This window comes from Flavobacterium saccharophilum (assembly GCF_900142735.1).
Classification (GTDB): Bacteria; Bacteroidota; Bacteroidia; order Flavobacteriales; family Flavobacteriaceae; genus Flavobacterium; species Flavobacterium saccharophilum.
Window position 1 is genome coordinate 519,043 of sequence record NZ_FRBY01000002.1, and the last position, 115,343, is coordinate 634,385.

At 33.9% G+C, this 115,343-nt stretch carries 106 protein-coding genes (2 of these 106 only partly in view); 37 read left to right on the plus strand and 69 right to left on the minus strand.

The features are described from left to right. The 3 genes from BUA98_RS07695 to BUA98_RS07705 all read left to right on the plus strand — a co-directional run. Positions 1–513 carry the 3' end of a DUF3526 domain-containing protein gene (locus BUA98_RS07695; RefSeq protein ID WP_072971025.1) on the plus strand. It extends 840 nt beyond the left edge of the window, so only the last 513 of its 1,353 coding nucleotides appear in the window; its start codon lies beyond the left edge, outside the window; the stop codon is at positions 511–513. A 222-nt stretch (positions 514–735) separates the two neighbouring features. Further along, entirely contained in the window at positions 736–1,386 is a 651-nt protein-coding gene (locus BUA98_RS07700; protein WP_072971026.1) for a VOC family protein, read from the plus strand. Between the two features lie 61 nt (positions 1,387–1,447). Continuing rightward, entirely contained in the window at positions 1,448–1,846 is a 399-nt protein-coding gene (locus tag BUA98_RS07705; protein WP_072971027.1) for a tautomerase family protein, read from the plus strand. Positions 1,847–1,914: 68 nt separating this feature from the next. Here the strand turns inward: BUA98_RS07705 and BUA98_RS07710 are convergent, their stop codons facing one another. The 5 genes from BUA98_RS07710 to BUA98_RS07730 form a co-directional block, all read right to left on the minus strand. Beyond that, a complete protein-coding gene (locus BUA98_RS07710) occupies positions 1,915–3,915 on the minus strand; it encodes a heavy metal translocating P-type ATPase (RefSeq protein WP_086065203.1) in 2,001 nt (666 codons plus the stop codon). 364 nt (positions 3,916–4,279) lie between these two features. After that, positions 4,280–5,527, minus strand: a complete 1,248-nt coding sequence (locus BUA98_RS07715; protein ID WP_072971028.1) for an efflux RND transporter periplasmic adaptor subunit — start codon at positions 5,525–5,527, stop codon at positions 4,280–4,282. A 2-nt stretch (positions 5,528–5,529) separates the two neighbouring features. Further along, positions 5,530–6,795 carry a TolC family protein gene (locus tag BUA98_RS07720; protein ID WP_072971029.1) on the minus strand — a complete coding sequence of 422 codons (1,266 nt, stop codon included), beginning with the start codon at positions 6,793–6,795 and terminating at the stop codon, positions 5,530–5,532. An 84-nt stretch (positions 6,796–6,879) separates the two neighbouring features. Continuing rightward, entirely contained in the window at positions 6,880–10,005 is a 3,126-nt protein-coding gene (locus BUA98_RS07725) for an efflux RND transporter permease subunit (RefSeq protein ID WP_072971030.1), read from the minus strand. A 93-nt stretch (positions 10,006–10,098) separates the two neighbouring features. Next, positions 10,099–10,422, minus strand: coding sequence for a DUF6660 family protein (locus tag BUA98_RS07730; RefSeq protein ID WP_244279181.1), 324 nt, complete (start codon positions 10,420–10,422; stop codon positions 10,099–10,101). 318 nt (positions 10,423–10,740) lie between these two features. On the opposite strand from BUA98_RS07730, the gene BUA98_RS07735 reads away from it, so the two are divergent. Continuing rightward, positions 10,741–11,862, plus strand: a complete 1,122-nt coding sequence (locus tag BUA98_RS07735) for a hypothetical protein (protein ID WP_072971031.1) — start codon at positions 10,741–10,743, stop codon at positions 11,860–11,862. A gap of 12 nt (positions 11,863–11,874) precedes the next feature. After that, positions 11,875–12,648, plus strand: a complete 774-nt coding sequence (locus BUA98_RS07740; protein WP_072971032.1) for a porin family protein — start codon at positions 11,875–11,877, stop codon at positions 12,646–12,648. Here the strand turns inward: BUA98_RS07740 and BUA98_RS07745 are convergent. The 5 genes from BUA98_RS07745 to BUA98_RS07765 form a co-directional block, all read right to left on the minus strand. Beyond that, a complete protein-coding gene (locus tag BUA98_RS07745; RefSeq protein ID WP_072971033.1) occupies positions 12,645–13,238 on the minus strand; it encodes a chemotaxis protein CheB in 594 nt (197 codons plus the stop codon). The two genes, BUA98_RS07740 and BUA98_RS07745, sit on opposite strands and share 4 nt — an antisense overlap. Then, a complete protein-coding gene (locus tag BUA98_RS07750; RefSeq protein ID WP_072971034.1) occupies positions 13,220–14,029 on the minus strand; it encodes a CheR family methyltransferase in 810 nt (269 codons plus the stop codon). The genes BUA98_RS07745 and BUA98_RS07750 overlap by 19 nt, the downstream gene beginning before the upstream one ends. 8 nt (positions 14,030–14,037) lie before the next feature. Beyond that, entirely contained in the window at positions 14,038–14,403 is a 366-nt protein-coding gene (locus BUA98_RS07755; protein ID WP_026985399.1) for a response regulator, read from the minus strand. 107 nt (positions 14,404–14,510) lie between these two features. Beyond that, positions 14,511–18,080, minus strand: coding sequence for a response regulator (locus tag BUA98_RS07760; RefSeq protein WP_072971035.1), 3,570 nt, complete (start codon positions 18,078–18,080; stop codon positions 14,511–14,513). A gap of 14 nt (positions 18,081–18,094) precedes the next feature. Beyond that, complete coding sequence (locus BUA98_RS07765) at positions 18,095–19,309, minus strand: hybrid sensor histidine kinase/response regulator (protein ID WP_072971036.1); 1,215 nt, start codon at positions 19,307–19,309, stop codon at positions 18,095–18,097. A gap of 313 nt (positions 19,310–19,622) precedes the next feature. Here BUA98_RS07765 and BUA98_RS07770 point away from each other — a divergent pair, with 313 nt between their 5' ends. Both BUA98_RS07770 and BUA98_RS07775 read left to right on the plus strand, forming a co-directional pair. Continuing rightward, positions 19,623–20,471: an SDR family oxidoreductase gene (locus tag BUA98_RS07770; protein WP_072971037.1), complete on the plus strand. Its 849-nt coding sequence runs from the start codon at positions 19,623–19,625 to the stop codon at positions 20,469–20,471. Between the two features lie 153 nt (positions 20,472–20,624). Further along, positions 20,625–20,888, plus strand: coding sequence for a SemiSWEET family sugar transporter (locus BUA98_RS07775; RefSeq protein WP_072971038.1), 264 nt, complete (start codon positions 20,625–20,627; stop codon positions 20,886–20,888). 169 nt (positions 20,889–21,057) lie between these two features. On the opposite strand, the gene BUA98_RS07780 is transcribed toward BUA98_RS07775, so the two are convergent. Continuing rightward, positions 21,058–21,879: a hypothetical protein gene (locus BUA98_RS07780; RefSeq protein ID WP_072971039.1), complete on the minus strand. Its 822-nt coding sequence runs from the start codon at positions 21,877–21,879 to the stop codon at positions 21,058–21,060. A gap of 348 nt (positions 21,880–22,227) precedes the next feature. Then, positions 22,228–22,566 (minus strand): hypothetical protein, encoded by a 339-nt coding sequence (locus BUA98_RS07785; protein WP_026985405.1) that lies wholly within the window; start codon positions 22,564–22,566, stop codon positions 22,228–22,230. Positions 22,567–22,785: 219 nt separating this feature from the next. Between BUA98_RS07785 and BUA98_RS07790 the strand changes: the two genes are divergently transcribed. Continuing rightward, positions 22,786–25,992: a PAS domain S-box protein gene (locus tag BUA98_RS07790; RefSeq protein WP_072971040.1), complete on the plus strand. Its 3,207-nt coding sequence runs from the start codon at positions 22,786–22,788 to the stop codon at positions 25,990–25,992. A 68-nt stretch (positions 25,993–26,060) separates the two neighbouring features. On the opposite strand, the gene BUA98_RS07795 is transcribed toward BUA98_RS07790, so the two are convergent. Continuing rightward, positions 26,061–26,489: a response regulator gene (locus BUA98_RS07795; protein WP_072971041.1), complete on the minus strand. Its 429-nt coding sequence runs from the start codon at positions 26,487–26,489 to the stop codon at positions 26,061–26,063. Between the two features lie 258 nt (positions 26,490–26,747). Here BUA98_RS07795 and BUA98_RS07800 point away from each other — a divergent pair, with 258 nt between their 5' ends. Then, entirely contained in the window at positions 26,748–27,251 is a 504-nt protein-coding gene (locus tag BUA98_RS07800) for a pyridoxamine 5'-phosphate oxidase family protein (protein ID WP_072971042.1), read from the plus strand. Between the two features lie 104 nt (positions 27,252–27,355). Here BUA98_RS07800 and BUA98_RS07805 read toward each other — a convergent pair whose 3' ends face one another. The 3 genes from BUA98_RS07805 to BUA98_RS07815 form a co-directional block, all read right to left on the minus strand. Beyond that, on the minus strand, positions 27,356–28,060 hold the full coding sequence (locus BUA98_RS07805; RefSeq protein WP_072971043.1) for a DUF72 domain-containing protein: 705 nt from the start codon (positions 28,058–28,060) through the stop codon (positions 27,356–27,358). Next, complete coding sequence (locus BUA98_RS07810; RefSeq protein WP_072971044.1) at positions 28,057–28,788, minus strand: DNA-formamidopyrimidine glycosylase family protein; 732 nt, start codon at positions 28,786–28,788, stop codon at positions 28,057–28,059. The genes BUA98_RS07805 and BUA98_RS07810 overlap by 4 nt, the downstream gene beginning before the upstream one ends. Positions 28,789–28,864: 76 nt before the next feature. After that, positions 28,865–29,467, minus strand: coding sequence for a YciE/YciF ferroxidase family protein (locus BUA98_RS07815; RefSeq protein ID WP_072971045.1), 603 nt, complete (start codon positions 29,465–29,467; stop codon positions 28,865–28,867). A 190-nt stretch (positions 29,468–29,657) separates the two neighbouring features. On the opposite strand from BUA98_RS07815, the gene BUA98_RS07820 reads away from it, so the two are divergent. Next, entirely contained in the window at positions 29,658–30,170 is a 513-nt protein-coding gene (locus BUA98_RS07820; protein WP_072971046.1) for a hypothetical protein, read from the plus strand. A gap of 200 nt (positions 30,171–30,370) precedes the next feature. Here the strand turns inward: BUA98_RS07820 and BUA98_RS07825 are convergent, their stop codons facing one another. The 5 genes from BUA98_RS07825 to BUA98_RS07845 form a co-directional block, all read right to left on the minus strand. Next, positions 30,371–31,015 (minus strand): DUF5661 family protein, encoded by a 645-nt coding sequence (locus BUA98_RS07825; protein ID WP_072971047.1) that lies wholly within the window; start codon positions 31,013–31,015, stop codon positions 30,371–30,373. Between the two features lie 94 nt (positions 31,016–31,109). Next, positions 31,110–31,271: a DUF1328 family protein gene (locus BUA98_RS07830; protein ID WP_026985414.1), complete on the minus strand. Its 162-nt coding sequence runs from the start codon at positions 31,269–31,271 to the stop codon at positions 31,110–31,112. Between the two features lie 109 nt (positions 31,272–31,380). After that, the gene (locus BUA98_RS07835) at positions 31,381–32,472 is read right to left on the minus strand and encodes a DNA topoisomerase IB (protein WP_072971858.1); all 1,092 of its coding nucleotides are present in this window, start codon (positions 32,470–32,472) and stop codon (positions 31,381–31,383) included. Between the two features lie 101 nt (positions 32,473–32,573). Beyond that, positions 32,574–32,804, minus strand: a complete 231-nt coding sequence (locus BUA98_RS07840) for a Rho termination factor (protein WP_072971048.1) — start codon at positions 32,802–32,804, stop codon at positions 32,574–32,576. 303 nt (positions 32,805–33,107) lie between these two features. After that, entirely contained in the window at positions 33,108–33,389 is a 282-nt protein-coding gene (locus tag BUA98_RS07845; RefSeq protein ID WP_072971049.1) for a hypothetical protein, read from the minus strand. A 304-nt stretch (positions 33,390–33,693) separates the two neighbouring features. Here BUA98_RS07845 and BUA98_RS07850 point away from each other — a divergent pair, with 304 nt between their 5' ends. Beyond that, positions 33,694–34,281: a DUF4142 domain-containing protein gene (locus BUA98_RS07850; RefSeq protein ID WP_072971050.1), complete on the plus strand. Its 588-nt coding sequence runs from the start codon at positions 33,694–33,696 to the stop codon at positions 34,279–34,281. Positions 34,282–34,486: 205 nt separating this feature from the next. Here the strand turns inward: BUA98_RS07850 and BUA98_RS07855 are convergent, their stop codons facing one another. The 5 genes from BUA98_RS07855 to galA form a co-directional block, all read right to left on the minus strand. Further along, complete coding sequence (locus BUA98_RS07855; protein WP_072971051.1) at positions 34,487–35,539, minus strand: NAD(P)-dependent alcohol dehydrogenase; 1,053 nt, start codon at positions 35,537–35,539, stop codon at positions 34,487–34,489. A 183-nt stretch (positions 35,540–35,722) separates the two neighbouring features. Next, a complete protein-coding gene (locus tag BUA98_RS07860) occupies positions 35,723–36,127 on the minus strand; it encodes a cupin domain-containing protein (protein WP_072971052.1) in 405 nt (134 codons plus the stop codon). A 28-nt stretch (positions 36,128–36,155) separates the two neighbouring features. Then, positions 36,156–36,569, minus strand: a complete 414-nt coding sequence (locus tag BUA98_RS07865; protein ID WP_072971053.1) for a (R)-mandelonitrile lyase — start codon at positions 36,567–36,569, stop codon at positions 36,156–36,158. A 179-nt stretch (positions 36,570–36,748) separates the two neighbouring features. Then, the gene (locus tag BUA98_RS07870; protein ID WP_072971054.1) at positions 36,749–37,621 is read right to left on the minus strand and encodes a helix-turn-helix domain-containing protein; all 873 of its coding nucleotides are present in this window, start codon (positions 37,619–37,621) and stop codon (positions 36,749–36,751) included. A 284-nt stretch (positions 37,622–37,905) separates the two neighbouring features. Then, positions 37,906–40,728, minus strand: coding sequence for a beta-galactosidase GalA (gene galA, locus BUA98_RS07875; RefSeq protein WP_072971055.1), 2,823 nt, complete (start codon positions 40,726–40,728; stop codon positions 37,906–37,908). Between the two features lie 222 nt (positions 40,729–40,950). Here galA and BUA98_RS07880 point away from each other — a divergent pair, with 222 nt between their 5' ends. Together BUA98_RS07880 and lpdA are read left to right on the plus strand one after the other, a co-directional pair. Continuing rightward, entirely contained in the window at positions 40,951–41,334 is a 384-nt protein-coding gene (locus BUA98_RS07880) for a hypothetical protein (protein WP_072971056.1), read from the plus strand. A gap of 655 nt (positions 41,335–41,989) precedes the next feature. Continuing rightward, positions 41,990–43,396, plus strand: coding sequence for a dihydrolipoyl dehydrogenase (gene lpdA / locus BUA98_RS07885; protein ID WP_072971057.1), 1,407 nt, complete (start codon positions 41,990–41,992; stop codon positions 43,394–43,396). 308 nt (positions 43,397–43,704) lie between these two features. Here lpdA and BUA98_RS07890 read toward each other — a convergent pair whose 3' ends face one another. Together BUA98_RS07890 and BUA98_RS07895 are read right to left on the minus strand one after the other, a co-directional pair. Further along, the gene (locus BUA98_RS07890) at positions 43,705–44,175 is read right to left on the minus strand and encodes a hypothetical protein (RefSeq protein ID WP_072971058.1); all 471 of its coding nucleotides are present in this window, start codon (positions 44,173–44,175) and stop codon (positions 43,705–43,707) included. Between the two features lie 15 nt (positions 44,176–44,190). Beyond that, positions 44,191–44,691 carry a TlpA family protein disulfide reductase gene (locus BUA98_RS07895; protein ID WP_072971059.1) on the minus strand — a complete coding sequence of 167 codons (501 nt, stop codon included), beginning with the start codon at positions 44,689–44,691 and terminating at the stop codon, positions 44,191–44,193. A 217-nt stretch (positions 44,692–44,908) separates the two neighbouring features. On the opposite strand from BUA98_RS07895, the gene BUA98_RS07900 reads away from it, so the two are divergent. Further along, positions 44,909–45,211, plus strand: a complete 303-nt coding sequence (locus tag BUA98_RS07900; protein ID WP_026985435.1) for an ArsR/SmtB family transcription factor — start codon at positions 44,909–44,911, stop codon at positions 45,209–45,211. Positions 45,212–45,216: 5 nt separating this feature from the next. Then, positions 45,217–46,323, plus strand: a complete 1,107-nt coding sequence (locus BUA98_RS07905) for an NADH:flavin oxidoreductase (RefSeq protein ID WP_072971060.1) — start codon at positions 45,217–45,219, stop codon at positions 46,321–46,323. Positions 46,324–46,707: 384 nt separating this feature from the next. On the opposite strand, the gene BUA98_RS07910 is transcribed toward BUA98_RS07905, so the two are convergent. From BUA98_RS07910 to BUA98_RS07925, 4 genes are all read right to left on the minus strand, one after another. Further along, a complete protein-coding gene (locus BUA98_RS07910) occupies positions 46,708–47,847 on the minus strand; it encodes an acyltransferase family protein (RefSeq protein ID WP_072971061.1) in 1,140 nt (379 codons plus the stop codon). Positions 47,848–48,113: 266 nt separating this feature from the next. Further along, complete coding sequence (locus tag BUA98_RS07915; RefSeq protein ID WP_072971864.1) at positions 48,114–48,764, minus strand: DUF1349 domain-containing protein; 651 nt, start codon at positions 48,762–48,764, stop codon at positions 48,114–48,116. 234 nt (positions 48,765–48,998) lie between these two features. Then, on the minus strand, positions 48,999–51,215 hold the full coding sequence (locus BUA98_RS07920) for a glycoside hydrolase family 3 C-terminal domain-containing protein (RefSeq protein WP_072971062.1): 2,217 nt from the start codon (positions 51,213–51,215) through the stop codon (positions 48,999–49,001). A gap of 206 nt (positions 51,216–51,421) precedes the next feature. Beyond that, the gene (locus tag BUA98_RS07925; RefSeq protein WP_072971063.1) at positions 51,422–53,062 is read right to left on the minus strand and encodes a DUF6377 domain-containing protein; all 1,641 of its coding nucleotides are present in this window, start codon (positions 53,060–53,062) and stop codon (positions 51,422–51,424) included. Positions 53,063–53,272: 210 nt separating this feature from the next. On the opposite strand from BUA98_RS07925, the gene BUA98_RS07930 reads away from it, so the two are divergent. Next, positions 53,273–53,617, plus strand: a complete 345-nt coding sequence (locus BUA98_RS07930) for a 5-carboxymethyl-2-hydroxymuconate Delta-isomerase (RefSeq protein ID WP_072971064.1) — start codon at positions 53,273–53,275, stop codon at positions 53,615–53,617. Positions 53,618–53,965: 348 nt separating this feature from the next. Here BUA98_RS07930 and BUA98_RS07935 read toward each other — a convergent pair whose 3' ends face one another. Together BUA98_RS07935 and BUA98_RS07940 are read right to left on the minus strand one after the other, a co-directional pair. Beyond that, complete coding sequence (locus BUA98_RS07935; protein ID WP_072971065.1) at positions 53,966–56,227, minus strand: acyl-CoA dehydrogenase family protein; 2,262 nt, start codon at positions 56,225–56,227, stop codon at positions 53,966–53,968. Between the two features lie 143 nt (positions 56,228–56,370). Beyond that, a complete protein-coding gene (locus BUA98_RS07940) occupies positions 56,371–57,288 on the minus strand; it encodes an EamA family transporter (RefSeq protein ID WP_072971066.1) in 918 nt (305 codons plus the stop codon). Between the two features lie 101 nt (positions 57,289–57,389). Between BUA98_RS07940 and BUA98_RS07945 the strand changes: the two genes are divergently transcribed. Beyond that, positions 57,390–58,808, plus strand: coding sequence for an aminotransferase-like domain-containing protein (locus tag BUA98_RS07945; protein WP_072971067.1), 1,419 nt, complete (start codon positions 57,390–57,392; stop codon positions 58,806–58,808). A 61-nt stretch (positions 58,809–58,869) separates the two neighbouring features. On the opposite strand, the gene BUA98_RS07950 is transcribed toward BUA98_RS07945, so the two are convergent. The 5 genes from BUA98_RS07950 to BUA98_RS07970 form a co-directional block, all read right to left on the minus strand. Beyond that, a complete protein-coding gene (locus BUA98_RS07950; RefSeq protein WP_072971068.1) occupies positions 58,870–59,817 on the minus strand; it encodes a bestrophin family protein in 948 nt (315 codons plus the stop codon). Positions 59,818–59,864: 47 nt separating this feature from the next. Further along, complete coding sequence (locus BUA98_RS07955) at positions 59,865–60,587, minus strand: adenine nucleotide alpha hydrolase family protein (RefSeq protein WP_072971069.1); 723 nt, start codon at positions 60,585–60,587, stop codon at positions 59,865–59,867. A gap of 77 nt (positions 60,588–60,664) precedes the next feature. Then, entirely contained in the window at positions 60,665–62,068 is a 1,404-nt protein-coding gene (locus tag BUA98_RS07960) for a sensor histidine kinase (protein ID WP_072971070.1), read from the minus strand. Position 62,069: 1 nt separating this feature from the next. Continuing rightward, a complete protein-coding gene (locus tag BUA98_RS07965; protein ID WP_072971071.1) occupies positions 62,070–62,744 on the minus strand; it encodes a response regulator transcription factor in 675 nt (224 codons plus the stop codon). A gap of 203 nt (positions 62,745–62,947) precedes the next feature. Beyond that, the gene (locus BUA98_RS07970; RefSeq protein ID WP_072971072.1) at positions 62,948–64,219 is read right to left on the minus strand and encodes a BamA/TamA family outer membrane protein; all 1,272 of its coding nucleotides are present in this window, start codon (positions 64,217–64,219) and stop codon (positions 62,948–62,950) included. 194 nt (positions 64,220–64,413) lie between these two features. Between BUA98_RS07970 and BUA98_RS07975 the strand changes: the two genes are divergently transcribed. Then, the gene (locus BUA98_RS07975; protein WP_072971073.1) at positions 64,414–64,992 is read left to right on the plus strand and encodes a pentapeptide repeat-containing protein; all 579 of its coding nucleotides are present in this window, start codon (positions 64,414–64,416) and stop codon (positions 64,990–64,992) included. Between the two features lie 50 nt (positions 64,993–65,042). On the opposite strand, the gene BUA98_RS07980 is transcribed toward BUA98_RS07975, so the two are convergent. The 5 genes from BUA98_RS07980 to glyA form a co-directional block, all read right to left on the minus strand. Then, a complete protein-coding gene (locus tag BUA98_RS07980) occupies positions 65,043–65,543 on the minus strand; it encodes a GNAT family N-acetyltransferase (protein ID WP_072971074.1) in 501 nt (166 codons plus the stop codon). Positions 65,544–65,565: 22 nt separating this feature from the next. Then, on the minus strand, positions 65,566–66,606 hold the full coding sequence (locus BUA98_RS07985) for a GMP reductase (protein WP_072971075.1): 1,041 nt from the start codon (positions 66,604–66,606) through the stop codon (positions 65,566–65,568). A 203-nt stretch (positions 66,607–66,809) separates the two neighbouring features. Then, positions 66,810–67,349, minus strand: a complete 540-nt coding sequence (locus tag BUA98_RS07990) for a hypothetical protein (protein ID WP_072971076.1) — start codon at positions 67,347–67,349, stop codon at positions 66,810–66,812. Between the two features lie 43 nt (positions 67,350–67,392). Then, positions 67,393–67,986: a MiaE family protein gene (gene miaE / locus BUA98_RS07995; RefSeq protein ID WP_026985454.1), complete on the minus strand. Its 594-nt coding sequence runs from the start codon at positions 67,984–67,986 to the stop codon at positions 67,393–67,395. Between the two features lie 169 nt (positions 67,987–68,155). Then, complete coding sequence (gene glyA, locus BUA98_RS08000; protein ID WP_072971077.1) at positions 68,156–69,430, minus strand: serine hydroxymethyltransferase; 1,275 nt, start codon at positions 69,428–69,430, stop codon at positions 68,156–68,158. A 108-nt stretch (positions 69,431–69,538) separates the two neighbouring features. Between glyA and fahA the strand changes: the two genes are divergently transcribed. Continuing rightward, complete coding sequence (gene fahA, locus BUA98_RS08005; RefSeq protein WP_072971078.1) at positions 69,539–70,825, plus strand: fumarylacetoacetase; 1,287 nt, start codon at positions 69,539–69,541, stop codon at positions 70,823–70,825. 383 nt (positions 70,826–71,208) lie between these two features. Here fahA and BUA98_RS08010 read toward each other — a convergent pair whose 3' ends face one another. Next, positions 71,209–72,249 carry an agmatine deiminase family protein gene (locus tag BUA98_RS08010; protein ID WP_072971079.1) on the minus strand — a complete coding sequence of 347 codons (1,041 nt, stop codon included), beginning with the start codon at positions 72,247–72,249 and terminating at the stop codon, positions 71,209–71,211. Between the two features lie 186 nt (positions 72,250–72,435). On the opposite strand from BUA98_RS08010, the gene BUA98_RS08015 reads away from it, so the two are divergent. Next, positions 72,436–73,956, plus strand: a complete 1,521-nt coding sequence (locus BUA98_RS08015) for a choice-of-anchor I family protein (RefSeq protein ID WP_072971080.1) — start codon at positions 72,436–72,438, stop codon at positions 73,954–73,956. 201 nt (positions 73,957–74,157) lie between these two features. Beyond that, positions 74,158–75,420 carry an OmpA family protein gene (locus BUA98_RS08020; protein WP_072971081.1) on the plus strand — a complete coding sequence of 421 codons (1,263 nt, stop codon included), beginning with the start codon at positions 74,158–74,160 and terminating at the stop codon, positions 75,418–75,420. Between the two features lie 103 nt (positions 75,421–75,523). On the opposite strand, the gene BUA98_RS08025 is transcribed toward BUA98_RS08020, so the two are convergent. From BUA98_RS08025 to clpB, 4 genes are all read right to left on the minus strand, one after another. Continuing rightward, positions 75,524–76,414, minus strand: a complete 891-nt coding sequence (locus tag BUA98_RS08025; RefSeq protein ID WP_072971082.1) for a carbon-nitrogen hydrolase — start codon at positions 76,412–76,414, stop codon at positions 75,524–75,526. 272 nt (positions 76,415–76,686) lie between these two features. Then, positions 76,687–77,097 (minus strand): hypothetical protein, encoded by a 411-nt coding sequence (locus BUA98_RS08030; RefSeq protein WP_072971083.1) that lies wholly within the window; start codon positions 77,095–77,097, stop codon positions 76,687–76,689. Between the two features lie 341 nt (positions 77,098–77,438). After that, positions 77,439–78,329, minus strand: a complete 891-nt coding sequence (locus tag BUA98_RS08035; protein ID WP_072971084.1) for a DUF808 domain-containing protein — start codon at positions 78,327–78,329, stop codon at positions 77,439–77,441. Between the two features lie 388 nt (positions 78,330–78,717). After that, entirely contained in the window at positions 78,718–81,321 is a 2,604-nt protein-coding gene (gene clpB / locus BUA98_RS08040) for an ATP-dependent chaperone ClpB (RefSeq protein WP_072971085.1), read from the minus strand. Positions 81,322–81,528: 207 nt separating this feature from the next. On the opposite strand from clpB, the gene ytxJ reads away from it, so the two are divergent. Next, positions 81,529–81,918, plus strand: a complete 390-nt coding sequence (gene ytxJ / locus BUA98_RS08045; protein ID WP_072971086.1) for a bacillithiol system redox-active protein YtxJ — start codon at positions 81,529–81,531, stop codon at positions 81,916–81,918. Between the two features lie 78 nt (positions 81,919–81,996). On the opposite strand, the gene BUA98_RS08050 is transcribed toward ytxJ, so the two are convergent. From BUA98_RS08050 to BUA98_RS08115, 14 genes are all read right to left on the minus strand, one after another. Further along, positions 81,997–83,163, minus strand: coding sequence for a hypothetical protein (locus tag BUA98_RS08050; RefSeq protein ID WP_072971087.1), 1,167 nt, complete (start codon positions 83,161–83,163; stop codon positions 81,997–81,999). Continuing rightward, positions 83,160–84,158: a DUF2157 domain-containing protein gene (locus tag BUA98_RS08055; RefSeq protein ID WP_072971088.1), complete on the minus strand. Its 999-nt coding sequence runs from the start codon at positions 84,156–84,158 to the stop codon at positions 83,160–83,162. The genes BUA98_RS08050 and BUA98_RS08055 overlap by 4 nt, the downstream gene beginning before the upstream one ends. Positions 84,159–84,314: 156 nt before the next feature. Beyond that, a complete protein-coding gene (gene argH / locus BUA98_RS08060; RefSeq protein ID WP_072971089.1) occupies positions 84,315–85,595 on the minus strand; it encodes an argininosuccinate lyase in 1,281 nt (426 codons plus the stop codon). Between the two features lie 254 nt (positions 85,596–85,849). Next, on the minus strand, positions 85,850–86,920 hold the full coding sequence (locus BUA98_RS08065; protein ID WP_072971090.1) for a M20 family metallo-hydrolase: 1,071 nt from the start codon (positions 86,918–86,920) through the stop codon (positions 85,850–85,852). 216 nt (positions 86,921–87,136) lie between these two features. After that, complete coding sequence (argB, locus tag BUA98_RS08070; RefSeq protein ID WP_072971091.1) at positions 87,137–87,913, minus strand: acetylglutamate kinase; 777 nt, start codon at positions 87,911–87,913, stop codon at positions 87,137–87,139. Positions 87,914–88,006: 93 nt separating this feature from the next. Further along, positions 88,007–88,954, minus strand: a complete 948-nt coding sequence (locus tag BUA98_RS08075) for an N-acetylornithine carbamoyltransferase (RefSeq protein WP_072971868.1) — start codon at positions 88,952–88,954, stop codon at positions 88,007–88,009. Between the two features lie 16 nt (positions 88,955–88,970). Beyond that, positions 88,971–89,828: a hypothetical protein gene (locus tag BUA98_RS08080; RefSeq protein WP_072971092.1), complete on the minus strand. Its 858-nt coding sequence runs from the start codon at positions 89,826–89,828 to the stop codon at positions 88,971–88,973. Between the two features lie 34 nt (positions 89,829–89,862). Next, on the minus strand, positions 89,863–90,624 hold the full coding sequence (proB, locus tag BUA98_RS08085) for a glutamate 5-kinase (protein WP_072971093.1): 762 nt from the start codon (positions 90,622–90,624) through the stop codon (positions 89,863–89,865). A gap of 118 nt (positions 90,625–90,742) precedes the next feature. Continuing rightward, complete coding sequence (locus BUA98_RS08090; RefSeq protein ID WP_072971094.1) at positions 90,743–91,936, minus strand: glutamate-5-semialdehyde dehydrogenase; 1,194 nt, start codon at positions 91,934–91,936, stop codon at positions 90,743–90,745. A gap of 92 nt (positions 91,937–92,028) precedes the next feature. Next, a complete protein-coding gene (locus tag BUA98_RS08095) occupies positions 92,029–93,168 on the minus strand; it encodes an aspartate aminotransferase family protein (RefSeq protein WP_072971095.1) in 1,140 nt (379 codons plus the stop codon). An 87-nt stretch (positions 93,169–93,255) separates the two neighbouring features. Next, complete coding sequence (gene argC, locus BUA98_RS08100) at positions 93,256–94,233, minus strand: N-acetyl-gamma-glutamyl-phosphate reductase (RefSeq protein ID WP_072971096.1); 978 nt, start codon at positions 94,231–94,233, stop codon at positions 93,256–93,258. Next, positions 94,226–95,419: an argininosuccinate synthase gene (locus BUA98_RS08105; protein ID WP_072971097.1), complete on the minus strand. Its 1,194-nt coding sequence runs from the start codon at positions 95,417–95,419 to the stop codon at positions 94,226–94,228. Before BUA98_RS08105 ends, argC begins: the two co-directional genes overlap by 8 nt. Before the next feature lie 65 nt (positions 95,420–95,484). Beyond that, a complete protein-coding gene (locus tag BUA98_RS08110) occupies positions 95,485–96,126 on the minus strand; it encodes a GNAT family N-acetyltransferase (protein ID WP_072971098.1) in 642 nt (213 codons plus the stop codon). Positions 96,127–96,672: 546 nt separating this feature from the next. Next, positions 96,673–98,943, minus strand: a complete 2,271-nt coding sequence (locus BUA98_RS08115; protein WP_072971099.1) for a M1 family metallopeptidase — start codon at positions 98,941–98,943, stop codon at positions 96,673–96,675. A gap of 187 nt (positions 98,944–99,130) precedes the next feature. On the opposite strand from BUA98_RS08115, the gene BUA98_RS08120 reads away from it, so the two are divergent. The 3 genes from BUA98_RS08120 (at position 99,131) to BUA98_RS08130 (ending at position 101,233) form a co-directional block, all read left to right on the plus strand. After that, the gene (locus BUA98_RS08120) at positions 99,131–99,979 is read left to right on the plus strand and encodes an aldose 1-epimerase family protein (RefSeq protein WP_072971100.1); all 849 of its coding nucleotides are present in this window, start codon (positions 99,131–99,133) and stop codon (positions 99,977–99,979) included. A gap of 10 nt (positions 99,980–99,989) precedes the next feature. Beyond that, the gene (locus tag BUA98_RS08125) at positions 99,990–100,538 is read left to right on the plus strand and encodes a GNAT family N-acetyltransferase (RefSeq protein ID WP_072971101.1); all 549 of its coding nucleotides are present in this window, start codon (positions 99,990–99,992) and stop codon (positions 100,536–100,538) included. Between the two features lie 137 nt (positions 100,539–100,675). After that, positions 100,676–101,233 carry a DUF3575 domain-containing protein gene (locus tag BUA98_RS08130; RefSeq protein WP_072971102.1) on the plus strand — a complete coding sequence of 186 codons (558 nt, stop codon included), beginning with the start codon at positions 100,676–100,678 and terminating at the stop codon, positions 101,231–101,233. Here the strand turns inward: BUA98_RS08130 and BUA98_RS08135 are convergent. Then, positions 101,230–101,451, minus strand: a complete 222-nt coding sequence (locus BUA98_RS08135; protein ID WP_072971103.1) for a VF530 family protein — start codon at positions 101,449–101,451, stop codon at positions 101,230–101,232. The genes BUA98_RS08130 and BUA98_RS08135 overlap by 4 nt on opposite strands. A gap of 107 nt (positions 101,452–101,558) precedes the next feature. Continuing rightward, the gene (locus tag BUA98_RS08140) at positions 101,559–102,197 is read right to left on the minus strand and encodes an outer membrane beta-barrel protein (protein WP_072971104.1); all 639 of its coding nucleotides are present in this window, start codon (positions 102,195–102,197) and stop codon (positions 101,559–101,561) included. Between the two features lie 139 nt (positions 102,198–102,336). Between BUA98_RS08140 and smpB the strand changes: the two genes are divergently transcribed. The 3 genes from smpB (at position 102,337) to BUA98_RS08155 (ending at position 104,607) form a co-directional block, all read left to right on the plus strand. Continuing rightward, positions 102,337–102,792 (plus strand): SsrA-binding protein SmpB, encoded by a 456-nt coding sequence (gene smpB, locus BUA98_RS08145; protein WP_072971105.1) that lies wholly within the window; start codon positions 102,337–102,339, stop codon positions 102,790–102,792. 78 nt (positions 102,793–102,870) lie between these two features. After that, positions 102,871–103,509: a lipoprotein gene (locus BUA98_RS08150; protein ID WP_072971106.1), complete on the plus strand. Its 639-nt coding sequence runs from the start codon at positions 102,871–102,873 to the stop codon at positions 103,507–103,509. Between the two features lie 90 nt (positions 103,510–103,599). Further along, on the plus strand, positions 103,600–104,607 hold the full coding sequence (locus tag BUA98_RS08155) for a helix-turn-helix domain-containing protein (protein WP_072971107.1): 1,008 nt from the start codon (positions 103,600–103,602) through the stop codon (positions 104,605–104,607). A gap of 28 nt (positions 104,608–104,635) precedes the next feature. Here BUA98_RS08155 and BUA98_RS08160 read toward each other — a convergent pair whose 3' ends face one another. Further along, complete coding sequence (locus tag BUA98_RS08160) at positions 104,636–105,277, minus strand: protein-L-isoaspartate(D-aspartate) O-methyltransferase (protein ID WP_072971108.1); 642 nt, start codon at positions 105,275–105,277, stop codon at positions 104,636–104,638. 143 nt (positions 105,278–105,420) lie between these two features. Here BUA98_RS08160 and BUA98_RS08165 point away from each other — a divergent pair, with 143 nt between their 5' ends. From BUA98_RS08165 to BUA98_RS08205, 9 genes are all read left to right on the plus strand, one after another. Then, complete coding sequence (locus tag BUA98_RS08165; protein ID WP_072971109.1) at positions 105,421–106,386, plus strand: Gfo/Idh/MocA family protein; 966 nt, start codon at positions 105,421–105,423, stop codon at positions 106,384–106,386. A gap of 90 nt (positions 106,387–106,476) precedes the next feature. Beyond that, the gene (locus BUA98_RS08170; RefSeq protein WP_072971110.1) at positions 106,477–107,364 is read left to right on the plus strand and encodes a 3-hydroxyacyl-CoA dehydrogenase family protein; all 888 of its coding nucleotides are present in this window, start codon (positions 106,477–106,479) and stop codon (positions 107,362–107,364) included. 12 nt (positions 107,365–107,376) lie between these two features. Then, positions 107,377–107,898: a hypothetical protein gene (locus BUA98_RS08175; protein ID WP_072971111.1), complete on the plus strand. Its 522-nt coding sequence runs from the start codon at positions 107,377–107,379 to the stop codon at positions 107,896–107,898. After that, positions 107,889–108,548 carry a YggS family pyridoxal phosphate-dependent enzyme gene (locus tag BUA98_RS08180; protein ID WP_072971112.1) on the plus strand — a complete coding sequence of 220 codons (660 nt, stop codon included), beginning with the start codon at positions 107,889–107,891 and terminating at the stop codon, positions 108,546–108,548. Before BUA98_RS08175 ends, BUA98_RS08180 begins: the two co-directional genes overlap by 10 nt. A 47-nt stretch (positions 108,549–108,595) precedes the next feature. Beyond that, positions 108,596–108,943, plus strand: coding sequence for a four helix bundle protein (locus BUA98_RS08185; RefSeq protein ID WP_072971113.1), 348 nt, complete (start codon positions 108,596–108,598; stop codon positions 108,941–108,943). Positions 108,944–109,045: 102 nt separating this feature from the next. After that, complete coding sequence (locus BUA98_RS08190) at positions 109,046–110,407, plus strand: exonuclease domain-containing protein (RefSeq protein ID WP_072971114.1); 1,362 nt, start codon at positions 109,046–109,048, stop codon at positions 110,405–110,407. A 29-nt stretch (positions 110,408–110,436) separates the two neighbouring features. Continuing rightward, on the plus strand, positions 110,437–111,276 hold the full coding sequence (locus tag BUA98_RS08195; protein WP_072971115.1) for an ion transporter: 840 nt from the start codon (positions 110,437–110,439) through the stop codon (positions 111,274–111,276). Between the two features lie 156 nt (positions 111,277–111,432). Next, complete coding sequence (miaA, locus tag BUA98_RS08200; protein WP_072971116.1) at positions 111,433–112,353, plus strand: tRNA (adenosine(37)-N6)-dimethylallyltransferase MiaA; 921 nt, start codon at positions 111,433–111,435, stop codon at positions 112,351–112,353. Between the two features lie 61 nt (positions 112,354–112,414). Beyond that, positions 112,415–113,161: an acyl-[acyl-carrier-protein] thioesterase gene (locus tag BUA98_RS08205; protein WP_072971117.1), complete on the plus strand. Its 747-nt coding sequence runs from the start codon at positions 112,415–112,417 to the stop codon at positions 113,159–113,161. Between the two features lie 269 nt (positions 113,162–113,430). Here BUA98_RS08205 and BUA98_RS08210 read toward each other — a convergent pair whose 3' ends face one another. The 3 genes from BUA98_RS08210 to BUA98_RS08220 form a co-directional block, all read right to left on the minus strand. After that, entirely contained in the window at positions 113,431–113,967 is a 537-nt protein-coding gene (locus BUA98_RS08210; RefSeq protein WP_072971118.1) for a hypothetical protein, read from the minus strand. Between the two features lie 77 nt (positions 113,968–114,044). Continuing rightward, positions 114,045–114,734, minus strand: a complete 690-nt coding sequence (prfH, locus tag BUA98_RS08215) for a peptide chain release factor H (protein ID WP_072971119.1) — start codon at positions 114,732–114,734, stop codon at positions 114,045–114,047. An 11-nt stretch (positions 114,735–114,745) separates the two neighbouring features. Further along, positions 114,746–115,343: the final stretch of an RtcB family protein gene (locus tag BUA98_RS08220; protein WP_072971120.1), read on the minus strand. Its footprint extends 794 nt past the window's final position; 598 of the gene's 1,392 nt are visible here — the last part of the coding sequence; its start codon lies off the right edge, out of view; its stop codon occupies positions 114,746–114,748.

Consider the following 115,343-nt stretch of genomic DNA (forward strand, 5'->3'; position numbering starts at 1 on the left):
CAAAAATGGGATATGGATAAACAAATTACACTTGACAAATTCTACAAGCATTATCCACAATTTAAACACTATCCTTTACCAAACACCGAATTCAGCTGGCTTTGGTATTATGCGATGCAGCAAATGGGCGACGATGAATCGGCAATACAATCCAGAGAATTAGAATCAAAACTAAAACAGCGTAATCAAGCCAGCAAACTTATAGCCCAGTTTGTTCCAACGCTTCATACTCAAATACAACTGAATGAAATTGCCAAATCTGACTTAGAAAATCAGCTTTTATTTTTGAAGGAAACCAAGCAATTTCATGAAAAAATGAGGTTGTATTTTTATCCTAAAATATTCGATAATACTCCCGTAAATCAGGAAAAATGGAAGAAATTTAAGATTGAAACTTTTAATGATAACTCAAAATTAGATTTTGCAAAAGCGTTCCTTCCTTTGCTTCTGTTCAATTTAATTTTAATGGGTTTTGGCTGGCTAAATTTCAATAGAAAAAGACAAACATTCTAAGTTTTTCAGTTCATAAACATTTAATACGAAGCCTATTTCATTAATTTGAAATAGGCTTTCTTGAAAGATAGCGATGCCAGTTCATGTTTCTTTGGTACATCTTCATAATAATTTACTATCCCTGTATTGAAGTTTAAAATAGGTCATTCACAAAATTTAAATTATCATTTTTTAAATTTGTTTTAAAGGAAAAGAAACCTGCTCTTTTAAAAAAACACCTATATGAAACTCCAGCAAATTCAAATTCAAACCAACAATATTCGAGAAACTGAGACATTTTATAGTGATATTCTTGGCCTTAAAATCCTCGAAAAAAAGTCTGATTCCCTCACTATTAAGGCTGGAAATTCTGTTTTAAAATTTATCGAAAATCCTGAATTTGATTCTACTTATCATTTTGCTTTTAATATTCCCGAAAATAAATTGGAAGAGGCCATTAAATGGTGCGAGAACAAAGTCAATCTGATAACCATTCAGGACAAACGCATTATTGCCAACTTTGAAACCTGGAATTCAAATGCCGTTTATTTTCATGATAACAATGGTAATTTACTGGAATTTATTGCCAGACATGATTTAGATAATTTTCAAATAAAGGAATTCAGTTCTAAATCCATATTAAGCATTAGCGAAATTGGTATTGTTGATGAAAACCCAATGGAATTAGGAGAGCAATTAATCGAAAGTTATGATTTGAAGTTTTTTGAAAAAAATTTTAACAGTGAAACTTTTGCTGCAATTGGAGATGATGAAGGTTTGCTGATTATCGTAAAACCCAACCGTAATTGGTATCCAACCCAAATGCCTTCTAAAAGCAATAAAACAGAAATAATAATTGAAAATAAAGGCACTAAAATTGAATTAGATTTTTAATCCACTTTCTTACTTTCAATATTTCGTATTCCTTATTTTTACAGAAATTTAAATTTAAAAAATGCCATTTGTCCGAATAAGTCTTCCGAAGAAACTTTCATTAGAAACAAAAAACAATATTTCAGAATCTATTCATCAATCTTTAATAGAAGAATTTTACATTCCAAAGGATGATTATTTTCATGTTATAGAAGAATTAGAAAATCATCAAATAAAATATCCGGAAAATTATCTCGGAATTTCACATTCTGAAGAAATAATTTACGTTCAAATCATTGCCGGACAAGGAAGAACATTGGAACAGAAGAAGAAATTGTATCATCAAATTGCGACCAAGATTTCATCTTCTACAGAAATCTTGATCAATAATGTCATTATTGTTTTGTTGGAAAATAATGGTCTCGAAAATTGGTCTTTTGGTAATGGAGAAATTCAGGAACCTAAACATTTGAAGAAATAATTTATAAATAGAAAAGCCCAATTCATAAATCTGAATTGGGCTTTAGTTTTATTTGTTATGAAGTTTTATTAAAACTTCATCTTCTGAATTCTCACCGCATTCAATATCGCCAACAGCGCTACTCCAACATCAGCAAAAACAGCTTCCCACATGGTTGCGAGTCCGCCCGCACCTAAAATCAGTACAAAAGCTTTTACAACAAAAGCCAAAGTAATATTTTGCCAGACAATCTTTTTGGTTTGTTTACCGATGTTGATGGCCATCGGGATTTTACTTGGTTTATCATCCTGAATAACAATATCTGCAGTTTCAATGGTGGCATCGCTTCCTAAACCGCCCATGGCAATTCCGACCGTGCTTAAGGCAATAACCGGAGCATCATTTACGCCGTCACCAACAAAAGCTACGGTTTGATTTTTAGCTTTAATTTCGTTGAGTTTATTGACTTTATCTTCCGGAAGCAAATCTCCAAAAGCATTAGCAATTCCAAGTTTACGCGCTACAAATTGTACAACATTAGTTTTATCGCCGCTCAGCATCGTTACTTGAACCCCTAATGCTTTTAATTTACTTACCGTTTCCTGAGCGTCTTCCTTAATTTCATCTGCGATGGTTAAATAACCGGCAAACTTTTTATCGTAAGCAATAGCAATTGTCGTGTAAACTACTTCATTCGGATCTAAATCATAGTTAATACCGAATTTATCCATTAATTTGAAATTTCCTACATGCAACTCTTTTCCGTTAATTTCGGCTTTTAAACCATGACCTGAAATCTCTTCTACGTTTTTCAATTCAATTGAAGTATCAATTTCACCAACGTAATTGTGAATCGCCGTCGCTACCGGATGTGTGCTTTGACTTTCTAAAGCATTAACCATTTTCAGTATTTCTCCTTTATTGACATCATGATATATAATAACTTCCTGAACTTTGAAAACACCTTCAGTCATGGTACCCGTTTTATCCATTACCACATTCTGGATTGTCGAAATACTGTCCAAAAAATTACTCCCTTTAAAGAGGATTCCGTTTTTACTAGCTGCTCCAATTCCACCAAAATAACCTAGCGGAATACTGATAACTAACGCACACGGGCAAGAAATAACTAAGAAGACCAAAGCTCTGTATAACCATTGACTAAAAACATAATTATCAACAAAAAGCATTGGCAGCAAACAAATCGCAATCGCCAGATACACCACAATTGGCGTATAGATTTTAGCAAATTTTCGGATAAACAATTCTGCAGGTGCTTTTTTAGTTGTCGCATTCTGAACCATTTCAAGGATTCTGGATAATTTACTGTCTTTATAATCGGTGGTAACTTTTACCTGCGCAATGGTATTGCCGTTAATCATTCCGGCCAAGACAGTTTCTCCTTTTTTCTTAGTTGCTGGTTTGCTTTCCCCCGTAAGGGCTGCTGTATTAAACGAAGCGGTATCAGACATTAATTCGCCATCTAAACCTAATTTTTCTCCTGCTTTAAGCTGAATGATAGCTCCGATTTTAACATCTGCCGCTTTGATTTTTGTTGTCACATTATTTTCTATAATATTGACTTCGTCCGGACGCTGATCCAACAAACTTTTAATATTCGATTTTGCCCTGCTTACTGCCAAGCCCTGAAAATTTTCTCCAATGGTATAAAACAACATAACCGCAACACCTTCAGGATATTCTCCAATGGCAAAAGCACCGATTGTGGCAATACACATCAGGAAAAACTCTGAAAACACATCGCCTTTCGTAATGCTTTCGTAAGCTTCTTTCAAAACCGGAAGTCCAACCGGCAAATAAGCGACAATATACCAGCCAATTCTAACATAACCGGAAAACCAACTTTGCGGAAAATAGTTGTCAAACCCAATTCCGATTAGTAATAAAACAAATGAAATTATCGCTGGCAAAAACATTTGAAACATATTTCCAGAGCTGCCGTGATCGTGATCGTGGTCATGATCATGATCGTGACCTTCATTTTCAGTATGCTTATGCTCTTCATGCGCTGAACAGCATCCGGATTGGTTCTTTTTCTTTTTAATTATTTTTTCTTCTGTATGTTCCATAAATGGGTTTCAAGTTTGAAGTTTTCTTGGTTTCAGGTTGACAATTGGATTGGATATAAATACGTATAAATTCGCGTTATCCGTGTGCCAATTGAAACACTTTCTAAAGTTACATCTTTTAAGGCAATTGTTTTTGCTTAATATTTTTTTTTAATTGCGCAGAGGCGCAGAGGCGCAAAGTTTTTCACGCAGATTTTAAAAAGATTTAAGCAGATAAACGCAGATTATTATTTCACTATCTCAAAAATAAATCTGTTATAATCTGCTATAATCTGCAGAATCTGCGTGAAAACACATTTTAATTCTTTGTTTATTCCACGCAGCTTAAAATGCTTCGTGCCTTAGCGCCTTAGTGGCAAAAAAATCAATGTTCGTGTTCTCCCCCGCCTTTCATCGCAGAAAGCAAATAAAAAGCGCCTTTCGTAACGATTTTAGCATTCGGAGCAATTTCATCTACAAACTTCACTTCTGTAAAACCTAAATCTGTCGTTCCCGGAATTACTTCTATGGCTTTAAAATGAATTTCTTTCTCGTGGTTTTCTTTATTCTCTGATTTCTCCTGATGTTGCTCTTCTTCAACAAAAACAAAATATTTATCGGCATTTCGAACAACAGCGTCTTTTGGCAAGGCAGGAACAGTCGCATTGGTGATGTTAATATTCGCAGAAACATACATTCCCGGAATTAGTCCTTTGGCATCAGCCGATTCAATTTTAGCGTGAACGGCAACCGTTTTACTTTCGTTTGAAAACGATTTATTTATTCCGAATATCTTTCCTTTGATTGATTTATTAGATTGATTCGTCAATACAAAATCAATTACCTGCCCCACCGAAATAGAACCTAAGTCTTTCTCATAAACATTCAGATCCAAATGCATTTGGGTATTGTCAACCACTTCAAACAACGAAACTCCGGTTTGGGCATAAGCACCTTTTGCAATGCTTATTTTACCAACATAACCGCTTATTGGAGCAACAATAGGTACTAATGAAGTGCTTCCTTTTGTGCTGACGTGCAAAGCTTCTAATTTATTTTTTGCGGCTTGTGCCCTAGCTCTTTCTGCCGCCAATTTTGCTTTTACTTCCTGAAACGTTTTCCTCGGATTTACATTTTCATCACTCAATGTTTTCTGGCGGTTGTATTCCAATTGCAAAAATTCAATATTGGCTGTAGCCGAATGATAGTCTTCCTGCATTTCAATCACTTCTAAATTTTGAATCGTAGCCAAAACTTTTCCTTTATTGACAAAAGTCCCTTCCAAAACAAAAATATCCTTCACGGTTCCACCAATTAAAGTCGAAACTTCAGCAGAATTTTGAGGAGGAACAGTTGTATAGCCATTGGCTTTTATGACTTTATTGAGGTTTCTGTTTTCTACAAAACCGGTTTCGATACCGATTGTTTTGTATTGAGAAGCAGTTAAAGCGACTTCTGTCTGTGATTTTTCTTCTTCGTGTGTTTCTTCTGTTTTTTTCTCATTGCAACTTACATTAACCGCAAAGAGCGCAAAGAGAAAAATACGCAAAGCACGCAAGGAAATTACACTTTGCGACCTTTGCGTAAACTCCCTAGCGTTCTTTGCGGTTAAGCTATTTAGTATATTTTTCATTTTTAATTATTTTTGATAGTTGGAAATTGAAGTTCTATGGCGCTTTGATTGTAATTATGAGTCGCCTCGGCATATTGTTTTTTGATATCAATCGCCTGATTTAAAAAGCTGATATATGACCAATAACTCATGTCGCCATTGGCATAACTTTTTTGCGCCGTACTGATAATCTGATCGGCATACTGCAAACCTTCATTCTGATAATAATCTAGTGCTTTTTGCTGTTTTGCAAAGTTATTCTGCAATTCCTGCTGTTGCAGATTCAACGTTAATTTGCTTTTATCCAAAGCCAATTGCGACTGCGAAATACTGATCTCTGAAGCTTTGGCTTTCGCCGAATTTACTCCGCCAAACAACGGAATCTGTAAACCTGCGGTAAAACCCTGAAATAACCAATCAGTGTTGATACTTTGGGCAAAATAGCCTAATCCTAATTTAGGCGTTCGCATCGCTTTATATGTATTGGTTTCCTTTTGATAAACCGAAATTTGCTGTTGGTAATAATCAGTCAATAAACCTTCTGCTTTCGAATTTCCTTCTTCTTTTATAGTAGCGTATTTCAAAACTGTTTTTTCATCCGGAATGATGTTTTCATCTGTCTGAACAAAAAACTGCAATTGCTTTTGATAAATCGCCAAATCGTATTCTAATTGCGCTTTCTGCGTTTCAATTTCTTTTACTTTCGCTTTAGCACTGATTACTTCGATATTACCGCTTTCTCCGGTTTGAAAACGCAATTCGGCATTCTTGAGGAACTTGGTATAAATCTCATTTAATTCCGAGTTTAATTGCTGAATTGAAACGCCATATAAATATTGATAATAGGCCAAGTTAACGGCTTTTTCAATTTCATAAGAAGACAACGCTTTTCGTTTTTCGGCCAGTTTTACCAATTCTTCCTGCAATTGTCGATTCGCTTTTGTAATATTTCCGATTGGAAAATATTGCTGAATTGAGACGTTGTGATCAAAATCGACACTGTTGAATTGTCCGCCCTGATATTGTACCTGGAGCGGATCTGCCTGAAATGCGGTCTTTTTTAGGACGGTTTGTTTCTCGATTTCTTTATCGGCAATTTTTAAGTCAATGTTGTTTGATTTGGCCAGTTCTATTGCTTTTTCTAACGATATTTTGGCTTGCGCCGATGATATTGTGCTTGTTAATAAGAGTGCAATTAACCACAGCGAATTTAACCACAAAGTTCGCAAAGGAGTTTTCACAAAGCTCACAAAGGTTATTTTCTTGAATTTATATATTGAGTTTTTCATTTTTTACTTTTCAATTAGAGAATTTAGTCAATTAGATTTTTTTCACAAAGTTGTAATTATCTAATTATCATATTTTCTCATTATCTAATTATCCTTTTTGCGGTTAAATCCACGTTCCAATAATAAATACAGAATCGGCAGAACGATTAGTGTCAATAATGTCGCTGAAACTAAACCTCCAATAACCACCGTTGCCAAAGGTTTCTGTACTTCTGCCCCTCCGCTTGTGGATAATGCCATTGGTAAGAATCCTAACGAAGCCACCGCAGCTGTCATTAAAACCGGACGTAATCTGGTTTTGGTTCCGATTAAAACTCTTTGCAGCGGATCGAGTATTCCTTCTGTTTTTAATTGATTGAAATACGAAATCAGCACGATTCCGTTTAGAACTGCAATTCCGAATAAAGCAATAAAACCAATTCCGGCAGAAATACTAAACGGCATGCCGCGCATCCAAAGGGCAAAAACACCACCAATAGCTGATAACGGAATGGCGGTAAAAATTAGTCCGGCTTGTTTGAAACTATTGAAAGTCAGATACAGTAAAATCAATATTAATCCCAAGGCAATAGGCAATGCAACCATTAATCGATTTGTAGCTTTGACCAAATTCTCAAATTGACCGCCATAGGTTACGTAATATCCAGAAGGAAGATTAAAATCTCGTACCAATCGCTCCTGAATTTCTTCCACAACACTTTTAATATCGCGTCCGCGGACATTTAATCCAACGGTAATTCGGCGTTTTCCATCTTCACGTGTTACCTGAACCGGACCTTGTTCATAATCAACTGAAGCAACCTGAGAAAGCGGAACCTGTTGTCCGTTAGGCAGCGGAATAAACAAATTACTGACATCGGTAATATCAGCGCGATTGTCCTGATTCATTCTCACGACCACATCAAATCTTTTGCTTTCTTCGTAGATTTTTCCGGCACTTTCTCCGGCAAACGACGAACGAATAATTTGGTTGATATCTGAAATATTCAATCCATATAAAGCGATTTTATTGTAATCGTATTTGATGGTAATCTGTGGTAAACCGGTTACTTTATCGGCTTTTAAGTCTCCGATTCCTTCTATGTTTTTAATTTTTAAGATTAATTCCGCTGCTTTTGCATCTAAAATCTCTAAATCGTCTCCAAAAATTTTGATCGCAATATCACTTCGGCTTCCCGTCATTAATTCGTTAAAACGCATCTGGATAGGCTGTGAAATTTCAATATTAGAGCCCGGAATCACTTCCATTTCTTCTTTCATCGCATTAGCCAGATCTTCCCAATTATCGTACTTGCCTTTCCATTCTTTTTTGTCTTTCAAAACAATAATTAAATCACCGCTTTCAATTGGCATCGGATCAGTTGGGATTTCTCCACTTCCTATTTTGGAAACTATCGTTTTGATTTCCGGAAACTTATCCTTGAGAATCTTCTCTAATTTTGTCGTTGTTTCTACCATCTGCGTAAGCGAACTTCCGGTCATAATAGATACGTTTATAGCCAAATCGCCTTCTTCAATTGTCGGAATAAATTCTCCTCCCATACTATTAAAAATCAGTAACGCAACGGCAAACAAAGCCACTGATATTGCCAGAACTATCTTTTTAAACTGTAGTGCTTTCTCTAAAAATGGTCGGTATAAATTTTCCAGCCAAACCATCATTCGATCACTGAAATTGGCTTTGTGCTCTGTGTTTTTTGAAAGGAATAACGCGCTCATCATTGGAACGTATGTCAACGAAAGCACAAAGGCACCAATTACGGCGAACCCAACAGTCATTGCCATTGGTTTAAACATTTTACCTTCTGTTCCTATTAAAGCCAGAATTGGAAGATATACAATCAGAATAATAATTTCTCCAAAAGCGGCACTATTTCTAATTTTTGAAGCCGAGTTGTAGACTTCAATGTCCATTTCGCTTTGCGTTAAATCCTTTTTTCTTTTAAGTTTCTGCAGATGATGCATCGTTGCTTCTACAATAATAACGGCTCCGTCGACTATAATTCCGAAGTCAATTGCCCCCAGACTCATTAAATTACCACTTACGCCAAAGGCATTCATCAAAATCACAGCAAAAAGCATGGCTAGCGGAATAACAGAAGCTACAATTAAGCCGGCACGTAAATTACCAAGAAACAATATCAGGACAAAAATGACGATTAACGCCCCTTCCAAAAGGTTTTTTGTTACTGTCCCAATCGCATTGTCAACTAATTTTCCTCTGTCAATAAAAGCTTCGGCAACAACGCCTTCCGGTAAGCTTTTGTTAATCTGAATCATTCGTTCATGAATTCGGTTGACAACTGCGCTGGAATTTTCTCCCTTCAACATTAAAACCAAACCTGAAACGATTTCTCCTTTTCCGTCTTTGGTGGAAGCGCCGTAACGCAATGCAACTCCTTCGCGAACTTCAGCAACATCACGCACTAAAACGGGTGAACCATTGCGGTTTTTTACCACAACATTTCCAAGGTCTTTTACACCTTTCGCCATTCCGACACCCCGAATAAAATAGGCATATTGATCTTTTTCAATATAAGCTCCTCCTGTATTTTGATTGTTTTTTTCTAAAGCATCGAATATTTCAGTAATGGTAACTCCAAGACTATTAAGCGTATTTGGATTTACGGCAATTTCGTACTGTTTTAGTTTGCCTCCCCATGCACTAACATCGGCGACCCCTTTAATACCTTGTAATTGCGGAATAATGATCCAATCCTGAATAGTTCTTAATTTTACTGCATCGTATTTATTTTCATAACCTTTTTTGGCATAAACATCGTATTGGTAAATTTCACCTAAACCAGTGCTAATGGGTGCTAATTCTGGTGAACCGGCATAAGCAGGAATGTTTTCTTCGGCTTGCTTTAAGCGTTGAAATATTTGCTCTCTCGCCCAATAAATATCAACATCATCTTCAAACACCACAGTTACAACTGACAATCCAAAGCGCGAAATACTTCGGAGTTCTATAATATTGGGAACTGTTTTTACAGCCTGCTCGAGAGGATAAGTGATTAATTGTTCTACTTCCTGACTGGCCAAAGTCGGAGCTGTTGTAATGATTTGCACCTGATTATTGGTAACATCAGGCAAAGCATCTAAAGGCAAATTTTTAAGCGAATAACTTCCCCAGGCAATTAATACAAGGGTAAATAGCAGTATAAAGAACTTATTCCTTATACTAAACTGTATAATTTTATCTAACATTTGAATATATAATGACGTGAGAAATTAGACAAAGTTTGTCTATTCATTTTGTGAAAAGTCCACAAGTCTCTAACCCGACCTAGCCGGGCATCATTATGCTATTTGAGGAGGCTGCCAAATACTTCCGTAGAAATTGGAAGCAAAAACAGAATTATAATTGGGTAAAGCTTTTGAAATAATAGTAAAAGCTACAGGAAACTCAAAATTTTCAGAAAGCTGATAGCTTAAAATCTGGGCTCCACAGCAATTACAGGCGCAAAATGGGGAACATAAATCATTGTCTTTATCATGTGAATGATTGGTTTCAGACGAAAACTGAGCAGTTTTATGCATAGCACTATTCACTTCCATATCTGCACAAGGCATATTTGAAAGCGCTATCAAATAAATTGATAATAGTATTGCTATCCATTTCATACGGTAAATTTACTATTTATTCTGTTATAAAAAATCTAAACTTTTGGAAATGATGTTTATAAAAGCCATCTTTCTTTTTGGTTATTGTAGGAATTATATTTTTATCCGGAAATTATACTTTCTTAAAAAAGATTGCAAATGGTAAGAAAATTTATTTAACTTTAACAATAATTAACATTTTGACCCAAATCAAATTTTAAAACATAAAAGCCTATTCGATTACAATACAGAGTATAAGCATACATTTTCCCAAAGAATACATTAGTTACCTATTTATTTTTCGCAGTTCTATTAATTAATTTTATAACACTCCAATCAATGAAATGTAATACACTAATATCAGCCTCTCTATTATTCTTTAGCATGCAAATTTTTGGTCAGGTTTATACTGACAAAATAGTTGGTAAAAAAAATGAGCAACTTAAAGATAGTCTTAAAACAGAAAAATACCCCTACGCACTACCAATCTGGGGAGAAAAAGTTGCCCAAAAAGGGTATAAATTACCTTATTCTGCGGGAGTTTCGGTAAATTATTTCTGGCAGGAATCTGAAATCGTAATTAGTAATCTGGAAGTTGGTTTTAATCATGGTCCCCTATACAATTTAGATGAAATCATACGTTTTGATAAATCTACGGTAGAAGCAGGTGCTTTAACCATCAGACCTGATATTTGGCTGCTTCCTTTCTTAAACATTTATGGAATTTTCGGAAAAGCCAATACATCCACTAAAATTAATGCCGGAGTTTATGTTCCGGATGCAGACAATAATTGGTCGGAAATTGCCAATTTTAGCACCAAAGCTAATTTTGATGCGACCACCGTGGGTATAGGTATGACCCCAACAATTGGTATTGGCGGAGGCTGGCTGGCTCTTGACATGAACATGGCCTGGACCGATATCAGTTCGCTGGACAAACCTGCTTTCTCTTATATTTTTGGACCACGTTTAGGTAAAACCTTTAAATTACCTAAACCCGAAACAAATGTTGCCGTTTGGGTTGGTGCTTTTAGAGTCCATATAAATGGTGATACTAATGGCGATTTGCCTCTGTCTGATTTTATCGATTTATCTAGTGCCCAGGTAAAAGTAGATAGCGGTCTTGCAAAAGTTTCTGAAAATCAAACAAAAGTAGATAACTGGTGGGATGGTCTTACGCCGGCTGAGCAAAAAAATCCCGTGAATGTTACCAAACACAATACTGCAAATCGTGCGCTTGAAAGAGCCGGAACATTTTTAAGCACATTAGATGGAGCTTTGAGTACTGCCTCGGATTCATCTGTTCAGTATTCGCTGCAAAAAAGACCTAAGGACATGTGGAATTTTATTATTGGATCACAATATCAATTCAGTAAACACGTAATGTTTCGCGCTGAAGTTGGTTTCTTAGGCAGTCGTACACAAGCATTAGGTAGTCTTCAGTATCGTTTTGGACTTTAATCCATTAATCGTATGAAAAAAGGTTTATTATTACTTATCGCTTTCTTTTGTATAACATCAGCACAATCACAAGTTTTAATTTCCTTGCTTTTTGGAGACAAATTGAATTCACCTTTTTTAGAATTTGGTTTGGATGGCGGTGTCAATTTCTCGACGATCTCAAATATGGAAACCTCTGGTACTGAAGTAGGGTTTAATCTTGGGTTTTATTTTGATATAAGATCTAAAAAAAATCCTGCCTGGATGATCAATACCGGCGTTATCGTAAAATCCCCCATGGGGGCGCACGGTTTGCCGGTTTATTCTTTAGGCGACACCAATCTGGATAATACTTTTGCTGGTGGAAAAGTGGATCGTGAAATACGTTATTTCAATGTTCCGATTTTGATTAAATATCAGTTCAAAAATAATATTTATCTAAAAACAGGTCCCCAGCTCGGATTATTAGCCAAAGCTTTTGATAAATTTCATAAAGATTATAATGGCGATGATGTAGAATACAAGCACAACATTAGAGATCAAATACATGTTATTGATGCTGGAATTGCACTTGGTGCCGGTTATCATATGAATATCGGAAACGGGTTGAATATGACGGTTCAATATTATTACGGATTGGTTCCTGTAATGAAGGGAGATGGACCTGTACAATACAACAGATCTTTGTATGTAACAGCAGGTTTGCCAATAGGTCGCGGAAAAGCAGCCAGAAAAAAAGCGGAAAAAGAAGCCGAATTAAACCGTGTTATTCTGCCTGAAGAAGAGGCACCAAAACCTGGAAATTAATCATTCGGGCTATTAATAGAAATAATCAATTTTAAGATTTCATGATTGTGCAAAACAAAATGAGGTTCTGTATATAAAATCGCATTATTGGGCATAAAAGGCATTTCTGCCGCCAATGGATTTTGAACGACAAGAGTTCCTCCATGCGCCTGAATTGCCTGTAATCCTGCAGTTCCGTCGGTATTTGAACCAGACAATAAAATACCTACTAAAGATTCACCGTAAATTTCAGCAGCAGATTCAAAGGAAACATCAATACTTGGTCTGCTAAAATTTATTTTCTCAGAGGTATCCAATGCAAGGAAATCGTTTTTTTCAAATAATAAATGATAATTTGAAGGTGCCACGTAAACAAAACCCGGAACCAATGGCGTTTTATCTTCTACAGTTTTTAGTGGTACATTCGATTTTAAACTAATTAAATCTTCCAGTGTCTGATCGTCAGTACTTTTTCGATGTAAGACGATAACCATTGCAAAATCCTTTATTTTGGGTATTTCAGGCAAAATTTGCATCAGCGCATTTAAACTTCCTGCAGATCCACCAATAATTACCACTTTACAGCCTGTTATTACTTCACTTTTCTCCATATTTTCTCTTTTTCAAACTGTTTGTATTTCGTTGGAGAAATCGAATACTTTATGGTTTCTTTTGTTCCTAAAGCAAGAAATCCCAAAACAGCCAGACTTTCATCAAATAAATTAATCACTCTCTTTTGAAGATCGTTGTCAAAATAAATTAAAACGTTGCGGCATAAAATCAGGTCAAATTCATTAAAGGATGTATCTGATACTAAATTATGCTGTGAATAAACCATCTTTTCAGCAAGTTCTTCATTAAATTTTGCAATACCATAATTGGCAATATAATAATTTGAAAAATCTTCCTGTCCCCCTGCATCACGATAGTTTTCTGAATATTCTTTCATCATTCGAAGCGGAAAAATTCCTTTTTTGGCTGTTTCCAAAACCGAGGCATTAATGTCTGTTGCATAAATAAGCGATTTATGAAGTAAACCAGCTTCTTTAAGCATAATAGCCATTGAATAGACTTCTTCGCCTGTAGAGCAGCCTGCATGCCATAATCTGATAAAAGGTTTGGTTCCGAGTAATGGTAAAATTTCATTTCTTAAAACTCTGTAAAAAGAAGGATCGCGAAACATCTCGGTTACATTTACCGTGATTTCGTCCACCATTCTTTTGTAATATTCCGGATCATATCGAACTCTGGACAGAAACTCATGAAAATGGGTAAATCCATCTAAATGAAAAAGTCTGTTCACACGTCTTTTCAAAGAAGCTCTCGAATAACTTCCAAAATCAAAACCATAATATTCGTAAACATCATTTATAAGTGTTTCTAACTCAATATCTTCAATCATAATTCATTTCATATTTCCTTCAGGACCTGAAGTAATTTATCTACATCAACTGGTTTCGATATATAAGCATCTGCCCCAGCCTCCAAACATTTTTCTTTATCACCCACCATCGCCTGTGCCGTTACAGATACAACAAAAGTCAATCTTCTTGAAGGAATCGCTTTTATCAATGGAATCGCTTCATAACCATCCATTTCCGGCATCATCATATCGATTAAAACGGCGTCAATTATTTCTTCAGATGCTAATATTTTTAAAGCTTCCTCAGCACTTAAACAAGACAAACAATCGAATGATTTTGCACGTAAAGTGTTTTCTAAAGCAAAAATATTTCTGGGATCATCATCAATAATTAAGAGTCTTTTTTTATTCATATTCGCCTGCTTTTAATTTGGTTTCTTAATTTTTTTGCCACGAATTACACTAATTTTCACTAATTAAAATTTGTGTCAATTTGTGTAATTCCGGGCAACTTTCATTTTTATATTTTATCGTAAAGCCAAACTCTCAATAGCGAAAGCAGCTGATCAATATCTACTGGTTTTGTTATATAATCTGACGCTCCGGCTTTAATGCATTTTTCCCTGTCTCCAGTCATGGCTTTTGCGGTTACGGCAATTAGGGGTAAATTCAGGAATTTAGGCATACTTCTTATTTTTTCGGCTGTTTCATAACCGTCCATATTTGGCATCATCATATCCAATAAAACGATGTCTGTATCCGGATGTTCTCCTAAAATCTTGATTGCTTCTTTTCCATCAAAAGCAGTAATCACATTCATTTTGAAAACTTCTAAGGCTTTTGTCAACGAATAAATATTACGAACGTCATCATCTACAATTAATACCTTTTTTTCAAACAGGATATTGTTAAGTAAATTTAGCTTTTTATGACTGTCTTTTTTGTCTTTTGGATCTTTTTTATCTTCAACCAAATGAAGGAAAAGAGAAACTTCATCGAGCATTCTTTGATACGAATGTGCTGTTTTTACAATAATCGAATCGGCATATTTTTTAATCTTGACTTCCTCTTTAATAGACAAACTTTTTCCTGTAAAGACAATTACAGGCAAGTTTTCTAAGCCCGGATTTTTCTTTACTCCTTCTAAAATTGCGTACGCTTGTTTGTCCGGAATTCCCATATCAAGAATAACACAATCAATTTCTGTATTATTTAACGCCTGCAAACCATCAGAAACCTCGCTTTTTATTTCGGCGTTAATATTATATGTTTCTAAGAAAAAAGCCAATGCTTTAGCATGTTTTGGATTATCTTCAATAATTAAAACCTTTTGCGCTTCTTTGTTAATGATATGTTCAATTCGTAAAAATACATCGGGAATCTTATCAAAAGCAACTGGTTTGTCTAAGAAATCGACAGCCCCTTTCAATAAACTTTCCTGTTTCAATTTATGTGATGACATAATATGTACCGGAATATGTTTGGTATTTGAATTATTTTTTAATTCTTCCAAAACTTCCCAACCACTTTTAATTGGTAATTCAATATCCAATAAAACACCAACAGGTTTGTAAAGCAGTGCAAAATTTAAGGCATAATCGCCACGAACAGAAACAATTCCTTTATATCCTTTATTTCTTGTAAAAGCTAAAAGTGATTTTGCAAAATTGATATCGTCTTCTACAATTAAAATTACCTTGTCTCCTTCTTTTACTGAATCTCTGTCATCTTCAATTTCATCAGGAATAACAGCACTTAAATATTTATTTTTTTCTGGTGCTTTTTCTTCATTTTCAACTTCTGTAAAATCTGTCGGAGGAATTTTTTCTACATTTATTTTGTTCACGGCTGAACCAAAAACCGGAAGGCATAATGTAAAAGTACTTCCTTCATTTTCTTTACTATGGAGAATAATTTCTCCACGAAGCAATTTAGCCAATTCACGACTGATTGATAATCCTAGGCCAGTTCCTCCATATTTACGTTTTGTTGAACCGTCTGCTTGTTGGAAAGCCTCGAAAATTAAAGGTTGTTTTGCTAACGGAATTCCAATTCCGGTATCCTTTACTATAAAGCAAATAATTTTATCATCGTCTGTATTTACTTTGATTTCTAAACTTACAGATCCTTTATCTGTGAATTTAATTGCATTTGAAATCAGGTTTTTAAGAATTTGCTCCAAACGCATTTTGTCTGTTTTAATGACAATTGGTGCTTCTTTTGCAATAATTTCAAACTTAATGTTTTTCTCTTTTGCTACATGGCTAAACAGATTCCATAAATTATCTGTAATTTCTTTAGTCGAAACATCTAAAAATTCAAGATCCATTTTTCCAGCTTCAATTTTAGATAAATCCAGAATTTCATCAATTAATCCTAACAAACTATTTCCTGAACTCTGAATCACTTTTGCAAATTCAATTTCCTCAGGAACCATGCTTTTGTTGTTATTTTCAGATAGCAATCGGCTTAAAAGCAAAATTGAATTTAGAGGCGTTCTTAATTCGTGAGACATATTCGCTAAAAATTCTGATTTATAACGAGTTGTCAATTCCAATGCTTCTGATTTCTTCTGAATTTCATTGTTTTTTTCTTCCAATAAAACACTTCTTTCAGATAATTCTTCATTGGTTTGTTCCAATTCTTCTTGTTGAACACGCAATTCTTCCTCAGATGCCTGAAGTTTCTCTGTTTGTGCTTCAAGCTCTGCATTTATTGCCTCTAATTCTGTATGTTGCGCTTGTAATTCCTCTGATTGAGATTTGGTTTCTTCCAATAACTCCATCACTCTTTTTCTATTTTGAGTCGATTTAATGGCAATTCCAATGTTATTTGAAATGGTTTTTAAAAACTCAATTTGAAGATCAGAAAATCCATAAATGCTGGCTAATTCAACAGCGCCTTCAATCCTGGTATCCAGCAAAGGAAACGCTATAATATGAGTTGGTTTTATTTGGCCTAAAGCATAATTAATTTGAATATCATCTGGTGATAACACTTTTAACTCAAGCAATTCTTTTGAAATAATTGCCTGTCCAATCAAGCCTTCTCCTTTTTGAATATGTTCGCGATTTTTACCCGGAATATAGCTGTAACCGCCAGAAAAATGAAGCTCGTCTCCTTCTAATACATACAAGACTCCCGCGCTGCTGTTGGTATAATTACATAAAAACTCAATAACATCTTTTGATAATTTTTGAAGTGTTTTATCACCTAACATTACGTTATTAAGACTTGCAACTCCTGTTTGCATCCATTCTTTTTGCGATAACAATTCGAAAGAAGATTTTAAGGAAACTCCCATGTTATTCAATGATTCTCCAACGCTTCCCAATGCATCAGATTGTGTGTCATCAACACGGATATCATAATTTCCACTTGAGATATTACTAGCAATCATACTAATAGCCTGAATTCTTTCAGCTGTTTCCTTATCTTTCTTTTCTAGTTCATTCTGAAGTACTAAACGTTCATTATAATCTTTTAAAATTCGAAACAAAAAGACAATTGAAATAACAAAAGCGATAATAAAAGCCACAACAATCAGAACCAAACTATAAGTTCCGTAACGTTCTGAATTTTCGCCTCGTTCTTTTAATAGTGCCTGTTCTATGTTTTCAACACTTTTAATTTTTGCTCTTAAATCGTTCATCATTACCCGACCTGCATTAAGATCAAATGTAACAGCGTCTTTCCCTAAGCGTTTTTTTACAATTTGATTGTTCAGATACTTGAAAAAACTATCTCTAAGCACTTTTAATTCTCGTAACTGTTTTTGCTGCGTTGGATTATCAATAGTAAGTTCCTGTACTTTTTCAAAATAATTGTTTGATTTTGTCTCAGCATCATTATATCTTTCAACAAATTGCTCGTCGCCAGTAATTAAATAACCGCGCATACTAGTTTGAGCTTCCGTTACAATAGCTGATCCTTCATTTAAATTGTAAATAACTTCCTGAGTATGGTTGACCCAAAAATTACTATCCAATAAACTCTTTATACTAAAATAAGAGGCTGTAGAGGAGATCATTAATACCAGTAATGAAACTAATGAACTGATTAACAAATTACGTTTAAAGTTGTTCTTCATGTTTTAAATTATAGTTATTCGTATTTTAATGGAAGGATAATAATAAAGCTGGCGCCCTCTCCTACCTGACTTTTTGCTGTGATTAACCCGTTGTGTTTTTCGATGATTTTTTTGGCAATTGCTAGCCCTATTCCTGTTCCTTCGTACTTCTGTCGATCATTTAAGCTCTGAAAAATAATGAAGATACGATCCAGGTAAATTTCATCAAAACCAATTCCGTTGTCCTTTACTACGATTCTGCAAAATTTTCCTTCGGCAGAGACAGGACTGTCAAATGACTTATCGGCTATAATTTCAGATGTAACTTCAATTACCGGATGATCTGTATTTCCAGAGAATTTAAGAGCATTTCCAATTAAATTCTGGAAAACTTGTCGTAACTGACTCGGAATACTATCTATTGTTGGAAGTTCGCTCGTTTTGATTGTAGCGTTTTTTCGCTCAATCATATAATCAAAATCTGAAATCACTTCCTGAAGCACCACATTTAAATCGGTGGTTTCAGGCTTAACCTGCGATGATAATCTTGAATATGCCAGCAAATCGGTAATTAAAGTCTGCATTCTTTCAGCCGATTTAATCGTTCGGTCGACGTAGTCAATTGCTTTTTCATCAGTAGTTAAATAAAGCTCTTTGATGATTTTGATAAAGATTTGAATCTTACGGATGGGCTCATTTAAGTCATGAGAAACAACCCAGGAAAACTGCTGAAGTTCATGGTTTCTAAGTTCCAGTTCTTCATTTTTTAAAACCAGCTCTCTGGTTCGTTCTGCAATCTTAATTTCAAGGTTATCCTGAGCTTCTTTTCTGATTTTTATTTCTTTGGAAAGAAGGTCTTTCATTCCTTTCAATTCATTTTGCTGCTCGTAAATTTTTATGAATGTTTTTACTTTAAGAATAAGTAAATCAGAATCTACAGGTTTAGTAATGTATTCGACTGCACCGGTTTCATAACCTTTGAAAATGTATTTTTTTTCGATATTTAAAGCAGAAAGAAAAATAACGGGAATGTCTTTAGTGCGTTTATTTCCGGAAAGAATTTTGACTACCTCAAAACCATCAAGTCCGGGCATCTGAACATCCATGATGATAAGACAATAGTTTGTCTTTAGGATCTTCTTCAGGGCTTCTTCTCCAGATTCAGCAGTGTCAACATCGATATCGTGCAATTCTAATGTCTTTTTTAAGGCAATTATATTTGCTCTTATATCATCTACAATTAATACCATGCTGTTGGGGTAAAGCGTTATGAATTAAAATTGTTAAGTTAAAATTCGATTCAGATAAAATATTTGTTTTTTGAAATACTAAAACGGTGATTAGCTCGTTGTAGCGAAACTCCCAAATTTATAAAAAAAAACATCCCAAGGGTTTTATTGAAGCTACCAATATGTTACATAATTCCCATGTCGAATTTATAGAATAACCATGTCAAGTTTTAAAAAATACTTTTTTTGAGACAATCTTAAATTCAATTCAGTCAACGTTTTATTGGATCAATTGCTATTTTAGAGTCATAATTAAGGAATAAAATTACTAGTTATGAAAAAGACAAAAACATTTCCGGAACAAAAACAAAATCTTCCAGGAAACGAACATTTGATGCATCCGGAACCAGAAATTATTAGAGAAAACTATGTTGGAAGCGGAAAATTATTAGGGAAAGTTGCTTTTATAACCGGAGGCGATAGCGGTATTGGGCGAAGTGTAGCTATTCACTTTGCCAGAGAAGGTGCCAATATTGCGATTGTTTATCTTAAAGAAGATAAAGATGCATTGGAAACAAAAGCCCTAATTGAAAAAGAAGGAAAAGAATGTTTGCTAATCAGTGGCGATTTGAAAGATGAGAAATTCTGCAAAAGCGCTGTCAAAAAATGCCATACCCATTTCAAAAAACTAAATATTATAGTGAATAATGCTGCAACACAATTTCCTCAAAATGAATTGGAAAAAATTACAGCTTCTCAACTTCATAAAACTTTTGAAACTAATATTTATTCGTATTTCTATATTACAAAAGCAGCGTTACCGTTTTTAAAAGAAGGTGACACAATTGTAAACACAAGCTCGGTTACAGCCTATCGTGGTAGTGAACATTTAGCTGATTATGCCAGTACAAAAGGTGCAATTGTAAGTTTTACAAGATCGCTATCAACAATGCTGGCGAAAAAGAAAATACGTGTAAACGGTGTTGCGCCCGGACCGATCTGGACGCCTCTGATTGTAGCCAGTTTTGATAAATTATCTGATTTTGGAAAAGACAATCCAATGGAAAGAGCGGGACAGCCCTCGGAAGTTGCGCCGGCCTATGTGTTTCTTGCCTGCGAAGACAGCAGTTATATTACCGGACAATTTATTCATATTAATGGTGGAGAACTGGTGGGAAGTTAAAAGTTTTGTTTCAAGTTTCAAGTTTCAAGTTTCAAGTTTCAGGTTTCAGGTTTCAGGTTGCCTTACTTTGAGACTGTGACTGTGACTGAAAACTGTAATTGAGACTAAAAAACTTAGAACCTCAGAATCTTAGAACCTTAGCAATTTTAAAAAATGAACTACATAGACATTATCGGATTATTTGCTGGAACTTGTGTTACAATATCTGTAATTCCACAGATTCTCAAGGTTTGGAAAACCAAAAAAGTGAAAGCGATTTCGCTTAAAACTTTCGGGATTTTAACTTTCGGGATCATGATATGGATTGTCTATGGTATTCTGAAAAATGATTTGCCAATTATTATCACAAACAGCGTTTCGTTGTGTTTGAATCTCGTTATGGTTTATTTTATTATTTATTATGAGAAAGAATCTTAGGAAGACACTAAGGTACTAAGGTTCTGAGGTTCTTAGTTTATCAGCTTATGTTCTATAAAAATCTTAGTACCTCAGAACCTTAGATCCTTAGCACCTTTAAATAAAAAAAACAGCTCGGTAAAAGCTGTTTTTTTGTAAGATCGAATGTGTCGACAATATGTAATGCTTATCAGCTAGCTAATTTTTGATTGTATGGCTTAAATGACAAATGGTATTTCTCTTTGAAAATACGTGGCAGAAAGTTTCGGCTTGCGGTATTAAGTACTTCTGCGATATTGATGCTTGAAATTCTTTTGATTTCGTTAATTTGTCTTGTGGCCAAATTCATTATTGGCTCAAAAGTATTCATGTAATTGTAACTATGTTGAGCTATCTCCATTTCTAAAATACTGTTTAGAATACTTTTTTGAAGTAAACTTCTAACGATTCCTTTTTGAGGTATATTAGTTAGTTCCTGCAGTTTCTCAGCAATTTTATGATTCTTAGTTCCGATGTATAAATATTGTCCGGAATCTGTAGTGAACCTTTTTTTAAGTTGAGAAACCATTTGAACATTCTCTTCCTTAACAGATGCAATTGTTGGCATTCCGACTAATGAAAACTGAATTGGTTTATGACTTTCAAAAGATAATACACTATTGATAACCGATGTATTATTTAAAACAGCTGTCTGATTCATTTTTACTTTACTTTGCGCTCCATTAGCACCAAAACTATGCGTTAAGGTTCCCTTTTCGCAATAGGCAAAAAACACAGGAGCCGTTGGAAGCGATTCTATACTTAAAGTGACGTCGTTATTGAAAACAAGATCGAAATTCACGTATGACATTTCTTTTTCAAAACGAACCGCCTTGATAGTACCTCTCGCCCATTTTGATTTTATGTTTAATGTGTATTCGTTATTGTTTACAACTAATTCACCATCAAAACTATCTTTAAGATCATTAAAAATAGTATCGAATCCTCCAGTATTTAAGTATAGTTTTTTCATCTTGGTTTGAATAAAGTGGTTAGTACATATTTACGTACAAAACTTATTTATGGTTTTACTTTGTTATTTTGATATTTCAAAGTTCGTACATATTGCAAATCAATTTATTACACAATTTTGGAGAGAAATTTCATAATTATTACCAATACAAAACAAACCACAATATTATTTGCCACAAAGACACTAAGACACAAAGCTTTATTGTTTGTTTTACTAAAATTAGGTTACCTATATAAAAATTTCTTTGCGTCTTAGTGCCTTAGTGGCAAGAGCAAAAAAAACAGCTGCCTTCAGAAAAATCCGAAAACAGCTGCTTCTCAGCAAAATAAAAATACCTACTTAATTATCTTACGTAAGTTTTTGGACGTCTGCATTTACAGAATAATTTTCCTCCGGGATGTCTTTAAAGAATTCTGCTTCTTCTAAATCGGCGGTTGGACCGTATCCTATTAAATGAGTTCCTTTTTTTTGATCACCCGTTTCTATTATATATAAAATAGACATATCATCAGGGTCGCTCATACCTTCGTAGCGATGATGGGCAACTATAAAAATTTCTTCTGGTTTATAAGCATATTTTGTTTCTGAATCTAATAAACAGCCGTTTTCAAACAAAAAATTTGCAGTATAACCTTCTTCCTGATATTTTCTAATATAATCGGTTTCGTGTTTTTGTTCTTTTTTCATGACTTAAATTTTAAGCAAGATTGTTTTGTAAATCTTTGTTTATTCAAATTTCATCATAGATCACAAATAAAATTAACTCAATAGATTTAAATCTTACCTCAATTAAAAAAAGCGAAATCAAAATCAATATTATTTTCTAATTTTAGCTATCCTTTTAATTATTTTAAGGATTACTATATTTAAAAACGTACTATACTTTACAATAAAACCAAAATTTTAATGACCAATATAAATCAGGATTTTCTTGCTAAGGGCGGTGAAATGGGCGCACTGACACGTGCCAAAGACTGGAGTAAAACAGCAGTCGGTCCGGTCGAATCGTGGCCGCAAAGTTTACGCACTACGTTAGGAATTCTTTTAAACTCTAAATTCCCCATGTTCTTATTTTGGGGACCCGAACATATATGCTTTTATAACGATGCTTATCGTCCCAGTCTTGGAATGGAAGGAAAACATCCTTTTATTTTAGGAGAAAAAGGAGCCGATTTCTGGCCGGAAATTTGGGATTTTATCAAACCCTTAATCGACCAGGTACTTACGGAAGGCGAAGCAACCTGGCACGAAGATCAATTTCTGCCCATATATCGCAATGGAAAAATGGAAGACGTTTACTGGACTTTTAGTTATAGTCCTGTAAATAATGATTCGGGAAAGATTGACGGCGTCTTGGTAATATGTAATGAAACGACAGATAAGGTAAAAATGTTGAATAAATTAGAAGAAAGCAACACCCGCTATCTTAATAACATTTTGCAAACTCCAAGTGCCATGTGTGTTTTTAGAGGACCTCAATATGTGGTGGAAATTGCCAATGATCTTATGCTGGAATTATGGGGCAAGAAAAATAGTGACGTACAAAACAAACCCATTTTTGAAGCGTTGCCAGAAGCAAAAGGACAAGGTTTAGAAACTATTCTTGAGAATGTATACCAAACAGGTGAAAAATTTGAAGCGCATGAACGGCTTGTAAAATTACCGCGCGAAGGAGAAATTGAAGATGTATACATCAATTTTGTTTATGAAGCTTTAAAAGAACCTGACGGAACCATTTCGGGCATTGTAGCCGTCGCTAATGATGTTACTGCACAAGTAATCGCAAGAAATACTGTTGAAGAAAGCGAGAAAAGATTTAGAAACATCGTAAAACAGGCACCACTCGGAATTGCTATTCTAAAAGGCAAGGATCTTATTGTCGAAATGGTCAATCCTACTTATTTACAGATTGTAGATAAACAAGAAAATGATATTTTAGGCTATCCTATATTTGAAACGGTGCCGGAAGCCAAAGACACCGTTTTTCCTTTGCTTTTGCCTGTTTATGAAACTGGAATTCCCTATCATACTGATGAACTTTCAGTAACATTAAATCGCTATGGTAAAGAAGAATTATGCTATTTTAATTCTGTTTTTCATCCATTACGAGATGAAAACAATGCAGTTTCAGGAATAATAATAGTTTCATATGAAGTTACCGAGGCCGTAAAAGCAAGACATCTTTTGGCAGAAAGTGAGAAAGCTTTCCGTCAGATTGTGATTGAATCCCCTATTGCAATGGCTATCTTTAGAGGTAAAAATCATGTTGTAGAAATGGCTAATAACGCCATGATGAAAGCCATTTGGCAAAAAGAAGAAAGTGAAACTATTGGAAAACCAATCCTTGAAATTTTCCCTGAACTACTCGAACAAAAATATCCCGAATTGCTTGATGATGTAATAAGAAACGGCAAGATTATTCGGGAATATGAAGCTGTTGCTTATGTAGATATTAAAGGAGAACTTAAAAAGTTTTATCTGGATTATCAATATACGCCTTTGTTTGAGCAAGACGGAAAAGCATCGGGTATTATGGTTACTGTAAATGATGTAACCCAAAAAGTTGATGCCCGAAAAAAATTGGAAGATGCTGAACAAAGAGCCCGTTTAGCTGCAGAAATCGCCGAAATTGCAACCTGGGATTTAAATGTCGTAACTCAGGAATTAATTTATTCTGAAAATTTGCCCGCTCTTTTTGGACATAAAAAAAACAAGAAACTAACCCGACCTGATATTCTGCATCAAATTCATCCCGATGATTTATCTATTCTGGAAAAAGCCTATAAAGTAGCTCTTAAAACCAGTATTTATAAGTACGAAGCCAGAATTATAAAACCCGATAATTCGATTGCCTGGATTAAAGCGCACGGAAAAATATTTTTTGATGATAGCAGCGAACCCATACAAATGATTGGTACTATCATTGACATTACAGATGAAAAAAACAGCCAGCAGATTCTAATGAAAAGTGAAGAGAAATTCAGACTTCTTGCCGATTCTATGCCACAGTTTATCTGGACCGGTGACGAGATGGGAAATCTGAATTATTTTAATAAATCAGTTTATACATTTTCTGGTTTATCTGAAAAAGAAATCGAAAAAGAGGGCTGGCTGCAAATTGTGCATCCTGATGATCGTGAACTAAATATAAATAAATGGATGGAAGCCATTAAAACCGGAAACGACTTTTTGTTAGAGCACCGTTTTCGTCGTTATGATGGTGAATACAGATGGCAGTTAAGCCGTGCCATGGCTCAAAAAGATGAAGAAGGAAATATACAAATGTGGGTGGGAACAAGCACGGATATTCACGATCAGAAAAACTTTACCGACAAACTCGAAAAAGAAGTTTATGAAAGAACGGCACAACTAGAACTTAAAAACAGAGATTTAATTAATATGAATATTGAGTTGCAGTCGTTCGCCTATATCTCGAGTCATGATTTGCAGGAACCGCTTCGGAAAATTCAGACTTTTGCCAGTCGTTTGGGTGATTTGGATGATGAGAATATTTCGGTGAAAGCCAAAACTTATTTAAACCGAATTGAAGTTTCGGCCAAAAGAATGCAAACCCTGATACAAGATCTTCTCGCCTACTCCAGAACCAATTCTGCCGACAGGGTTTTTGTGAAAACAAATCTGGACGAAATTGCCGAAGAAATACAAAGTGATTTTTCTGAACGAATCGAGGAAACAAATGCCTTAATAGATTTTGATCCTTTAGGAGAAGCAACCATTATTCCGTTTCAGTTTAGGCAATTGCTTCATAACCTCATCGGAAATTCTTTGAAATTTTCGAAAAAAGGTGAAGCTCCTCATATTGAAGTCAGAGCCAACAGAATTAAGGGAAAAGAAATCGATGTTCCGGTTACTTATCCTGAAAAAGTGTATTATCACTTGACCATATCCGACAACGGAATTGGTTTTGATGATGCGTATAAAGAACGAATTTTTGAGGTCTTTCAGCGCTTAAATACCGAAAGTGAGTTTTCAGGAACCGGAATTGGTTTAGCAATTGTCAAAAAAATCGTCGAAAACCATAAAGGTATTATCACAGCACACAGCGAAAAAGGCAAAGGCGCAACATTTGAAATCTATCTACCTGAATTGTGATAAAATAAAAAACACATAAGTGTTAGTACTTATGTGTTTTTATATAGAGGTTTAAATTCTTTTATTCTTTATGATTTGTACACAAAATTTTTAGTGTCCGGAACAAATTCTTCCCAATTGATTTGTAATGCGTGTTCTATAGACTTTATAATATCCTTCATTAAAACAGGCTTAGTTATGAATAAATTAGCACCTAATGTACGGCATTTTTCAATAATACCAGGTTCATTTGAAGTCGAAAAAATGATTATAGGAATGTCTTTTTTGTCTGAATTTCTTATTTCTGTCAAAACATCAAAACCATTTTTACCAGGCATATTCAAATCTAAAAAAATTACATACGGTGTTGGTGGCGGATTATAAATTGCAGATAATAATTTATCTCCTCCGTTGTATGTATTAAGTTGTATTTTTTCTGGTAGTGACTCTACGGCATCTGCAAAAATGCTCAAATCGTCCTCATCATCGTCTGTGTAAAATATCGTCAAATTAGTCATGGTATTTAGTGAAACGATTTAATTTGTGTCAAATATACTTCAAATTTAATTGATTTTATTACTTCGACTACTATCCTTAAACGAAAAAATTAGTAGTTGTAATCTCATAAGTTATAATATAAATTATGTAACCCTAAATAATTTAGAAAAGGCAACTTTACTTTACTAAACTTTACAACTGAAACACCTTGTTATAACTCACATTAAACAAGAGTTTTAGCTAGCTGTTTTGGCATTAATTAACTAAATATAAAAGTCATGGGAGATCATAAAGACCTTACAAACGAATTTGCAGTAGATAAAATAAAAGATCTTGCAGAAAACATAAAAACTTGTATGTTTTGTACGTACAATGAATACAGATTACAATCGCGTCCAATGTCTGTTCAGAAAATTGATGATTTAGGTCAGCTTTGGTTTTTATCTGACAGAAACAGCAGTCAGAATGCAGAAATCAGCCAGAATCCACAAGTTGAAATCTTCTTTTCAGAACCACACGATAAATTTCTGACTTTACACGGAACTGCGTCTATTTCGTACGATAGAGAAACGATTAAAGAATTGTATGATCCAATTGTAAAAGTATGGATGCCAGGTGGTGTAGATGATCCAAACTTAAGTGTAATTAAAGTTATACCTGAAGATGGTTATTATTGGAATAACAAAAACGGTTCGATGGTGGCTATTGCAAAAATGGCAGCTGCCTATGTTACGGGAAAAACAATGGATGATGGGATTGAAGGAACTTTAACATTGGAATAGACAATTTAACCGCAAAGTTCGCAAAGGGTTTACGCCAGGTTCGCAAAGAGTAATTATTATCCTTGTGTTCTTTGCGTAAACCCTTTGCGAACTTTGCGGTTAGACTACCCCCTAAACTCCAAAGCGTTCAAAATCCCAGCCTCGCTTGCTGTATTATTAAAATACACAAAACCTGGTTTTGAATTGATCTCTTTTTTTATCTGAAGTAATTCCTCAGCATCATACCTCGAATAAAATAATTTCGGTACACCATGAAACCTCACATAAACCAAAGGAAAATTAGTAAAAATAGTTTTGGGCAAATTTGGATAACTCACGCTGCAAAACGTAATATTATTAACTAAAAAAGCATTCCAAACTTCGGGAATCCACCAACTTTCATGACGAAACTCAATTACGTTTTTGAACTCAGGATTAAGGTTTTGAATAATTAACTGAAGATTTTCAGGACTGTATTTATAACTTGGCGGAAATTGAAATAAAATGGCTCCTAGTTTTTCTTTAAAACCCGATTTACATATCTGATAAAATTCAGAAAGTAAATCTTCACAATTAATAAACTTTTTGATATGCGTAATTTCTTTGTGCGCTTTAACTGAAAAAGTAAAGTTTTCAGGTGCCTTATTGTACCAGTTTTCAAATACTCTTACTGTCGGAAACCTATAAAAACTTCCGTTAAACTCGTATGTATTAAAATGCTGGCAATAAAATTCAAACCATTTTGAAGTGGGCAGGTTTTCAGGATAGAAAATGCCTTTCCAAAATCGGTTATTAAAGCTCGAGCATCCTATTTGAATTTCATTTTTCATGTGTGCAGGTTTTGGCAGTTAGTACAGAAAAAGCTTCGTCGGTTTCTATGGCCAGTGTGTTTTTTTATCATGGGTAAATTGCAACGCAGACAGACTGTTTTCGTATATGCTTCCCAATGTTTTTTCAATTCATTTTTTTTCTTCCAGTACAGGAATTCAAAACTATAAACAGAACATTCAGAAATAATTTCATTGAGATCATCAAACGGAATTTTACCTACTAAAGATTCCGGGTGAATGTGGCATCGGTACAAAACTTCATTTTTAATAATATTCCCTACTCCGGCAAATATATTCTGATCTAAAATCGCATCGCAAATCATTTCATTCGGGATTTTTTCAAGACTTTGTTTTGCTTTTTTCGGATCCCAATCGTCATTCATTACATCTTCACTCCAATCATAGATAGCATTAATATCCCCTTCCAGAATTTTTATAGAACAGGTATAAAAATTAATTTCTCCATCAGAAAATACCAGACTTAATCTCGGTTTTGTTTCCTTTCGTTCATTAACACGATACGTTCCAAACATCAGCATATGAATCTTTACAGTAAATCCTTCAAAACAAATTAAAAAGTGTTTTCCCCAAGTTTTAAATTCCTGTATGGTTTTATCTCTAAGACGCTCAATATCAATAGCACTATTTCCGGAAACGTCGATTATCTTTTTCCCTGTAAATTGTTTCACTTCTTCTTTTAATATCACTATAGACGGACCTTCGGGCATAGTATGGCTTTTAAGTTATAAACTAAAAAGTGCAGTTTTATAGACTGCACTTTCTGTTGTTTTATCACAATAAAATCTAGTTCGCTTCTGCAGCTTCAAAGTTTACGGCATTTACAGCCACAATTGTCAATGCTTTATCGGCAGCTTTTTCTTCTTCAAGCGTTTGCTCTAATAAAGAGGCCGCTTCTTCCATACCTAAAGTTTCCGCAAATTGTCTTAACGTACCATATGTAGCAATTTCATAATGTTCGATTTTCTGGCAGGCAGCAATGATCCCGGCATCACGAACAACACCAATTTCCGTTTCTTCCAGAATTCCGTTTCCTTCTTCAATTAAGCCCGCCATTGCATCGCATTTTTTTGCGACAGCTTTCTGTCCTGCAAGCTCAAAAACCTGCTCTAAACGGCTAATTTGCCCTTCTGTTTCGGTTAAATGATTGTTTAGGGCATCAATAAGTTCTGGTGATGAAGCATTTTTAGCCATTTTAGGAAGCGCTTTTGTCAAAGCTTTTTCTGCCCAGTAAATGTCTTTCAGTCCATCTTCAAATAATTCTGTCAATCCTGATGCTGCATCAGACTTTGGTTTTGTAACTCCTGTCTTTGTAGTTGCTTTTGCAGTCGTTTTTGCAGTTGCTTTAGACTTTGTAGTTGTTTCCTTTTTATTCGTTGCGGTTTTCATAATAATAATTTTATATGGATTAATATGAGATAAAATTACTTATCGACGTTTCGGTTTAGTTATATCATTGTTTGATTTCGTTCTATTCTAAACACCTGTTAATTATACAATTACGAATTACAATCCTATAAAGAAATGGATAGCTTACTGATTAGATTTGTATATACTAATATTCTAAAACATATATATCATGAATACTACAGAACAAAAAAACAGTACAACCAGTAATAGAGATCCAAGAAATCAAAATCTAAATACTGCCGATAAAAACAGACTTATGAATGAAGAACTGTATGATATGGACGACATGAAAGAAACTGACGATGATAATGCAGCAATTGCAGAACGCGGCTATACGGTTAGAAATGGCCATAATCCAGATGGGGTAAATCCTGACGAAATGGTTTATGACAGGAAAGATATCGAAGAACTAGATGATGACTTTCATTCTGAAAAAGATCTAATACATACTAGCGATGATTTATATGATGACGCTGTAGATGAAGATCTTGATCCTGCTGTGGATGAACTAGATAATCCATCAGATGTTCGTGAACGAGAAGATGGCGACTTCAATGAAGTTGATGATCTGGAAGATATTGATCCGGATGACGAAGATGAAGATGATGATTTTGAAGAGGAAGAAATCGAAGAAGAAGATTCTGAAGAGGATTATCCTGCTAATGATCCAAGAAAATTTTAAAACCGATTAAAATTAGAAATAGAAAAACCGTTAATTGCTTAACGGTTTTTTTTATGTTTTAAATGCTATGTCAGGTTATCTTGTCATTTCGACGAAGGAGAAATCACACTAGAAACTCCGCACAGAATGTCGCCAATCTTTGTCGAATCCCGCGTGTGATTTCTCCTTTCGTCGAAATGACAAACAAGAAGAAATATTCATTAATCACCAATTTTCTCCAAAGTCGGAATATCATCCATTTTCTCCAGGCGCTCTGCAAGTCCGGCTTTGGCTTCGTTTAATTCCAGTTCGGCTTTGCCTAATTCTTTATACCATTCTTCTTTTCCAACATCCGAAGCCTGAATTTTACGCATGATTTCATAAATTTCACCCTCAGCTTCCATCACTTTTAATCTTTTGTAATACGTAAGACTCTCCGTCATATGCGCCAATGCAATCATAGCGGTCAAAAACGGATGATTGTTGGTTACATTAACGTCTTTAATTCTTCCGTGTTCGAGTTCTACTTTTAAGGCAAAAGCGAATTCTTCCATATTAAAAACTTCATGCTTACTTTTTGGATTCAAGTAGGCTTCAATAGCTTTTACATTATTCATTGTTGACAGATCAACATCCGTCCCTTTCTTCTTCAAATCATTGTAAACCACATTTCCTATTGCTCTCGCCTCATCGATGGTTGGGTCATTTTCCGGATTTTCAAAATCACGAACCGACCAATCCCAATTTTTAGGATGAACAGGTTTTATATATTTTTCGCAAAAATCTGTTACGTCCTTTTTTAAACTTACCATTTCGTCTTCTCTCTTGATATAAACATCCTGATAAGCACCACTTTGTGTTCCCATACTATTTGTTTTTATGTTTAAATACAAACGACACATTTTCTAAAAAATGTGTCGTTTCAAGTTCGTTTTTTTATTTACTGAGCGCTTCTCCAGACTAAATACTTCTACGTCCGCTAATAAGCGATAAAATAAATAATACTATGAATATAAAGAATAAGACTTTAGCTATTCCTGCTGCTCCGGCGGCGATTCCACCAAAACCGAATATTCCTGCCACTATGGCTAGAATAATAAAAATGACTGTCCAACGTAACATAAGCGTGATTTTTAAATTAATATGATTTTTGTTTGTTACTCAAATTTCATGTTTTTAAAAGATAAACATTAACTCTAAACATTATATTTATAGCTCTATCAGTACTGATTTACAACAAATTGAGCTGGTAATTTTGTATTAATTCAGAAAAAGCAATTTCGGTTCTCGAAAAGTATTTCTGATTGCTTCGGCTTTTTTTTACTCTATCAAAATAGTGCTGAATTGAGCCGTCTTCATAAGTCGAAACCAATAAAGGATGAACGTAATAATTCTTGCAAACGTTTCTGGTATTCCCTAACGCCTCTGCTGTAATATCATAAGCTTCCAGAATATTCTTTTTTATTTCTTTTTCATCTGATGTTGTTCCGATTTCCATCAGCGTTTCAAAAAATATAATCGATGCCGCCCAGGTTCTAAAGTCTTTTGCGCTAAAATATTCACCCGAAATATTATGTAAATATTCATTGACCATATGACTGTCTAAAACCTTCTTTTCGCCATTTCGATCGTAATATTTAAAAACTTCCCAACCCGGAATTTCTTCACATCGACTTACTAATTTGATAAGTTTTTTATTCTTGGTTGTAATCGTATGTTGAATTCCCTTCTTTCCGACAAATTCAAATCGGAGTGAATTTTTATCAATGTTAATATGGCGTTTTCTTAAAGTCGAAAGTCCGTATGATTTATTGTCTTTAGCGTACTTTTCATTCCCAATTCTAATATGGGTTTCTTCCATTAATCGAATTACCAATGCCACTACTTTCTCTCTTCCCCACTCTTTTCGTTCCAGATCTTCATCAACTTGTTTTCTGATTGATGGTAACTTCGATCCGAATTCTGCTATTTTATAGAATTTAGTCTGATTTCTGATTAAATTCCACTTTGGATGATATCTGTATTGCTTTCTGTTTCTATCGTCTAAACCAACCGCTTGTAAATGCGCATTTGGCAAATCTGAAATTTGTACATTTTGCCAGGCTGGCGGTAAAACCAAACTATTTATGCGCTTTAGTTCGCTTTTTTGTTTAATACAACGACCCTTTTTTTTATAAATAAAACCTTCTTCACATTTGCATCTTTCAATAGTCAATTGCTGATTGTTTATATATACTAAATCCAATTTTTCCAACACCAGATGTGGCGTTTTAATTAATTGCTTCACTAATTTTTCAGCTTTAGCTATTGTGGTTGTATTCATTTTTATTCGATTTTTATTTCCCGTCAAGCGGATGTTTTTACCACAGATTTAAAAGATTTTCAGCTATCATTCTCATTTTCATAATCTATGGCAATAATTTTTTAATTTTTCTTCAAAGAGCGAATGAGGCTTTTTTTATTCATATAAGACCGTCCAGGAATATTTGCTTTTATAGCTTCCTGATACAAATCTTCCTTCGTCCACTCTTCGTAAGGCTTTGTTTTTTCTCCTTTTAAAACAGGATCTTTTTTGGTCGTAACCGGACCTGATTTAGTCTTGTTATATCCTTCCTTTAAAAGGCCATGATAGTCACTTTTACCTGTTGCATACATGATTAAGAATTTTTAGGTTTAAAATTGAATGTTTGGTATATCAAATTTCAAAATAAAACAGTTTCAGACCGTTATATAATTCTTGTAATAACTTTCATAATTAACTCTAGATATAAAGCATAAAAAAATCCCAATTCTAAGGGAATTGGGATTTTCAGGGTTGTAGTTAAAAATTGGTAGTTATTTATTTTGAAGATATAAATCAATTTCGAAATATTTTTCTTTCATCAGACTCAAAGAAAAAGCGGCGGCTGCCGAGATGAAAACGTAATAATCAAGTGGTGCTTGGATTTCATTAAAAAATTAGGATTCAACTTTCCCTATATCATCGATAGAATCAAGAGAAGCATTCTTTTGCTTTCCAATTAATTTATTTCCAGTTTTCCATAGAAATTTAATTAATAAAACTGCCAGAACAATTACAACCATTCCTCCCAGAAAATAGGCTACACCGTCTGATTTAGATTTCTGAAATTCAACTGAGGCATCCATAAAGGAAGTAAAAAATACTTTTACTGTAGCTAACGTTATAAACCCTGTAAAAAACAATAAAATGTAACCTGCAATTATTTTTAATATTTTCATAAATAAACTTTAAATAACTAATTACCAAATCATTAAGACAAACCCTCTTCTAAAGATTACCCAATATAATAACTATAGTTGATATCAACCATAAAATAACATTAATCATTTTTTTGATTTTTATTTAAATTAGAATTCTGCTTTTCAAAGATTATCATTTAAATAGTACACTTCCTTACGGAAAACCGCAATTGATCAAAATTTTCCATCATCTTGAAATCCTGTAACATTATTTAATAATGCTGTAAGACATTCTTTGTATCATCTGAATAATTTTACATCATAACATTTAAACTATAAAATCATGAAAAAGATACTATTAGCCGGAAAAGTAATTTTAGGAGCAGGACTAATCATTATATTCTTGAATTCTTGTAAAAATGAACCTAAACAAGAAGATCCAAAAGAAGTAGCAGAAGATGCAAATGAAGCAAAATTTGACTCTATCGATAGTAAGGAAGATGATTCTGAATTTTTAGTAGATCAGGCCGAAATTAATTTGGCTGAAATCGAAATCGGAAAATTAGCTCAAACTAAAAGTACCAATCCTGAAGTGAAAAAATTCGGAAAAATGTTAGTTGATGAACATACTAAAGCCGCTTCTGAAGTTAGTGCTTTGGCTAAAGCAAAAAACTTTACATTACCAACTTCTCTTACTGAAGACGGACAGGAAGAATACAAAAAACTAAACGAAAAATCAGGAGTAGATTTTGATAAAAAATTTGCTGATATGATGATCGACGGTCACGAAAAAGCGATCAAAAAACTTGAAGAAGCTTCTAAAGATGCAAAAGATCAAGATGTTAAAACGTGGGCTTCTAATAATATTGCCGGATTGACCGCGCATTTAGAGCACGCAAAATTGCTAAAACAAAATTTAGACAAAAAGTAAAATAAATTTAATTGGTTATTATTATTTATTTTAAAAACCCCTTAAGAGTTGAATTGCTTAAGGGGTTTCTTTTTTTTTTTTTGAAGGTGCAAAGTTGCAAAGCTGCAGAGGTTCAAAGGTTTACTCTCTGTGGTAATTCATAGCATCCCAAAAATAAACACATTTAAAAAAAACTTTGAACCTCTGATCCTTTGATCCTTTGAACCTATTTCAAAGACTCCATATCAATCACAAAACGATACTTTATATCTCCTTTCAATAATCTTTCGTAAGCGTCATTTACTTCGTTTACGCCAATTACTTCGATATCAGCAGTGATATTGTGTTCTGCACAGAAATCAAGCATTTCCTGAGTTTCTTTGATTCCACCGATGGCAGATCCTGCGAAACTTCTTCTTCCTAAAATCAAACTGAATGAAGTTACCGGAAGCGGATCCATTGGAGCACCAACTAGTACCAGATTTCCGTCTACTTTTAATAAGTTTAAATACGAATCGATATTATGCTCAGCCGATACGCAATCTAAAATAAAGTGTAATGTTTTAGCATGTTGTGCCATTTGTTCGGGATCTGTTGATAAAACTACTTCATCAGCACCCAAACGTTTTGCGTCTTCAGTTTTAGATAATGAAGTCGTGAAAACTACCACATGAGCACCCATTGCTTTCGCCAATTTGATTCCCATATGACCTAAACCACCGATACCTACAATCCCCACTTTTTGACCAGGACCCACTTTCCAGTGTCTTAACGGAGAATACGTTGTGATTCCGGCGCATAATAATGGTGCAACTCCCGCAAGATCTAATTTGTCTGAAATATGCAATACATAATTCTCATCAACCACAATACTTTGTGAATATCCTCCGAAAGTTTGTCCTCCTAAATGTTTATCAGGTGAATTGAAAGTTAATATATTTCCTTCATCACAAAATTGCTCTAAATCATTTTTGCAATGCTCACATTCTCTACAAGAATCAACCATACAGCCTACTCCAGCCAATTGACCTACTGTGAAATTCTTTACATGCTCACCTACTTTTACCACTCTCCCAACAATTTCATGTCCGGGAACAATTGGATAAACAGTGCCATGCCATTCGTTTCTGGCCGAATGTAAATCAGAATGACAGATTCCGCAATATAAAATTTCTATTTCTACGTCATGCGCTTGTACCGCTCTGCGTTTAATGTCTAATGTTTGTAATGGTGCTTCAGCAGCTTCTGTACCAAAGGCTTTTACGTTTTTTGTTTCCATGTTTTAAGTTTTTTTTGTTTCAAGTTTCAGGTTAATAGCCACAAAGGCACTAAGTCGCAAAGATTGGCAACTTATAGGAACGGATTCTCTATTGTCGGGACGACAAGATTGTTGTCAGGTAAGTCCAGAATTATCTAATTATCTAATTATCTAATTAACAAATTATCTAATTATCTAATTCCTCTAACTCCCAAAACTATGATATTCTTTATCAGTAACACTATCAAGCCATATACCGTGGCCTTTGTCGATTTCAGTGATGATGGCTACATAAGAAAATTTTCTAAACGGGGTTGCGCCATACCAATGTTCAATTCCAGGTATAATTGTAATTACCTCGTCTTTATGAATGAGGCGGACTGCGCTTCCTTTTTCCTGATAATACCCTACACCTTCTTTTGCAATAAGCATATGCAGACTTGAATTAATATGCCAATTACTTCTTGCACAAGGCTCAAAAGTAACTTCCTTAATCATTGTATTTTCGGGATGAATATTACTGGTTTGTTTTTTATAAGATACTTCGCCCGTCATATACGTATTCGGGACTTTTCCTTCTTCAATAACTGTTGTATAATTTGTTGGCATAACTTATTTATTTTTTGAGTTAGTATTTTTATTTAAAGCTATTGTATTGCTCGTCGGTTACTGGTTCTAACCAATCTACAATTCCGGTTTGGGTATTAGTACTTATAGCAATGTGAGTGAATTCACTATCCGGAGAAGCGCCGTGCCAGTGTTTAAGGTCTGGCGGAATATTGACAACATCACCTACTTGTAGCAACTGAATGGGTTTCCCTACTTCCTGATAATAGCCTGTTCCGTGCGTTACAATCAGAATTTGTCCGCCGGGATGGGTGTGCCAATTGTTTCTTGCGCCGGGTTCGAAAACGACATTACCAACTGCAGTATTTAGAACCGGGTCGTTTGGCACCAGCATTTTAACCCAGGCTTTTCCTGTAAAGTAATCTGCCGAAGCCAAATCGCCTTTTGGAAAAATTTCGTTTAATTGATTTTCTGAAGTTTTCATAATTATTTGTTTTTACTATCGGCACAACCAAATCAGAAAGCAAGGATGTGCTTTAAGAAGGTAGATTTAGTTTATAAAACCGATAAAAGATTAATACTAATTATTTCGATGCAAATTTACTTGGTAAAACTGACCAGAGATAATGATAATCAAACAAAAAATTAAGAATATGAAACAATTTACATTCTTAACGATTTAGGAATTGTCCCAGTAAGTCTTTTAAAGTAGTTATTAAAATAGCTTGGATATTCGAATCCGAGTGAGTAACCGATATCTGCAATGCTCCAGTCTGTATGTTGCAACAAAGCTTTGGCCTCGCCGATAATTCGTTCTGTAATATGTGCTGTAGTAGGTTTTCCGGTAACTTCTTTTACCGAACGATTGAGGTGATTTACGTGTACGGCAAGGCTTTGCGCGTAATCTTGCGGCGTTTTTAAAAGTAATGGCTGATCTTTTGTTTCTACCGGAAATTGTCTTTCCAAAAGTTCTAAAAACAAGGAAGTGATTCTCGAAGAAGCATTTTTATGTTTAAAAAAGTTTTCAGAAGGCTGCATTTTCATCGATTCGTGCAGAATCAAATTGATATAATTGCGAATTAAATCATCTTTAAACACATAATCTGTTTCCTGTTCTTCAATCATTTTTTGAAATAACGAATCTATAAACAACTTTTGTTCAGGTGATAACGAAAAAATTGGTGTTCCTCCTATTTTAAACAAAGGCGATTCATGAAGACTTGCTGATCTATCATTTACCTTCAAAAAATCTTCGGTAAAAACACAAGCAAAACCTTCATAAGAAGGCGAAAGGGTATCCCACGAATAAGGAATATGCGGATTTCCGAAAAACAAAATAGTTCCGTCGACTTCTATCCCGCGATCCGCGTAATGTATGAGACTTTTGCTGGTATTGATGCAAATCTTGTAAAAATCCCTACGGTTATAGGTCGGAATTTTACTAACATCACCATTGATTTCGTATACTTTAAAACCTTTTAGCTTCAAATCGTTTAAACCAACTTCTGAAGCCTGAAAATCCAATTGCTCTTTCATTTTGCAAAGTTATGAAAATCAAATAAAAAAAGTTTGTTTCAGGTTTGTTTTGTTTGCTTCGCCAATTCGGCAAAAGCCTCGTGTCAGGTTTCAGGTGGAGTGGGTTTCATCGCAAAGGGCGAAATCCTTTTTTGGGTTGGGGCGAAATAATCTCGCAGAGTCGCAAAAGCGCAAAGTTTTTTTCACGCAGATTTTGCAGATTTAAGCAGATAAAAAGGATTACTTTGAAAAATCTTTACCAATCTGCGTAAATCTGCAAAATCTACGTGAAACCTATCTTCTAGCTATTTCAACTTTAAAGATGCTGATTGTAATCCTTTTGCAGAAGCTGTCAAACTAACTTCTTTCACACCTTCCTCTTTTTGGATGATGATTTGTGCATATCCGTTAAAGAGTTTTCTTTTCCATGGTTCTGCTGGAGTTACGACCTGAATAATTCCGGGATCGGTGTTCATTACATCCCAGTCTTTTATTTTTTCAAGCGGGGTTGTTGCTATATAAATTGTATTTTTTCCTTCTCTTAAAATACTTTTATTTAAGATGTATTTTTGTGCATCGTCTTTACTTGATTCGACTTTATTTCCGTTTACAAAAACTACTGTTTCTTTTCCAATTTTCTTGTAGAAGAAGGTTACGATATTAGAATCTAAGTTATTTTTTAACTCAAAATCTCCTTTATAAACATATGACGGAGCTTGTTTTTTATAATCCCGGTCTTTAAAAGCATCATTCCACTCATTATCAGCATCATCTTGAATTTTATCTGGAAGATCTGCTGAAGCTAATTCCTTCTCCTTCAGATTATTTATAGCAACCAGCTTAATGTCATCAATAAATTTATCACTCTCTAATGAAGTTGGATTACCATTTCCGACTCCGAGAATTTTTCCTCCTTTTATTGAAAACGTTAGTTCGTCGTTTGCTGTCGGCACGTGCAATCCTTTTTTATCAGTGATTTCGGCCGTTACAACCACAACACTCGAGTTTGGAAGATTTTCTTTATCAACAGAAAGTTTTATTTTTTCCGGATTTCCTGTTGTTTTTTGAACTTCGGTCAAAACCTTTTTTCCGTTTTTAAAACCGATTGCTTCCAGAGTGCCAGCTTCGTATTTTACCTTCCATTCTAAATGGCCGTTTTGTTCCATTTTCTTTTTGCCGAGACTTTTTTTGTTGAGAAAAAGCTCCACTTCATCACAATTTGAATACGCCCAAACGTCGACTTCTTTGCCTTCCATTCCACTCCAGTTCCAATGTGGCAGAATATGCAAAACAGGTTCATTTCCCCACCAGGATTTAAGATAGAAAACATTGTCTTTTGGGAAACCGCAAACATCCATCATTCCAAAATACGACGTTACTGATGGCCATCCGTAAGGAGTTGGCTCTCCACGATAATCAAAACCTGTCCAAAAAAATACTCCGGCCAAATACGGTCTTTCAGCATAAAACTTCCAGCCTTCTTCTATACTATAAAAAGTCGAGCGTGGTTTTTTATCGTATGCACTTTGATAATGTTTGGCATCATCTGTAAAATAAACACCTCGCGTTGCAAAAGTCGAACCTTCTTCTGTTCCCATTCCGGGTTGGTTTTTGAACTCATTTCGGTGCGCATCGATATCTCCGTTTCCTAAATAATTATACCCCATAATTTCAACAACAGAAGATATTCCGCTTTTAAAACCACTGCTTATTCCAACGGTTACAGGCCTTGTAGAATCAATACTTTTCGCAAATCCCTGCATCACATTGGTAACACGCTCACCTACAATATTGCCTTCAATATTCCATTCTTCATTGCCAACCGACCAACAAAAAATACTTGGATGATTGCGGTCACGCTCGATCATTCGTTTTAGATCACTCAAATGATAATCGTTAATTCCCATTAAACGGGTTTCATCAATCACAAGCATTCCCAATTCATCACAGGCTTTGAGTAATTCCGGAGTTGGTGGATGATGCGAACAGCGATAGGCATTCGACCCCATTTCTTTGAGTTTTTTGATTCGATAATACTGCAATTCATCTGGCAAAGCGGTTCCAATTCCGGCATGATCCTGATGATTATTTGTTCCTTTTAGTTTCACCGATTTTCCATTCAGAAAAAAACCTTTTTCAGCATCAAATTGAATGGTTCTGATTCCGAAAGAAGTACCATAACTGTCGATTACTTTTCCGTTTTGTTTGATTTGAGTTTCTAAACGATATAAATTCGGATTCTCGATATCCCATAACAATGGATTTTTAACTGATAATTTTGAAGTGGAATTTACAGTTTTATAAAAATCTGGAGCCTCAACATTTTCAGAAATAGTAGTGATTTGTTTCCCTTTAGCATCAAAAATAGTCTGAGTAATTTCAACTGAACCTTTATCATTCCCTTTATTTTCAATAGTAACTTCAGCCGTAATTTCGGCACTATTCTCTTTTATTTCTGATGTTACATAAGCCCCGTTTTCAATAACAAAAATCGGATTTGTTTTTTGAAGATAAACGTGTCGATAAATTCCCGCGCCTTCATAAAACCAGCCTTCCTCCATCGAAGCATCAACACGAACCACAATTGTATTTTCTCCACCATAATTCACATAAGCCGAAACATCATATTCAAATCCATTGTATCCGCTTTCTTCTGTTCCAAGGAAATAGCCGTTAAAGAACACTTTTGAATTTCTAAAAACACCATCAAATTTTAAGGAAATAATTCGGCCCTTATCACTTTCCGGAATACTGATTTTCTTTCTATACCAGCCAATGCTTTTTTCGGGAAAACCTTTTCCAGCAGTTTTAAATCCGTGACTATAGCTTGCTTTTTCGCTGAAAGATTGCTCCACAGCCCAATCGTGTGGCAAATCTAATTTTCTCCAGGCACGGTCATCAAAGCCTGATGCTGCTGGTCCATCGCCAAATCCGGTTTTTGTCAAATAAGAAAAATACCCCTCGGCGTGGCCAAAATCTTTTTGTGTATCATATAAATGTCCGAACGAAAATCGCCAGTCTTTATCAATTAAAGTCAAATCTCTATCTGATTTATTTTGTGCCGAAGTACAAAACGAAATCAAAAGAATAAAAAAGCATAGGATTTCTTTCGGAAAAATAGATTTCATAAATAATGTGGTTAACAGAGATGATTAGCAAATAGCGCTAAAATTAAAATTTTAAAATGGTATAAATTAATAGTATTTTATCAAAACATGATCTTTCTATCAAACAATAATACCTGAAAATTAGACGTTAAAAATTTAGAATCATTCTATCAGCGGTTCTTTACCAAATCTTATTGTTTTGGTGTAATTTTATATTGAAATTTAACAAAACCAAATTTAATCATGAGTGTTATAAAAGACGAAAATACGCTTCTTAGCACCATTAAGCGTATTGATGAGAAGATAGACAAATTAAACGATCAAAAAATAATTGCCTTTTTTAATCATCTTGGCTTGGCCGAAAGAGAGGATGTACCAAATAATTTTCTAGACTTTGAAACCATACTTATCGTGGTTCCAAACCGACATATATCGCACGAATTAAAATATTTTAAATATTCCATTTCCCGCCTTTCTTTCGTGACTAACCCGTATGCGAAACAAATTCATGTTTATGATTTTAAGGAATGGAATGCAATTACCCGAAATAAAACACAATTTCAGGTGAGAGAGTTGTTGAAAACCAGTTTTGGTGGTGTAAGGGATATTACTGAGGGAATGAATTAATTTTTTGTTTCAGGTTTGGATTGTGCAGTTTAACCGCTAGGTTCGCAAAGGGATTACGCAATGTTCGCAAAGATTTATATACAGCTTTGCGAACTTATAAAGCCAACTACAAACACATCAAAAAAACTACTTTGCGTGCTTTGCGGTAAAATTTAACCACAAAGTTCACAAAGGAATTCCACAAAGTTCACAAAGGAATTCTACAAAGTTCACAAACGCATCGAACAAGTCAATCACATACAGCTTTGCGAACTTAAAAGCCAACTGCAAACACATCAAAAAAAATACTTTGCGTGCTTTTCGGTAAAATTTAACCACAAAGTGCACAAAGGAATTCCACAAAGTTCACATATGCATAGAACAAGTCAATCACATACAGCTTTGCGAACTTTAAGGTCCACTACAAACACATCAAAAAAAATACTTTGCGTGCTTTGCCGTAAAATTTAACTCACTAAGCTTTCCATAAATTCTTTCTCTTAAATATCACTAATTCAACAAATTAATTAACGAAATAGCATAAATTCTTTTCCGTATTAAAACATAAATTCTTATATTTCAGCAACTTAATCAAAGGCACATTCATTGCTTACTCTAAAAAGTATTCATGTCGTGCCTTTAATCGTTTCTTTAAAAACAAAAATAAATTTTACCTATGGAAACAAAATTTGATATCATTGTTATTGGTTCAGGTCCTGGCGGCTATGCCTCGGCAATTAGATGTTCACAATTGGGTTATAAAACTGCAATTGTCGAAAAATACAAAGCTTTAGGAGGTACTTGTACCAACGTTGGCTGCATACCAACAAAAGCATTACTCGATAGTACAGAACATTATCATACCGCCGAAACCAAATTTGCCACTCATGGCATCAATACAGGTAAACTTAGCTTAGATTTTACCCAATTAATAAAAAGGAAAAGCGAAGTTGTAGAACAAAACATTAATGGTCTTAATTTTTTAATGAAGAAAAATAAAATTGAAGTTTTTGAAGGAATTGCTTCATTTTTAAATGATAAGGAAATAAGCGTTAAAGGAACTGACGGTTCGTCAACAACAATTTCTTCAACCTATTATATTATTGCCACAGGCTCTAAACCTGCTACAATTCCTGGTGTTGAAATTGATAAAAAAAGAATAATTACTTCTACAGAAGCACTTTCACTTCCTGAGAAACCAAAAAGCATGGTAATTATTGGCGGTGGAGTTATTGGTGTCGAAATGGCTTCAATATATGCCCGAATAGGAGTCGAAATTACTATAATTGAATATTTTGACAGCCTGATTCCGACAATGGATAAGGATTTAGGAAAAGAGCTTAAAAAGATATTTACCAAACAGAATATTAAAATTTTGTTGAGCCATAAAGTGCAATCAGCCAAAAATAACGGCAAAAACACAACCGTCAGTTTTCTTGACGCAGCAAATGCTCCACAGGAAATTACGGCCGATTATTGTTTGGTTGCGGTTGGAAGAAAACCTTATACAGAAGGCTTGGGACTGGAAAACACTGGCGTAGAATTAGATTCAAAAGGTAGAATTGTAACCAATGAAAAACTGCAAACCAAAGTCGAAAACATTTATGCCATTGGTGATGTTGTGGCCGGAGCAATGCTGGCACACAAAGCAGAGGAAGAAGGTATTTTCGTAGCCGAAACCATTAACGGGCAAAAACCTCATATTAATTACAAATTGATTCCCGGTGTTGTGTATACCTGGCCTGAAGTTGCTTCTGTTGGTTATACAGAAGAAGAACTAAAAGAAAAAAACATTGAATATCGTGTTGGTAAATTTCCTTTCTCAGCCAGTGCCAGAGCAAGAGCTGCTATGGAAAAAGATGGTTTTTCTAAAATTCTTTCTGATCCAAAATATGGTGAACTTCTAGGCATGCACATCATTGGCCCGCGTGCTGCCGATTTAATTGCACAAGGCGTAATTGGAATGGAATATGAAGTTACCGATGAAGATATGTTCCGAATTTCATATGCTCATCCAACTTACTCTGAAACATTAAAAGAAGCTTATATGATTGCCTCTGGACAAGGAGCTATTAACATTTAAATTGTTTCAGGTTTCAGGTTTCAGGTTTCAGGTTTGGATTGTGTAGTTTAACCGCAACGAACGCAAGGGATTACGCAATGTTCGCAAAGATTCATACAGCTTTGCGAACTTATAAAGCCAACTACAAACACACCAAAAAAATACTTTGCGTGCTTTGCGGTAAATTTTTACCACAAAGTTCACAAAGGAATTCCACAAAGTTCACAAACGCATAGACCTAGTCAATCACATACAGCTTTGCGAACTTTAAAGTCCACTACAAACACATTAAAAAAATACTTTGCGTGCTTTGCGGTAAAATTAATTCGCTATCTAATTTCAAAAATACTGATAAACTTTTGCTCTAATTTTTTCCTTTTTCGCTCTTCATTCCATCTAGAATAAAAAGCCATAAAAAGTAAAAACAAATTAACAATTGTAGAAGCTCGTCTGAGTCCTCTCGCAAAAAACAGAAAAAATATATTAATTGCCAGAATTAGAATTATGGGAGAATATTTTGCTATAATTAGCTGCCATTTATTATCTGGTTCGACAATATAGTCCACTCTTACTCTATTATTAACATTCTTATAGTTTCCTTTTACAATGAAAGGTGTTGATGACTTTGGAGAATTTACTTTTAACCTAAAACTTTTATCATCAAAAAAACCATAAAAAGGCTTTATTGCACCTGACACAGGAAATATTCTAACCTTTCCCAGTTGTGACTTTGTAGATCCAACTTGAGTATTATTTATTAATCTTACTCGAAATTCTTGTAAGCTGAGTTTTGACTCCATGTAATAATTTCCTTTCTAGTTTTGCTGTGGCGCCAAAATACTCTTAACCATTTCATTCAAAGCATTTCCATGAATATTTTTGGCCAGAATAATTCCGTTTTTGTCTATTAAAAAATTTAATGGTACAGATTGCAGCATATAATCTACAGCAGCGGGAGATTTCCAATACTTAAGATCACTTACTTGTATCCATGGAAGTTTTTGTTTGGCAATTGCTCCCAACCAAAGTGGCTTCTTGGTATCCATTGAAACGCTGTAGATGGATAATTTACCCGCATAATTATTATATAATTTTATCAATTCCGGATGTTCCTTTGTGCATGGTCCACACCATGATGCCCAAAAGTCAATTAGGACTAAATCTCCTCTTAAAGATGTTAAGGCTACATTATTTCCTTTTGTATCCGGAAGGTCAATTTCTGGAGCTATATCTCCTACTTCAAGGCCTACAACCTGTGCTTTTGAACTGGTTATTACACAACATAAGAATCCTAAAATAAGTAAAGTTTTTTTCATAATTGGTTAAGTTTTTTTGTTGGGGCTTTTTTAATCTCGCAAAGTCGCAGAGTTGCGAAGGTAATTTCTTAAGTTTTATTTTAAAAACTTCGCGACTTTGCGAGATTAATACATTAGCAAATATAATACTTCTTCATAATTCTTTCCTTCATCATAAAATTTTCCTAAATAATTTTTCTTTAATTGGCATATCGGGAAAAGTCGATATCTTTGCGCCATGGAACAAATAGAAATCTTTAAGGCTCTGTCGAACAAATCCAGATTACAAATGCTGGAATGGCTAAAAGAACCCGAAATACATTTCCCGGATCAACTCCAGCATGCAGGATTTGAACACGGCGTTTGTGTTGGGCAAATACAAGCCAAGGCAGGCCTGACGCAATCTACCGTTTCTGAATACTTGTCGATTTTACAACGTGCCGGCTTTATCGAAGCCAAACGCGTTGGACAATGGACTTACTATAAACGCAACGAAGGTGCCTTTGAAGCACTCAGTAAATTAATTCAAACTAATTTGTAATTACTATGAGTACAAACAACCTGTTTTCGCCATTTAACTTAAAAACGTTAAATCTTAAAAATAGAATCGTAATGGCGCCAATGACGCGCTCATTCTCGCCAAACGGGATTCCAACTGATGAAGTAGCTTCTTACTACCAAAAAAGAGCTGAAGGTGAAGTTGGATTAATATTATCCGAAGGAACTGTAATTGACAGACCTTCATCATCAAACGATGCCAATGTACCTCATTTTCATGGAGATGCAGCACTAAAAGGATGGAAAAACGTTATTGATGAAGTTCATGCTGCCGGCGGTCAAATGGGACCACAAATCTGGCATATGGGAATTATGGATAATCACCACTCTGGATGGATTCCACCCGTTCCTTTTGAGGGTCCGTCAGGTTTAAACCGACCAGATTTTAGAAATGGAGTTGCCATGACTGAGAAAGATATTGAAGATACTATTCTTGCTTTCGGAAAAGCGGCTGCAGATGCTAAAAGACTAGGTTTTGATACTATTGAAATTCACGGTGCACATGGATATTTGATTGACCAGTTTTTTAGAGCTGAAACGAATTTACGTACTGATATTTATGGTGGAAAAACATTACCGGAACGTAATCGTTTTGCTATTGAAGTGGTAAAAGAAATTAGAAAACAAGTGGGTGAAGATTTCGCAGTAATTATGCGTTTCTCTCAATTCAAACCTTCTGATTACAATTATAAACTGGCTAAAAATCCGCAGGAATTAGAAGCATGGCTTACACCTCTTGTTGATGCCGGAGTTGATATTTTACACTGTTCACAACGTCGTTTCTGGGAACCTGAATTTGAAGATTCTGATTTAAACTTTGCAGGATGGGCTAAAAAAGTTACAGGCGCGCCAACTATTACAGTAGGTTCTGTGGGACTTTCCGGAGATTTCTTTGGAGCTTTTGCAGGAGAAAGTTCAGAACCAACTTCTTTAGAAGAATTAAATAGACGTTTCGACAGAGGCGATTTTGATTTGGTTGCTGTTGGAAGACCTTTATTATCTGATCCAAATTGGGTTGCGAAAATCAAAGCCGGAAAAACAGATCAATTGAAAGGTTTCAGCAAAGAAGCTTTGGGACAGTTGGTTTTAGAATAAATTAAGGTTCAGAGTGGCAAAGGTGCAAAGGGACAAAGGTTTTTTACCTTGTCCGTCTAAACCTTTCTTAATAATATAAAAAGGGATAAACTTAATTGTTTATCCCTTTTTTTAATCTGAACTATAAATAACATTTGTAGATGTACAAACCTTAGAGAGACGTTTTCTTTTTTATTAACTTCCCTTTTAATCCTTTGTAACTTTGTCTCTTTGTTCCTTTGAACCTATTTCTAAAAATACAAAAGGGATGAAACAAATTATGTTTCATCCCTTTTTTTGAATAGCTAATAACTAACAAAATTAGAAATTCAATATTTTTAAATTAGGTTCGGAGTTACAGAGGTTCAAAGGGACAAAGGTTTTGACCTATGAACCTTTGTCCCTTTACAAAGAAACTTTTCTTTTCTGGAATTTATTCTGAAGCCAATTTCTAACAGGTTCATCGTATAATTTCAAACATAAAAAAGCAATAACGATACTCGCAATTAAAACACCTATTCCAATTCCGTAACCATCTTTTATCTCCACTTTATTATCTACAACCCAAGCCGTATACCAATAAATCAGCGGATAATGCGTGATATAAATTGGATAGGATATATCGCCTAAAAGCTTGCATATTTTAGCAGAAAAAGCACTTTTAATTTCGCCTCCTGCTCCAATGGCAACAATTAATGGAAATACTAAAATAATACAGAAAGATTCGTACAAACCGTTCATCCATAAACTGTTTTCATCTCCGATTCTTGGTATAATCAAAACTGCGGAAATCATTAAACTGCAAATCCAGAAAGCACCTTTTATATGTATTAGTTTTCCTAAACGGCAAAGTAAAACTCCTGCAAAAAAGGGATATAACAAACGGGTAAAACCAACATTCATTTGTTCCAGATTCAGAGACCATCCACCAATAACGTCTCCTTTTGGTCCGAAAACAGTATAATTGATTAACATTCCAGCGAATATCAATACAAACACGGTCATTATTTTATTCGAGAATTTACGAAACAAAACAGCGTATAAAATATTGGCAATATATTCGAAGAAAAGTGACCAAGCTGGGCCATCAAGCGGATGCATTTCGCCCCAGCCTCTTATTTCTAAAGAGGGCGGAATTGGTAATAATGTAAATCCGATAACCATGGTTACAATTACTTTCCACACTTCCATTCCTGCAATCATTGGAAATAGATTATCAGAAGCCTGAAAATAATAGAATATGGCACCAATGATCATTCCCATAATAACCATGGGCTGTAAACGGATTAAGCGTCTTTTGTAAAATTCCCATTGTGTCATTTTTACCCAGCGATCGTCGTAAGCATATGCCACAACAAATCCGGACAAAAGAAAAAAGAAATCAACGGCTAAATAACCGTGATTGATGATTTGTTTAAATCTGCTTCCTCCGTTATGTGCTTCGAAAATATGAAATGCAACTACTAAAATAGCAGCTACTCCACGCAGACCGTCAAGAATTTCGTAATGCTTTTTTGGTTTAAAATCGGTAGAAATTGAACTCATAAAAAATGGTTAGTTGTTAATGGTTAATTATTAATGGTCAATTGAAAACTTATTTAACCGCAAAGGTCGCAAAGACTGTACGCAAGGATCGCAAAGGGCTTATCAAAGTTCGCAAAGTTTTATTCACAAAGCGTTGCGAACTTAAAAAGACAACTTAAACACAACTATAAAAAAATACTTAGCGTACCTTGCGGTAAAATTCGCAAAGCTTTAGATAAAATTACATAATTATCTAATTTTCTAATTATCTCAATTATCTAATTAATCTATTCCTGGTGATTCTTAAGCCACTCCAGTCTTCGTTGATCTGGTAAATGTGTTACTTTAAAATTTTCAAATTTAGCCTCAAAACCTTTTCCGTCTGGCGATGCTGCCATCAGACCAACCATTACTGGTGTATTATCTTGTAACGGTGCGTTTCTGGTCATGATATAATTTTTATCATCATAAGAGAAAAACACTTCAACAGCATCTAATCTTCTTACTACTTTTATCCAGACAAATGGCGGTGCTTTATCTAGTGTGGTTACACTCCAATCACTTTTATCATGCGTTACCACTGTGCTTATATTAAATTTTCCATCCACAAACTCAACTCCGGTTTTGATATAGTTTTTTTCATCAATACGAATCATTAATCCCATTTGATCAAATCTTGCAATATAATTACCTGTTATTTTAACTTTGGCTTCAAATTCTCCGCCATAAGTTGCGTAATAAAAAGGTGCATCATCAACTGTAAATCCGTAATGTGAAATACGCCAATAATCACTGCTGCCGGTTACATTCATGATTAATGCATTGTTTTTAATTTCCCATTTTTCAGGTTCATTAAACCATTGCATTTTATTCAGGCTTTGCGCTGAAAAATTTTGCGCTACAAATAAAGTGATAACACCGAGTAGAATATTTTTCATATCATTCATTTTTTTAGACAGTAAACATTTTATTTATTTTTTGAACCATTAAGATATTAAGAGAATTAAGTTTTACGCTTAATGTGCCTTAAAGAAAAATTAAGTTCAAACCTTAATTCCCTTAATATCTTAATGGTAAAAATTATTTCTTTTATTGATAAAAAATCAAAAAGCAAAGCTGCAACTTTTTACACTTGCAGCTTTACAACCAACCAATTTAGAAAATTAATGAAATTATTGAAGTGAAAAACTCACTTTAGATTTTATAGCCGTAGATGATGCACCAATTAAAGCTTCAAAAGCTCCCGGTTCAGCAACCCAGTCGTGTTTTTTATCATCAAAGAAACTTAAAGCCGTTTTGTCAACAGTAAAAGTGATCGTTTTCTCTTCTCCTGCTTTAAGCGATACTTTCTCAAAACCTTTTAATTCTTTAACTGGACGAACCAATGAAGATTGTAAATCGCTGATATAAAGCTGCACTACTTCAGAACCTTCTCTGCTTCCTGTATTTTTCACTTTCACAGAAAATGTAATCTGATCTCCAATCGACATTTGTTTTTTGTCAGCAGTCACTTTTCCGTATTCGAAAGTCGTATAGCTTAAACCATGTCCAAAAGAGAATAATGGTTTTATTTTTTGTTTGTCAGCCCAACGGTAACCCACAAAAATGCTTTCTTTGTATGTTACATCATCTCCGCCAGGAAATTCTCCCAATGCGTGGGCTCCGTTATCAGCTAATTTTACCGGAAAAGTGAAAGTCAATTTTCCAGAAGGATTCACATCTCCAACCAAAACTGCAGCCAAAGCATTTCCGGCTTCTGTACCTAAAAACCAACCTTGAACAATTCCCGGAACTTCTTTTACCCACGGCATTGCCACAGCATTTCCTGAAATATTTACATAAACGATGTTTTTATTTACTTTCGCTAATTCGCTGATTAATTTATCCTGACCATAAGAAAGTTCCAATCCTTTACGATCATGTCCTTCATCGTCCTGATTTTCACTTTTATTCAAACCTCCAATAAAAATCACAATATCGGCATCTTTAGCTACTTTTAAAGCTTCCGCAGTCAATTCTGCCGGAGAACTTTTTTCCTCTAAACTTACTTTTGCAATAACTCCGTTATAATTGCTTGTCGGGTCTCCAACATAACCGCGAGCGTAAACGATTTCAGCCTGATTGCCAATTCTTTTCTTTAATCCTTCAAGAGGCGTAATTTCGTATCTGGCTTTCAATGAAGAACTTCCTCCACCAACAGTCATCATTTTGATTGCATTTTCACCAATAACAGCGATCTTTTTAGTTTTCGAAAGATTGATTGGTAAAATGTTATTGTTATTTTGAAGCAATACAATTCCTTCTTCAGCGATTTTTAAACCTGCTTTAGCGTGCTCTTCTGTTCCAAAAGATCCAAAAGGTCTGTTTTTATCCATTGTGGTTAAGAAAGAAAGACGTAAAATACGACGTACTTTTTCGTCTAATTCTTTAGTTCCAATTTCCCCTTTTCTAATCATTTCTGAATAAGGTTTAGCCAAATAATAGTTATCATACGCATTACTTGTTCCCCATGAAAGTCCGTTGGTCCAGGAACCAAATTCCATATCCAAGCCATTGTGAATTGCTTGTTTTGTATCGTTAACACCTCCCCAATCAGAAACTACAACACCTTTGAATCCCCATTCTCCACGAAGAATATCGTTTAATAAAAACTCATTATGACAACATTGCTGTCCTTTGTATTTATTGTAAGATCCCATAATTGCCCAGGCATCACCTTCTTGTACAGCCGCTTTAAAAGCCGGAAGATAAATTTCGTACAATGCACGATCATCAACAATTACGTTTACTGAGTTACGATTTGTTTCCTGGTTATTTAAAGCGAAATGTTTAACGCAGGCCGCTACTCCATTCGACTGAACTCCTTTAATGTAAGGAACTACCATTTTTGAACTTAAGAAAGGGTCTTCACCCATATATTCGAAGTTACGACCGTTTAATGGTGTTCTGTAGATGTTAACGCCAGGTCCTAATAGTACATTTTTATTACGGTAACGTGCTTCTTCTCCTATTGATTTTCCGTATAAAGAAGACAATTCCTTGTTCCATGTTGCTGCAAGCGCTGTTAAGGCCGGAAAAGCAATACAAGAATCATTTGTCCATCCTGCCTGATCCCATTCGTCCCATTTAACTTCAGTACGAATTCCGTGTGGTCCATCGGTCATCCAGTTTTCCGGAATTCCCAAACGCTTTACACCCGGAGAACTAAATTTAGATTGCGCATGAATCATGGCAATTTTTTCAGCAGTTGTCATTTTTGAAAGTGCATCTTCTACACGTTCGTTAATTGGCTTTTTATCATCAAGATAAACCGGAACATTGTTTTGGGCATTCATCCCAAACGAACTCAACATAAAAAGAACAAGAAGAGTTTTAACGTTTTTAAACATAACTATTAATTTATTAAAGCATTTAATTTACAAACAGGGACTTTTAGTCAAAAGTACCTTATAATAATATTGTAAAGCTAAAACGTTATAGTTCGTGTTAGAATTTTAAACGAAAAAAAGTAGTGAAATAAAAAAACAAAATAATGATTATCAAATACTTACTAATTTAAAATTACTTAAAAAAGTAGTAGATTTAAAATAAATCATTACATTTTCAATGAAATTAAACCGATTTTCATGACCATTTCTTCAAAATCATTTCGGGAAACTGCCGCTTTATTTCTAGCTCTCGTACGATAATTATAAATCGTACTTAAAGAGTAACGAAGAAAGGCTGCAATTTTTACACTGTCTGTAATCCCAAGTCGGATAAGTGCAAAAATGCGAAGTTCTGTATTCAATAATTCACCTTGTTTTAAAACAATCTGTTCTTCCTTAATGAGCAACTCATTAAAGTCTTTTACAAAAGTTGGATATAAATTCAGAAAGATAATATCAAAATTTTTGTATAATTCTTCGAGCTCATTATCAACCAGAGTTGTTGATTTTAGCATTTTATAGATTTCATCAAACTGTTTTGCGGTTGCTTTCTTATTCAAGATAATGCGATAATTTTCTAACTTATTGATGTAGGTCGAGCAAAGACTGAAGAAATGCGCTATATATTCTTCTTTAATATGGTTTGATTCTGATAGCTGGGCGTTACGTTCCTGCAACTGATTATTGGTTTCAGTAATATGTTTGTTTAATTCAGCTAATTTTTGACTGGTTTCATAAAGTTCCCCACGAATTCTGGATACTTTCTTCATTTGTTTGTAAACGTAAATTACAGCTACAATTAAAAATGCCGATAACAAACTAATGCATAAAAGATAAAGTTGAAGCTCTGTTTTTCGTTTTGCTTCTCTTTCTGAATAAACAGTATTAATAATCGAATAAACTTCTGACATTAAAAGCGTACGAAATTGTACATTACAATAAAGCGCATCTTCAATCGCCGATTGCGTCAATTTATAGGCCATATCGACATCTCCAATTTCATAAAAAACCAAAGCCAGTTCCTGAAGAGAAGCGTTGTCTTTATTGGCGTTTTTTAAATCGGCAGTGGCAGAAAGCGCATAGTATTTTTTTCGCAGTTCTAATTGATGTGATCTTTCGTAGATACTTCCTAAAAGATAAGTAACCATTGCATATTGCGGATTATCTTCTTTGGTATTTTCCAGCAAATTCTTTAACTGTTTCTCAGCTGTACCCATTTTAAGATACATGCCTTGCTGAATTTTATTGATTTTATAATTCAATGTTCCCGGATCTAATACCATTAAAAGAGAATCGCGGTATTTTTGAATTTGCTGCATGTATTGCACGCTATAACTATTGGCAGCATAATGTTCAAAAAATTCACGATAGGCTACGTAATAATTTGGCAGCAATACTTTCGATAATGTTTTTTTGTTAATGCCTTTTATAAGCGCTTCAGATTCCCGGTATTTTCCTGAGGAAGAATAAAGCGTTACCAATTGTATTTTGGCCAAATTCAATAAATCTTTATTTTGAAGTTCTTCGGCAATTTTGAGATTCTTTTTTACATAAAAGATAGCCGAGTCTGAATTGAATTTTTGATATTCTGTATATAAGGTTTTATTATAATTGTACTCCTGCTCTTTCGTTAAATCGTCTGATTTAATTTTTTTGAAGTTTAAAATACGTTCTTCTTTTAACTGAACATAGCGCTGTTTGTTTTTCAAAGCATCGTTTAGCTTATCTAAAATAGTATCTGTACTATCTGATGCATGAACCGGGTTACCTAAAAGAACCAATAAAAGAAATAACAAACAATTTTTCAAACTGAATAAAAATAAATGATACCTACAAATATAGTAAAGTGATACAATTAATTTGATTTATTTATTTTGGCCCAATTTCTTCAAAATCTCAAAATTCATAATAAAAGATTGAGAAAAAGTGCCTTATAAAAATTCTATTTTAAAGAAATCACCACAATGTTTTTATAATTTTGTTAGCACAACATTTACCTTAATTAAAACTACATAGTCATGCCACATTTTGTAATTGATTGTTCCGAAAACGTAATCCGATTAAAATCGGCTGAAGAAATAATACAAGAAGTTTTTAACGCCGCTTTATCAACCGATCTTTTTATTGCTTCTGAAATTAAAGTCCGCATCAATCCATTTTCTAACTATAATAACGGAAATACGTTGGATGATTTCATTCATGTATTCGGATATATTATGGAAGGCCGAAATGCGGATCAAAAAGCAAAATTATCAAAGGCGATTGTAACAAAATTGAATGAAATACTCTCTGAAGTCCCAGTGATTTCAATTAATATTAAAGATTTTGAGAAGGCGAGTTATTTTAATAAAACGATGATTTAAGGCTTATATGATATAATAAAATTTATATCATTCTTTCGTTGTTATAAAAAATTAAAGCCTAATAACCCCAATATTGTCATCCTGACGGAGGAAGAACCCCACTAGAAATTCCACAGAGTAATTTGCCAAACTTTATCGAATTTCTAGTGTGATCCTTCGTTCCTCGGGATGACAAAAATGCGAATAAAAAAGCTTTGTCACAGTTTAAAACTTTGACAAAGCCAAGATCTATTTTCTTTATTCTACAATCTTTACTCTTTACTCTTTACTCTTTACTCTTTACTCTTTACTCTTTACTCTTTACTCTTTACTCTTTACTCTTTACTCTTTACTCTTTACTCTATATTCTCAATTAACAGCAATTGGTGCAGCCAGACAACTTTCCGGTATATCAAAAGCATTTACCAGTGCAACTGCATCGGGGCGAATATCCCAACAAAGCTGATTAACCATTTTACGGATTGCTTTGGTTTTCACTGCTTCCATATAACCATCTTCAAGATACCAGCCTTTGTTTTTTTCTAACTGCGAAAGCGCGTATAATTGATTTAGTTTCGTCAATACTGCTTTTGATTTTTCATCTTCAACCGTTTTAATCGCGGCCTGAAATTGTTCCAGAACGACTCTTTCCAGATAAGCCTGTGCAACATCGATCATTTGATGTTGGACGACATTAAAAGCATCATAAGGTTCTAAACCATTATCAACCAATTTTTTGATACGCTGTGCTGCGGAGGCTAAAATTGTTTTTTCTCTGTGAATAAATGCCTGCAAATGAAATTGATCATCTAGTAAATGCTCATCATCTGTTCTGCGGGTTGCTATCGGATTTTTTTCGGTAATAGCTACTTTGGCATTTTCATAGACATAATTGATAATTCCCAAAGAACCCATTTCTCCAAATGCTTTTCTGAATTCTGATAAACGATTTTTGGCGACTAACTGCATCAAAACAGTATTATCACCTTCAAAAGTGGTATAAATTTCGGTGTCGTTTTTTAAATCATCAATTCGGTTTTCAGATAAGTATCCTTTTCCGCCACAAGCCTCACGGCATTCCTGCAAAATATCTCTGGTGCTCCAGGTAGAATACGATTTCATTCCGGCAGCCAAGGCCTCGATTTCCTGCATTTCATCTTCCGTTTTATTCAAAAATCTTTTAGTCAGATATTGCAAAGCAAAATGAACGGCGTATGTTTTTGCTAAGGGTGGAATTAAGCGACGTTGGTGCATTCTGTAATTTAAAATGGGTACTTCAGAACCACCTTCGGGACCGAATTGTCTTCTTTGATCGCTGTATCGAATGGCAATTGTTAATCCTGATTTGGCTGCCGCCAATGCTGAACGCGGAATCCCGATTCGGCCTCCAACCAAAGTTCCGAGCATAGTAAAGAATCGTCTGTTATCACTTGGGATTGGGCTTTCAAATTCTCCTTTCTCATTGACAGAAGCAAAACGATCCAGCATATTTTCCTTCGGAATAACCACATTATCAAATGAAATTGTTCCGTTGTCTACGCCATTTAAACCCATTTTATGTCCACAATCACCAATTGTAATGCCATTTAAGGTATTTCCGTTTGTATCACGCAACGGAACCACAAAAGCGTTTACGCCATAATCGTGATCGTCAATAATTAATTTGGCGAAAACGGTTGCCATTTGCCCATGAACGGCAGCGTTGCCAATATATTCCTTCTGTGCATTTTTGTATGGCGTATTAATAGTAAAAGTCTGCTCATTATGATTGTAAGTTGCAGTAGTTTCTAATCCTTTTACGTTTGATCCGTGATGCGTTTCGGTCATTGCAAAACAACCCGGAATTTTCAACGAACCAATATCTTTTAAGTATTTGGCATAATGTTTCTCGGTTCCGAGGGATTGAACACTCATTCCCCAAAGACCAAACTGAACGCCAAATTTTATCACTAAACTCAAGTCATGATAACTCAAAGTCTCCATAATAGCAAAATAATCGGCTATGTTTTCTCCACCGCCATATTCCTTCGGATAAGCCATATTTCCGAGGTTTTCTTCGGCTAAAATTTTACACCAATTGTAAACGGTTTGGCGGTAAACATTAATATCAGTTGAAGTTTCATAAGCGAATTCAGGTCTTGAAATTACCGATTTTACTTTTTTGATAATGGCGGCTTCTTTCCCATCCAGAAGTTGTGTTATTTTCTGAATATCAAAATTAGAAGTCGTTTGAGAATTGGCTGTAAACGAACTGGCTTTAGTTTTAAAGTTCTGAATTACTTCTTCGCCTAAAATTCCAAGATCATTTTCAAGCTTTATAAACTCCGGTTTTACTGTTGAAATATCTAAGTCTTTTTCAGAAAGCGCCTCGGCAATATCAAAAATAGATTTAATAGATGCTTTATCCTGAATGCTTTTCTCTATATCCAGTTTCCATTGTGCGAGTTCATTTCGCGAAGGCGGATTTGAAATATCAACTTTAGAAAGCAATTGTTGTTTTTCTTCGGGCGAAAGCCACACTAAATCATTGATAAACTGCTGAATTGTGGCAAATTCTTTTTGAGTTAACAAATCATCTGACCACACTAAATAGACTAACGGTATAAAGGCTTGGAGTTTGGTATTTTTCATAAAATATAGAATCGGTTTTAAGAATAGCATTATAAATATTGCTCATAAAAAAAGCAGGAATGAAAATACTCATTCCTGCTTTAAAACCCTGTTAAGATTCTGGTAATTTATTTTTAAACCAATAAAAAGTATGCAAATTACATTTAAATAGAATCTTTAGACGACAGGGTATATTTTTGTTTTAACGCAAAAATATGGTGTGAATTAAAAACGATAACCGCTATAAAAATGATGCTGTAAGCTGCAATTTGCAAAGCACTAATGTGTTCGTGAAAAACAAAACTTGCTAAACAAAAAGCAATCATAGGATTGATGTTTAAAAGCATTCCGACTGTTGATGAATTTATACCTGATAATGCATACAGGTTCAGGAACAAAGGAAATATGGTAAACAAAATGGCAATGGTTTCGATACAGAAATAAAACTTAAATTCGGTTGGAACAGGTCCGCTGTATGCCGGATAAAAAGGCAATAAAAATAAGGCAGCCAATGTAATATGAAACGTTAGAATAATAAACTTATCAAAACCTTTATTGATACGCTGACTTACCAAATAACAAGCATATGTAAAACCAATAATGATACTGAAAAACATATCCATAATTGCCGTGTACGACAATAATAAACAACCGGAAACACTCAATCCAACAGAAATCCATTGGGTTTTACTAAGCTTTTCTTTTAAAAGAAAATAAGCCAATAAAGTGGTCAAAATTGGGCAAACTAAATAGGCCAGCGAAGTTGCTTTTACACTTACATGATTCATCACATAAATAAACGTGAACCAGTTTAACATCAGAAAAACACTTCCGCCAATATTCAATAAAACCGCTTTTCGTTTTTCTGAAGCTGATAATGCTTTAAAAATTGAAACCGTTTCTACTACTTTTTTTCTCTTAAAAGCAAAAACAATTAACAACATCAAAATACTACAACTAAAGACGCGGTAAAATAAAATATCTAAAGAAGGATAGTTATGTATAGGCTTTAGAGCGAGACTAAAAAATCCCCAGATTGCAAAACAAGTAATGGCTGCTATGTAATATTTGGTTGTTTTCACGATGATTAATTTGATTAGTTTTCTATTAAAGCAAATTTCTTAAAAATAAAACAGCAATACAGATACAGTTTTTGTAAATTGCACCATAACAGTTTTTTTTTATGAGAAATTCGAATTACTTATATCTTCAGTTTGCTGATCGCATCGAAAAGCAAATAAAATCGGGCGTTTTGAATGTTGGCGATAAGCTTCCTTCAATACGTGAAGTTTGTGCCGAAACAGGTTACAGTATGAGCACGGTGAGTAAAGCTTATTATGAAGTGGAAAGCAGATCTCTGATTGAATCAAGGCCGCAATCCGGTTATTATGTTAGTAATACTTCGGCGAGGATTATTACAGAACCTTCTCCAAGTAGTCCCGTTTTAAAATGCCTGAATATTGATCGTGAAGATTTGATTGATCAGGTTTATGGTAATATGATGGATAACAATATTACGATGCTTTCTTTGGGTTTTCCATCGAATGAACTCCTTCCAATTGCTAAATTAAATAAAGGGATTATTCAGGCGACGCGTCAGCTTCCAAATAGCGGAACAAGCTATGAACAGGTGCAGGGAAATCTTAATTTGAGAAAAGAAATCGCGCGTTGGTCTTTTACCTGGGGCGGTTCATTAACAGAACATGACATTATTACCACTCCAGGCTGCACAAGTGCGATATCGCATTGTTTGATGACGCTGACCAAACCCGGAGATACTATTATTACAGAAAGCCCCGCTTATTTTGGGATTTTGCAATTGGCTAAGTCATTAGGTTTATATATAATGGAATTGCCGACAAATATGACTACCGGAATTGAACTCGAAGCTTTAAAAAAGGCACTTGCAACAAAAAAGATAAAGCTATGTTTGTTGATGAGTAATTTCAGCAATCCGTCCGGAAGTATGATGCCGGTTGAACATAAAATAGAAGTGGTTAAGTTGATGGAATTTTATAATGTTCCGTTAATTGAAGATGATATTCACGGCGATTTATATTTTGGCTCAAGCCGACCAACCAATTGCAAAACGTATGACGAGAGCGGTATTGTACTTTGCTGTAGTTCCGTGTCTAAAACGCTGGCTCCGGGTTATCGTGTAGGTTGGGTTTCGCCGGGGAAATTCAAAAAGGAAATTCTTAGAAATAAAATTTATCATACCCTCTCCTCTCCTACTATTACACATGAAGTTGTGGGTGATTTTCTGAAAAACGGGCGTTACGAAAATCATCTTCGAAAAATTCGTCAGATCCTGAATCACAACTGTAATAACTATATTAATACGGTTCTTGAATCTTTCCCAGCCGGAACTAAAGTAAGTCAGCCACAAGGTGGATTTTTTCTTTGGATAGAACTGGATAAGAATGTTGATACGGCAGCTTTTTATCATTTAGCTATGAAACACAACATTAGCATTGCGCCAGGAAGAATTTTCTCTTTTCAGGATCAATTCTCCAATTGTATGCGCCTAAGTTTTGGTTTGCCCTGGACAAATGAACTGCGAGAATCAATCAAAACATTAGGAAGACTACTGCATTATTAAAATAGAAAACCAGACAACAATTACGTTGTCTGGTTTTAACAAATCAAAATCCAACATCTAACTACAGAACAAAATAAGCGTCGGCTTCCACTTTTTTTGTTTCCGGCTTAAGATCAAACTCTTTAATAATATCAAATTCACTTTGATATTCATTCAGCATTTGCATTATATTTTTTTCTATTGTATTAGCAATAGCGGTAACAGGAGTATCTGTTGGCCTATTCTCGAAAGGATCCTGCAAGTGAATTGCCATTCTTTCAATCAAAAAGAAAGCGGCAGCAATTGCTGTAATCAGCGGAATAGCGAACCAGCTCAATACGCTAGTCAATCCGAAAGGCAACAATAAAATAAACAGACATAATGTTAATCTGATATACATACTGTATGTCGTTGGAAAAATGGTGTTTTTAATTCTTTCACATTTCCCCATGTGATCACATAATCTCGATAAAGTATTATCAATTTCTACTTGCTGATACATATTAATGCTTTTCTCGTTTTTAGCATTTCTTAAATCTCTTGCATGCAGCATTAAAATTGCATTTGGAATATTTTGATGGTTTTTAATAAATTGCAATTCTTCATCACTTACCAAACCTTTTAGAGGTTTTATAGCATCTTTATTTCGAAGTGCCTGACCCAAACTATAACACCATGCAATCTGTCTTTTTGCAAAATTTTCTTTGAATTCACTTGCTTCGACAGAAAAATCAGGGTCTTTGTAAAATGTCAATACCTGACGAATTAAGGTTCTTGAATCGTTTACAATTGCTCCCCAGACAATACGGGCTTCCCACCATCTGTCATAGGCCTGATTTGATTTAAATGCTAATAACAAGGATATAATGGTTCCAATCATGGTTGGAATAGCAATTGGGATATCAACTGGCAGGTTTATAAAATAGTAATGAAAAATTTCGAATAATATTGTGTATGTAATTACCAGTGCTAATTCTACTTTAATCTTTCCGAGAACGTACCTCATTGGAATTCTTTTCTTTAATAACATATTTTCGGCTTTTAATTAAACTTATATTTTTTTTGAAGGAATGAGCTTTATGCCATTTCTTCGTAGAGTGATAAAACAGGAAGTCCTAATCTATCGTTGATATTTTCTTTTTTATTTTTTTTGAACTTGATTTTTTCGCCTTTACGTGTTTCAACTAACAAATCGATATCGTATTTTGAAATGGCTTCTGATAAATAAGGAGCAAATTCTTCGTAGTTATCATCAAATTTTGAAGTTTGGCTAACAATTTCAAAAGAGAAATTGGCACTTAAGTACTGCTGAACATCTTTAACATGCATATTAGCATTACCGTTTTCAATGTAAAGTGCTTTATTAAAATCTTCTTTGAATTCTTCGTTTCCTAAATGCAAAATCGGGCATTTTTGATTTCCTGCCAATTGTATCAGATATTGATGAATTCGTTTTGTTTCTTGTTTATAAGAATTGGGCAGAACAACTAATTTCACATCAAAAGCTTCAATAATTCCTTTAAAAATTGGGGCAGAAAGTCCGTATTGATTGTGAATTTTTATTTTGCAGTTTGCAGTATGTTCGATAATATATCTGCAAGTTTCAAGAACTAGTTCCTGACTTGGAGTAAGACTAACTCTCATTTCACGCAAAAATTGAGAAGACGAAAAAGTATCAGGAGTATCTGAAACCATCATTAGAATAATCTCGCAATTGGTATTTTTTGCCTGATTAACAGCTGATTTTACAGCGCTGATAGTATCTTCTTCTAAGGTCGTTGGTATAAGGAAATTTTTCATATGTATAATCGTTTAGTTTATACATACAAAATAACTACTCGTATATTAGAGGGTTCTTAATCTAAAATTAGAATTTCCTAAGATTCAACATTAGATTTTCTAATGTTGGCTTTTTTTGTACTGTCTTTTTTAAAAATGATGGTTACAATCGTTCCTTTGTTTTGTTCTGACTGGACTTGTATTTCGCCATCGTGCATGCGGATAATCTTAGAAGCTAAAGGAAGCCCTAAACCGTACCCTATATATTTTGCTGCAATTTTCCCTCTAAAGAAAGGCTCATACAAATGTGGGATATCTTCGGGTGGTATTCCGATTCCGATATCATTAATACTAATTTTAATCCAGTCTTTATTAGCAGAAAGCGTTACAAACACTTCATTATTATCAGAATATTTAACTCCGTTTGTAATAATATTATTGATCGCCAATTCTAAAAGCGGTTTGTTACACGGAATTAAAAGTAGATTAGAATCTGTAGGAGCAAAATTAAGTTTGATGCTAACGCGGTTATCCGGATAAATTTTATCCAAATCCGATTTTACATCCATTAATAACTCATCAATTCTGGCAATATCCAAAACTTGTTTTTTTCCGTCATAACCGGTTTGCGTTAATTTCAACAAACTTTCCGTTAAATTTCCTAATCTTGAGGCCTGACTGTAAATATTTTCAAGCGACTGAATATATTCCGGAACTGCTCTTTCTTTCAAAAGCATAATTTCAGACTCGGCAATTATAGTGGTGATAGGTGTTTTTAATTCGTGGGAAGCATTATTAATAAAGTTCGCCTGAATTTCAAAAGAAGTTTCCAATCGGTCCAGCATATCATTAAAAGTATGTGTAAGATCTGAGATTTCATCAGAATTTTTAACCTCGGGCAATCTGTTATGAAGATTAGAAGCACTAATTCTGTTTACCTCTTTTGTAATTCTCGCAACAGGATTAATAACTCGTTTAGCTAGAAAACGCCCTAAAAAGAAAGCCAGAAAAACAAAACCAATTCCCCCAAACAACAGTATTTTTACAATATATACAGTCGTAGTTTTTCCTCTTTTATCGCGCGCGCCAACAATCACAATATATTTTTGATTGTTTTCTGTAAAAACCTGACCTAAGTAATATTTACTATTTACTTCAAAATAGTCTTTTCCGGTTTCCAATATATTGGAATAAAACTTATTAGGTAAATTTAGTTTGGTATTATAATCAAAACTATTGGCGCTGTTTATTTTAAGAACATACTCTTCTTCTTCAATAAGTTCTTCCAGTCCATTTTTTTTAAGATTGCTATAGTATTTCTTCTTTTCAGGATCATTTTGAAAATGAATTGAAGCTACAATTTTAGCTCTGTCTTCTAATCTTTTCAAGAAATGATATCGATTATTCTCACGAAACAATACAAAAACTAAAATACACAATAACAGTGTACTAAAAGTAGAAAGAGCAACATAAGTAAAAGTAATTTTTTTTCTTATATCCATTTTATGGCTGTATAACGTAACCTAAACCTTTCATGGTATGAATTAGTTTGGTTTTGTAAGGTTTGTCTATTTTTTTTCTCAGATAGTTGATATAAACATCAACAACATTGGTATTCATATCAAAATTAATGTCCCAAACATTATCTAAAATCTGATCTCGCGATACAATTCTGCCGGTGTTTTTAGCTAAATAATAGAGTAACTTAAACTCTTTGGCAGTTAAAACAATTGATTCTCCGTTTCTTTTAACTGTTTTAGATTTACTATTAATTTCCAAATCACTGATTAAAATAGAATCTACTTTTTCAGTTTCCTGGTTTGCTCTTCGATTAAGTGCATTTACTCTTGCATCGAGTTCGCCAAATTTAAAAGGTTTCACCACATAATCATCTGCGCCGGCATTTAATCCCGTAACAATGTTTTCAGAGGTTCCAAGTGCTGTCAATAGTAAAACCGGGACAAAATTTTTGTCGGCTCGCAATCTTCTGCAAATTTCAATACCATTTATATCCGGTAACATTACATCTAAAATTACCACATCAAAAGTATAATTCTGAATCATTTCCAAAGCCGTTTTACCATCAAGAGCAACACTGACATCATTGTTGTTTTCAGCGAATCCTTTACGTAAAATAGATAAGAGATTTGGTTCGTCTTCGACTATGAGTAATTTCATTTGAATAATTGTATTAGTAACAAAAATAAGGATTGAGTTTAAAAATCTAAAACTCAATCCTTATAAATTATGATTTAATTATGAACAGTTGAACGAAGAGAATTTTAGATTTTAGATTTCAGAATGTAGATTTCGAATCTTGCTATCTTAAATTAGGTCTAGAATTTTTCTTCCTCATTCAAATAAAATCCATTGAAATTGTTTTAGAAAGTTTCTCCTGCATTTAAATAGAATCCTTTAGAACTATTTCCCCATGCCTGATCAACAATCAAATTGGTCCGGGTTGCTTTATCTATTAAAATACGCAAACCTACACCTGCAGCAGGCTGAACGGAATGAAAAAGTTTGGTATTAGTTTCCGGATTGCTTGTAGTTACAAAATTCGTAAATACAACGCCGCTGAACATTTGATTGCAAGTAATTGGAAACCTGAATTCGCTGGCCAGATAAACTAAGTTTGTTCCTCTGAATAATCCCTGCGTATACCCTTCTCCACTTCTACTACGCTGATCCCAACCGATGGCAGGTAAATTTAAATAAGGAACTTTTCCGCTGGTTACAAATTGCCCATAGGTCCAAAGAGCCAGGATATAACGTTCATTTTTTTTAGAAAGCGGAATAAAATTGCGATATTCTGCAAAAACCACATTGCTATTATCCTGATTTTTAAACAATACCGGATTAATACGATAATTTAAGTTCGCAAACCATCCACGAGTTGCATTAACCTGATTATCTCTGGAGTCATATACTAAATTAAGGCTTACTCCTGTCAAAAAATACTCCAGATTATTAAACCCGTACTTTTGACTATATTCATAATGGTAAGTAGTTTTTCCGTTTGCCAAATCTAATTCTTTATCTACGATACTTGAATACCAGTCGATATTGATACCGCCACCAACATAAAAATTCTTTTTAACTTCAAAAGAAGCCGTCTGGTGAAATTTAAAATAATTATAATCCATAGCTTGTGCAATCGAATCTATACTGAAGCCAGGTTCCTTGTCCCTGGCGGGCGGAATGATATTGGTTCCTAACCCATAATTGGGTTGTGAAAATATATATAAACGATAATCACCACTTAAGAAGATCTTATTGTTTTTTAATAAAATATTGTTTTTGATATTTACCAGCCATTGCTTTTTTGTGGTGTAGGTTATTCCAACATTGGCAATTGAATATTTATCGGCTTTTTCTTTTCCCTTGAAAGTATATTGCGCTACGGCTCCATAAAAGAATCCCGTCGCCGGTTGAGAACCAATGGCCGGAATGATTAAGAAGAAGCTATTTTTTATTGGTTTAACAACATAAACAGAATCTTTCTTTTTAAAAATTTCTAATATTGTTTTAGGAGGACAAATTTCTGGATTAATGGAATCATTTTGAGCGATTGATGCAAAATGTATAAAAAACAATAACACTAAGATTTTATATTTCTTCTGAAAGCAATTATTTTTTAAAAATTTTACCATCTGAAAGTTTATTTTTTGAAATAATGATTCAATCTTATTGTAAATATAAGTCTTATTTTCAACATTTTACACGAATATTCCTTTAAATTAAAAGGATAATGCTCATAACATTTTAAAAATTTAGGATTCAAAATGCGTCAATTATTAGGGTAATCAGTATCTTTTCACTCTCAAATAATCATCAAAAAACAACATTGAAAAAAGAGGCTGAATATTTTCTTGATAAAGAATACAATTCCATCATTTATGGTAGAGATGAAGCCAATTTCAAGGATTTTGAATGCTGTGTTTTTAATAATTGTAACTTTTCTGCCTGCACTTTTTTAGCTGTTACTTTTATTGATTGTGTTTTTAATGACTGCATTTTTAATGAAGCTAAAATCAATTATGTGGCTTTTAGAACAGCCACTTTTAATCGTTGTGAAATCAAAGAAGTAAATTTTGCAATGTGCGATAAATTGATTTTTGAAATTCATTTTTATGATTGCGTTCTGGATTTTTCGAAGTTTTATACTTTAAAAATAAAAGGAACAACTTTTACCAATTGCAGCCTGATTGCGGTCGATTTTATGGCCACAGATCTTACAAGTGTTCTTTTTGATAATTGCGATTTATACCGATCTGAATTTGATAAAGCCATCGCCAACAAAGCCGATTTTAAAACAAGTTACAATTATACCATCGATCCATCAAAAACGAAACTTAAGAAAGCTGTTTTTGATTTGAAGGAAGTGAAAGGATTGTTATTTAAGCATGATGTGATTGTGAGCTAATGAAATAAAAAAGCCAGCGTAGAACTGGCTTCTTTATTTATACTTGATAATTAATTCAATTTTTTCTCCATCACATAATCTTCCATCAAATATCCTTTTCCAATATCAATATTAACTTCATCGACAACTTCAAAACCTATTTTTTTATAAAAACCTAAAGCCGTATTAAATCGGTTTACATTTAAAATTAGCGCTGTTGAATTATTATATAAAGCTAGTTTTCCAATTTCATCAATAACCTTTTTACCAATTCCCTTCCCTTGTGTTTCTGGCAAAAGATATATTTTATGAATTTTGGTTGCAGTTTTGCCACTGTAATTATGTTCTATTCCGATGAAGCCTAAATTAGCTTCATCTTCATAAATCATATAAAATAATTGTTCTTTTTTATTGTACTGATCTGTTAATGCTTTATCAGAATAAAAAAGATCTAACATATAATCCAATTGCTCTTTTGATAGAATTTCGCCATAAGTAATGGGCCAGGTTATATGTACTATATTTTGAATTAGTTTAACATCACTAATCTTTGCTTCTGAAATTGTAATCATACTGTATTTAAAATGCTTAATATTATTTAGTAAAAACCTGATTTTCCTGTTCGCTTACGCGGATGAATGTTGTTCGTTTAGTAAGTTCTTTCAATCGCGACGCACCCACATACGTACACGCGCTTCGCAATCCTCCCAAAATATCCAAAACTGTATTGATCACTTTTCCTTTAAAAGGAACCTGCACTGTTTTACCTTCGCTTGCTCTGTATTCTGCTACACCGCCAACATGTTTGTCCATAGCAGTTGTGGAGCTCATTCCATAAAATTGTTTGAATTTTTCGCCGTTAACTTCAATCAGTTCTCCTCCACTCTCTGTATGTCCGGCTAACATTCCGCCTAACATCACAAAATCGGATCCGGCGCCAAAAGCTTTTGCAACATCTCCGGGAGTAGAACAGCCACCATCACTGATAATATGCCCGCCTAAGCCGTGCGCAGCATCAGCACATTCGATAATCGCCGAAAGCTGTGGATAACCAACACCCGTTTTAACGCGGGTTGTACAAACAGAACCCGGACCAATTCCGACTTTTACAATATCGGCGCCAGCCAAAAGTAATTCTTCGACCATTTCGCCAGTTACAACGTTTCCGGCAATAATGACTTTATCAGGGTATTGTTTTCTGGTTTGTTTTAAAAACTGAACAAAATGTTCGGAGTAACCGTTTGCTACATCTATGCAAATAAATTTGAGTAATGGATTAGCTGTAATAACTTGCCCAATTTTAGCAAAATCATCTTTTCCAGTTCCTGTGCTTATGGCAATAAAATCGTAAAAATCAGGAGTTACATCTTTAAGAAAATTATTCCATTCCTCCGGAGAATAGTGTTTATGAATAGCGGTAAATAATTTTTCTTTGGCCAAAACTTTTGCCATTTCAAAAGTACCAACCGTATCCATATTCGCAGCCATAATCGGAATTCCGGTCCAGATTGTGGTACTGTGTAAAAATTTAAAATTTCGTTCGAGAGAGACTTCAGACCGGCTTTTAAGCGTTGATCTTTTTGGTCGAATCATTACATCTTTAAATCCTAATTTCAAATCTGTTTCTATTCTCATGGCTTTAAATTTTCTGTTACTCTCAAAGATATTACTTTTGAAAATGACGGCTTTAAAATCAATAGAAAACTAATTATTCAGTTATTAACAATTGTAGATTATAGATTATTTAAAAATTCCACAGAGTCTCACAAAGATTTCACAGAGATTCACAAAGTATGAGAACCTGAAACTTTAAACTTGAAACAAAAAAAACTTACTACTTATTCTAAATACTTTACTTTTAAAAATCCAATTTTATAGTGAACCTGTAATGTGTCATTATTTTCTAACTTATATAAAGACTTCAAATTACTTTTTATTCTTAGCGAATCTATTTTATTTAATTGATCATCAAAAGAAATAAATTCACTTTTCTTATCATAAATATGAAACACTTTGTTTTCGTCATTTCTTAAAACAACATAATCTTTATTAATTTCTTCAACTTTTATTTTTGAATTAAAATATAAAAGAATATCATCTGTAAATCGTTTCGAAAAAAAGGCAATAAATAAAAAAAGAATTGAAGTACCAAAAAGGAAAGTTCTATTAAGTATTTTTCTTTTAAATCCTATTACTATAATAATTACAGCGAAAATTGAAGGTAAAATAAAAGAATAAAGCCAGGATTCATTTTTAAAAGCATCAACATCACTATAAAAATACTTTTCCTTAATATATGGATCTAAAAAAAAGAACTGTAAAATAATTAGAGCTCCAATTATTAAATATTGTACTAAAGTAGATTTTGATAGTTTCATTAATATGTACTTTTATTAATTAGTTTACAATCATTATTAATTTTTACCCATGAATCGTTTCTCCTTTTCCGTAATTAGAAATAATTGATTCTTCGTAAGCAAGCCATTCTCTCCAACGTTTTTCAACGTCGATTCCAACTCCATATTTTCTGGCGTATGTGATGAACGTTACGTAATGTCCAGCTTCGCTTTCCATTAATTCCCTGTAAAAAACAGCTAATTCTTCGTCCTGGATATTTTCAGATAAAACTTTGAAACGTTCGCAGCTTCTGGCTTCAATCATGGCTGAGAATAATAATCTTTCAACAAGACCAGAAACACGGCTTCCGTCACCGCTTTTCTTCATATATAAATAGAGTTCATTTACATAATCGTCTTTGCGTTCGCGTCCTAATTTTAATCCTCTTTTGATGATGATATTGTGAACCTGTTCAAAATGATCGATTTCTTCTTTGGCTAAAGCCAATAAATCCTTCACTAAATCCTGATGTTCAGAATTATTGGTAATAATCGTAATCGCATTTGTCGCTGCTTTTTGCTCGCACCAAGCGTGATCGGTCAAAATTTCTTCAATGTTTTTTTCTACAATATTTACCCATCTTGGGTCTGTTGGCAATTGTAATCTTAGTACGCCCATTTTATAAGTCTTAAAGTTAGAAAGTCGTAAAGTCAAAAGTCGTAAAGTCAAAAGTCTGAAAATCGAAAGTTTGAAAGTCAAAAAAAATAAAAGCCGAAGATCAAAACTGAAGTGAATTAAATTCATTTCAAGACTTTCGACCTTCGACTTTAAAACTTTATGACTGATTTTAGTATACGAAAATCGGTCTTTCGCTCATCATTTCGTTTACTTCGTTAGCTACTTCTTCAATAATTGCTTCATTTGTGTGATCAGCAAGAACTTTATCGATTAAAGCAACGATAGTTTCCATATCTTCTTCAACTAAACCACGAGTAGTGATTGCAGCTGTTCCAACACGTATTCCAGAAGTTACAAATGGTGATTTATCATCAAATGGAACCATATTTTTATTTACTGTAATTTCAGCTTTTACTAATGCATTCTCTGCTTCTTTACCAGAAATATTTTTATTTCTTAAGTCAATAAGCATCATGTGGTTATCAGTTCCGCCAGAGATGATTTTGTATCCTCTTTTTACGAAAGCATCAGCCATAGCGTTTGCATTTTTTTGCAATTGCATTGCGTAAGTAAAGAATTCATCTTTTAATGCTTCACCAAAAGCGACCGCTTTAGCAGCGATAATGTGCATTAAAGGTCCACCTTGATTTCCAGGGAAAACAGCAAGATCTAATAAAGATGACATCATTCTGATTTCTCCTTTTGGAGTTGTTAACCCCTGTGGATTTGGAAAATCTTTCCCCATCAAAATCAAACCTCCACGTGGTCCACGTAAAGTTTTATGAGTGGTTGTAGAAACGATATGGCAATGTGGAATTGGGTCATTCATCAATCCTTTAGCAATTAAACCTGCAGGGTGAGAAATATCAGCAAATAAGATTGCTCCTACGCTATCAGCAATTTCTCTGAAACGAGCAAAATCCATATCACGAGAATAAGCAGAAGCTCCGGCGATAATTAATTTTGGTTTTTCTTTAGTTGCAATTTCCTGAATTTTATCATAATCTAAACGACCAGTTTCAGCATCAACACCATAAAAAACTGGACGATATAAACGACCTGAAAAGTTTACAGGAGAACCGTGAGTCAGGTGACCACCGTGAGATAAATCGAAACCTAAAATAGTATCACCAGGATTTAAACATGCATGATAAACTGCAGTATTTGCCTGAGAACCTGAGTGAGGCTGTACGTTTGCGTACTCAGCACCAAATAATTCTTTAGCTCTGTCAATCGCAATTTGCTCAATAACGTCAACTACTTCGCAACCGCCGTAGTATCTTTTGCCGGGATATCCTTCAGCATATTTGTTAGTTAAAACAGAACCAGCTGCTTCCATTACTTCGTCGCTTACAAAGTTCTCTGAAGCGATAAGTTCTAATCCGTGAATTTGTCTGTCTTGTTCCTCTAGTATAAGGTCAAAAATTTGTTCGTCGCGTTGCATTTTTTCGTTTTTCGTTAATTTGATGCAAAAATACAAAAAAACGTTTGTGATACTGTTAGATTATGATATATTTGACATAGAATTTTTCAACAAATAATTAACATACACATGCCAATAACCGCCAACGATACCAAAAGAAAATCATGGTTAGAAGTACCAGAAAATAGTGACTTCCCTATACAGAATATTCCTTTCGGTGTATTTCTTACCAAAGAAAATGTCGTTACAGTAGGAACAAGAATTGGCGATTACGCTATAGATTTAGGGGCTTTACAACAATTAAACTATTTTGAAGGAATAGATTTAACTGATGATATGTTTATGCAGGACACGCTAAATGATTTTATTTCTGACGGAAAAAAAACATGGCGATTAGTCCGAAATCGTATCGCAGATATATTTGACGCAACCAATCCACAACTTAGAGATTCAACAAAAGATCGCGATATTGTTATTTTTAAAATTGATGATGTCGAGATGCAATTACCAGTTTTAATTGGTGATTACACTGATTTTTATTCTAGTAAAGAACATGCTACGAACGTCGGAAAAATGTTCCGCGATCCTGAAAATGCCTTATTACCTAACTGGTTACACATTCCGGTAGGTTACCACGGAAGAAGCTCTACCATTGTTCCGTCCGGAATTCCGGTACACCGACCAATGGGACAAACTTTACCAGCTGGTGAAAAATATCCTGTTTTTGGACCTTCTCGTTTAGTAGATTTTGAATTGGAAACAGCTTTTATTACAACAGACGTTAATGTAATGGGAGAAAATATTCCAACTTACGAAGCAGAAGATTATATTTTCGGAATGGTTTTATTGAATGACTGGAGCGCGCGCGATATCCAGAAATGGGAATATGTACCACTTGGACCATTCTTAGCCAAAAACTTTGCAACCTCAATTTCTCCATGGATTGTGACTATGGATGCTTTAGAACCTTTTAGAACTAAAGGCCCAAAACAAGATCCATCTCCGCTTCCATATTTACAGACAAAAGGAAAAAAAGCTTTTGATATTCATTTAGAAGTTTCAATTCAGCCTGAAAATCAAGAGGAAGAAACTGTAGTTTCAAAATCAAATTTCAAATATTTGTATTGGTCAATGGCCCAGCAATTAGCACATCATACTTCAAATGGGTGCCGTGTAAATTCTGGTGACATGATGGGTTCCGGAACTATTTCTGGCCCAACTCCTGATAGTTTTGGTTCTATGTTAGAATTGACTTGGGGAGGAAAAAATCCGATCAAATTAAAAGACGGCAGCGAACGTAAATTTATCGAAGATAATGATACCGTTATCATTAGAGGTTTCTGCGAAAATGCAGAAGTAAGAATTGGTTTTGGAGAAGTTGCCAGTCAACTTTTACCTCCGTTTATCAGACAATGAAGAGCAGATAAATTATCTGAAGAGATATAAAAATATAAAACCTTGGTTCTCGCCAAGGTTTTTTTATGCTTTATTTTTAAGCAAATACTTTTATGTTTGAATCTCGCAATCCCGATAGCTATCGGGAGCAGAGCCTGAAAGTTTTATTAAAAGATTAAATAGCGTCCAACTTTAGCCGGATGGAAATATTTAACGCAAACAAAAAGGCTTTAGCCAAACTAATCTAGTTTGGCTAAAGCCTTTTTTATATTCAAATCGTTTTCCCCTAGCTGAAGCTAGGGGCTATGCAAAAAAACTTAGAAATAAAATCTTAGCGACTCTGCGAGATTAAATTACACGTAAAACACAAAAAACTTAGTGTCTTTGTGCCTTCGTGGCCAGACCTACGCAGGGATCTGTTGACTCAAACAATGCAATGTTCCGAAGCCCCAAATGAAATCGATACAGCTAATTCCGATTACCTCTCTGTCAGGGAAACATTCTGATAAAATATTTAATGCTACTCTGTCATTGCTGTCATTAAATGTTGGAACTAAAACACATTTATTCAGAATTAAGAAATTAGCATAACTCGCCGGTAATCTTAAATCTTCAAAATCTACACGTTTTGGCATCGGTAATGCCACAATCGTAGGCGATTTTCCGTCTTCTAATTTTGCATTTTGCAAGCGTTTCAGATTATCCTGTAATGGTTTGTAGTTTGAATCGTTTTTATCTGTTTCAACAATGGTTACAATCGTATCTTCATTTACAAATCGACATAAATCGTCGATGTGTCCGTGGGTATCATCCCCTTCTATTCCATCACCAAGCCAGATTACATTGGTAACTCCCAGATATTCTTTAAAAACAGCTTCGTAATCTTCTTTGGTGAAATTTTTATTTCTAACCTGAATTGTCGGGTGCATCAAACATTCTTCAGAAGTCAGTAACGTTCCTTTTCCGTTTACGTCTATTGCGCCCCCTTCCACAATAACCGGTTTTCCTTTGTACATAACCTGTGTTAACGGAACATCAATGAAATCGGCAATTTTACCCGGAACAAATTTATCTAACTGGTAATTTTTATATTTTGCCCATCCATTAAAATTGAAATTTAATGCTTCTCTTTTCGAACCATTTTTTACAATAATTGGTCCGGAATCACGCATCCAACTTCTATTTGTTTTATGAATTATAAAAGAAACATTCGCAATATTAACACGTGCTCTTTCTAACATTTCGTTTACTTTCTCTTTCTGCTTTTCATCGGCTACGACCAAAAAAACAGTTTCAAAAGTGGCTACTTTTTTAATAAATTCTACAAAAGCCCATTGAACAGCTTCGTATTTTCCTGGCCAGTCATTACCATTATGCGGAAAACACAATACAATTCCTTGTTGTTTTTCCCATTCTGCTGGAAATCTTCTATTATTTGTTGACATAAAGAGGTTCTAAATTTGAAAGAGTACAAAGATAATCATTCAGAAGGATTATAAAACAGTCTATTGAAAATCCACCACAATTAAGCCAAAATATCTGTCAAAAATTAAGTTAAAGATTAAATAATGAAGGCTTAATATACGCCCAAGATCTGCTAATTACTTTTGACGAAACTAAAAACTAATAAAATGAAAAAAGTATCAATCTCATTACTAACTGCTCTTTTAATCATGACGAGTTGTAATAATGATGAAAATTCAAACAACGAACCAGAAGAAGTTGTCGTAAACGAAAATCCGGGAACTTTTAAAGAAATTGGCTCTATCACTATTGGGGGTGAAGCAGCAGCTGAAATTTCTACTTACGATGAAAAAACAAAAAGACTTTTCACTGTAAACAATAGCGGAACGAATCAAATTGATGTAATTGATATTTCAGATCCTAGTAAACCCGTTAAAATTGGTAAAATTGACTTAACTCCTTACGAAGGAGCTTCAAATAGTGTTGATGTTTACGATGGAAAATTAGCCGTTGCATTAGAATCAACTACAAACAAACAAGGAAACGGAAAAGTTGTCATTTTTAATACTACAGATTACAGTTTAATAAAACAAGTAACCGTAGGTGCATTACCGGATATGATTACTTTTTCTCCTGATGGGAAATATATTATGACGGCTAATGAAGGAGAGCCAAATACAGATTATTCTCAAGATCCAAACGGAACTATTTCTATTATTGAAACTAGTACATATGCTGTGACAACTTTAGATTTTGCTTCTTTCGCTCCTCAGGCTGAAACTTTGAAAAAAGATGGATTCAGAATTTCAAAAGTTGCCAAAAGTTTCGCACAGGATATTGAACCAGAATATGTTACTATTTCAGACGATTCTAAAACGGCTTGGGTAACATTACAAGAAAATAATGGTGTTGCAAAAGTAGATTTAACTTCAAAAACAATTACAGCTATTTATCCTTTAGGATTCAAAAATTACAATACAGCAGAAAATGCAATTGATGTAAGTGATAAAGATGATAAAATTGCTTTCAATCCTTGGAAAGTAAAAGGTATGTTTATGCCGGATGCTATAAGCCATTTTTCTGCCAATAACGTTCCTTATTTTGTTACCGCCAATGAAGGTGATGCAAGAGAATATACTGCTAATACAGATATCAAAAGAATGAAAGACTTAACGTTAGACGCTACTGTTTTTCCTGATGCAGCAACTTTAAAATTAGAAACAAATCTAGGAAGATTGAATCTTATCGCTGATATGGGAGATAATGATGGTGACGGTGATTTAGATGAAATGGTAGCTTTTGGAGCCCGCTCATTTTCTATTTGGAATGGAAGCACTGGAAAAATTGTTTATGATAGTAAAAATGATGTAGACAAAAAAACACAAGAACTAGGAACGTACGATGACAAACGAAGTGATGACAAGGGTTCTGAACCAGAAGCTGTGAAAGTAGTAAAAATGGGAAATCAAAATATTTTGTTTGTAGGTTTAGAGAGATCTGATGCTTTTATGACTTATGATGTGACTAATCCTACATCTCCTCAATATTTACAAACAGTAAAAACCGGAGATGCACCAGAAGGAGTGTTATTTATTCCTGCTTCTAAGAGCCCTACAAAAAGGAGCCTTTTAGTAGTGAGCAGCGAAGGCGATGGAACTGTAAAAATCTATCAGCCAGATTTAAAATAAGTTTCAATCATCATTTTCAAGAAAAGGGTAAAAACTAATTTTACCCTTTTTTTATCTCTAATATTGAGATTATTTTAACTTATTTACATAAAAAAAAGCCAAAACGTGGGAATTATGTAAGAGCATATACAACACAATTTAAAAGTCTAAGCATAATTTTGTCATGAGTTTAAAATAAAAACCAACTTAATATTGAATATCATGAAAAAGAAATTAGCCTCCGCATCCCTGTTAATACTGGCATTTGCAGCAAATGCGCAAAATATGGCAACTACAACAACACAGTCTTCTATAGATAAAGAGCCGTACGACAAATGGTCTATTGAATTAAATGGTGGTATCAACAAACCAACCAGAACAATGACTCCAGGTTACTCTACCGCAACTCTTAATCCCTTTCATGCAGATTTAGGAGTTAGATACATGTTTAATCCTAAATTTGGGGTAAAATTTGATGTAGGTTATGATCAATTTACAGAGCGAGATGATACACCGGATTTTGAAAGCCGTTATGTTAGAGCAAGCGTACAAGGTGTTGTAAACATCGGTAGAGCTTTAAATTTTGAGACCTGGACTAATACGATTGGCGTTTTAGCACATGGTGGTATTGGTGTAGCACAATTAAGTACTGAAACAGGTTATGGAGGTCAGGATTATGTAGGACATGGAATTCTAGGTTTAACAGGGCAAATTAAATTAAGTAATAGAGTTGCTTTGACTGGAGACCTTACCGGAATTGTAAATGGAAGACAAAACTGGAACTTTGACGGGATGGGCTCAACGAAAACAGGCGCATTTGATGGTGTATTATTAAATGCTTCAGTAGGTCTAACCTTCTATTTAGGTAAAAACGGAAAACATGCTGACTGGGTGGGAGAAGAAGACAGATACGATGAACTTGAACAAAGAGTTGGTTTAATTGAAACTGGTCTTTTAGACACAGATAAAGATGGTGTAGCAGATCTATATGATTTGGAACCAAACTCAATTACTGGTGTCGCTGTAAATACAAAAGGACAATCTATAGATACAAACCAAAATGGTGTTCCTGATGAATTAGAAAGCTATTTAGACAAAACTTATGCTAAAAAAGGTGATAACAACCTAACAAACAACACTGTAGAAGAATTAATTAATGGCGGATACGTTAATGTATATTTCGACTTTAACTCTTCTAAACCAACAAATGCATCTTTATCAGGAGTTGATTTCTTAGTAAAATACTTGAAAAACAATCCAGGAAAATCTGCTGATATCATAGGATATGCTGACGAAATTGGAAATTCAAGCTACAACACTGAATTATCAAGAAAAAGAGCTGAAGCTGTGAAAAAAGTAGCTACAAATGCTGGTATTGATGCTTCAAGACTGAATGTAATTGCAAACGGTGAAGACACTTCTGTGAATAAAAATTCTAAAGAAGCTCGTCAAATCGTGAGAAGAGTTACTTTCCAAGTGAAATAATCTCTGTAAATATAAATTTAAAAGGCGGTTTCATGTATTTGAAACCGCCTTTTTTATTGAGTAAAAAAAAAGGACAAATTTGAATTTGTCCTTTTTTTTCTTATTATCTGTCGATTGCTCTTTTTGTAATATCGCCAAAAGCATCAATTCTTCTGTCTCTGAAAAATGGCCAGTTTTGACGAACATTTTCCTGTAAATCCAAATCAACTTCGGCAATTAAGATTTCTTCCTGATCGTGAGAAGCCTGTGCTAAAATTTCTCCTTGTGGTCCAGCGATAAACGATGCACCCCAAAACTGAATTCCGTCAGTTCCGTCGATATATTGCTCTAAACCAATTCGGTTAGCGGCGGCAACAAAAACACCGTTTGCAACAGCATGTCCTTTCATTACATTCATCCAGGCGCCATATTGATTTTCACCGTATTGTTCTTTTTCTTTTGGATGCCATCCAATTGCTGTTGGATAAAATAACACTTCAGCACCTTTTAAAGCTGTGATACGAGCTGCTTCCGGATACCATTGATCCCAGCAAATTAGAGTTCCAACAGTTCCTTTTTTAGTTTCAATTGCCTGAAAACCTAAATCACCCGGAGTGAAATAGAATTTTTCATAGAAATGAGGGTCGTCCGGAATGTGCATTTTTCGGTACAAACCAGCTTCTGTTCCATCTGTATCGATGATATAAGCACTGTTATGGTAAATTCCAGCCATTCTTTTTTCGAAGAAAGGAACAATAATAACCACTCCTAATTCTTTTGCCAATTCACTAAAAGCAATAAAAGAAGTACTATACAATGGTTCTGCTAAAGCGAAATTATCTACATCTTCACTTTGGCAAAAATAATGACTGCTATATAATTCCGGTAATAAGATTACCTCTGCCCCTTTGTTGGCAGCATCTTTTACCCAACTGATACATTTTTTAAGATTATTTTCGGCAACGTCGTTCAGATTTAACTGAATAACGGCTATTTTATATTTTCTTTTCGGCATGACATAAAATTTAGAGTGCAAAAATAGTAATTTTTAAAGGAATGACAAAGTTTGGTTAACCGCAAAGGACGCAATCCCGATAGTTATCGGGATACGCAAGTTCGCAAGAATTTTGTTTTCTTGATTTTCCCTGCTGAGACTAGAAACACAATGCGTATTCAATTAAATATTTTAAAAAAAGAAAACCATTTTACAACTATTTAATTCCATTTTAAATGAACTAGATAATTACAAAATGGCTTTCAACCTAAATTTATAACCTAAAAATTGTATTAATCAATAACCACTTTTGTTGTGATAAATTCAGTTTCAGATTTTCTGAATTTGATATCGAAAGTTCCTTTTACAGCTGACTTGAATTTGTAAGTCGTCTTTTTAGGAGCTGGAACTTGTTGTGTACAAACTTCTGAAGGATATTTTGCTTCAACCTGTAAGCCTTTTACTGTACCAAGTGTTACTTCACTAATTTTATCAAATTCTCCACAAGCGTTATCTACCAAAAAAGTTACTTCATAACTAAGCTCATCGTTTACTTTTCCGGTTGCTGGTCCTTTAACCTCTGTTGCAAATGCAGCTTTAGCTACTGGGTTAGGAGTTTCTACTTCGTCATCGTTATTGCATGAAACAACTGCTAATGATAAAAATAATACTACTAAAACTGATTTTAATCTAAAACTTTTCATATAAAATAATAATTAATTGTTAATTACTATGAAGATGGGAATGCGTTGCATTGGTTGCTTTGGCGAAATGTTAAATATTTTTCAGAACGAATCAAACATCTACATATCAACACTTTGCCAGATGAAAAAAAATCACGCCACTACCGTTATTTCTTGCAAAAAATGAAATTTCTAACCTAGCCCCGATAAGAGCGGTATACTTTTTAGCCGCTTTTTCGGCGGCTAAAAAGATACAAGCGGATAGCGGGACAGGTCTTGTTTTGGAAACTGATTTTTCTGCTTCAAAAAAAAACACCAGCCTTTCGACCAGTGTTTTGAAATATTTTTTTTAAGCACTTAGATCATGCCTTAGCAGCTTTTTTAGGCAGTATCTTTTTTACAAGATTTACTATTACTAAAACTACAAGTCCCAATGCTAAGCCCACTACAAATTCTTTTATAATTGCAGGAAGATTGACTTTAGGTGATAAATGATGAAAGAATGGAATGTAATGTACGAAGATACCACCAGCAACTAATAGTAATGCAATTGTACCAATTACGGTTAGAGCTTTTATCACTAACGGAAGCGCTTTCACCAATATATTACCAATAAATTTTGATATACTTTTTTCTTTTTTGCTAAACTTAATAAGTTTATAACCTGCTTCATCCATACGAACAATTAACGCTACAATACCGTAAACGCCAATAGTTGCAATCAATGCAATGATTGAAACTACAACAATTTGCTGTGAAATAGGTTTACCAACTACCGTACTCAAAGCGATGATTACGATTTCGACAGAGAGAATAAAATCAGTTACGATTGCCGATTTTATTTTTCCTTTTTCCATTTCGAGAATTTGTTCTTCAGTAAAGGTTTCATCGGTTATTCCTTCTGATTCTTCATGCGAATGCGGAAAGATAAACTCGTATATTTTTTCGGCTCCTTCATAAGCCAAAAACAATCCACCCAAAACTAAAACCACGATAATAGCAATTGGAAAAAAAGCACTTAATAAAAAGGCTATTGGTAAAATAATTACTTTATTAAGTAATGATCCTTTACTGATAGCCCATAATACCGGAAGCTCTCTTGAAGAAGCAAATCCGGAAGCTTTTTCGGCATTAACAGCTAAATCGTCACCTAAAATTCCTGCAGTTTTTTTTGCTGCAACTTTACTCATTACTGCAACATCGTCCATAATTGCTGCAATATCATCTAATAGTACGAAAAAACCTGATGCCATTATAATTGTTTTTTATATTGTGATTCTCCTTAATTTGGTGGTGCGAATCTACTACTTTTGATTTAATTTTCTGCTAAAAAATTAGCTGCATTGTCCTAAAAGTACCCAGATAATTACAAAAACTAAGATTGTTCCAAAACATCCTCCGCCTAATTTTTTTGCTCCGTACCCTGCTATTAATCCTCTAAAAATATTGTTCATAGTATTGGTTTTTAGTTATTTATTTAATTAAATATAATGATTTTTAAGTATTATAAAGTTGAGAAATTACTGAATCAATTATTTTATATGAATTTTAAAAAAAGTTTCATTATTCACGGTTTTAGTTTTATTGCAAAAAAAAAACACCAGCAATAAAACTGGTGTTTCAAAAATTATTCTTTTTTAATTATTCTACAGGTTGCGTCTGGTTTCTGAAAACCAATTTTCCGTCGAACGCATCAATTAAAATAATACTGTCTGTTGTAATATTTCCAGCCAGGATTTCTTTAGACAATTGATTCAATACTTCACGCTGAATTACACGTTTCACCGGTCTTGCACCAAATTCAGGATCATAACCTTTATCTGAAAGATATTTGATTCCTTCCGGAGTTGCATCCATTGTGATACCTTGCAATGCCAGCATTTTGCTCACACTCTTCAATTGCAAACTCACAATTCTAGAAATATTGTCTACCGTTAATGGTGTAAACATTACGATTTCATCAATACGATTTATAAATTCAGGACGTACAGTTTGTTTCAATAAGCCTAAAACTTCCACTTTTGCAGCTTCGGTTGCGGCTTCGACACTTCCTTTTAAATTCTCAAATTTCTCTTGTATAATCTGACTTCCCATATTGGATGTCATGATGATAATCGTATTTTTGAAATCGGCCAAACGTCCTTTGTTATCTGTCAATCGGCCTTCATCTAAAACCTGCAATAAAATATTGAAAGTATCCGGATGCGCTTTTTCAATCTCATCTAACAAAATTACAGAATACGGTTTTCTACGAACAGCTTCTGTCAATTGTCCACCTTCATCATAACCTACATATCCCGGAGGCGCACCAACCAAACGGCTCACACTGTGACGTTCCTGATACTCACTCATGTCGATACGTGTCATGGCATTTTCGTCATCAAAAAGATATTCTGCCAATGCTTTTGCCAACTCTGTTTTACCCACTCCGGTTGTTCCTAAAAATAAGAACGTACCAACTGGCTTTTTCATATCCTGCAAACCGGCACGGCTTCTACGAACGGCATCACTTACAGCCTCAATCGCTTCTTCCTGGCCTACTACTCTTCTGTGTAATTCCTCTTCCAGATGAAGGAGTTTTTCTCTTTCTGTCTGAAGCATTTTCATTACTGGAATTCCAGTCCATTTTGCTACAACTTCGGCTATATCTTCGCGGGTAACTTCTTCTTTAATCAGAGAATTTCCAGATTGATATTCCTGTAATTGTTTCAACAGAACATCCAAACGTTCTTGTGCTTCTTTGATTTTTCCGTAACGGATTTCCGCTACTTTACCGTAATCGCCATCACGTTCTGCACGTTCTGCTTCGTATTTAAAATCTTCAATTTCTTGTTTTACAGATTGAATTCCGTCAACAACATCTTTTTCCGATTTCCATTTGGTATAGATTTCGTTGCGTTCTTCTTTGAGATTCGCCAAATCCATTCCTAAAATCTTCAATTTACTTTCTTCTTTTTCGCGTTTGATGGCTTCAATCTCGATTTCTAACTGCATGATTTTACGATCCAAAACGTCTAATTCTTCTGGTTTTGAATTGATTTCCATACGCAGTTTAGAGGCAGCTTCGTCCATCAAATCGATCGCTTTATCCGGTAAAAAGCGATTCGTAATATAACGTTGTGAAAGTTCAACAGCAGCAATAATTGCTTCATCTTTAATTTGAACTTTATGATGTGTTTCGTATTTTTCTTTAATTCCACGTAAAATCGAAATCGCACTTTCAGTATCCGGTTCATCTACCAAAACCTTTTGAAAACGACGTTCTAATGCTTTATCTTTCTCAAAATACTTTTGATATTCATCTAAAGTTGTTGCACCAATTGCTCTTAATTCTCCACGAGCCAAAGCTGGTTTTAAGATATTAGCCGCATCCATCGCACCTTCTCCTCCACCTGCACCAACAAGGGTATGAATCTCATCGATAAATAAAACGATATCACCTTCGGCAGCGGTAACTTCTTTTACGACTGATTTTAATCTTTCCTCAAATTCTCCTTTGTATTTTGCACCGGCAATCAATGCTCCCATATCTAAAGAGAAAACTATTTTATCTTTTAAGTTTTCAGGTACGTCGCCGTCTACAATTCTGTGCGCTAAACCTTCTGCAATAGCGGTTTTACCAACTCCAGGTTCCCCAACTAACATTGGGTTATTTTTGGTTCTTCTGGTCAAAATTTGCAATACACGACGAATTTCTTCGTCACGACCAATAACTGGATCCAGTTTTCCTTCACGCGCTAATTCATTTAAATTCTTAGCATATTTATTTAAAGCATTATAAGTCTCTTCAGCTGAAGCTGATGTTACTCTTTCACCTTTTCTTAGTTCTTCAATAGTTGCTTTTAAAGCTTTTCCGGTTACGCCTTGATCTTTTAAAATCTGGGCAACTTTACTTTTCGAATCGAAAATGGCCAAAATTAAATGTTCGATCGAAACGTATTCGTCGTTCATTTTTTGAGCGATGATTTCTGCTTCATTCAAAGCTTTATTAGCATCTCTGGAAAGCATGATATCGCCTCCGGAAACTTTTGGAAAGCTCTGAATAGTTGAGTCTAATATTTGTAAAAACAACGGCACATTTACGTTCAGTTTTTTCAAAATAAAAGGTGCTACATTTTCATCCACCTCAAAAATGGCTTTAAAAATGTGTTCGTTTTCTATTTGTTGCTGTCCGTAACGTTGCGCCAATTGCTGTGAAAGCTGAATGGCTTCCTGAGATTTAGTTGTAAATTTATTTATGTTCATAGTTTATGTTATTAAGGTTTGATTTTCATTTAATAATTGATACCATTAAAATTCGAATTTATTGAATCCACTTTTTAATTTTAAATGGTGTAATTTTGCTAATGAACTTTCAAATTATATTCCATTATAAAAATACAGACAAAAAGTCATTTAAAACAGTTTTTTACCTAATTTTAAACGACAAAAAGTCATAAATACAGTCAAAATATGAGTTTTTTAAATTCTATCTTCGGAAATTCAGACAATTCTGAATCACAAAAAAGTAATGTGAACTGGATTCCTCTAACAAATTTAGCACAGTTAAATGATATAGCGAACATGTCTAGTGTTAAGCCTATTGTAATTTTTAAGCATAGCACAAGATGCAGCATTAGCCGTTTTGCCTTAAAACAATTTGAAAGAGAATATGATTTAGATGAAACTGTTGACGCTTTCTTTTTAGATTTAATTGAACATCGCGATGTTTCAAATGAAATTGCCAATAAATTTGGTGTTTATCATGAATCACCACAACTTATCTTAATTAAGGACGGAAAAGCAGTTTATGATGTTTCGCATAGCGATATTAGTGCTGAGGCATTAAAAAGTAAAGTATAGTTATTTTTTTGTAAAATGTAAAATGTGATTTGTGAGATGTTATAATTTCTCCCAAATCACATTTTACATTTTACAATACTAAAAATTTCCTTCTGAACCGCCTCCGCTATAGCCTCCTCCTCCAAATTCCATTGGAGAACTTTCCGGCTTTACGCCTGGTTTCATTCCGAAAGTTGATGCTACAATTAAGGCTTCAGCATTTAAAAGTGCATTTGAATGATTAATTCTATCTGGTTTAAAAGTCAAACCTCTTTCTTTCTCTTTCAATTTCTTTATGGAGAAATAAGCTATTGCAAATAACACTACTCCGCCAAGTGTTAGTGCTACTTCAATTGGTAAAACGGAATGATAAAATCGAATGGTATAAATTGAAAACCCAATAGCTAAGAAGCTTATCCAAAGCATAATTCTGTCTTTCGTTTTTAAGGCTTGTACCAAATAAATAATCGGAACAATCAGCGTGAAAGCATAAAAGAAATAAGCAAACGGAATATCAGTTCCCGGAAGAATTTCATTTCCTAAAAGCATAATTGAAAGCTCTCTTACGACCAAATAATTACATGAAAGATAGAACAGAATTAAACAGAAACTATTAGCCAACAAAAGACCGTTGTAATAATAGCTTTCCGTAAGACTATGGATTGATTTTTTAGTAGAGAAGTAAAAACCAGCAGCAGAAATCATTGCTGCAAAAGGCAAAATTGTTTTTCCGATTTCACCAAATTCAAATAAGCCATAGAATAAAACTGCGCAGCTTGCTAAACAAAAAACCAGTAATGAAGGTAAATGTAAGTAGCGCCTGTACATTACAAATGCTGCAATTGCCATGAAAATAGCAATTATCAATTCATATCCATCCGTTGTAATTCCGATAGCGAAACCTACGTTTAAAATCGCTCCCAAAATAAAAGCATCATCCAAACCGTGCCCGTAATATTTTTGATTGGCTAAAAATTCTGCTCCGGCAAAACCAACTCCGGCAAAAATATAGCAACAGATTTTGAAATATAATTCATCGCCCACCATTCCAACTATCGAAATAGCTCCACATATCGATCCGTATAAAAATGACCCCAACAGAAAAAACCCTAATCGTACCAGAATATACTTTTGGTTTTTAAAATCAGGCAATTGCTTTTTTATTAAATCTTTTTGCTCTTTGCTGATAAAACCAGCATTTTGCAATGAATTTGCTTCTTCCAATAAAGCCAAATCGTCCAATAATTGTTTATCGTGTGCTATCATTCGGTTATTTCTTTATGGAAGTTTTTAATCAATTTAATAAATAGTACTATCGAGCCGATAAAATAGACTGGCAGCATAAAAACAAACAATTCCCAAATACCAGAGAAATCTACTAAATCTAAAATTCGAAAGAAGAATATATTCAACCCAATATAAGCATAAATGATCATAAAAACATACAATGACATTGCTTTGGTTTCATGGCTCACTTTATAAAAATAATAGGATGAAGCAGCTAAAACCAATCCAAAAAGCATCCAAATTCCATCATAATCGGAATCTGTCAAATTACTAATTGATGCTATACTTATTAAATGCAAGGCAAAAGTTAAATAGATGAAATTAAAATGTGTTTTTAAATTTGTTCTGGAACTGTAAATTGTCCATAAAATAAGTAAACCTCCCAGTATGATAGCAGAATAGCTAAGTGTTTCATTCGAATAAAAATCATTATGTAATAAATCCTGAGGTGTCACAGAAAGCCCGATATAGGCAGCTAAACCCGTAATTGCTATAGTTAAAACGCTTTTATTATCGAAATAATAAGCACAAAAGAAACTTATTAGAGTTGGAATTAAAGTTGCCAAATCATAATTAGTTCCGAAAGGTTTATATTGAAATTGAAGATAGCCAATAAAAATACAGGTTAAAATATTAGCCGCTAAAACCAAATATTCCAGAAATGGGCTCTCAAAAACGGTTTCTGTTTTTTGAAATCCCTTGGATTTTTTAAAGCAATAGTAGAAACAAACTGCAATTACAATAAGTAATATTGAGAGAATTGCGATATGACCAATAGTATCTATGTTTTCATAAATTAAAATCCCTATTCCGGAAGTAAAAAGTAACACAGATAGATACAGGAAAAGTTTCAGTTCTGCATTCAATGAGAAAATATTCAGGTTTCGATAAGCTTTAATTTCCTGATATTGATTTTCGGTAATTAGATTCTTATCCAGAAGCGATTGGGTCGCCTGGTCATCAAACTTATTCATGTTTTGGTTTTATAAATAGCAAATCAAAAATAGTCTTTTTTTGATTGATTAAAGACTATTTTTTAATACGGAAAATCTTTCTTTAAAATTTAATGCATAAAAAAACCGATTTGTATATCACTACAAATCGGTTTTTTATTTAAAAGTATAACTTTATTAAAAAGCCACTTTCATTTTATTTTTAATAGCATCTAAACACAGATTATTTATACTGCCTTCGTGTGTGTGTTTTGTTTCTTTTGGAGATTGATAAGTTCCTGCTTCCAATTGTTCTGCAACAGCTTTGTAAGCATCTCTAAACGGCATTCCAGCCACAACCATTTCGTTTAAAGTATCAACCGTAAACAAATAATCGTATTTTTTATCTTTTAAAATATTGTCTTTAACTGTAATATCTTTTACAGAGAAAATTGCAATATCTAAACAAGCTTTAAGGTTTTGAAGTGCCGGAAATAAACCTTCTTTTAAAAGTTGTAAATCTCTATGATAACCACTTGGCAAATTATTTGTGATTAAAGTGATTTCGTATGGAAGCGCCTGAATCTTGTTACATTTTCCTCTGATCAATTCGAACACATCTGGGTTTTTCTTGTGAGGCATAATGCTTGAACCTGTTGTAAGATGAGCTGGCAAACTAATGAAATCAAAATTCTGACTCATATACAAACAAACGTCCATTGCAAATTTCGATAACGTTGCTGCTACACTACTCATGGCAAAAGCAACGGTTTTCTCTGCTTTTCCACGGCTCATTTGTGCGGCAACCGCATTGAATTTTAACGTTTCAAAACCTAATTCCTGTGTTGTAAAAGTTCTGTTTATTGGGAAAGAACTTCCGTAACCTGCCGCAGATCCTAACGGATTTTGGTCCACAACTTTAGACGCTGCATTCAACATTGTAATATCATCAATTAAGCTTTCAGCGTAAGCAGAAAACCACATTCCGAATGACGATGGCATCGCAATTTGCAAATGCGTATAACCTGGTAATAAAACATTTTGGTGTTTTTCTGCCGATTCCATTAACAAGTCAAACAATGTTTTTACCTGCTCTTTTATTGCTTTTAATTCATCTTTTAAATACAAATGAACATCAACTAAAACCTGATCGTTACGAGAACGTGCCGTGTGGATTTTCTTTCCGGCATCGCCCAATTTTACCGTTAACAGATATTCGATTTTAGAATGTACATCTTCAAAACTGTCTTCAATTTCGAAATTTCCAACTACGATATCTGCAATAATATCGTTTAATGCATCAACCAAAGAAGTTGTTTCTTCTGAAGTCAATAAGCCAATTTTCCCCAGCATTTTAGCGTGTGCGATTGAACCTAAAGCATCGTATTTTGCTAGAACTAAATCTAATTCACGATCGTTTCCAACTGTGAAGTGTTCGATTTGTTTGTCTGTTGGTATTCCTTTTTCCCAAAGTTTCATAACTTAGATTTTTAGACTTCTTAGATTGTTAGATTTTTTTAGACTTCTTAGATTGTTAGATCTTCTAAAGTTGATGTTTTCTAATTTACTCTGGATGTCATTGTTTATACTGTTCGTGTTTCTAGCCCCGATAGTAGTGGAAATCCTTTTGTGCCGGGGTTCGGCACAAAAGATTACTTCACTTAATTTTTATTTCAATCGGAGTTCAGTGAACTTCGTTTGAAACGGATAGCGGGATTAGCTCCTAAATAATTTTATAATTTAAAGAAATCGCTTAGTATTTTGATATACAATTCGACTCCTTCTTCAATTTCATTTACAAAAATAAATTCGTCTGCTGAATGTGACCGCAATGTTTCTCCTGGTCCTAATTTTAAAGACTGACAGCTTAAAACAGATTGATCCGAAAGTGTTGGCGAACCGTACGTTGTTCTTCCCAATGCGATTCCGGCCTGAACTAAACCGTGCGCAACTGGAATAGACGAAGCGTTTAAATGCATAGATCTTGGTGTAACTTCAGCATTTACGTTTGCTTTAACAACTTCTAAAATTTCCGTATTTGAATAACGATCGGTTACACGAATATCAACTACCAAATCACATTCTGATGGAACAACATTATGCTGTTTTCCTGCACTAATCTGTGTTACGGTCATTTTTACGGGACCTAAAACATCAGAAATTTTATCGAATTTATAGTTTTTAAACCATTCCATTACCGGAATTGATTTGTATAATGCATTATCATCGTTTTGGTGTGCAGCGTGACTTGCAGTTCCTTTTACTTTTACATCCAAAACCAACAAACCTTTTTCGGCAATGGCCAATTGCATTAATGTAGGTTCGCCTACAATGGCGCAATCTAATTCTGGTAAATGTTTTAAAACACTGTTTAAACCATTTTTACCGCTGCTTTCTTCTTCAGCGGAAGCTACAATTACCAAATTATGTGACAAGTTTTGATTCTCATAAAAATGAACAAAAGTGGCCAAAAGCGAAACCAAACAGCCTCCGGCATCATTACTTCCTAAACCAAATAATTTTCCGTCTTTTTCAATCGCCTTAAACGGATCGTTAGTATAAGCCTGATTTGGTTTAACCGTGTCATGGTGAGAATTCAGTAAAAGTGTCGGTTTATTTTCGTCGAAATATTTATTGAAAGCCCACACATTATTATTTTCTCTTTTAAAAGGAATTTCGTTTTGATTGAACCAATTTTCTATTAAAAGCGCCGTTTGATCTTCTTCACTTGAAAATGAAGGCGTTTCAATTAGATTTCTTAATAGTTGTATGGCTTCTTTGGTAAGCGTTTCTATATTCTTCATAAGTGTAGTTTCTCTGCCACGATCCCGATAGCTATCGGGACGAAGTCACAAAGTTTTTATTAAATCTGTGACATTTTTAATTTGCGCAAATTTCTTAAATTAATATTTAAAATGGCTTGAGCAATTGTGTTTTTTTTTGCCACGAATTACACAAATTTTCGCTAATTTTTTTTAAAATTTTAATTCGTGAAAATTCGTGAAATTCATGGCAGCATTTTATAACGTAATTGTAGTATGCAAAACATCAGGATTTTGCAACATCTTGTGATGTCCAATTTTGATTTTTTGAACACCTCTTGACAAGCTGTTAAAACAATTATCTAATTTCGGAATCATTCCGGAATGGATTACTTTTTCCTCTTTTAACTTGTTGTATAAAGCTTCGTTTATTTCTGTAATTACAGAAGAATCATCTTCTGAATCTTGTAAAACGCCTTGTTTTTCAAAACAGTATGTTAGCGTAACATCAAAAACTGCAGACAACGCGATTGATAATTCGCTTGCAATGGTATCGGCATTTGTGTTTAATAACTGACCGTTTTTATCGTGTGTAATCGCGCAGAAAACAGGAACAATTCCGTTTTCAAGTAAGGTTTTTAATAAAGCTGTATTTACTTGTTTTACATCGCCTACAAATCCGTAATCAATTGTTGGATGGTTTCTTTTGGTTGATTGAATCAAATTCCCATCAGCTCCGGAAAACCCCATTGCATTGCTGTCTTTTGCCTGTAATTGTGCTACAATATCTTTATTGATTTGTCCTGCGTAAATCATAACCACAACATCAAGCATTGGAGCATCTGTAATTCGGCGTCCATCAATCATTTGAGGAACTAAACCAATGCTCTGCGCCATTTTTGTAGCCGATTTTCCACCGCCATGAACCAAAACTTTATATCCTTCGATCTTAGAAAAATCAGTTAAAAACTGTTCTAATTCAGTTGGATTGTCGATTATATTTCCACCAATTTTTATTACGGTAACTTCTTTCATGAGGTTCAAAGGTTCAGAGGAACAAAGGGACAAAGTTTAGATCCAGTTTATAAACCTCTGAACCTTTGCAACTTTGAACCTTTGCACCTTTATTTACAATTTCTTTAAAATCTTCTGTAAAACTAATTGTGCTGAATACGTTCTGTTATTTGCTTGCTGAATTACGATTGAATTCTCGCTGTCAATTACTTCGTCGCTTACAATTACGTTACGACGAACCGGAAGACAATGCATAAACTTTCCGTTGTTGGTCAAAGCCATTTTTTCAGCAGTAACCGTCCAGCTTGGGTCGATGTTGGTTACTTTTCCGTAATCGTTGAAGTTACTCCAGTTTTTCACGTAAACAAAATCGGCATTTTCGAAGGCTTTATTTTGATCGTATTCAATTTTACAATCTTTTGTGATTTCCGGACTCAATTCATAACCTTCAGGATGTGTAATTACAAAATCCATGTCTTTTTGCAATTGCATCATTTCTACGAATGAATTGGCAACTGCTTGTGGTAACGCTTTTGGATGTGGCGCCCAGGAAAGTACTACTTTCGGTTTGTGTTTCGTTTTGTACTCTTCCATTGTAATAGCATCAGCTAAAGACTGAAGCGGATGACGAACAGCACTTTCCATGTTTACGATTGGTACAGTTGCGTGTTTCAGAAATCCTGAAATTACTGTTTCAGCATAATCTTTTTCTTTGTCGGCCAAACCTGCAAAAGCACGAATTGCGATAATGTCACAATATTGAGATACTACTTCAGCAGCTTCCTTAATATGTTCTGAAGCTCCAGAATTCATAACAGCGCCGTCTTCGAACTCTAATGTCCAGCCTTCGTTGGTAAAATTCATCACCATAACATTCATTCCTAAATTTAAAGCTGCTTTTTGAGTACTCAAACGCGTTCTTAAACTCGGATTAAAGAATAACATCCCTAATGTTTTATTCTTTCCTAAACTTTGATTTTTAAGCGGATTCTTTTTGATTTTTAATGCGCTTTTTACCCATTTTGATAATGAGTTGATATCTTGAATTGAAATATAATTCATAGTTTTTTCTTTAAAATTATTTATGAGCATTGCTCTTTTTTTTCTTGATTCTTAAAATGGTATGTATTGTTGCTAGATAGAAATTAAATATCCAACTATACCAAATCGCTTTATCATATCCGTTTTTTTGATCTAAATTATGATGACGAATTCCAAAATTATTTGCGATACTAAAAATATCATTTTCATCTTTTTTATTCAAAAACTCCTTTATATCTTTTCTTAAAAATTCTAAAATGTCCGCTAGTTCTCGAATAGCATCTTTTCTATCTTCGAGCGTTGATTTATGTTGCCGAAATTTCACAATAGCAAGACTCAATTTATTTTTAATATTTTCTAAATCATCAGTTGGAATGCTTGCATTATATAAAGTAGAAAGACCTTCATCTACCAAATTTAAAATCTCTCCTTTATCAGAAATCTCAAAACCATCTTTATAATCTCTTAATAAAGGATTAAACAGTTCTCTAAAATACTTTTTACCTTCATTGTCATCAAATTTTGAATAATGATAACCACAACTATAGCCAAACCCTAAATCATGAAAATCTCGTTCTAAACCTTTTGAACAATAGTCGTGAAGAAATTCTAAAATATCAAACAAGTCATCTTCGCTGTAATTTTCAATTTTTTCATTAACTGGATATAGATTATTTTTTCTTAAATTAATAAACATAAGTAAAGAAATATCTGGACCTAATTCTCCTGCAATAAATCCATCTGAACAATTAATTCCCAAGTACTTTTGAAAATATCCATTCTCAGTTAACATAGTATAAATTGCCAAAGATAATTCCTTTAATTTATCAAAAGTCATATTGCTTTCCGGTAAAACAATACCCCTTCTCCTTGAAAAAGATTCTCTTCTTATCATTACATTTATTTATAAATAACTATTAAAAAACTTTCTAAATAATCTTTGTAAAAGGAATTTCTCCTTCTAATGCCTTTAAAATAAAATTATCATTTAATCCGTTGACGATCCAGGTTTCGATGTTTGCTGCTTTTGCGATTCCGGCGGCTTCGATTTTGGATTGCATTCCTCCTGTTCCGTGTGATGATTTAGATTCGCCGATTTCTTTTTCTAAAACCTGTAAATCATTTACTAATTTTATCGTTTCGGGATTTTCATTGTGAATAGAATCTTTAGTATAAATACCGTTTGTATTAGTCGCAATAATCAGAATGTCAACATTTAAAAGAACCGCTGTTAACGCTGCTAATTTGTCGTTATCTCCAAACCGGATCTCATCTGTGGCAACGGTGTCATTTTCATTGATTATCGGAATGTAATTATTCTCCACCAAAACATTAATGGTATTGACAATGTTCACTTTTGACTGCTGTTTTTCAAAATCGGAATAAGACAGTAAACATTGTGATGTCAATAAACCTAAATCGCTGAAATTTTCGTGGAAAATCCGCATTAAATGGGGCTGACCAATCGATGCTAAAGCTTGTTTCAAAGCAATTTCTTTTCCTTTACTTTCCAGTTTTACAAACTGCTTTGCGGCTGCAATTGCTCCTGAACTTACAATTACAAATTCGTAATCTTTATTCAAAGCGGCAATCTGCATACCAATATCTTCAATCTTTCCCCGCGAAATATGGTTGGTTTCCTTGGTTAAAGTATTACTTCCTATTTTTAATAAAATCCTCTTTTTCCCCATTGTTGTTGTTTTAACCGCAGTTTTTTAACCGCAAAGTGCGCAAGGCTTTTTATATTGTTTGTGTTTGTAAACGGTAAGTTCGCAAAGCTTTGTCTTAATAATTATCAAATTATCTCAATTATCTAATTTGTCCCTCTCCGTACACGTACCATTTGTTTGTAACCAAATGCTGCAAACCAATTGGGCCTCTTTGATGTAATTTGTCTGTGCTTATCGCTAATTCTCCGCCTAAACCAAATTGTCCTCCATCTGTAAATCGTGTTGACGCATTGTGATACACTGCAGCGGCGTCAATAGACTCCATGAATTGCTTTGCCTTTTTTTCGTCTCTTGTAATAATAGCTGCCGAATGTCCTCCGCAATATTTGTTGATCTTTTCAATTGCATGTTGTTCAGAATCAATTGTTCCGATGACAATTTTATAATCCAGAAATTCTTCATACCAAATATCTTCGTTTTGAAGTGTTTCGGTATTTTCGAAATTTTCTAATGATTTATCAACGATAATTTCAACTTTAGATTCTGTTAAAGCTTCAATTAACATGGCGGCAAAACCTTCGAAATTGGGTAATCTTGAATCGATTAAAACTTTATCTAAAGCATTACAAGCTGAGATCTTAGAAGTTTTGGCATTTAAAATTACTTTTAAAGCCAAATCGGTATCGGCATTTTCATGAACGTACACAAAATTGTTTCCACGACCGCTAACAATTACCGGACAAGTGGCGTGTTGTTTGACGAACTCAATTAATTTTTCTCCTCCTCTCGGAACAATTAAATCTACTTTTTGAGTTGGTTTTTCTAGGAAAGCTTGTGTTTCTGTGCGATTGTAATTCAAATATTCAACCCAGTCTTTTGAAACTCCATTTTCTTCCAAAGCTTGATGCCAGAGCGCCACAATTTTTAAATTTGATCGTAAAGCTTCTTTTCCTCCTTTTAATAAAATCTTATTTCCGGATTTAAAGGCAATTCCACCTGCTTCAATGGTAACATCCGGACGCGATTCGTAAATAATTAGAATCGTACCAAATGCTGCTGTTTTATTTATGACTTTTATTCCATTATCATGAACAAAGTGAAAACGTTCTACTCCAACCGGATCTTCCTGAGAAGCCAGTTGATTCAATGATAAAATCATCTCGTCGACTTTTTTATCATCTACTTTCAAACGTTCTTCCATTGCTAAATCTGAACCGTCATAAGCCAATAAATCTTCCTGATTGGTGAGAATGATTTGATTCCGCTCCTGATCGACAAGCTTTGCCATGGAACGCAAAACGAGATTGCGTTTTTCAATTGATAATGGATTCATAATTTATACTTGGTTGTTTTTTGGTTTGTTTCTTTTAAGGGAAACTTTATGATACCTAACAGGTTTTGGAAACCTGTTAGGATAAGCATATTCTAATTTTTCAATTCTTCTAAACTTTCTTTTAAAGCGACAATAAATGTATAAATATCTGATTTTTTCACTGTCAATGGCGGCAAAATTCTTAATAGATTTTTGTTGTTCGCACTTCCTGTAAAAATATGTTTCTCGATAATTAATTTCTTTCTTAAAGCAGATACATCAAAATCAAATTCAACTCCAAGCATCAATCCTTTACCTTTTACTTGTTTGATTCCAGGAACCTGTTTGATTTGTTCTGCAAAATAAGCTGAAACTTCGTTTACGTTATCAATTAAATTTAATTTTTCAATTACGTCTAAAACAGCAATTCCAGCAGCACAAGATAAATGGCTTCCGCCGAAAGTAGTTCCTAATAATCCGAAACTTGCTTCAAATTTTGGAGAAATTAAAATCGCTCCAACCGGAAAACCGTTCCCCATTCCTTTTGCTACAGAAATAATATCAGCATTGATTCCGTGATGTTGAAAAGCGAAGAATTTTCCGCTTCTTCCGTATCCAGATTGTACTTCGTCTAAAATCAAAACAACATCGTATTTTTTACATACTTTTTCCAAAGCCTGAAAAAATTCTGTTGTTCCCTGGTCTAAACCGCCAACTCCCTGAATTCCCTCAATAATTACGGCAGTAACATCTCCTTTTGCCAATTCAGCCTCTACTAAATCAATTTGGTTTAGAGGTAAAAAAGTAACGACTTGCTGTGCATTAATTGGCGCAACAATTTTTTTGTTATCAGTAACCGCAACTGCTGCCGAAGTTCTTCCGTGGAAAGAATTATCAAAAGCTACAACTCTTGATTTTCCATTATGGAAAGAAGCTAATTTTAAAGCATTTTCATTCGCTTCGGCTCCAGAACTGCACAAAAACAATTCATAAGCTTCCAATCCTGAAAGCTTTCCTAATTTCTGAGCCAACTCAACCTGCAAAGGATTTTGAATTGCATTCGAATAAAATCCTAAATGATCTAATTGATTTTTTAGCTTTTCAACATAATCAGGTTGCGTATGGCCAATCGAAATTACACCATGTCCGCTATATAAGTCTAAATATTCCACTCCGTTATTGTCTGTAATAGTGCAGTCTACTGCTTTTACAGGTGTTATGTCATAAAGTGGGTATACGTTAAATAAATTCATTTCGTTTTGTTATTAGTTGATTGTTGATAGTTGTTGGTTAAATTCGATGTCTCCATCAACTATAAACCAAAAACCATCAACTTAATATTAAAATCCGCTTGGTTTCAAATGTAAACCGATGGTTTCTTCTAAGCCGAACATCAAATTCATATTTTGAATCGCTTGTCCTGAAGCACCTTTTGTTAAGTTGTCTATGATTGAGGTAACTAAAATCCGGTTTCCTTTTTTCATTAAACTGATGATACATTTGTTCGTTTGTACGACTTGTTTCATGTTGATGTTTGTCGTTGTAACGGTTACAAACGGTTCGTATTTATAGAAATCTTCGTATTTGGCAACGGTATACTCCAAGCTTTCATCTGAAGACGTATATAATGTTGCAAAAATTCCTCTTGGAAAATCTCCTCTGTTCGGAATAAAAAGCAATTCACTTTCAAAATCATCCTGCAATTGAACCAAACTTTCTGAGATTTCTCCCAAATGTTGATGTTCAAAAGCTTTATAATGCGACATATTATTGTTTCTCCAACTAAAATGAGAGGTTTCTGAAAGTCCAACTCCTGCACCGGTACTTCCTGTTGTGGCATTAATATGAACATCATTATTCAATAAATTATGTTTTGCTAAAGGCAATAAAGCCAACTGAATTGCTGTCGCAAAACAACCTGGATTTGCAATATAATTTGCTTTTTTAATATCTGCTTTATTCAGTTCCGGCAAACCGTAAATAAAATCTTTTCCTTCAAAATGAGCGTCTTTATTCAGTCTGAAATCATTTCCTAAATCAATAATTTTAGTGTGACTCGCAAATTGATTTTCCTTTAAAAAGGAAATCGATTTTCCGTGGCCTAAACATAAAAACACAACATTTACCTCTGGATTGATGGTGTCAGTAAAATTCATTTCAATATCTCCCATCAAATCATGGTGCGCCAGAGAAAGCGGTTTACCTGAATTGGTTGTACTGTAAACAAAATCGATATTTACATTGGGATGATACATTAATATTCTGATAAGTTCTCCGGCCGTGTAGCCCGAACCACCAATTATTCCGACATTAATCATAATCTAAATGGTTTACAGATGAAAATATGTTTTGCGCATTTCCTAAAATCTTAATAAATCCTTTTGCATCATCAGACGTCCAGGCATTGTTCATTTCTCCATATTGACCAAAACCTGTGTTCATCAAATCATTGTCTGATTCAATTCCGTCAAGCGAAAAATGGTAAGGTTTTAAAGAAACCGTTACAACACCATTCACTGTTTTTTGAGTGTCCTGCAAAAATGTTTCGATGTTACGCATTACAGGATCTAAAAACTGACCTTCGTGAAACAACATTCCGTACCAGTTTCCAAGTTGCTCTTTCCAGTATTGCTGCCATTTCCCAAGAGTATGTTTTTCTAGTAAATGGTGTGCTTTGATGATAATTAATGGAGCAGCAGCTTCAAAACCAACTCTCCCTTTAATTCCGATAATGGTGTCTCCAACGTGAATATCTCTTCCAATTGCAAAAGCGTTTGCCAGTTTTTCAAGAGCAACAATGTTATTTGATGGTTTATCCATTATGCCGTTTAAACCTACTAATTCTCCTTGCTCAAAGTGTAATCTTACCTTTTCTTCACCTTCTTTTTGCAATTGCGAAGGATAAGCATCACTTGGCAATGGCTGGCTGGAAGTTAAGGTTTCTTTTCCTCCAACACTTGTTCCCCAAAGTCCTTTATTGATAGAATATTGTGCTTTTTCCCAAGAATAATGAACACCATTTTTAGATAAATAATCTACTTCCTCCTGTCTTGAAAGTTTCAAATCTCTAATTGGTGTGATAATTTCAATTTCCGGAGCAATAGTCTGGAAAATTAAATCAAAACGAATCTGATCATTTCCTGCACCTGTACTTCCGTGTGCGATAGCACTTGCTCCTACTTTTTTAGCATATTTAATAGCCTCAATTGCCTGAAAAACACGCTCTGCACTTACTGATAAAGGATACGTATTGTTTTTTAATACATTTCCGAAAATCAAATATTTTATAGCTTTATCATAATATTTATCTACGATGGTTAGGTTGGCGTGTTGCGCGCTTCCTAATTCGTAGGCTCTTTTTTCAATTGCTGATAATTCTTCAGCATCAAATCCTCCTGTATCTACAAGTACGGTGTGAACTTCGTATCCTTTTTCATTTTTTAAATATTTCAAACAATACGAGGTATCTAATCCTCCACTATAAGCTAATACAACTTTTTTCATTTTATATAATTTAGGCTAATACTTTCGTATTTAGCAAGTTTGAGATTTCTTTTTAATTGGCATTCTTATGGCAAAAAAATAAAAGACAGAATTTTATTTAAGAATAAAGCTTGTTTTATTTTTTTTAATCTGTTCAAAACAGCTTCGTTAAAAGGATGTCTTGGCGGATCTTTTTGTTTTTCTTTTGGATCGTACAACATTCCAGTACAAAGACACATTTTGTTTTCTTTGCTTTTTAGAATTTCATAATTAGTACAGGTTTTACATCCTGACCAAAAACTTGGATCAGTCGTTAATTCAGAGAAAGGCACAGGCTTATAACCCAAATCAGAGTTGATTTTCATTACAGCTAAACCAGTTGTAATTCCAAATATTTTTGCGTCTGGGTATCTTTGTAAAGAATAATCAAAAACTTTAGATTTGATCTTTTTAGCCAAACCTAAACTTCTGTAATCCGGATGTACAATTAAACCAGAATGTGCCACGAATTTTCCGTGCTGCCAACTTTCGATATAACAAAAACCTGCAAATTTTCCATCTGCCAAAGCAATCATCGCATCACCGTTCGCCATTTTTTTCTGAATGTACTCAGGAGTTCTTTTAGCAATCCCTGTACCTCTTAATAAGGCAGATGATTCTATCGTATCGCAAATTTCCTGTGCGAATTTGAAGTGTTCTTCTTGAGTTACAACAATAGAGATTTTCATTTCAATAGCTGAAGTTAGAGTTAAAAATTAAAACATACTGTTTAGTTTGAAATCTAAAAATCAATCCAATAAAATTAGACAAAATAGAAGTAACATTCTCAAAATCAAAATATTGATTTAGAAAATTTACAAAATAATATATAGTTTTAGGATATGTTTGTCCAATGGACAAATGATGTGATTTCAAAATGAAAAATGAATATAAATAAATACGCGGCGAAAAACTCTGTGAATACTATACAGATAGTATCCGTACTTCGGGAGAAGTTACAGGAGAGTTTGTCCGTGACAAAGAAGTTATATGTAAACTTATTTTATTCATCGAGTGCAAAAATACACTATTTTTTTATTTGCAAAACAAAAAAATAAAATTCTAACATTTTTTTAGCGTAATGTTATTTTTTTTAAAGATGCTAAGATTCTAAGTTACTAAGGTTCTGAGTTTTCTCGGAAAATTACAACCTAAAACTTGAAATCCAAAAATATAAAAGCCCGATAGTTACTATATAACTATCGGGCTTTAAATACTTTGAAATTCTGTTTTTTTTAATTCTTTTTAAACGGAATAACTTTTCCATTTCCTAAAACAACCATATCAAATCCTGTTTTAGCTTCGTTAAATTTAAATTTTAAGCCCGCTCTTTTTGACTCAAAAGTGTCTTTTTCACCCTCTACAGGCTCAACAGCAAACTTAGGGTAATTTGTAATTTCTGCATTAAGAACACTGTTTTTCTCTGTAAATTCAATTTTCAAAGGACCATTTGCAGCAGAATAATTTCCTAAATATCCATCTAAAATAATATCTTTCTCTACTTTACCTTTTCCCACAGTCCAAACATTATTACTTTCGTTATAATCTGGCAAAGCATGATCAGGATCTAGTGTAATGCTTTCAATCTCTTCAGTAGAGTTGTGTTTAAAAGTCCAGTCATTATTACGTTGCCAAATTTCAACAGGCAATTTCACTCTCGTTACTTTTCCACTTTTTGTTTTTACATCCAAAATAATTGGCATCGGCATTTTATCAAAATTCTCAACTGTAATTACAACTCCCTTTGATGGATCGTTTTTCACATATTTAATAGAATTAATTCCTTGGTCAAATCTCCAGTTATTTACAAACCAGCTTCTCCAGAACCAACTTAAATCTTCTCCTGCGACGTTTTCAATTGTTCTGAAAAAGTCATCCGGAGTTGGGTGTTTGTAAGCCCAACGCTCCACATAAGTACGTAACGCTTTATCAAAACGCTCTTCTCCTAAAACCTGCTCTCTTAATATTGTCAATCCTGCACTTGGCTTTGCATAACATAAAACACCAATATTAGCTTCCTTCATATTATCAGGAGAACTCATAATAGTCTCTAATTTTGGGCTTGTGTAATATTCTACATCTTCGTGAAGATCTGCTGGTTTTTGTTTGTATTCTCCATTATTGAAATCAAAAGAACTTAAAGAATTAATAAAAGTATTAAAACCTTCGTCCATCCATGCAAACAAACGCTCATTAGAACCTACAATCATAGGAAACCAAATATGTCCAAATTCGTGATCTGTAACGCCCCATAAATCATCTCCTTTAGATTTCCATCCACAGAAAACAATACCAGGATATTCCATTCCGCCTTCATTTCCTGCTACGTTTGTTGCAGCTGGATAAGGATATTCAAACCATCTTTTCGAGTAATTTTCAATTGAAGCTTTAACGTATTCTGTAGAACGTCCGTACGCATCGTTACCTGCACTTTCAACTGGATAAGCTGATAATGCTAACGATTTTTTACCACTTGGCAAATTAATTTTTGCTCCGTCCAAAATGAAAGCAGGAGATGAAGCCCAAGAAAAATCACGGGCATTTTTTATTTGATAATGCCATGTTTTCTGCGCTGTTGCATTAGCTGTTGCTGTTGCAGCAACTTCTTCTGCAGTACGAATCATTACGGTTTTGTCACTTTGTGAAGCAGCCTTATAACGTTTAAACTGTTCTGCAGGCAAAACTTCTGCCCCATTCAACAATTCTCCTGAACCTACAACATAATGATTGGCAGGCACCGTTAGTTTTACGTCAAAATTTCCATATTCTAAATAGAACTCAGAAGCTCCTAAATAGGGTGCAGTATTCCATCCACGTACATCATCATACACACACATACGTGGGTACCATTGTGCAATCGTGAAGATTTTTCCGTTTTTAGTTTCTAAAACTCCCATTCTGTCAGATCCTTCGAAAGGAGCAATGAATGAAAATTCAATTTTAATTTTTACAGATCCACCTTTTGAAGCCAATTCCTGAGGAAGAAAAATTTGCATTCTGGTATCTGAAACGATAAATTTTGCATCAGTTTCAACTTTAGTTTTTCCACCAGAAATCACTTTTACTGATTTAATTTTATTACCTCCATCAAAAACCTGACCTTGAGCTCCATTACGACTCCCTGTCAAAGGCACCACTGCATTTCCTCTTGAATCCTCTTTGAATAAGTTTTGATCCAGATTTAACCAAACAAATGATAATTTATCCGGACTATTGTTGGTATAGGTAATTTCATCAGTACCTGTAATTTCATTTTTTACTTCATCTAACTTTGCTGTTATTTGATAATCAGCTCTGTTTTGCCAGTACTCAACACCAGGCTGACCACTTGCAGAACGGGTTGATGTGCCATTTTTTGTATAAAAATGTGGCGCAAAAGCATCATGATAATTGTAATTGTTTACCGGATTTACTGCTGTTGTAGCTGGGGTTTGCTGTGCCCAAACAGAAGAAATCCCTACAAACAAAGCCATGGTTAATAAGGCTTTAGAGGATTGTTTTTTCATATTTTTTAGCTGTTTATGTAGCAAATTAATGAAAAAAAAAGCTATTTACAGAGAAAACCTTAAGCTTTAATTGAACTTTAGCAAATTTTTATTAAAAAAATAATTTAAGCTATTTCTTTCAAAAACTAAAATTTATAAAATATATTTACAGTTCGATAGAAACTAATTATTTTCCAATTATATCATTTTGAATACAACTATTTCAAATTCAACACTTAAAGCTTCAATTAAAAACGCAGGAGCTGAATTATTCTCGTTAAAGAATCAGGACAAGGAATTTATCTGGGAAGGTAATCCTGATTTTTGGGGAAAGCATTCCCCTATTCTTTTTCCAATTGTAGGTACTCTAAAAAACAATGTTTATACTGTAGACGAGAAAGAATATCAATTGCCACGACATGGTTTTGCAAGAGACATGGAGTTTGTACTGACTACTAAAAGCGAAAATAGCGCTACTTTTTCCTTGCAGTCAAATGCTGAAACATTGAAAAAGTATCCATTTAAATTTGAATTACAACTTATATATACACTTAAAGAAAGCACTTTAGACATTGAATACAAAGTAATAAATCAAAATACAACTAAAATGCCTTTTTCTATTGGTGCACATCCGGCGATTGCTTTACCTGGTAATTTTGATGATTATAGCTTAAAATTTGAAAAAGAGGAAGTGCTAAAATTTTCACTTTTAGAAAACGACCTGGTTTCTAATAAAACGCAAGTTTTAGAAACCATTGAAAATTTAGTTCCCTTGAATTACAAATTATTCGAAAACGATGCTTTGGTTTTTAAAACATTAGAGTCAAACTCACTTACTATCCTTGAAAATTCAAAACCATATATAAAAGTTGATTTTGAAAATTTCCCAAGCTTAGGTATCTGGACAAAAGAACAGGCTCCATTTATATGCATCGAACCTTGGTTTGGTTATTCAGACACACCTGAGAATTCTGGTGATCTATTCAAAAAAGAAGGAATTTTAATTTTGGATGCAGATCAGACATTCACTTCAAAATTCAATATACAAATATTATAAAATCTAAAAAATGCTAGAATTCAATTTTTCTCCATTTCCAATTATAGAAACAGAACGTTTACTTTTAAGAAGAATTACCAACGATGATGTAAATGAAATTTTTGAACTGCGTTCTAATCCTGACACTATGAAATACATTCCAAGACCTCTGGTAAAAAATACTGAAGATGCTTTGGAACATATCGCTATGATTGAAGATAAAATTGTAACAAATGTTGGGATAAACTGGGGAATTACTTTCAAAGACAGTTCTAAACTACTTGGTATTATTGGGTATTACCGAATGCAGCCTGAAAATTACCGTGCTGAAATTGGCTACATGCTGTTACCTGACTTTCATGGTAAAGGAATTATACCTGAAGCCGTAAACAGATTAATTAGATATGGTTTTGATGATTTAAAATTACATTCAATTGAAGCCGTAATTGATCCTGCAAATTTAGCATCAGAAAAAGTATTGCAAAAATGCGGATTTATAAAAGAAGCACATTTAAAAGAATCTGAATTTTATGAAGGTCGTTTTCTTGATAAGGTAATTTATTCATTATTAGATAAATAAAAACACATCCGTTTTAAATCAAAAATAATTGTTGTTAAAAGTATTTTTTTCACAATACTAACTTACTCTATTGCGTTATATTTGCACGCAAAATAAGTGATTTAACCCTTATTTCGAATTCCGAAAACTTACTTTTTATGAAAAAAATACTTATTATCCTTGTTCTCTTCTTTTCTATCCAATCACAAAGTCAAACTTATCTAAAATTTAATGGTGCAACTGCTTTAGTAGCAATTCCAAATATAGGAATTGAAACTAGTATTGGTGAAAAAACAACTTTTAGCGTTGATGTTATGGCTTCTTTTTGGGAATCTTTTAATGGACATAGTCCAATGAAATTTGTTACACTGACCCCGGAAATTCGTTACCATTTCAAAGAAAGATATAATGGATTTTATGTTGGTGGCCACATTGGTGGTGATATATATGAGATACAAAAATGGAATTATTGGGATAGTAATATGTATGAGCACGGTTTTGGTTACCGCTTAGGAGTTACTGTTGGTTATAACATTAAATTGAACGATAAATTCTTATTAGATATTTTTGCAGGAGGCGGCTGGCATCAAGGCTTCTACCATGGCTATTATAACGATGGTACACCAGGTAGATATGACAAAGCAGAAAATTGGAATAAAAGCGGAGAATGGCTTCCATACCGTGGTGGTGTTATGATTTCCTATAAATTAAATTAAAACTTAGAAAGGGATTTAATATATAAATCTTCTACCTTTTTACGAGCCCAATCGGTTTTTCTTAAAAATGTCAAACTGGATTTTATACTTGGATTTGAAGTAAAACATTTTATTGGAATTAATTCTGACAAGGTATCAAAACCATAATAAGCCACAAGCTTTTCTAATATGGATTGAAGCGTAATTCCGTGTAAAGGATCTTTCGATTGATTTTGCATTTTATCTTTTTAAAAATAATAGTAAAAGACCGTACTCCAAAAAGTACGGTCTTTCTTTTTTACAAAATTAACGAATTGAAATTAAATTTAAATCAAATCGACTACTATTAGAATATAAATTTAAATCCGAAAGAAAGTGGTGATAATAAATTTGGATTACTTCCACCTAAAGCACCATTATAGGAAGATTCAACATTTGCCACATGTGCCAATCCAAAATTGGTTACAGTTGTTTTTTCTCCAACTTTTGGGTCTAAAGTTGTTGATGTGAAATTAGCCAAGTCATAAGAGAATTCTACAGAAAAATGTTTTGTTACAAAATAATCAAATCCACCTGACAAGGCTAAACCAACCTGACTTACTTTTAAATCTCTTTCTTTTTCTTTACCTGTAATAATTGGAGCTGCTAATTGTCCAAAGAAATATAGAGAACCAGCAACATTCCAATATTTTCTTGCTAACGGCTCAATTACGATCAAATCTGTTTTTGCTGAAGTTCCTAAATTTGAATCTGCCTTTATGTTAACATACCCAAGGCCTGCACCAACTGCAACTGATGGAGTAACAAATGTTCCAACAATTGGTAAAACTGATAAACTTGTGTTTTTTGCATCTCCAGTTTTAGTTTGCTGATAACCAAATTGAGAAGTAGCAAACCAAGCCCCTTTTAAACCTTGATTTCCATCCTGTGCTTTTGCGGTTAAACCGATTAACACAATACCAACTAATGATAAAATTTTTTTCATGTTTGAGTTTGTTTTAAATTATTAAACAAACTTATATGTAAGTTTTTTCTTTAAACATGATCAAAGTCATTGATTAAAAAAATCTTTAATTATCTTAGATTGTATTAAAGTTTTTCAATTTTGTTTTACATTTGCAACTATGTTAAAGACAGTCAATATACTTAATAAGAGAGCTCGTTTCGATTACGAGATAATCGATACCTATACCGCCGGAGTTGTTTTAACCGGAACAGAGATTAAATCTATACGCTTAGGAAAAGCCAATATTACCGAAAGCTTTTGTGAATTTAACAATCTCGAGCTTTTTGCTATCAATACTTATATTGAGGAATATTCTTTTGGAAATCAATTCAATCATAAATCAAGAAGTGAGAGAAAATTGCTTTTAAATAAGAAAGAACTAAAAAGCCTTCATAAAAGTGTACAAGCAAAAGGACTTACTATTGTACCGTTAAAATTATTTACAAATGAAAAAGGTCTGGCAAAATTGCAGATCGGTCTTTGTAAAGGAAAGAAAAACTACGATAAACGCGAGTCTCTAAAAGAGCAAGACACAAAACGCGACTTAGATCGAATTAAAAAAGCTTACAATTAAAGTACTTTAATTTCACACTAAAGAAGTGTTTATTAAGATTTTATCATTATTTTTATAGAAACAATTTAACTGTAAAATATGAAAAAGTACTTAGTTTTGTTAATCGCCGTACTGGCACTTTCAGGTTGTGGCAGTAATACTTCAATTGTAAATAGCTGGAGAGATCCTGATGTAACAGTTGCACAGGAACAATTTAAAAAAGTCTTGGTTGTTGCTTTAGTCAAAGATGAAGCTTCAAGAAGAATTACAGAAAACAGGATTGCAGCCAGTAATCAGATTTTTAGAACTTCTTACCAATTTTTAAACGAAACTACTAAACACTTTACCCAGGAACAAAAATTAAAAATTCTACAAGATGAAAATTTTGACGGCGTTGTTACTATGCGTTTAGTAAGTACCGAAAAAGAAACAAATTACGTTCCCGGAACTTATACAGGTATGTATTACGGAGGATTCGACGGAATGTACACCGGAATGTATGGTTATGGATTTGGAAACTGGTACGGAATGTATTCTCCAAGTTTCTACGATCCCGGATATTATCAGGAAACTACATCTTATATGGTAGAAACCAATATTTTTTCATTAAAACAAAACAAATTAATCTGGACAGGAACTACAAAATCTGAATATGTTACTGATTTAGGACAAACTGTTGATGCCATAATGCAAGCTGTTGTTGGCGAAATGAAAAAAGACGGATCACTACCAAAATAAATAATGAAAAGCAATATATAAATATTGCTTTTTTTACACTCTTAAAAATGACTACTTTTGTCAAGACAATTTAAATCATTTTCCTAAAAAATGAAAATATTACTTAAAAATGCAAGAGAGCAAAAAGGATTAAAAACTCGTGAAGTAGCACAACTTCTTGGGATTGATCAGGCATTAATAAGTAAATTTGAGTCAGGTACAAGAAAACCTACAAGAGAGCAAATTTCTAGACTTTCCCAACTCCTAGAAATTGACTTTGAAACTTTAATGATTGCATGGTTAAAAGAAAAAATCTTATATGAAATTGGTGATGAAGAATTTGCATTAAAAGCATTGCTTCTAGTTGAGCAAGAAATTCAAAATTCTAAAAAGGTTATCAGTTCTGGAGTTTTATCCAGTATACAATCGATTTTAGATGAAATTGAAATTTTAAAAAAACAAATACAATCTTTTCAACATTTCGATTTACATCGAATTTCAAAAATATTGGAATTGGAATTTATTTCAGAAAGTAATCGTGTAAACGGAAACTCATTAACATTTCAAGAAACTAAATCGGTTATCAATGAAGGATTGACAATTTCGGGAAAAAGCATGCGCGAGCACTTGGAAGCTATAAATCTTCAGGAAACCGTGGGTTACATTAAAGATTTAAATCAGAAAAAAGTTTCCATATCTGAAAAAGAATTACTTACAATTCACAATTTAATTTCAAGAGGAATTAAACCAGAAAATTCTGGAAAATATAAAAACGATCCTTTGATTATTCGGGAAATGAATTTGTTTTTTAATTGGTACGACAGCAATAAAACCAATTTACATCCAATAATTTTAGCGTCTGAAGCATATTTAAAATTAATAAAAATCAGTCCTTTTGAAAATGGAAACATACAAATTGCTAATTTGATAATGAATTGGATACTAGTTGAGAACGCTTTTGTTTATGCGACTATAAAAGGAAACAAAAATGAAATAGACGAATATCTATCTATTCTGGAGGAATGTCAAAATAAAAATGACTCCTCTATTTTTGTGAATTTTATTCTTCGAATCGAAAAAGAAAATTTACTTCGCGCAATTGAATTGGTTTCAAAATAATAAAAGCCCAACTAATTGGGCTTTTATTCTAATTTTTATCTTCTAATAAAGGAACAAATCGAAACTCTCCAAACTCATGTTTCTCAAATTGTGTTTCATTTTTACGAATTAATAAAGTCATAATCTGCACATCTTCACCTAACGGAATAACCAGCCTTCCTCCTATTTTTAATTGTGCCATTAAGGGTTGAGGAATAAACGGAGCCCCAGCCGTAACGATAATACTATCAAATGGAGCATGATTTGGCAAACCTTTATAACCGTCTCCAAAAGAAAGATGTTTTGGGCGAATGTTTAATTTCGGAAACAAATTAGAAGTTGTCTTAAACAACTCGTTCTGTCTTTCAATACTGTACACTTTTGCACCAAGCATAAACAAAACAGCGGTTTGATAACCTGAACCTGTTCCAATTTCTAAAATTTTGTGGTCTTTTTTAACCTCTAACAACTGCGATTGAAAAGCAACAGTGTAAGGCTGTGAAATAGTTTGCCCCGCTCCTATAGGAAATGCCTTATCCTGATACGCGTAATCTTCAAAACTTGAATTTAGAAAAAGATGTCTTGGGATTTTTTTTATCGCATCCAAAACTGCTTTATCAGTAATTCCCTTTTGTTCTAAAGTGCTTACTAATTGATTACGAAGTCCTTGATGTTTGGCAGTGTCTTTCAAAATGGGTAGGTTTTATTTTGGCAAAAATAAGAAAGTAAAAAAGAAATCAAATATTGATTTTTAATTATTAAATCGCTAAATCTTTATTGTATTAACTTTTACTTTCAACAAATAAATTATATTTTTGTTTAAAATACATTCTCATGTTAAAAGTAGGAGTTTTAGGTGCTGGTCACTTAGGTAAGATACATTTACGCTTATTACAACAATCTGACAAATACGAATTAGTTGGATTTTACGACGAAAATCAGGAAAATGCCGAAAGAATTTCAAAAGAATTTGGCTATAAAAACTTCAACACTATTGCAAAATTAATCCACGCTGTGGATGTAATTGATATTGTAACACCAACACTTTCACATTATAAATGTGCTAAGGTAGCTATAAAATCAGGAAAACACATCTTTATAGAAAAACCTATTGCCAACACTGTAGAAGAAGCTGAAGAAATTATTGCTTTAGCCAAAGAATACAATGTAAAAGGTCAAGTTGGTCATGTGGAGCGTTTTAATCCTGCTTTCATTGCAACAAAAAACATGATCGAAAATCCGATGTTTATTGAAACACATCGTTTAGCAGAATTCAATCCACGCGGTACAGACGTTCCAGTAGTTTTAGATTTGATGATTCATGATATTGATGCGATTTTAAGTGTTGTAAATTCAAAAGTTAAAAATATCAATGCAAGTGGAGTTTCTGTTATTAGTGATACTCCGGATATTGCCAATGCCCGAATTGAATTCGAAAATGGTTGCGTAGCAAATTTAACAGCAAGCAGAATTTCGATGAAAAACATGCGTAAAACACGTTTTTTTCAAAGAGATGCCTACATTTCAGTTGATTTTCTCGAGAAAAAATGTGAAGTGGTTCGTATGAAAGATGCACCGGAAGTTCCTGGAGATTTTGACATGATTCTTCAAAATGCTGAAGGAATAAAGAAACAAATCTACTTTACTAATCCTGATGTTGAGCAAAACAATGCTATTCTGGACGAATTAGAGTCTTTCGCAAATGCAATCAATACTGATACTACGCCAGTTGTAACTTTAGAACAAGCTACAGATGCTTTGCGTGTGGCCTATCAAATTATTGATTGTTTCGATAAATAAAATATAATTTCAAAAATAAATTAGCCACGAATTCCCGAATTTAATTGGTGAATTCGTGGCTAAAATCATAAATATAATACCTCAATTTAAATGAAAACTATAGCTGTAATTGGTGCTGGAACAATGGGTAACGGAATTGCTCATACTTTTGCACAAAGTGGTTTTACCGTAAAACTTATTGATGTTTCTGAAAAATCTCTAGATAAAGGAATGGCAACTATCGCCGCCAACTTAGACAGAATGTTGTCTAAAGGAACAATCACTCAGGAAGATGTTGCCAAAACAATCACTAATATTATCACTTATACAGATATTAAAGATGGTGTTGTCGGCGTTGATTTAGTTGTTGAAGCAGCAACCGAAAATGTTGAATTAAAATTGAATATCTTCAAGCAATTAAACGAAGCTTGTTCTCATAATACCATTTTAGCGACGAATACTTCTTCTATATCCATTACACAAATCGGAGCAGTTGTAGCACATCCTGAACGCGTTATCGGAATGCATTTCATGAATCCAGTGCCGATTATGAAATTAGTAGAAATCATTCGCGGATACAATACAAGTGATGAAGTCACTAAAATCATTATGGATTTATCTGTAAAACTAGGAAAAACGCCAGTTGAAGTAAATGATTATCCGGGTTTTGTAGCAAACAGAATTTTAATGCCAATGCTAAACGAAGCAATCGAAACGTTATACAATAAAGTTGCCGGAGTTTATGAAATTGATACGGTGATGAAATTAGGAATGGGACACCCAATGGGGCCATTACAATTAGCTGATTTTATTGGTCTTGATGTTTGTTTGGCAATTTTAAATGTAATGTACGAAGGTTTCAAAAACCCTAAATATGCTCCTTGCCCACTTTTAGTAAATATGGTAAGAGCCGGAAAATTAGGTGTGAAATCTGGTGAAGGTTTTTACGATTATAGTGAAAGTAAAAAAGCAGAGAAAATCTCTAAGCAGTTTGTTTAAGAGATTTCAAATATGATAACATTTGAGAGTGAATATAAAAATTTCAATCAACGTTTTTTTCGTTTAAGTAATTTGTTTTTTTTTATTGAATTTATTCTTCTTTCACCGATAATTATCATTTTTAACCTTTCACTCTTTCTTACAATTATAATTGAGGCGTTACTTTTGATTATTTGTGTTTTTATAATCATCAATAGAAGCAAAAACAATATTGATATAATAACTTTCGAAGAAAATAACATTATATTACATGGAGAAACATTTAATACGAAATGGCTAAAATCGATAAATATAAAAGAGAGTTATATTGAAATACATAGTATCGGTTCTCGACAAGGAATAAGAGGTGCTACTTTTTATTTAAAAATAAAAAACAAAAAAGATAATTACATCCTAAATTTATTTGAAACATATTCTGACGAAGGTATCATACAGATTTTTAATGAGTTTAAGAAGTCCAAGGAAGAAAAAATAATTATAGACGAAAGACTAGTATTATTGAGAATTCAAGAAAAAATAGAAAAATGTCAATAGCATTAAATTTAAATACAATCAAATCCACATTACCAGAAAATGTAACTCTTGTTGCAGTTTCTAAAACCAAACCTGTTTCAGACTTAATGCAAGCCTACGAAGCTGGCCAACGCATTTTTGGAGAAAACAAAATCCAGGAAATGACAGATAAATGGGAAGAAATGCCAAAAGACATTCAATGGCATATGATTGGTCACGTTCAGTCGAACAAGGTCAAATTTATGGCACCATTTGTGAGTTTGATTCATGGAGTTGATAGTTTGAAATTATTGCAGGAAATCAACAAGCAGGCTTCAAAAAACAATCGAATTATTGACTGTCTGCTTCAAATATATATTGCCGAAGAAGAATCGAAGTTTGGTTTGGACGAAAACGAACTAAATGAATTATTATCTTCTTCAGAATTCAAAGAGATGAAAAACATTCGTATCTTAGGGTTAATGGGAATGGCAACTTTTACAGATGACCAAAACCAAATTAAAAAAGAATTTACACATTTAAAGTCAATTTTTGATTCGATTCAAACAATCGAAAATGAAAATTTACAATTAAATACAATCTCAATGGGAATGTCCGGAGATTACCAACTTGCTATCGATTGTGGCAGCACAATGGTTAGAATTGGAAGCAGTATTTTTGGAGGACGCTAAATTTCAAAAATCAATTACAATATCAAAAGTCAATTACAATAGTATTAATGGAGAAAATTTTCAATTTTGAAGATAGGTTGGTGAGATTTGCAGGAGAATGTATTTTCTTTACAAGACAATTAGAAAAGATATTCGAAAATGAATATTATAAAAATCAATTGATTAGGTCTTCCGGAAGTGCATCATTAAATTTTGGAGAAGCACAGGGAACAATAACTGATAAAGATTTTATTTTCAAAGTTTCATTAGTTGTAAAAGAGTTAAAAGAATCCAGAAACTCATTGAAAATTTTAGATTACATAAAAGAAGGCGATAATGATAAGCGCAATAAACTTCTAATTGAAGTTGAACAATTAATTGCGATTTCATCAAAAATGATAATTAATAAAAAATAAATTCAATTACAATGACAATGGCAATAACAATAACAATTTTCAGAAATTGAAATTGATTTTTGAAATTGATATTGCCATTGATTTTTGAAATTGACATTGAAAATGTACGCAATACTAGACATAGAAACCACTGGAGGCCAGTTTAATGAAGAAGGAATTACCGAAATAGCCATTTATAAATTTGATGGCCATGAAGTAGTTGATCAATTCATTAGTCTTGTTAATCCTGAAATTCCGATTCAGCCTTTTGTGGTGAAATTAACCGGAATAAATAATGCTATGTTGCGTTCAGCTCCTAAATTCTTTGAAGTTGCAAAACGAATCATAGAAATCACTTCAGATTGTATAATTGTAGCACACAACGCTTCTTTTGATTACCGAATTTTACGTACCGAATTCAGACGTCTAGGATATGACTTTGAAGCCAGAACACTTTGTACAGTCGAATTAGCTAAAAAATTAATTCCGGAACAACCTTCTTATAGTTTAGGAAAATTAGTTCGTGCGCTTGGCATACCAATGGCAGATCGTCATCGTGCCAGTGGCGACGCTATGGCAACGACAAAATTATTTAAGATGCTTTTAGAAAAAGATCTTGAAAAAACAATTGTAAAAGATTTTATAAAACTAGAAGTTGAAAAAGGTATTGCACCAAAATTGTTAGATTTAGTCGGACAAATGCCAACTAAAACAGGTGTTTATTATATTCATAATGAAGGTGGAAACTTAATTTATATTGGTAAAAGCCAAAATATCAGAAAAAGGGTCAATCAACATTTCACCGGAATTACTACAAAAAGCAAAAAAATACAGGCTGAAGTTTTCACAATAACCTATGACGAAACCGGAAGCGAATTAATTGCGCTTTTAAAAGAAAGTGAAGAAGTAAAAATAAACCGACCGAGACATAATCGATCACAGAAAAAAACGGTGTTTCCTTTTGCTTTGTATGCAGAAAAAGATTCAAATGGTTATTTGAACATAAAACTTCAAAAAGCGGATGGCCGTAAAAAAGAAATTACCTCTTTTGCTTCTTTACAGGAAGGTAAAAATATGCTTTTCAAATTCACTTCAAAATATTTTCTGTGCCAAAAATTAACCGGTTTATATCAAACTAAGAAAGAGTGTTTTCAATATAAAATCAAGGAATGTGATGGCGCTTGCATTGGCGAAGTTTCACCTGAAACGTATAACCTAAGAGTACAACAATTCATTTCAGAACATAGTTTTGAAAACAAAAGCATGATTCTTATTGACAGAGGCCGAAATGTAAACGAACGAAGCGCCGTATTAATCGAAGATGGTATTTATAAAGGCTATGCTTTTTACGATTTGAATTATCAGATTACGAACATCGAAATCTTAAAAAACATTCTAATTCCAATGCAAAACAATCGCGATGTAAAAAACATAATTCAAAATTACATGCGCAAAAGTAAATCGCTTAAAATTCTTCATTTTTAAAATACCCTAATTTTCTTTATCTTAGTGATATGACAAAAATGAAATCCCAATACGAAAGCTTTAGAGAAAAAATAAAAGTAATTCTTTACGGAACAGATACCGTTTTAGGAAGACTTTTCGATTTGGTTTTACTCGGATTAATTTTACTGAGTGTACTTTTGGTCATGATGGAGACCGTTCAGGGAATCAACCAAAAATACCATTCCCAACTTATTATCTGTGAATGGATTATCACCGTCTTTTTTACCATCGAGTATATTTTACGTATTATCTCCATTCAAAAACCTGTAAAATATATTTTTAGTTTTTATGGTATCATCGATTTACTTGCTGTATTACCCATGTATCTTTCCATATTTTTTCCGGGAGCTAGTATTTTATCGGTTATAAGAGCGTTACGCTTTTTCAGATTATTCAAAATACTTCATATTCCGCAAATTTCACATCAGTCTGTACAGCTGCGTGAGGCAATCGAAGCCAGTAAAGAAAAAATTCTTGTTTTTATCTATTTCGTATTGATCAGTACTGTAATTATCGGTTCTGTTATGTATGTGATAGAAGGCAAAGAAAGTGGTTTTACAAGCATCCCAGTCAGTATTTATTGGACTATAGTAACCTTGACAACAGTCGGTTATGGAGATATTTCACCGATAACCCCTTTAGGTCAATTTGTTGCTTCATTCGTTATGATTTTGGGTTACGGAATTATAGCCGTTCCAACCGGAATTGTTACTGCAGAATTTGCCAAAAACAGTTTAAAAAATAATACTGTAAGCGGGAAAAAAACATGCCAAAATTGTAATTCACAAGTCCACTTTGATAATGCAAAGTACTGCTACGAATGTGGAACAGAATTACCTAATATTTAATTTATGGAGCTATTTCCAGCTGTACATTGCAACTCCTCCTTATCTTTGCTGTTTTTTTAAGGTATAAAAGGAGCTTCCGCTGGTCGCTCTTTTATCCCAAAAAAAACTAACAAATATAAGTCCGGGGTTTTCATTCCCATCTGGGCTAGAAGAAATATGAAATACTTAATTACCATTGTCGGACCAACAGCTATAGGCAAAACAGCCTTGAGTATTGCTTTGGCACAACATTTCAATTGTGAAATAATATCCTGTGACAGCCGTCAGTTTTTTAAAGAAATGACGATCGGAACAGCAGTTCCAAATCAGGAGGAGTTAAAATCCGCTAAGCACCATTTTATTCAAAACAAATCCATTTTCGAAAATTATACCGTTGGTGATTACGAAAAAGAAGCACTTTTAAAATTAGAAGAATTATTTCAGAAAAATGATTTTGCTATTTTAATTGGTGGTTCAGGATTGTATGTAGATGCTGTTTTGAAAGGATTTGACGAATTTCCTGAAATCAATCCAGAAATTCGTTCTGAAGTAAATTCAAATTATGAAAAACTTGGAATCAATTATTTACAAGAACAATTACAGAATTTAGATCCAGACTATTTTCAAAAAATAACTTTAGAAAATCCGCAAACACTTCAAAACCCACAACGAATGATGCGTTTTGTAGAAGTTTGTATCGGAACTCAAAAGCCATATTCTTCTTTTTTAAATCAGAAAAAAAACAACCGAAACTTTACTCCTGTTTTAATTGGTTTAGAAGCAGACAGAAAAGTAATTTATGATCGTATTAATCAACGCGTTGATATTATGATGAACGAAGGTTTACTAGATGAAGCAAAAGCTCTGTATCCTAATAAAGCGTTAAATGCGCTTCAAACGGTCGGTTATAGAGAAATATTTAGTTATTTTGACGGAGATTTCACCTTGCCATTTGCCATCGAAGAAATCAAGAAAAATACCCGAAGATTTTCCAAAAGACAATTGACGTGGTTCAAAAGAAATGAAAACACGAAATGGTTTGATTACGCAACAGATAAAAAATACATCACCAATTACATAGAAAATCTAATAAAGTAAGATCAAAGTCTTTTTTCTGTGCTCTTTATTCTATTCTCTAAAATAAATATAAAATTACAAAATGCCAATATCTCCAAATTTCACATCAGTTTTAAGTAAAGACTGGGAAATCAATTTCACGCAGTGCACACCAAACGGTTATTTAAAATACACTGATTTGTGTAATATTTTACAATTAACCGCTGCTGCACATTCTGAAGTTGGTGGAATCAGTTTTTTTGATATGCAGGAATTTCATCAGGCCTGGGTTTTAAGCCGAATGAGAGTTGAGATTTCAGAATTGCCAAAATGGCAAGATGTTGTAACGGTAAAAACATGGATTAACAGCTTAGAAAATTCACGCTCTGTTCGTGCTCTCGAAATGTATGTTAACGGAAAGAAAATTGTTGGCTGCGAAACATATTGGGCTGTATTTAACACGCAATTGCGACGCCCTGAAGCTTTGGCTTTACCCTATGAACACTTTGAATTATTTCCTGAAAACAGAGCTACTGCTGAAGGTTTTTCTAAAATCAATATCAATCATGAAAAAGAAGCGGTTTTTGAAAAAACAGTTTATTTATCTGATTTAGACATTGTAAATCACGTTAACAATGTCAAATATTTAGAATGGTGTCTTGATCACGTTGATCCAAAAAGAATTATGAAACAGGAAGTTAAAAGCTTCGAAATGAATTTCATGAAAGAGCTTTCATTAAAAGATAATGTCGTAATTCATGAAAGTGAAGATGATGATCATACTATTGCAACATTCAGTATCACCAAAAATGAAAAAACTTGCTTTGCTCTAGAATTGCACTGGAAATAATACTTATACATTTCGGATTGCATAGCCTCTATGGGACAAATATTCATTCTCATAATAATTTTCTACCAATATTTAATCTCTACGAGATATTATAAAAATCTACTACAAAACAAAATACTCCTTTAGGAGTTATATGTAGGTAGAAAAAGAAAAAAATTAGAACACCTATAAAGTGTCCCATAGGGACTACACATTTATCTAAACCTATAAATTGAAAAACGATGCAATTCAAATTAGAATCGCATCGTTTTTTCTATTTAAATCAAAAATCATTTTGATTTCTTTTTTGAATCTTTTTTATTTTTATTCTGCTTTTTTTTCTTTTCTAACAATTCCAATTTTCCTTTAATTCTTTTCTCTACTTCCGTAATATCAGAATCAAAAGCAAATTGTAAAGTGCAAAGTTTAGCATTCTTAATTTCTTTAAGCGCATTTTTAAATTGCTGTTGCGCTTCTAAAAGAATAGCTTTCTTTACATAAATATCAGATTTATTAATTCCTTTTATTGTTAAAGCAAAATCAATCAGCTTTTGCGCTTCTTCATAATCTTCATTTAAAATTAAAGTCTGCAAATAATGCGGATACACTTCAAGTGCATGAATATTAATAGCTAAAGCTTCCTGAAAATAGTTTTTTGCTTCTTCATAATTCCATAATTGCTCTGCCTGGATTCTTCCATACAAACACAAAACCATTGTATTTTTCGCATCATATGAAAAAGCATAATCTAAAGATTCAATCGTTTCTTCAAGCGAATACGGATAATTATCCAAAGCCTGAAAAAGATATTTATCAATTGTTTTCATTTTATGTGTTGCTATTTATTGTTTTCTTTTGGCCACATATAATTCGCATATCATGATTGTTTTCTGCGACCAACTTTTTAATTATGCTCATTTCGTAAATCTTGTTTTAATTTCTGACGAGTTCCTTTATAGTTTTTCTCTACTTTATTCTTTTTGAAATCACTTCCGGTAAAAACTCTAACAGGATTTCCTCGCTCAATACTGAGTTGGTTCTCCCATTGTTTCCCTACATGATTCTTAAGTTGTACTAGTTTTTCGTCTTCTAATTTTTTTAATAATCTTTCTGTCGCCAGTTTTTTGTTTTGGTGTTGCGATCGGCTGTCCATCGAAACTACGACAATTCCTGTCGGAATATGAGTTGCTCTTATAGCTGAACTTACTTTATTGACGTGCTGCCCACCAGCGCCAGAACTTCGCATGGCCTGATATTGAATATCATTTACCGAAACTAATCCGTTTTTTTGTGGTTCGATTTCAAAAATTCCAATAAACCAGTTTTTGCGTTTGTGCATTTTTCTAAACTGACTTTGTCCAATCCATTGAATTGTTCCAATCCATGAACTAACAAATTGAGCTGCATTTTCTCCTTTTACAGAAATCGAAGCCGTTTCAACAGTTCCATTTTCCTGACCCGCTTCTCTCTGTAGCAAAACAGTTTCTAATTGCTGTTCCTGAGCTTCTTCCAAAACTTTTTTAAGCACTTGGGCGACTACCCAAGTGCATTCTGCAGGTCCGCGACCTGCTGTTATCTGAATTATTTTTTCCACTTTAATTTTTTTTATCGGTCCATTCTAACAATTTTTGGAGTAAAAGTTCCCAGAACTTCTACCAAATCAGTTTGATTAGCCATCACTTTTGTAATGTCTTTGTAAGCCATCGGAGCTTCATCAATATTTCCTCCAATCAAGGTTACCTCATGCGCTTTCAAAACCTTTTTAATTTCGCTTTGCGTGAAAGTACTTTTACATTTCGCTCTCGAAAATAAACGTCCCGCTCCATGCGAAGCCGAGTTTAAACTTTCAGCATTACCTTTTCCTTTAACAATGTAGCCAGGTGCTGTCATAGAACCCGGAATAATTCCCAATTGACCTTCTGCAGCAGGCGTCGCTCCTTTTCTGTGCACGATGCATTCCTGACCATTAACCATTTCTTTCCACGCAAAATTGTGATGATTTTCGATTGTTACCACTACTCTTTTACCAATCGCTTTGGCTATTCTCCTATGAATATCATCATGACAGGCTTTTGCATATTCTCCAGCCAAATTCATTGCCAGCCAATATTCCTGACCATCGTGCGTATTCAAATCTAACCAAGCCAAGTGCTGCACATTTTTAGGCAACGGACATTGCTTTGTCGCCAGATAGGTATAATGT

What these genes read in the sequence shown, in the direction of transcription:
- BUA98_RS07700 (WP_072971026.1), top strand. Translation starts at nt 736, where the DNA reads ATGAAACTCCAGCAAATTCAAATTCAAACCAACAATATTCGAGAAACT.
- BUA98_RS07705 (WP_072971027.1), top strand. Translation starts at nt 1,448, where the DNA reads ATGCCATTTGTCCGAATAAGTCTTCCGAAGAAACTTTCATTAGAAACA.
- BUA98_RS07710 (WP_086065203.1), bottom strand. Translation starts at nt 3,915, where the DNA reads ATGGAACATACAGAAGAAAAAATAATTAAAAAGAAAAAGAACCAATCC.
- BUA98_RS07715 (WP_072971028.1), bottom strand. Translation starts at nt 5,527, where the DNA reads ATGAAAAATATACTAAATAGCTTAACCGCAAAGAACGCTAGGGAGTTT.
- BUA98_RS07720 (WP_072971029.1), bottom strand. Translation starts at nt 6,795, where the DNA reads ATGAAAAACTCAATATATAAATTCAAGAAAATAACCTTTGTGAGCTTT.
- BUA98_RS07725 (WP_072971030.1), bottom strand. Translation starts at nt 10,005, where the DNA reads ATGTTAGATAAAATTATACAGTTTAGTATAAGGAATAAGTTCTTTATA.
- BUA98_RS07730 (WP_244279181.1), bottom strand. Translation starts at nt 10,422, where the DNA reads ATGAAATGGATAGCAATACTATTATCAATTTATTTGATAGCGCTTTCA.
- BUA98_RS07735 (WP_072971031.1), top strand. Translation starts at nt 10,741, where the DNA reads ATGAAATGTAATACACTAATATCAGCCTCTCTATTATTCTTTAGCATG.
- BUA98_RS07740 (WP_072971032.1), top strand. Translation starts at nt 11,875, where the DNA reads ATGAAAAAAGGTTTATTATTACTTATCGCTTTCTTTTGTATAACATCA.
- BUA98_RS07745 (WP_072971033.1), bottom strand. Translation starts at nt 13,238, where the DNA reads ATGGAGAAAAGTGAAGTAATAACAGGCTGTAAAGTGGTAATTATTGGT.
- BUA98_RS07750 (WP_072971034.1), bottom strand. Translation starts at nt 14,029, where the DNA reads ATGATTGAAGATATTGAGTTAGAAACACTTATAAATGATGTTTACGAA.
- BUA98_RS07755 (WP_026985399.1), bottom strand. Translation starts at nt 14,403, where the DNA reads ATGAATAAAAAAAGACTCTTAATTATTGATGATGATCCCAGAAATATT.
- BUA98_RS07760 (WP_072971035.1), bottom strand. Translation starts at nt 18,080, where the DNA reads ATGAAGAACAACTTTAAACGTAATTTGTTAATCAGTTCATTAGTTTCA.
- BUA98_RS07765 (WP_072971036.1), bottom strand. Translation starts at nt 19,309, where the DNA reads ATGGTATTAATTGTAGATGATATAAGAGCAAATATAATTGCCTTAAAA.
- BUA98_RS07770 (WP_072971037.1), top strand. Translation starts at nt 19,623, where the DNA reads ATGAAAAAGACAAAAACATTTCCGGAACAAAAACAAAATCTTCCAGGA.
- BUA98_RS07775 (WP_072971038.1), top strand. Translation starts at nt 20,625, where the DNA reads ATGAACTACATAGACATTATCGGATTATTTGCTGGAACTTGTGTTACA.
- BUA98_RS07780 (WP_072971039.1), bottom strand. Translation starts at nt 21,879, where the DNA reads ATGAAAAAACTATACTTAAATACTGGAGGATTCGATACTATTTTTAAT.
- BUA98_RS07785 (WP_026985405.1), bottom strand. Translation starts at nt 22,566, where the DNA reads ATGAAAAAAGAACAAAAACACGAAACCGATTATATTAGAAAATATCAG.
- BUA98_RS07790 (WP_072971040.1), top strand. Translation starts at nt 22,786, where the DNA reads ATGACCAATATAAATCAGGATTTTCTTGCTAAGGGCGGTGAAATGGGC.
- BUA98_RS07795 (WP_072971041.1), bottom strand. Translation starts at nt 26,489, where the DNA reads ATGACTAATTTGACGATATTTTACACAGACGATGATGAGGACGATTTG.
- BUA98_RS07800 (WP_072971042.1), top strand. Translation starts at nt 26,748, where the DNA reads ATGGGAGATCATAAAGACCTTACAAACGAATTTGCAGTAGATAAAATA.
- BUA98_RS07805 (WP_072971043.1), bottom strand. Translation starts at nt 28,060, where the DNA reads ATGAAAAATGAAATTCAAATAGGATGCTCGAGCTTTAATAACCGATTT.
- BUA98_RS07810 (WP_072971044.1), bottom strand. Translation starts at nt 28,788, where the DNA reads ATGCCCGAAGGTCCGTCTATAGTGATATTAAAAGAAGAAGTGAAACAA.
- BUA98_RS07815 (WP_072971045.1), bottom strand. Translation starts at nt 29,467, where the DNA reads ATGAAAACCGCAACGAATAAAAAGGAAACAACTACAAAGTCTAAAGCA.
- BUA98_RS07820 (WP_072971046.1), top strand. Translation starts at nt 29,658, where the DNA reads ATGAATACTACAGAACAAAAAAACAGTACAACCAGTAATAGAGATCCA.
- BUA98_RS07825 (WP_072971047.1), bottom strand. Translation starts at nt 31,015, where the DNA reads ATGGGAACACAAAGTGGTGCTTATCAGGATGTTTATATCAAGAGAGAA.
- BUA98_RS07830 (WP_026985414.1), bottom strand. Translation starts at nt 31,271, where the DNA reads ATGTTACGTTGGACAGTCATTTTTATTATTCTAGCCATAGTGGCAGGA.
- BUA98_RS07835 (WP_072971858.1), bottom strand. Translation starts at nt 32,472, where the DNA reads ATGAATACAACCACAATAGCTAAAGCTGAAAAATTAGTGAAGCAATTA.
- BUA98_RS07840 (WP_072971048.1), bottom strand. Translation starts at nt 32,804, where the DNA reads ATGTATGCAACAGGTAAAAGTGACTATCATGGCCTTTTAAAGGAAGGA.
- BUA98_RS07845 (WP_072971049.1), bottom strand. Translation starts at nt 33,389, where the DNA reads ATGAAAATATTAAAAATAATTGCAGGTTACATTTTATTGTTTTTTACA.
- BUA98_RS07850 (WP_072971050.1), top strand. Translation starts at nt 33,694, where the DNA reads ATGAAAAAGATACTATTAGCCGGAAAAGTAATTTTAGGAGCAGGACTA.
- BUA98_RS07855 (WP_072971051.1), bottom strand. Translation starts at nt 35,539, where the DNA reads ATGGAAACAAAAAACGTAAAAGCCTTTGGTACAGAAGCTGCTGAAGCA.
- BUA98_RS07860 (WP_072971052.1), bottom strand. Translation starts at nt 36,127, where the DNA reads ATGCCAACAAATTATACAACAGTTATTGAAGAAGGAAAAGTCCCGAAT.
- BUA98_RS07865 (WP_072971053.1), bottom strand. Translation starts at nt 36,569, where the DNA reads ATGAAAACTTCAGAAAATCAATTAAACGAAATTTTTCCAAAAGGCGAT.
- BUA98_RS07870 (WP_072971054.1), bottom strand. Translation starts at nt 37,621, where the DNA reads ATGAAAGAGCAATTGGATTTTCAGGCTTCAGAAGTTGGTTTAAACGAT.
- galA (WP_072971055.1), bottom strand. Translation starts at nt 40,728, where the DNA reads ATGAAATCTATTTTTCCGAAAGAAATCCTATGCTTTTTTATTCTTTTG.
- BUA98_RS07880 (WP_072971056.1), top strand. Translation starts at nt 40,951, where the DNA reads ATGAGTGTTATAAAAGACGAAAATACGCTTCTTAGCACCATTAAGCGT.
- lpdA (WP_072971057.1), top strand. Translation starts at nt 41,990, where the DNA reads ATGGAAACAAAATTTGATATCATTGTTATTGGTTCAGGTCCTGGCGGC.
- BUA98_RS07890 (WP_072971058.1), bottom strand. Translation starts at nt 44,175, where the DNA reads ATGGAGTCAAAACTCAGCTTACAAGAATTTCGAGTAAGATTAATAAAT.
- BUA98_RS07895 (WP_072971059.1), bottom strand. Translation starts at nt 44,691, where the DNA reads ATGAAAAAAACTTTACTTATTTTAGGATTCTTATGTTGTGTAATAACC.
- BUA98_RS07900 (WP_026985435.1), top strand. Translation starts at nt 44,909, where the DNA reads ATGGAACAAATAGAAATCTTTAAGGCTCTGTCGAACAAATCCAGATTA.
- BUA98_RS07905 (WP_072971060.1), top strand. Translation starts at nt 45,217, where the DNA reads ATGAGTACAAACAACCTGTTTTCGCCATTTAACTTAAAAACGTTAAAT.
- BUA98_RS07910 (WP_072971061.1), bottom strand. Translation starts at nt 47,847, where the DNA reads ATGAGTTCAATTTCTACCGATTTTAAACCAAAAAAGCATTACGAAATT.
- BUA98_RS07915 (WP_072971864.1), bottom strand. Translation starts at nt 48,764, where the DNA reads ATGAAAAATATTCTACTCGGTGTTATCACTTTATTTGTAGCGCAAAAT.
- BUA98_RS07920 (WP_072971062.1), bottom strand. Translation starts at nt 51,215, where the DNA reads ATGTTTAAAAACGTTAAAACTCTTCTTGTTCTTTTTATGTTGAGTTCG.
- BUA98_RS07930 (WP_072971064.1), top strand. Translation starts at nt 53,273, where the DNA reads ATGCCACATTTTGTAATTGATTGTTCCGAAAACGTAATCCGATTAAAA.
- BUA98_RS07935 (WP_072971065.1), bottom strand. Translation starts at nt 56,227, where the DNA reads ATGAAAAATACCAAACTCCAAGCCTTTATACCGTTAGTCTATTTAGTG.
- BUA98_RS07945 (WP_072971067.1), top strand. Translation starts at nt 57,390, where the DNA reads ATGAGAAATTCGAATTACTTATATCTTCAGTTTGCTGATCGCATCGAA.
- BUA98_RS07950 (WP_072971068.1), bottom strand. Translation starts at nt 59,817, where the DNA reads ATGTTATTAAAGAAAAGAATTCCAATGAGGTACGTTCTCGGAAAGATT.
- BUA98_RS07955 (WP_072971069.1), bottom strand. Translation starts at nt 60,587, where the DNA reads ATGAAAAATTTCCTTATACCAACGACCTTAGAAGAAGATACTATCAGC.
- BUA98_RS07960 (WP_072971070.1), bottom strand. Translation starts at nt 62,068, where the DNA reads ATGGATATAAGAAAAAAAATTACTTTTACTTATGTTGCTCTTTCTACT.
- BUA98_RS07965 (WP_072971071.1), bottom strand. Translation starts at nt 62,744, where the DNA reads ATGAAATTACTCATAGTCGAAGACGAACCAAATCTCTTATCTATTTTA.
- BUA98_RS07970 (WP_072971072.1), bottom strand. Translation starts at nt 64,219, where the DNA reads ATGGTAAAATTTTTAAAAAATAATTGCTTTCAGAAGAAATATAAAATC.
- BUA98_RS07980 (WP_072971074.1), bottom strand. Translation starts at nt 65,543, where the DNA reads ATGATTACAATTTCAGAAGCAAAGATTAGTGATGTTAAACTAATTCAA.
- BUA98_RS07985 (WP_072971075.1), bottom strand. Translation starts at nt 66,606, where the DNA reads ATGAGAATAGAAACAGATTTGAAATTAGGATTTAAAGATGTAATGATT.
- BUA98_RS07990 (WP_072971076.1), bottom strand. Translation starts at nt 67,349, where the DNA reads ATGAAACTATCAAAATCTACTTTAGTACAATATTTAATAATTGGAGCT.
- miaE (WP_026985454.1), bottom strand. Translation starts at nt 67,986, where the DNA reads ATGGGCGTACTAAGATTACAATTGCCAACAGACCCAAGATGGGTAAAT.
- glyA (WP_072971077.1), bottom strand. Translation starts at nt 69,430, where the DNA reads ATGCAACGCGACGAACAAATTTTTGACCTTATACTAGAGGAACAAGAC.
- fahA (WP_072971078.1), top strand. Translation starts at nt 69,539, where the DNA reads ATGCCAATAACCGCCAACGATACCAAAAGAAAATCATGGTTAGAAGTA.
- BUA98_RS08010 (WP_072971079.1), bottom strand. Translation starts at nt 72,249, where the DNA reads ATGTCAACAAATAATAGAAGATTTCCAGCAGAATGGGAAAAACAACAA.
- BUA98_RS08015 (WP_072971080.1), top strand. Translation starts at nt 72,436, where the DNA reads ATGAAAAAAGTATCAATCTCATTACTAACTGCTCTTTTAATCATGACG.
- BUA98_RS08020 (WP_072971081.1), top strand. Translation starts at nt 74,158, where the DNA reads ATGAAAAAGAAATTAGCCTCCGCATCCCTGTTAATACTGGCATTTGCA.
- BUA98_RS08025 (WP_072971082.1), bottom strand. Translation starts at nt 76,414, where the DNA reads ATGCCGAAAAGAAAATATAAAATAGCCGTTATTCAGTTAAATCTGAAC.
- BUA98_RS08030 (WP_072971083.1), bottom strand. Translation starts at nt 77,097, where the DNA reads ATGAAAAGTTTTAGATTAAAATCAGTTTTAGTAGTATTATTTTTATCA.
- BUA98_RS08035 (WP_072971084.1), bottom strand. Translation starts at nt 78,329, where the DNA reads ATGGCATCAGGTTTTTTCGTACTATTAGATGATATTGCAGCAATTATG.
- clpB (WP_072971085.1), bottom strand. Translation starts at nt 81,321, where the DNA reads ATGAACATAAATAAATTTACAACTAAATCTCAGGAAGCCATTCAGCTT.
- ytxJ (WP_072971086.1), top strand. Translation starts at nt 81,529, where the DNA reads ATGAGTTTTTTAAATTCTATCTTCGGAAATTCAGACAATTCTGAATCA.
- BUA98_RS08050 (WP_072971087.1), bottom strand. Translation starts at nt 83,163, where the DNA reads ATGATAGCACACGATAAACAATTATTGGACGATTTGGCTTTATTGGAA.
- BUA98_RS08055 (WP_072971088.1), bottom strand. Translation starts at nt 84,158, where the DNA reads ATGAATAAGTTTGATGACCAGGCGACCCAATCGCTTCTGGATAAGAAT.
- argH (WP_072971089.1), bottom strand. Translation starts at nt 85,595, where the DNA reads ATGAAACTTTGGGAAAAAGGAATACCAACAGACAAACAAATCGAACAC.
- BUA98_RS08065 (WP_072971090.1), bottom strand. Translation starts at nt 86,920, where the DNA reads ATGAAGAATATAGAAACGCTTACCAAAGAAGCCATACAACTATTAAGA.
- argB (WP_072971091.1), bottom strand. Translation starts at nt 87,913, where the DNA reads ATGAAAGAAGTTACCGTAATAAAAATTGGTGGAAATATAATCGACAAT.
- BUA98_RS08075 (WP_072971868.1), bottom strand. Translation starts at nt 88,954, where the DNA reads ATGAATTATATTTCAATTCAAGATATCAACTCATTATCAAAATGGGTA.
- BUA98_RS08080 (WP_072971092.1), bottom strand. Translation starts at nt 89,828, where the DNA reads ATGATAAGAAGAGAATCTTTTTCAAGGAGAAGGGGTATTGTTTTACCG.
- proB (WP_072971093.1), bottom strand. Translation starts at nt 90,624, where the DNA reads ATGGGGAAAAAGAGGATTTTATTAAAAATAGGAAGTAATACTTTAACC.
- BUA98_RS08090 (WP_072971094.1), bottom strand. Translation starts at nt 91,936, where the DNA reads ATGAATCCATTATCAATTGAAAAACGCAATCTCGTTTTGCGTTCCATG.
- BUA98_RS08095 (WP_072971095.1), bottom strand. Translation starts at nt 93,168, where the DNA reads ATGAATTTATTTAACGTATACCCACTTTATGACATAACACCTGTAAAA.
- argC (WP_072971096.1), bottom strand. Translation starts at nt 94,233, where the DNA reads ATGATTAATGTCGGAATAATTGGTGGTTCGGGCTACACGGCCGGAGAA.
- BUA98_RS08105 (WP_072971097.1), bottom strand. Translation starts at nt 95,419, where the DNA reads ATGAAAAAAGTTGTATTAGCTTATAGTGGAGGATTAGATACCTCGTAT.
- BUA98_RS08110 (WP_072971098.1), bottom strand. Translation starts at nt 96,126, where the DNA reads ATGAAAATCTCTATTGTTGTAACTCAAGAAGAACACTTCAAATTCGCA.
- BUA98_RS08115 (WP_072971099.1), bottom strand. Translation starts at nt 98,943, where the DNA reads ATGAAAAAACAATCCTCTAAAGCCTTATTAACCATGGCTTTGTTTGTA.
- BUA98_RS08125 (WP_072971101.1), top strand. Translation starts at nt 99,990, where the DNA reads ATGCTAGAATTCAATTTTTCTCCATTTCCAATTATAGAAACAGAACGT.
- BUA98_RS08130 (WP_072971102.1), top strand. Translation starts at nt 100,676, where the DNA reads ATGAAAAAAATACTTATTATCCTTGTTCTCTTCTTTTCTATCCAATCA.
- BUA98_RS08135 (WP_072971103.1), bottom strand. Translation starts at nt 101,451, where the DNA reads ATGCAAAATCAATCGAAAGATCCTTTACACGGAATTACGCTTCAATCC.
- BUA98_RS08140 (WP_072971104.1), bottom strand. Translation starts at nt 102,197, where the DNA reads ATGAAAAAAATTTTATCATTAGTTGGTATTGTGTTAATCGGTTTAACC.
- smpB (WP_072971105.1), top strand. Translation starts at nt 102,337, where the DNA reads ATGTTAAAGACAGTCAATATACTTAATAAGAGAGCTCGTTTCGATTAC.
- BUA98_RS08150 (WP_072971106.1), top strand. Translation starts at nt 102,871, where the DNA reads ATGAAAAAGTACTTAGTTTTGTTAATCGCCGTACTGGCACTTTCAGGT.
- BUA98_RS08155 (WP_072971107.1), top strand. Translation starts at nt 103,600, where the DNA reads ATGAAAATATTACTTAAAAATGCAAGAGAGCAAAAAGGATTAAAAACT.
- BUA98_RS08165 (WP_072971109.1), top strand. Translation starts at nt 105,421, where the DNA reads ATGTTAAAAGTAGGAGTTTTAGGTGCTGGTCACTTAGGTAAGATACAT.
- BUA98_RS08170 (WP_072971110.1), top strand. Translation starts at nt 106,477, where the DNA reads ATGAAAACTATAGCTGTAATTGGTGCTGGAACAATGGGTAACGGAATT.
- BUA98_RS08175 (WP_072971111.1), top strand. Translation starts at nt 107,377, where the DNA reads ATGATAACATTTGAGAGTGAATATAAAAATTTCAATCAACGTTTTTTT.
- BUA98_RS08180 (WP_072971112.1), top strand. Translation starts at nt 107,889, where the DNA reads ATGTCAATAGCATTAAATTTAAATACAATCAAATCCACATTACCAGAA.
- BUA98_RS08185 (WP_072971113.1), top strand. Translation starts at nt 108,596, where the DNA reads ATGGAGAAAATTTTCAATTTTGAAGATAGGTTGGTGAGATTTGCAGGA.
- BUA98_RS08190 (WP_072971114.1), top strand. Translation starts at nt 109,046, where the DNA reads ATGTACGCAATACTAGACATAGAAACCACTGGAGGCCAGTTTAATGAA.
- BUA98_RS08195 (WP_072971115.1), top strand. Translation starts at nt 110,437, where the DNA reads ATGACAAAAATGAAATCCCAATACGAAAGCTTTAGAGAAAAAATAAAA.
- miaA (WP_072971116.1), top strand. Translation starts at nt 111,433, where the DNA reads ATGAAATACTTAATTACCATTGTCGGACCAACAGCTATAGGCAAAACA.
- BUA98_RS08205 (WP_072971117.1), top strand. Translation starts at nt 112,415, where the DNA reads ATGCCAATATCTCCAAATTTCACATCAGTTTTAAGTAAAGACTGGGAA.
- BUA98_RS08210 (WP_072971118.1), bottom strand. Translation starts at nt 113,967, where the DNA reads ATGAAAACAATTGATAAATATCTTTTTCAGGCTTTGGATAATTATCCG.